Source organism: Priestia sp. Y58 (assembly GCF_029522095.1).
GTDB lineage: Bacteria > Bacillota > Bacilli > Bacillales > Bacillaceae_H > Priestia > Priestia megaterium_E.
Genome location: NZ_JAKWFL010000002.1, coordinates 115,343 through 230,161 on the forward strand (window position 1 = coordinate 115,343; position 114,819 = coordinate 230,161).

The 114,819-nt window shown below is 38.0% G+C and carries 126 protein-coding genes (2 of these 126 only partly in view); 36 read left to right on the forward strand and 90 right to left on the reverse strand.

What is annotated here, in order from left to right:
- A protein-coding gene (locus MMB68_RS06305; protein WP_221784869.1) for a hypothetical protein crosses the window boundary here: on the forward strand, positions 1-197 show its 3' portion. 136 nt of this gene lie to the left of the window's left edge; 197 of the gene's 333 nt are visible here — the last part of the coding sequence; its start codon lies beyond the left edge, outside the window; the stop codon is at positions 195-197.
- 37 nt (positions 198-234) lie between these two features.
- Here the strand turns inward: MMB68_RS06305 and MMB68_RS06310 are convergent, their stop codons facing one another.
- Both MMB68_RS06310 and MMB68_RS06315 read right to left on the reverse strand, forming a co-directional pair.
- Positions 235-1,407 (reverse strand): iron-containing alcohol dehydrogenase, encoded by a 1,173-nt coding sequence (locus MMB68_RS06310; RefSeq protein WP_221784868.1) that lies wholly within the window; start codon positions 1,405-1,407, stop codon positions 235-237.
- Positions 1,408-1,492: 85 nt separating this feature from the next.
- Positions 1,493-2,383: a LysR family transcriptional regulator gene (locus MMB68_RS06315; protein ID WP_221784867.1), complete on the reverse strand. Its 891-nt coding sequence runs from the start codon at positions 2,381-2,383 to the stop codon at positions 1,493-1,495.
- 208 nt (positions 2,384-2,591) lie between these two features.
- On the opposite strand from MMB68_RS06315, the gene MMB68_RS06320 reads away from it, so the two are divergent.
- Entirely contained in the window at positions 2,592-2,738 is a 147-nt protein-coding gene (locus MMB68_RS06320; protein ID WP_221784866.1) for a hypothetical protein, read from the forward strand.
- Between the two features lie 167 nt (positions 2,739-2,905).
- On the forward strand, positions 2,906-3,817 hold the full coding sequence (locus MMB68_RS06325; RefSeq protein WP_013057507.1) for a DMT family transporter: 912 nt from the start codon (positions 2,906-2,908) through the stop codon (positions 3,815-3,817).
- Positions 3,818-3,930: 113 nt separating this feature from the next.
- Here MMB68_RS06325 and MMB68_RS06330 read toward each other — a convergent pair whose 3' ends face one another.
- Both MMB68_RS06330 and MMB68_RS06335 read right to left on the reverse strand, forming a co-directional pair.
- The gene (locus tag MMB68_RS06330) at positions 3,931-4,383 is read right to left on the reverse strand and encodes a GNAT family N-acetyltransferase (RefSeq protein ID WP_221784865.1); all 453 of its coding nucleotides are present in this window, start codon (positions 4,381-4,383) and stop codon (positions 3,931-3,933) included.
- Positions 4,380-5,615: an MFS transporter gene (locus MMB68_RS06335; protein WP_221784864.1), complete on the reverse strand. Its 1,236-nt coding sequence runs from the start codon at positions 5,613-5,615 to the stop codon at positions 4,380-4,382. Before MMB68_RS06335 ends, MMB68_RS06330 begins: the two co-directional genes overlap by 4 nt.
- Positions 5,616-5,745: 130 nt before the next feature.
- Here MMB68_RS06335 and MMB68_RS06340 point away from each other — a divergent pair, with 130 nt between their 5' ends.
- Together MMB68_RS06340 and MMB68_RS06345 are read left to right on the forward strand one after the other, a co-directional pair.
- The gene (locus MMB68_RS06340; RefSeq protein ID WP_221784863.1) at positions 5,746-6,147 is read left to right on the forward strand and encodes a hypothetical protein; all 402 of its coding nucleotides are present in this window, start codon (positions 5,746-5,748) and stop codon (positions 6,145-6,147) included.
- Between the two features lie 39 nt (positions 6,148-6,186).
- Positions 6,187-6,858 carry a glyoxalase gene (locus tag MMB68_RS06345; protein ID WP_264407777.1) on the forward strand — a complete coding sequence of 224 codons (672 nt, stop codon included), beginning with the start codon at positions 6,187-6,189 and terminating at the stop codon, positions 6,856-6,858.
- A gap of 78 nt (positions 6,859-6,936) precedes the next feature.
- On the opposite strand, the gene MMB68_RS06350 is transcribed toward MMB68_RS06345, so the two are convergent.
- Positions 6,937-7,449, reverse strand: a complete 513-nt coding sequence (locus tag MMB68_RS06350; protein ID WP_264407779.1) for a P-loop NTPase family protein — start codon at positions 7,447-7,449, stop codon at positions 6,937-6,939.
- A gap of 254 nt (positions 7,450-7,703) precedes the next feature.
- On the opposite strand from MMB68_RS06350, the gene MMB68_RS06355 reads away from it, so the two are divergent.
- Positions 7,704-7,934 carry a hypothetical protein gene (locus tag MMB68_RS06355; protein ID WP_013057513.1) on the forward strand — a complete coding sequence of 77 codons (231 nt, stop codon included), beginning with the start codon at positions 7,704-7,706 and terminating at the stop codon, positions 7,932-7,934.
- Between the two features lie 10 nt (positions 7,935-7,944).
- Here MMB68_RS06355 and MMB68_RS06360 read toward each other — a convergent pair whose 3' ends face one another.
- Together MMB68_RS06360 and MMB68_RS27510 are read right to left on the reverse strand one after the other, a co-directional pair.
- On the reverse strand, positions 7,945-8,337 hold the full coding sequence (locus MMB68_RS06360; RefSeq protein WP_221784860.1) for a hypothetical protein: 393 nt from the start codon (positions 8,335-8,337) through the stop codon (positions 7,945-7,947).
- A 62-nt stretch (positions 8,338-8,399) separates the two neighbouring features.
- Entirely contained in the window at positions 8,400-8,567 is a 168-nt protein-coding gene (locus MMB68_RS27510; RefSeq protein ID WP_372452269.1) for an SDR family oxidoreductase, read from the reverse strand.
- On the opposite strand from MMB68_RS27510, the gene MMB68_RS06370 reads away from it, so the two are divergent.
- Positions 8,566-9,024 (forward strand): hypothetical protein, encoded by a 459-nt coding sequence (locus tag MMB68_RS06370; RefSeq protein WP_221784859.1) that lies wholly within the window; start codon positions 8,566-8,568, stop codon positions 9,022-9,024. The genes MMB68_RS27510 and MMB68_RS06370 overlap by 2 nt on opposite strands.
- Positions 9,025-9,054: 30 nt before the next feature.
- Here the strand turns inward: MMB68_RS06370 and MMB68_RS06375 are convergent, their stop codons facing one another.
- Positions 9,055-9,936 (reverse strand): M23 family metallopeptidase, encoded by an 882-nt coding sequence (locus tag MMB68_RS06375; RefSeq protein ID WP_221784858.1) that lies wholly within the window; start codon positions 9,934-9,936, stop codon positions 9,055-9,057.
- Between the two features lie 265 nt (positions 9,937-10,201).
- Between MMB68_RS06375 and MMB68_RS06380 the strand changes: the two genes are divergently transcribed.
- Complete coding sequence (locus tag MMB68_RS06380) at positions 10,202-10,738, forward strand: histidine phosphatase family protein (RefSeq protein ID WP_221784857.1); 537 nt, start codon at positions 10,202-10,204, stop codon at positions 10,736-10,738.
- 47 nt (positions 10,739-10,785) lie between these two features.
- Here the strand turns inward: MMB68_RS06380 and MMB68_RS06385 are convergent, their stop codons facing one another.
- Positions 10,786-12,819 (reverse strand): Na+/H+ antiporter, encoded by a 2,034-nt coding sequence (locus MMB68_RS06385; protein ID WP_221784856.1) that lies wholly within the window; start codon positions 12,817-12,819, stop codon positions 10,786-10,788.
- Between the two features lie 268 nt (positions 12,820-13,087).
- Here MMB68_RS06385 and MMB68_RS06390 point away from each other — a divergent pair, with 268 nt between their 5' ends.
- A complete protein-coding gene (locus MMB68_RS06390) occupies positions 13,088-14,401 on the forward strand; it encodes a hemolysin family protein (RefSeq protein WP_221780332.1) in 1,314 nt (437 codons plus the stop codon).
- Here the strand turns inward: MMB68_RS06390 and MMB68_RS06395 are convergent, their stop codons facing one another.
- Complete coding sequence (locus MMB68_RS06395) at positions 14,402-14,848, reverse strand: DUF4385 domain-containing protein (protein WP_264407784.1); 447 nt, start codon at positions 14,846-14,848, stop codon at positions 14,402-14,404. It lies immediately after the preceding gene.
- Positions 14,849-15,021: 173 nt separating this feature from the next.
- Here MMB68_RS06395 and MMB68_RS06400 point away from each other — a divergent pair, with 173 nt between their 5' ends.
- Positions 15,022-16,341 (forward strand): DUF2254 domain-containing protein, encoded by a 1,320-nt coding sequence (locus MMB68_RS06400; RefSeq protein ID WP_264407786.1) that lies wholly within the window; start codon positions 15,022-15,024, stop codon positions 16,339-16,341.
- 690 nt (positions 16,342-17,031) lie between these two features.
- Entirely contained in the window at positions 17,032-17,328 is a 297-nt protein-coding gene (locus MMB68_RS06405; protein ID WP_221784852.1) for a hypothetical protein, read from the forward strand.
- Positions 17,329-17,393: 65 nt separating this feature from the next.
- On the opposite strand, the gene MMB68_RS06410 is transcribed toward MMB68_RS06405, so the two are convergent.
- From MMB68_RS06410 to MMB68_RS06450, 9 genes are all read right to left on the reverse strand, one after another.
- Positions 17,394-18,164, reverse strand: a complete 771-nt coding sequence (locus MMB68_RS06410; protein WP_264407788.1) for an ABC transporter ATP-binding protein — start codon at positions 18,162-18,164, stop codon at positions 17,394-17,396.
- A gap of 9 nt (positions 18,165-18,173) precedes the next feature.
- The gene (locus tag MMB68_RS06415; RefSeq protein WP_264407789.1) at positions 18,174-18,971 is read right to left on the reverse strand and encodes an ABC transporter ATP-binding protein; all 798 of its coding nucleotides are present in this window, start codon (positions 18,969-18,971) and stop codon (positions 18,174-18,176) included.
- Positions 18,972-18,976: 5 nt separating this feature from the next.
- Positions 18,977-19,783 carry a nickel transporter permease gene (gene nikC / locus MMB68_RS06420; RefSeq protein WP_264407791.1) on the reverse strand — a complete coding sequence of 269 codons (807 nt, stop codon included), beginning with the start codon at positions 19,781-19,783 and terminating at the stop codon, positions 18,977-18,979.
- Positions 19,780-20,721, reverse strand: a complete 942-nt coding sequence (gene nikB, locus MMB68_RS06425) for a nickel ABC transporter permease (protein ID WP_277548466.1) — start codon at positions 20,719-20,721, stop codon at positions 19,780-19,782. The genes nikC and nikB overlap by 4 nt, the downstream gene beginning before the upstream one ends.
- 2 nt (positions 20,722-20,723) lie before the next feature.
- Entirely contained in the window at positions 20,724-22,247 is a 1,524-nt protein-coding gene (gene nikA / locus MMB68_RS06430; RefSeq protein WP_264407795.1) for a nickel ABC transporter substrate-binding protein, read from the reverse strand.
- 249 nt (positions 22,248-22,496) lie between these two features.
- On the reverse strand, positions 22,497-22,910 hold the full coding sequence (locus MMB68_RS06435; protein ID WP_264407797.1) for a DUF4395 domain-containing protein: 414 nt from the start codon (positions 22,908-22,910) through the stop codon (positions 22,497-22,499).
- A 312-nt stretch (positions 22,911-23,222) separates the two neighbouring features.
- Positions 23,223-24,053 (reverse strand): YitT family protein, encoded by an 831-nt coding sequence (locus MMB68_RS06440; protein WP_121945371.1) that lies wholly within the window; start codon positions 24,051-24,053, stop codon positions 23,223-23,225.
- A 199-nt stretch (positions 24,054-24,252) separates the two neighbouring features.
- On the reverse strand, positions 24,253-24,813 hold the full coding sequence (locus tag MMB68_RS06445; RefSeq protein ID WP_034651039.1) for a hypothetical protein: 561 nt from the start codon (positions 24,811-24,813) through the stop codon (positions 24,253-24,255).
- Positions 24,814-25,010: 197 nt separating this feature from the next.
- Positions 25,011-25,565: a GNAT family N-acetyltransferase gene (locus tag MMB68_RS06450; protein ID WP_013057535.1), complete on the reverse strand. Its 555-nt coding sequence runs from the start codon at positions 25,563-25,565 to the stop codon at positions 25,011-25,013.
- Positions 25,566-25,724: 159 nt separating this feature from the next.
- Between MMB68_RS06450 and MMB68_RS06455 the strand changes: the two genes are divergently transcribed.
- A complete protein-coding gene (locus MMB68_RS06455; protein ID WP_158307786.1) occupies positions 25,725-25,868 on the forward strand; it encodes a hypothetical protein in 144 nt (47 codons plus the stop codon).
- A gap of 68 nt (positions 25,869-25,936) precedes the next feature.
- Here the strand turns inward: MMB68_RS06455 and MMB68_RS06460 are convergent, their stop codons facing one another.
- The 5 genes from MMB68_RS06460 to MMB68_RS06480 all read right to left on the reverse strand — a co-directional run bounded on the left by MMB68_RS06460 (position 25,937) and on the right by MMB68_RS06480 (position 31,984).
- Entirely contained in the window at positions 25,937-26,761 is an 825-nt protein-coding gene (locus MMB68_RS06460) for a thermonuclease family protein (RefSeq protein WP_221784845.1), read from the reverse strand.
- A 420-nt stretch (positions 26,762-27,181) separates the two neighbouring features.
- Positions 27,182-27,841: a 2OG-Fe(II) oxygenase gene (locus tag MMB68_RS06465; protein ID WP_264407801.1), complete on the reverse strand. Its 660-nt coding sequence runs from the start codon at positions 27,839-27,841 to the stop codon at positions 27,182-27,184.
- Positions 27,842-28,087: 246 nt separating this feature from the next.
- Positions 28,088-29,590 (reverse strand): malate:quinone oxidoreductase, encoded by a 1,503-nt coding sequence (locus MMB68_RS06470; RefSeq protein WP_221784843.1) that lies wholly within the window; start codon positions 29,588-29,590, stop codon positions 28,088-28,090.
- Between the two features lie 120 nt (positions 29,591-29,710).
- Complete coding sequence (locus MMB68_RS06475) at positions 29,711-30,535, reverse strand: pyruvate, water dikinase regulatory protein (RefSeq protein ID WP_221784842.1); 825 nt, start codon at positions 30,533-30,535, stop codon at positions 29,711-29,713.
- A gap of 567 nt (positions 30,536-31,102) precedes the next feature.
- The gene (locus MMB68_RS06480; RefSeq protein WP_221784841.1) at positions 31,103-31,984 is read right to left on the reverse strand and encodes an HAD family hydrolase; all 882 of its coding nucleotides are present in this window, start codon (positions 31,982-31,984) and stop codon (positions 31,103-31,105) included.
- 313 nt (positions 31,985-32,297) lie between these two features.
- Between MMB68_RS06480 and MMB68_RS06485 the strand changes: the two genes are divergently transcribed.
- From MMB68_RS06485 to MMB68_RS06495, 3 genes are all read left to right on the forward strand, one after another.
- Complete coding sequence (locus MMB68_RS06485) at positions 32,298-33,761, forward strand: hypothetical protein (protein ID WP_221784840.1); 1,464 nt, start codon at positions 32,298-32,300, stop codon at positions 33,759-33,761.
- 969 nt (positions 33,762-34,730) lie between these two features.
- Positions 34,731-35,753 (forward strand): hypothetical protein, encoded by a 1,023-nt coding sequence (locus MMB68_RS06490; protein ID WP_221784839.1) that lies wholly within the window; start codon positions 34,731-34,733, stop codon positions 35,751-35,753.
- Positions 35,754-36,601: 848 nt separating this feature from the next.
- A complete protein-coding gene (locus MMB68_RS06495; protein WP_129710273.1) occupies positions 36,602-37,198 on the forward strand; it encodes a mechanosensitive ion channel family protein in 597 nt (198 codons plus the stop codon).
- Between the two features lie 2 nt (positions 37,199-37,200).
- Here MMB68_RS06495 and MMB68_RS06500 read toward each other — a convergent pair whose 3' ends face one another.
- The 3 genes from MMB68_RS06500 to MMB68_RS06510 form a co-directional block, all read right to left on the reverse strand.
- Positions 37,201-37,779, reverse strand: coding sequence for an HAD-IA family hydrolase (locus MMB68_RS06500; protein ID WP_221784838.1), 579 nt, complete (start codon positions 37,777-37,779; stop codon positions 37,201-37,203).
- 127 nt (positions 37,780-37,906) lie between these two features.
- Complete coding sequence (locus MMB68_RS06505; RefSeq protein ID WP_221784837.1) at positions 37,907-38,893, reverse strand: glycine-rich domain-containing protein; 987 nt, start codon at positions 38,891-38,893, stop codon at positions 37,907-37,909.
- Between the two features lie 72 nt (positions 38,894-38,965).
- Positions 38,966-39,385, reverse strand: a complete 420-nt coding sequence (locus tag MMB68_RS06510) for a hypothetical protein (protein WP_014459592.1) — start codon at positions 39,383-39,385, stop codon at positions 38,966-38,968.
- A 407-nt stretch (positions 39,386-39,792) separates the two neighbouring features.
- Here MMB68_RS06510 and MMB68_RS06515 point away from each other — a divergent pair, with 407 nt between their 5' ends.
- Positions 39,793-40,284, forward strand: a complete 492-nt coding sequence (locus MMB68_RS06515; RefSeq protein ID WP_028409022.1) for a hypothetical protein — start codon at positions 39,793-39,795, stop codon at positions 40,282-40,284.
- A gap of 80 nt (positions 40,285-40,364) precedes the next feature.
- Positions 40,365-40,499 (forward strand): DUF4184 family protein, encoded by a 135-nt coding sequence (locus tag MMB68_RS06520; protein ID WP_162258467.1) that lies wholly within the window; start codon positions 40,365-40,367, stop codon positions 40,497-40,499.
- 56 nt (positions 40,500-40,555) lie between these two features.
- On the opposite strand, the gene MMB68_RS06525 is transcribed toward MMB68_RS06520, so the two are convergent.
- The gene (locus MMB68_RS06525; protein WP_260506787.1) at positions 40,556-40,918 is read right to left on the reverse strand and encodes a DUF4183 domain-containing protein; all 363 of its coding nucleotides are present in this window, start codon (positions 40,916-40,918) and stop codon (positions 40,556-40,558) included.
- A 134-nt stretch (positions 40,919-41,052) separates the two neighbouring features.
- Here MMB68_RS06525 and MMB68_RS06530 point away from each other — a divergent pair, with 134 nt between their 5' ends.
- Entirely contained in the window at positions 41,053-41,433 is a 381-nt protein-coding gene (locus MMB68_RS06530) for a DUF4183 domain-containing protein (RefSeq protein WP_071273549.1), read from the forward strand.
- Between the two features lie 139 nt (positions 41,434-41,572).
- On the opposite strand, the gene MMB68_RS06535 is transcribed toward MMB68_RS06530, so the two are convergent.
- From MMB68_RS06535 to MMB68_RS06565, 7 genes are all read right to left on the reverse strand, one after another.
- Positions 41,573-42,805: an aminopeptidase gene (locus MMB68_RS06535; protein WP_025751295.1), complete on the reverse strand. Its 1,233-nt coding sequence runs from the start codon at positions 42,803-42,805 to the stop codon at positions 41,573-41,575.
- A gap of 131 nt (positions 42,806-42,936) precedes the next feature.
- Positions 42,937-43,731 carry an IclR family transcriptional regulator gene (locus MMB68_RS06540; RefSeq protein ID WP_221784836.1) on the reverse strand — a complete coding sequence of 265 codons (795 nt, stop codon included), beginning with the start codon at positions 43,729-43,731 and terminating at the stop codon, positions 42,937-42,939.
- A 51-nt stretch (positions 43,732-43,782) separates the two neighbouring features.
- The gene (locus MMB68_RS06545) at positions 43,783-44,559 is read right to left on the reverse strand and encodes a fumarylacetoacetate hydrolase family protein (protein WP_221784835.1); all 777 of its coding nucleotides are present in this window, start codon (positions 44,557-44,559) and stop codon (positions 43,783-43,785) included.
- Between the two features lie 107 nt (positions 44,560-44,666).
- Positions 44,667-46,844 (reverse strand): malate synthase G, encoded by a 2,178-nt coding sequence (locus MMB68_RS06550; protein ID WP_221784834.1) that lies wholly within the window; start codon positions 46,842-46,844, stop codon positions 44,667-44,669.
- Between the two features lie 171 nt (positions 46,845-47,015).
- Entirely contained in the window at positions 47,016-48,467 is a 1,452-nt protein-coding gene (locus MMB68_RS06555) for an FAD-linked oxidase C-terminal domain-containing protein (protein WP_221784833.1), read from the reverse strand.
- Positions 48,451-49,812: a (Fe-S)-binding protein gene (locus MMB68_RS06560; protein ID WP_221784832.1), complete on the reverse strand. Its 1,362-nt coding sequence runs from the start codon at positions 49,810-49,812 to the stop codon at positions 48,451-48,453. The genes MMB68_RS06555 and MMB68_RS06560 overlap by 17 nt, the downstream gene beginning before the upstream one ends.
- On the reverse strand, positions 49,813-51,138 hold the full coding sequence (locus tag MMB68_RS06565) for an FAD-binding oxidoreductase (protein ID WP_221784831.1): 1,326 nt from the start codon (positions 51,136-51,138) through the stop codon (positions 49,813-49,815). It lies immediately after the preceding gene.
- A gap of 382 nt (positions 51,139-51,520) precedes the next feature.
- Between MMB68_RS06565 and MMB68_RS06570 the strand changes: the two genes are divergently transcribed.
- Positions 51,521-53,221: an L-lactate permease gene (locus tag MMB68_RS06570; RefSeq protein ID WP_264407809.1), complete on the forward strand. Its 1,701-nt coding sequence runs from the start codon at positions 51,521-51,523 to the stop codon at positions 53,219-53,221.
- 57 nt (positions 53,222-53,278) lie between these two features.
- Here the strand turns inward: MMB68_RS06570 and MMB68_RS06575 are convergent, their stop codons facing one another.
- Both MMB68_RS06575 and MMB68_RS06580 read right to left on the reverse strand, forming a co-directional pair.
- Positions 53,279-53,551 (reverse strand): hypothetical protein, encoded by a 273-nt coding sequence (locus MMB68_RS06575; protein ID WP_264407811.1) that lies wholly within the window; start codon positions 53,549-53,551, stop codon positions 53,279-53,281.
- A 134-nt stretch (positions 53,552-53,685) separates the two neighbouring features.
- Positions 53,686-54,333 carry a VC0807 family protein gene (locus tag MMB68_RS06580; RefSeq protein WP_013057564.1) on the reverse strand — a complete coding sequence of 216 codons (648 nt, stop codon included), beginning with the start codon at positions 54,331-54,333 and terminating at the stop codon, positions 53,686-53,688.
- 251 nt (positions 54,334-54,584) lie between these two features.
- Between MMB68_RS06580 and MMB68_RS06585 the strand changes: the two genes are divergently transcribed.
- A complete protein-coding gene (locus tag MMB68_RS06585; RefSeq protein ID WP_014459567.1) occupies positions 54,585-54,731 on the forward strand; it encodes a YuzK family famiily protein in 147 nt (48 codons plus the stop codon).
- 108 nt (positions 54,732-54,839) lie between these two features.
- Positions 54,840-55,643, forward strand: coding sequence for a lipid II flippase Amj family protein (locus MMB68_RS06590; protein ID WP_115654213.1), 804 nt, complete (start codon positions 54,840-54,842; stop codon positions 55,641-55,643).
- Positions 55,644-55,670: 27 nt separating this feature from the next.
- On the opposite strand, the gene MMB68_RS06595 is transcribed toward MMB68_RS06590, so the two are convergent.
- The 15 genes from MMB68_RS06595 to MMB68_RS06665 form a co-directional block, all read right to left on the reverse strand.
- Complete coding sequence (locus tag MMB68_RS06595) at positions 55,671-56,447, reverse strand: ABC transporter permease (protein ID WP_221784829.1); 777 nt, start codon at positions 56,445-56,447, stop codon at positions 55,671-55,673.
- Positions 56,444-57,334, reverse strand: coding sequence for an ABC transporter ATP-binding protein (locus MMB68_RS06600; protein WP_277548467.1), 891 nt, complete (start codon positions 57,332-57,334; stop codon positions 56,444-56,446). The genes MMB68_RS06595 and MMB68_RS06600 overlap by 4 nt, the downstream gene beginning before the upstream one ends.
- Before the next feature lie 12 nt (positions 57,335-57,346).
- Positions 57,347-57,538 (reverse strand): PLD nuclease N-terminal domain-containing protein, encoded by a 192-nt coding sequence (locus MMB68_RS06605; RefSeq protein ID WP_014459563.1) that lies wholly within the window; start codon positions 57,536-57,538, stop codon positions 57,347-57,349.
- Positions 57,539-57,739, reverse strand: coding sequence for a transcriptional regulator (locus MMB68_RS06610; RefSeq protein WP_115654216.1), 201 nt, complete (start codon positions 57,737-57,739; stop codon positions 57,539-57,541).
- Complete coding sequence (locus MMB68_RS06615) at positions 57,739-58,059, reverse strand: YxlC family protein (protein ID WP_115654217.1); 321 nt, start codon at positions 58,057-58,059, stop codon at positions 57,739-57,741. The genes MMB68_RS06610 and MMB68_RS06615 overlap by 1 nt, the downstream gene beginning before the upstream one ends.
- Positions 58,056-58,586 (reverse strand): RNA polymerase sigma factor SigY, encoded by a 531-nt coding sequence (sigY, locus tag MMB68_RS06620; RefSeq protein ID WP_221784827.1) that lies wholly within the window; start codon positions 58,584-58,586, stop codon positions 58,056-58,058. Before sigY ends, MMB68_RS06615 begins: the two co-directional genes overlap by 4 nt.
- A 97-nt stretch (positions 58,587-58,683) precedes the next feature.
- Positions 58,684-59,025 carry a DUF1033 family protein gene (locus MMB68_RS06625; RefSeq protein ID WP_013057574.1) on the reverse strand — a complete coding sequence of 114 codons (342 nt, stop codon included), beginning with the start codon at positions 59,023-59,025 and terminating at the stop codon, positions 58,684-58,686.
- Between the two features lie 155 nt (positions 59,026-59,180).
- Positions 59,181-59,414, reverse strand: coding sequence for a hypothetical protein (locus MMB68_RS06630; protein ID WP_115654219.1), 234 nt, complete (start codon positions 59,412-59,414; stop codon positions 59,181-59,183).
- 6 nt (positions 59,415-59,420) lie between these two features.
- Positions 59,421-59,639 carry a spore germination protein gene (locus MMB68_RS06635; protein WP_013083687.1) on the reverse strand — a complete coding sequence of 73 codons (219 nt, stop codon included), beginning with the start codon at positions 59,637-59,639 and terminating at the stop codon, positions 59,421-59,423.
- A gap of 109 nt (positions 59,640-59,748) precedes the next feature.
- A complete protein-coding gene (locus MMB68_RS06640) occupies positions 59,749-60,270 on the reverse strand; it encodes a hypothetical protein (protein WP_221784826.1) in 522 nt (173 codons plus the stop codon).
- Positions 60,271-60,395: 125 nt separating this feature from the next.
- Complete coding sequence (locus MMB68_RS06645) at positions 60,396-60,635, reverse strand: YiaA/YiaB family inner membrane protein (protein WP_013057577.1); 240 nt, start codon at positions 60,633-60,635, stop codon at positions 60,396-60,398.
- A 300-nt stretch (positions 60,636-60,935) separates the two neighbouring features.
- A complete protein-coding gene (locus MMB68_RS06650; RefSeq protein ID WP_221784825.1) occupies positions 60,936-61,136 on the reverse strand; it encodes a DUF6501 family protein in 201 nt (66 codons plus the stop codon).
- A 79-nt stretch (positions 61,137-61,215) separates the two neighbouring features.
- Entirely contained in the window at positions 61,216-61,989 is a 774-nt protein-coding gene (locus MMB68_RS06655; RefSeq protein WP_115654222.1) for an alpha/beta hydrolase, read from the reverse strand.
- A 121-nt stretch (positions 61,990-62,110) separates the two neighbouring features.
- The gene (gene ssuD / locus MMB68_RS06660; protein ID WP_221784824.1) at positions 62,111-63,181 is read right to left on the reverse strand and encodes an FMNH2-dependent alkanesulfonate monooxygenase; all 1,071 of its coding nucleotides are present in this window, start codon (positions 63,179-63,181) and stop codon (positions 62,111-62,113) included.
- 219 nt (positions 63,182-63,400) lie between these two features.
- A complete protein-coding gene (locus MMB68_RS06665; protein ID WP_372452267.1) occupies positions 63,401-64,276 on the reverse strand; it encodes an STAS domain-containing protein in 876 nt (291 codons plus the stop codon).
- 130 nt (positions 64,277-64,406) lie between these two features.
- Between MMB68_RS06665 and corA the strand changes: the two genes are divergently transcribed.
- From corA to MMB68_RS06685, 4 genes are all read left to right on the forward strand, one after another.
- Entirely contained in the window at positions 64,407-65,369 is a 963-nt protein-coding gene (gene corA, locus MMB68_RS06670; protein ID WP_221784822.1) for a magnesium/cobalt transporter CorA, read from the forward strand.
- 443 nt (positions 65,370-65,812) lie between these two features.
- Positions 65,813-67,090, forward strand: coding sequence for a polyamine aminopropyltransferase (locus MMB68_RS06675; protein ID WP_277447636.1), 1,278 nt, complete (start codon positions 65,813-65,815; stop codon positions 67,088-67,090).
- A gap of 83 nt (positions 67,091-67,173) precedes the next feature.
- The gene (locus tag MMB68_RS06680; protein WP_221784820.1) at positions 67,174-67,908 is read left to right on the forward strand and encodes a polysaccharide deacetylase family protein; all 735 of its coding nucleotides are present in this window, start codon (positions 67,174-67,176) and stop codon (positions 67,906-67,908) included.
- A 138-nt stretch (positions 67,909-68,046) separates the two neighbouring features.
- On the forward strand, positions 68,047-68,193 hold the full coding sequence (locus MMB68_RS06685) for a hypothetical protein (protein WP_221784819.1): 147 nt from the start codon (positions 68,047-68,049) through the stop codon (positions 68,191-68,193).
- A gap of 61 nt (positions 68,194-68,254) precedes the next feature.
- On the opposite strand, the gene MMB68_RS06690 is transcribed toward MMB68_RS06685, so the two are convergent.
- The 9 genes from MMB68_RS06690 to MMB68_RS06730 all read right to left on the reverse strand — a co-directional run bounded on the left by MMB68_RS06690 (position 68,255) and on the right by MMB68_RS06730 (position 76,692).
- Positions 68,255-68,926, reverse strand: a complete 672-nt coding sequence (locus tag MMB68_RS06690; RefSeq protein WP_063247748.1) for a DUF421 domain-containing protein — start codon at positions 68,924-68,926, stop codon at positions 68,255-68,257.
- A gap of 115 nt (positions 68,927-69,041) precedes the next feature.
- Positions 69,042-69,803, reverse strand: coding sequence for a M15 family metallopeptidase (locus tag MMB68_RS06695; protein WP_221784818.1), 762 nt, complete (start codon positions 69,801-69,803; stop codon positions 69,042-69,044).
- A gap of 112 nt (positions 69,804-69,915) precedes the next feature.
- Positions 69,916-70,152: a hypothetical protein gene (locus MMB68_RS06700; protein ID WP_269871543.1), complete on the reverse strand. Its 237-nt coding sequence runs from the start codon at positions 70,150-70,152 to the stop codon at positions 69,916-69,918.
- A 110-nt stretch (positions 70,153-70,262) separates the two neighbouring features.
- Complete coding sequence (locus tag MMB68_RS06705) at positions 70,263-71,330, reverse strand: TolB family protein (RefSeq protein ID WP_221784816.1); 1,068 nt, start codon at positions 71,328-71,330, stop codon at positions 70,263-70,265.
- A gap of 25 nt (positions 71,331-71,355) precedes the next feature.
- Positions 71,356-72,825, reverse strand: coding sequence for a sensor histidine kinase (locus MMB68_RS06710; RefSeq protein WP_221784815.1), 1,470 nt, complete (start codon positions 72,823-72,825; stop codon positions 71,356-71,358).
- Complete coding sequence (locus MMB68_RS06715; protein WP_221785110.1) at positions 72,822-73,514, reverse strand: response regulator transcription factor; 693 nt, start codon at positions 73,512-73,514, stop codon at positions 72,822-72,824. Before MMB68_RS06715 ends, MMB68_RS06710 begins: the two co-directional genes overlap by 4 nt.
- Before the next feature lie 171 nt (positions 73,515-73,685).
- Entirely contained in the window at positions 73,686-73,820 is a 135-nt protein-coding gene (locus tag MMB68_RS06720) for a hypothetical protein (RefSeq protein ID WP_260506868.1), read from the reverse strand.
- 149 nt (positions 73,821-73,969) lie between these two features.
- A complete protein-coding gene (locus MMB68_RS06725) occupies positions 73,970-75,481 on the reverse strand; it encodes an FAD-dependent monooxygenase (RefSeq protein ID WP_260506785.1) in 1,512 nt (503 codons plus the stop codon).
- Positions 75,482-75,516: 35 nt separating this feature from the next.
- Positions 75,517-76,692, reverse strand: coding sequence for a YhgE/Pip domain-containing protein (locus MMB68_RS06730; RefSeq protein ID WP_221784814.1), 1,176 nt, complete (start codon positions 76,690-76,692; stop codon positions 75,517-75,519).
- Between the two features lie 197 nt (positions 76,693-76,889).
- Here MMB68_RS06730 and MMB68_RS06735 point away from each other — a divergent pair, with 197 nt between their 5' ends.
- The gene (locus MMB68_RS06735; RefSeq protein ID WP_221784813.1) at positions 76,890-77,498 is read left to right on the forward strand and encodes a TetR/AcrR family transcriptional regulator; all 609 of its coding nucleotides are present in this window, start codon (positions 76,890-76,892) and stop codon (positions 77,496-77,498) included.
- A 41-nt stretch (positions 77,499-77,539) separates the two neighbouring features.
- Here MMB68_RS06735 and odhB read toward each other — a convergent pair whose 3' ends face one another.
- From odhB to MMB68_RS06765, 6 genes are all read right to left on the reverse strand, one after another.
- Complete coding sequence (odhB, locus tag MMB68_RS06740; RefSeq protein ID WP_014459542.1) at positions 77,540-78,835, reverse strand: 2-oxoglutarate dehydrogenase complex dihydrolipoyllysine-residue succinyltransferase; 1,296 nt, start codon at positions 78,833-78,835, stop codon at positions 77,540-77,542.
- A 16-nt stretch (positions 78,836-78,851) separates the two neighbouring features.
- Positions 78,852-81,713 (reverse strand): 2-oxoglutarate dehydrogenase E1 component, encoded by a 2,862-nt coding sequence (gene sucA / locus MMB68_RS06745; protein ID WP_033579402.1) that lies wholly within the window; start codon positions 81,711-81,713, stop codon positions 78,852-78,854.
- Positions 81,714-82,076: 363 nt separating this feature from the next.
- The gene (locus tag MMB68_RS06750; protein ID WP_028412866.1) at positions 82,077-82,664 is read right to left on the reverse strand and encodes a PadR family transcriptional regulator; all 588 of its coding nucleotides are present in this window, start codon (positions 82,662-82,664) and stop codon (positions 82,077-82,079) included.
- A 65-nt stretch (positions 82,665-82,729) separates the two neighbouring features.
- Positions 82,730-84,274: an MDR family MFS transporter gene (locus tag MMB68_RS06755; RefSeq protein ID WP_025751265.1), complete on the reverse strand. Its 1,545-nt coding sequence runs from the start codon at positions 84,272-84,274 to the stop codon at positions 82,730-82,732.
- A gap of 137 nt (positions 84,275-84,411) precedes the next feature.
- On the reverse strand, positions 84,412-84,858 hold the full coding sequence (locus MMB68_RS06760) for an OsmC family protein (RefSeq protein ID WP_269871544.1): 447 nt from the start codon (positions 84,856-84,858) through the stop codon (positions 84,412-84,414).
- A 121-nt stretch (positions 84,859-84,979) separates the two neighbouring features.
- A complete protein-coding gene (locus tag MMB68_RS06765; RefSeq protein WP_269871545.1) occupies positions 84,980-85,876 on the reverse strand; it encodes an NAD-dependent epimerase/dehydratase family protein in 897 nt (298 codons plus the stop codon).
- A 165-nt stretch (positions 85,877-86,041) separates the two neighbouring features.
- On the opposite strand from MMB68_RS06765, the gene MMB68_RS06770 reads away from it, so the two are divergent.
- Entirely contained in the window at positions 86,042-87,262 is a 1,221-nt protein-coding gene (locus MMB68_RS06770; protein ID WP_264407836.1) for a DUF418 domain-containing protein, read from the forward strand.
- A gap of 41 nt (positions 87,263-87,303) precedes the next feature.
- On the opposite strand, the gene MMB68_RS06775 is transcribed toward MMB68_RS06770, so the two are convergent.
- From MMB68_RS06775 to MMB68_RS06785, 3 genes are all read right to left on the reverse strand, one after another.
- Positions 87,304-87,762: a hypothetical protein gene (locus MMB68_RS06775; protein WP_153254556.1), complete on the reverse strand. Its 459-nt coding sequence runs from the start codon at positions 87,760-87,762 to the stop codon at positions 87,304-87,306.
- Positions 87,763-88,086: 324 nt separating this feature from the next.
- Positions 88,087-88,377 carry a hypothetical protein gene (locus tag MMB68_RS06780; protein WP_013057601.1) on the reverse strand — a complete coding sequence of 97 codons (291 nt, stop codon included), beginning with the start codon at positions 88,375-88,377 and terminating at the stop codon, positions 88,087-88,089.
- A gap of 93 nt (positions 88,378-88,470) precedes the next feature.
- The gene (locus MMB68_RS06785; RefSeq protein ID WP_264407839.1) at positions 88,471-88,959 is read right to left on the reverse strand and encodes a GyrI-like domain-containing protein; all 489 of its coding nucleotides are present in this window, start codon (positions 88,957-88,959) and stop codon (positions 88,471-88,473) included.
- A gap of 221 nt (positions 88,960-89,180) precedes the next feature.
- Between MMB68_RS06785 and MMB68_RS06790 the strand changes: the two genes are divergently transcribed.
- Positions 89,181-89,468 carry a hypothetical protein gene (locus MMB68_RS06790; RefSeq protein ID WP_028409073.1) on the forward strand — a complete coding sequence of 96 codons (288 nt, stop codon included), beginning with the start codon at positions 89,181-89,183 and terminating at the stop codon, positions 89,466-89,468.
- Between the two features lie 29 nt (positions 89,469-89,497).
- On the opposite strand, the gene MMB68_RS06795 is transcribed toward MMB68_RS06790, so the two are convergent.
- The 13 genes from MMB68_RS06795 to MMB68_RS06855 form a co-directional block, all read right to left on the reverse strand.
- Positions 89,498-90,595, reverse strand: coding sequence for an acyltransferase (locus MMB68_RS06795; RefSeq protein ID WP_264407840.1), 1,098 nt, complete (start codon positions 90,593-90,595; stop codon positions 89,498-89,500).
- Between the two features lie 215 nt (positions 90,596-90,810).
- The gene (locus MMB68_RS06800) at positions 90,811-91,719 is read right to left on the reverse strand and encodes a hypothetical protein (RefSeq protein ID WP_264407842.1); all 909 of its coding nucleotides are present in this window, start codon (positions 91,717-91,719) and stop codon (positions 90,811-90,813) included.
- A 299-nt stretch (positions 91,720-92,018) separates the two neighbouring features.
- Positions 92,019-92,726, reverse strand: coding sequence for an ABC transporter ATP-binding protein (locus tag MMB68_RS06805; protein WP_264407844.1), 708 nt, complete (start codon positions 92,724-92,726; stop codon positions 92,019-92,021).
- Positions 92,723-93,520, reverse strand: a complete 798-nt coding sequence (locus MMB68_RS06810; RefSeq protein WP_264407846.1) for an ABC transporter ATP-binding protein — start codon at positions 93,518-93,520, stop codon at positions 92,723-92,725. Before MMB68_RS06810 ends, MMB68_RS06805 begins: the two co-directional genes overlap by 4 nt.
- A 12-nt stretch (positions 93,521-93,532) precedes the next feature.
- Positions 93,533-94,822, reverse strand: coding sequence for a branched-chain amino acid ABC transporter permease (locus tag MMB68_RS06815; protein WP_264407848.1), 1,290 nt, complete (start codon positions 94,820-94,822; stop codon positions 93,533-93,535).
- Between the two features lie 9 nt (positions 94,823-94,831).
- Positions 94,832-95,818, reverse strand: a complete 987-nt coding sequence (locus tag MMB68_RS06820; protein WP_153254687.1) for a branched-chain amino acid ABC transporter permease — start codon at positions 95,816-95,818, stop codon at positions 94,832-94,834.
- Positions 95,819-95,899: 81 nt separating this feature from the next.
- Entirely contained in the window at positions 95,900-97,075 is a 1,176-nt protein-coding gene (locus MMB68_RS06825) for a branched-chain amino acid ABC transporter substrate-binding protein (RefSeq protein WP_277447634.1), read from the reverse strand.
- Between the two features lie 489 nt (positions 97,076-97,564).
- Positions 97,565-97,702, reverse strand: a complete 138-nt coding sequence (locus MMB68_RS06830) for a hypothetical protein (protein ID WP_264407853.1) — start codon at positions 97,700-97,702, stop codon at positions 97,565-97,567.
- Between the two features lie 158 nt (positions 97,703-97,860).
- The gene (locus MMB68_RS06835; RefSeq protein ID WP_013057611.1) at positions 97,861-98,223 is read right to left on the reverse strand and encodes a P-II family nitrogen regulator; all 363 of its coding nucleotides are present in this window, start codon (positions 98,221-98,223) and stop codon (positions 97,861-97,863) included.
- A 14-nt stretch (positions 98,224-98,237) separates the two neighbouring features.
- Complete coding sequence (locus MMB68_RS06840; protein WP_013057612.1) at positions 98,238-99,464, reverse strand: ammonium transporter; 1,227 nt, start codon at positions 99,462-99,464, stop codon at positions 98,238-98,240.
- 265 nt (positions 99,465-99,729) lie between these two features.
- The gene (locus tag MMB68_RS06845; RefSeq protein WP_277447633.1) at positions 99,730-101,268 is read right to left on the reverse strand and encodes an AbgT family transporter; all 1,539 of its coding nucleotides are present in this window, start codon (positions 101,266-101,268) and stop codon (positions 99,730-99,732) included.
- A gap of 284 nt (positions 101,269-101,552) precedes the next feature.
- Positions 101,553-101,810 carry a class F sortase gene (locus MMB68_RS06850; RefSeq protein ID WP_260506784.1) on the reverse strand — a complete coding sequence of 86 codons (258 nt, stop codon included), beginning with the start codon at positions 101,808-101,810 and terminating at the stop codon, positions 101,553-101,555.
- Positions 101,811-101,946: 136 nt separating this feature from the next.
- Complete coding sequence (locus tag MMB68_RS06855) at positions 101,947-102,810, reverse strand: alpha/beta fold hydrolase (protein ID WP_277447632.1); 864 nt, start codon at positions 102,808-102,810, stop codon at positions 101,947-101,949.
- A 150-nt stretch (positions 102,811-102,960) separates the two neighbouring features.
- On the opposite strand from MMB68_RS06855, the gene MMB68_RS06860 reads away from it, so the two are divergent.
- Positions 102,961-103,113, forward strand: a complete 153-nt coding sequence (locus MMB68_RS06860; protein ID WP_013057618.1) for a YflJ family protein — start codon at positions 102,961-102,963, stop codon at positions 103,111-103,113.
- Here the strand turns inward: MMB68_RS06860 and MMB68_RS06865 are convergent.
- The 4 genes from MMB68_RS06865 to MMB68_RS06880 all read right to left on the reverse strand — a co-directional run bounded on the left by MMB68_RS06865 (position 103,072) and on the right by MMB68_RS06880 (position 106,188).
- A complete protein-coding gene (locus MMB68_RS06865; RefSeq protein ID WP_277447631.1) occupies positions 103,072-103,320 on the reverse strand; it encodes a hypothetical protein in 249 nt (82 codons plus the stop codon). The two genes, MMB68_RS06860 and MMB68_RS06865, sit on opposite strands and share 42 nt — an antisense overlap.
- A 129-nt stretch (positions 103,321-103,449) precedes the next feature.
- A complete protein-coding gene (locus tag MMB68_RS06870) occupies positions 103,450-104,382 on the reverse strand; it encodes an alpha/beta hydrolase (RefSeq protein WP_221784799.1) in 933 nt (310 codons plus the stop codon).
- A gap of 15 nt (positions 104,383-104,397) precedes the next feature.
- Positions 104,398-104,952, reverse strand: coding sequence for a GrpB family protein (locus MMB68_RS06875; RefSeq protein WP_269871553.1), 555 nt, complete (start codon positions 104,950-104,952; stop codon positions 104,398-104,400).
- Between the two features lie 90 nt (positions 104,953-105,042).
- Complete coding sequence (locus tag MMB68_RS06880; protein ID WP_221784797.1) at positions 105,043-106,188, reverse strand: acyl-CoA dehydrogenase family protein; 1,146 nt, start codon at positions 106,186-106,188, stop codon at positions 105,043-105,045.
- 198 nt (positions 106,189-106,386) lie between these two features.
- On the opposite strand from MMB68_RS06880, the gene MMB68_RS06885 reads away from it, so the two are divergent.
- The 7 genes from MMB68_RS06885 (at position 106,387) to MMB68_RS06915 (ending at position 111,224) form a co-directional block, all read left to right on the forward strand.
- Positions 106,387-107,592: a TcaA 3rd/4th domain-containing protein gene (locus tag MMB68_RS06885; protein WP_277447630.1), complete on the forward strand. Its 1,206-nt coding sequence runs from the start codon at positions 106,387-106,389 to the stop codon at positions 107,590-107,592.
- Positions 107,593-107,775: 183 nt separating this feature from the next.
- Positions 107,776-108,555 carry an STAS domain-containing protein gene (locus tag MMB68_RS06890; RefSeq protein WP_013057624.1) on the forward strand — a complete coding sequence of 260 codons (780 nt, stop codon included), beginning with the start codon at positions 107,776-107,778 and terminating at the stop codon, positions 108,553-108,555.
- Between the two features lie 143 nt (positions 108,556-108,698).
- Positions 108,699-108,941, forward strand: coding sequence for a spore germination protein (locus MMB68_RS06895; RefSeq protein WP_013057625.1), 243 nt, complete (start codon positions 108,699-108,701; stop codon positions 108,939-108,941).
- 107 nt (positions 108,942-109,048) lie between these two features.
- A complete protein-coding gene (locus tag MMB68_RS06900; RefSeq protein WP_013057626.1) occupies positions 109,049-109,291 on the forward strand; it encodes a spore germination protein in 243 nt (80 codons plus the stop codon).
- A 51-nt stretch (positions 109,292-109,342) separates the two neighbouring features.
- Entirely contained in the window at positions 109,343-109,846 is a 504-nt protein-coding gene (locus tag MMB68_RS06905) for an Hsp20/alpha crystallin family protein (RefSeq protein WP_028412845.1), read from the forward strand.
- Positions 109,847-109,935: 89 nt separating this feature from the next.
- Positions 109,936-110,361 (forward strand): Hsp20/alpha crystallin family protein, encoded by a 426-nt coding sequence (locus MMB68_RS06910; protein ID WP_028412844.1) that lies wholly within the window; start codon positions 109,936-109,938, stop codon positions 110,359-110,361.
- Positions 110,362-110,405: 44 nt separating this feature from the next.
- Positions 110,406-111,224, forward strand: coding sequence for a hypothetical protein (locus MMB68_RS06915; protein WP_048019032.1), 819 nt, complete (start codon positions 110,406-110,408; stop codon positions 111,222-111,224).
- 17 nt (positions 111,225-111,241) lie between these two features.
- Here MMB68_RS06915 and MMB68_RS06920 read toward each other — a convergent pair whose 3' ends face one another.
- From MMB68_RS06920 to MMB68_RS06930, 3 genes are all read right to left on the reverse strand, one after another.
- Positions 111,242-112,525 carry an ABC transporter ATP-binding protein gene (locus MMB68_RS06920; RefSeq protein WP_033579427.1) on the reverse strand — a complete coding sequence of 428 codons (1,284 nt, stop codon included), beginning with the start codon at positions 112,523-112,525 and terminating at the stop codon, positions 111,242-111,244.
- A complete protein-coding gene (locus tag MMB68_RS06925; RefSeq protein WP_028412841.1) occupies positions 112,522-113,580 on the reverse strand; it encodes a FecCD family ABC transporter permease in 1,059 nt (352 codons plus the stop codon). The genes MMB68_RS06920 and MMB68_RS06925 overlap by 4 nt, the downstream gene beginning before the upstream one ends.
- 205 nt (positions 113,581-113,785) lie before the next feature.
- Positions 113,786-114,819, reverse strand: the 3' portion of a protein-coding gene (locus tag MMB68_RS06930) for a cobyric acid synthase (protein WP_221784794.1). It continues 493 nt past the right edge of the window; only the last 1,034 of its 1,527 coding nucleotides appear in the window; the start codon falls outside the window, past its right edge; it ends in the stop codon at positions 113,786-113,788.

Genomic DNA, 114,819 nt, shown 5'->3' on the forward strand with positions numbered 1-114,819 from the left:
TCTTTACCTTATTATCGGTTGCTTTTGGTTTGTTGGTAATCGTTCATGAGCGCAGAAGAAAACGTGTATTTCATCTACAAAACGACGGAGATAGTCCTAAAAGTACGTTTATTCAAGGCTTTTCGGAAATAGCGGTAGGAGCAGGAGGCATCTTACTGTGCTTTTTTCTTTTTCTTTACTTTCTAATGGATTATTGAGTACATATAAAAAAGACGAGCAGACAGCTCGTCTTTTTTATTTGGATCTTTCTAGAATATCTCTAACGCTTGCATGATCAAGCTCTTTATAAGTTCCAACACCTGGTTTTACAAAGGTCTTTTCAACAATCGCATCAAATTCAGAGTCATCAATATCATAGTCACGCAAGCTGTTCGGGGCTCCTAAGTCATTCCAGAAAGTGCGAAGCGCTTTTGCTCCTTCCATTGCTGTTTCTTCATCGCTTTTTCCCGCTGGATCAATACCAAGTACGTTTACAGCCAATTGTTTTACACGAGAAGGATCTTCTTTTAAGACATGCTCCAGCCAGTTAGGGAACAAGATAGCAAGACCGCCTCCGTGGGGAATATCATACACGGCCGACAGAGCATGTTCAATACGATGAGTAGCCCAGTCTCCCCCGTCCGTTCCATTTGCTAAGCTTCCGTTAAATGCCGTCGTGCTGATATACATCATCGTTTCACGATACTTATAAGAAGTCAGGTCTTTAAGAAGCTTAGGACCTTCTTTTACAGCCGTTCTTAGTAAAGATTCAATAAAGCCGTCGATCATCGGCGTATTTTCCGTGCGATGAAAATAGTGTTCAAGCGCATGCGACATACTATCAACAATTCCATAGACGGTTTGGTCGCGCGGCACTGAAAACGTGTACGCCGGATCTAAGATAGAAAAGACAGGAAATACGTGAGAAGACGTCCAACCTAGCTTTTCTTTTGTTTCCCAATTTGTGATAACAGAAGTTGAATTCATTTCAGATCCTGTTGCTGCAAGTGTTAAGACCGTTCCAAAAGGAAGAGCACCTGTAATCTCTTCTTTACGTGTAATTAAGTCCCATGTATTCCCTTCATACACGGCTCCAACTGCGATAGCTTTTGTACAGTCGATCACGCTTCCTCCCCCGACAGCTAAGAGAAAATCAATTTTTTCTTTTTTACATATGTCAACGCCTTTAGCAACCGTAGTCAAACGAGGGTTCGGTTCTACACCAGACAGCTCGTGAACAACTGCGTCAATAGACTGAAGTTCAGCTTTCACTTCGTCGTATACGCCATTTCGTTTGATGCTTCCTCCTCCGTATACTAACAGAACCTTTACTTGTTTATGATAAGAAGCAAGCTCTTGCGATAGCTTCGTAATTTGATTTTTTCCAAAGTATAATTTTGTAGGATTGTGCTGCAAAAATATATTCATGTTCTACACCTCTAGTTTTCTTTTCTTATAAAAAGTGTAGCACGAAAACAACTTCATCATTATTGAAGATTCTCTATATCTATTATCAATATTTTTGATAACCTTCTTGTACAAGTGAAATAAACTGTTGAATAGGTGCTGTCAGCCATTTTTTCTTTTTGAATATGAGCTGTGAATAAAGATAAAATTCTTCATGGTCAAACGGGATTTTAATCAGTTTTCCACTTTCAATCTCTTGTTTTACCGCTATTTCTGGTACAAGAGCAATACCTAAGTTATCCGCTACGCACTGTTTAATCGCTTCGAGGCTGCTAAATGAAATCACTGATTGCATATGAATACCTCTGCTGCGCATCATCTCTTCTAAAAGCGTGCGATAAGGGCAGCCGCTCTCAGTTAAAATAATCGTCTCTCCCTCAAACTCTTCCATTAGAACGCTGTTTCTTTTACTAAAAGAATGAGAAGACGAAGCAATCATAACCATGTTTTCTTTTCGAATAGGAATCACTTCTAAGCTTGAAGAGGTTTGAAGGCGATCAAGCAAAACGGCTACGTCATACTTTCCGTCAATAATTCCTTGTGTTAAATTTGGACATAAACCCGCTTCTAACATAATCTTTAGAGAAGGGTGCTGCTTTTTTAATTCCCTAATATACGGTGTAATAAAATAAGCGGCCAGCGACTCCACGGTTCCTATCGAAACCGTGCCTCTTGCATCTTCGTTCGTAGTAAGACGCTCTTTTGCTTCATTTAATAATTCAGTTACTTGATTCACATAATAAAGCAATTCTTCACCAGGCTGAGTCAGCTTCATTTTTTGTCCTGTTCGTTCAAATAGTTTTTGACCGTAATGATCCTCTAATTTTTTTATATGAGTGGTAACGCTTGACTGAGCATACCCTAACTCCTCGCCCGTTCGTGTATAGCTCCCCCACTTCGCTACTTCTTTAAATGTATATAAATAATTAATATCCATGTGCTGCTCCTTATGTACCGCTGGTTTGTTTCGTTATATCTGTGCTAAAGCTGTTCTAGTAATCAGACTAGAATCACAGTACAGTATAAACGAACTCGTTTTGCCAAGCAATTTTATCAACTGTAAAGATTATTTTTATATTAGGCAATTACGCCGTTTTTTGTTCATAGAATGAAAAACAAACCTATGAAAAGAAAGGGTGTATCTCGTGGCAGCCTACAAAGAAGTGTTATATAAAGGCAAACGCTTTGTACTAATTCACGTATATGATTCAGGATACTGTGAAATCCGACCGATTGATCATGCTTTTAAAGTCGAACTTGTGCGATTAGATGAGATAGAACAATGTGGATAACAGTCATGAACGCAGCTAATGCAGCTGCTTTTTTGTTTGTATTAAAAACAAGTGGATGAGATAAAATTAGCTGAATTGGCTGGCCTTTTACATAATTTCTTCCTGTATACTTTGTAACTAAGGATATTCGTACTTATTTAGTTTCTATACTTACTCGAGGTGATTACATGAAAAAAGGCTGGCTGGAATGGATATTATTATCCGTGGCGTTAATTTGGGGAGCCAATTATACAATCGGAAAATTTGGAGTTGCTCATATGTCTTCCATTCAATTTAGCGCACTGCGTTTTATAATGGTTGCTCCTATTCTTTTACTTATTACAGGAATAATAGAGCGAGGCATTCGTATCGAAAAAAAAGACTGGGGACGTTTAATAGCGGTCAGCATAGTAGGCGTTACGCTCTATCAAACGCTGTTTATGGTATCTGTTAAGTATACGACAGCTACAAATGCTTCTTTACTTATTTCGATGTCTCCTATTTTCACAGGAATCTTAGCTATATTATATAAGCATGAAGCTTTTTCGTTAAAAACACAGCTAGGCTCTGTGCTTGCTTTTTTCGGGGCTGCGTTTGTACTGCTGTTTGGTCACTCGAGTCATGCCCTGTCGCAGCTTGCATGGTTTGGAAACATCATGGGGATTGTGGCAGCCATTGCTTGGGGCTGGTACCCGATTTTAGCAAAACCTTTAGTCGTAAAATATTCTGCTTTGCGCGTGACTGCCTGGTCTGCTTTAATCGGAGCTATTCCGCTTACTGTCTACTGTCTTTTCACCTATCAAACGCTTATCTGGCCAACAGATATAGGCAGCTGGAGTTCTCTGGCATACTCTGTTTTGTTCGTGACGGTGTACGGGCTGGTGATGTGGTATGTAGGAATTGGAAAAATTGGCTCTACAAAAGTAATGGTTTACATGTATGTTATTCCTTTGTTTGCCGTTGTTTTTGCTGCTGTAGCCATTGGAGAAACCATCAATGCTATGCAGCTTCTTGGAGGACTTATTATTTTTAGCGGTTTATATATTGTCAAAAAAAGCCCGGCTCCTAAAACAGCTCTTAAACTTAAAAAAGCAAACTAACAAGAGTAACGGGTTCGATTGATGCATGGTAACTAATAACGCTCAGATTTTTTCTGAGCGTTATTAGTATACTATTTTAATACCCTAATTGAATTAAACATCTTTTAGGCTGATTAATGAACATTTTTCAGTTTATATTCATGAGTGATTTTATGCTGCTTGTATACGCGTTTAAAACCGTTTCGTTCATAAAATAACTTCGCTTCGTCCGTGTCTGTATAGAGAACGAGACTGTCATAATAATTCTCTGCATAGTGAATAATTTCTTTTAAAAGTCGTTTGCCTATACCCCTTCTGCGAAACTGAGCTGAAACATAAAACCTCCTTACTCTTCCAGCGTTAACATACTGGCTGTAAGGATTTTGATTAAGGCCGGCTACGCCAATTAATTTGTTTTGTTCACCGTAAACTCCCCACAATTTTTCGCCTGTTTTGTTAAATACGTTTTGCCCGTTTTTATACTCCGCTACTAGCCTAGTAAGAAAGAAAAAGCCTTCCTCCTGGCTTTCTATCAACAGCTCTTTTATATCATGCTCCATAAGATACGTTAGCCTGATGATTCTCATATATCTCCTCTCCGTTCAGCAGGTGTCTTGTCTATTTCGATAGAATGCTTGTTATACATTAATGCTGCCATGCCTGTTAGAGCTGTCAATAGCAAAATGAAGCTTGAAAATAGATACACAAACCTTACCCCAAACAGATCGGCTACTGTCCCGACAAATGCGATGGAAAGTATAAACACAGCCTGTACAAGAGTTGATTTTGCCGCTATTACTTTAGGAAGCATCCCATTGCTGCAGGTATTTTGATAAATGGTTTCCTGAGCTACGTCTCGAAGCTGATAGGCAGGACCCATCATTATCAAGAGTACTAAAGCCAGATACGGGTTCGTTACTAGACCGTAAAAACCGGTTAAAACAGCATAACTAATTGAGCCTAAGAACATAAAAAGCAAAAGCCTTCCTTTTACCATAGAAGACATTCGGTACACAATAATTCCTCCGACTATGCTTCCAAAATGATACGCACCGTTTATATATCCCCACCACGCTTCTCCTTTTTCAAGCACTTCTTTCACAAAAGAAAGAGTAATAGCTCCAATCCAAATGGTTCCAACGAGTGATTCAATTATGTCCATTATAACGAGAGCTCTGATGCGTTTATGTATCCATAAAAAGCGCCATCCTTCCATTAGTTTTGCCGCTCTTCGATTTTGGGTTTGTTTGTATGTATGGACTTCTTTTATAAACAGTAAGCAAACAAATGAGATCGATAGAAGACCTGCCGTTATAAATAGAGACTGAGTGGATCCCGTTAAGGACAAAACGAAACCACCAAGCGACCACCCTGCAAACAGAAAAGTTTGATCAATTGTTGAAAGCAAGCTATTCGCCTGCATTCTTTGACTATCACTTACTAAGCTGCGGACAACCGACGTTTTAAAAATAGTAAAAAAACCGTTAAAAAAAGAAATGATCCCAACAATGATAAAACCCATTGTTAGTACTGTGACTGTAAATTCTTGTGTAAGCAGCACATACAATCCAACAAGCATCCCTATTTGCATCATTTGAACAGACCGCATAATGTGAATGGATCTATACGTATCGGCTAGTAAAGGTACGCTAAGGCCGCTAAGGAGCCGAGCAAGTAAGCTCGTCATCGTAATCATCGACGCAAGAGCTGTTGAACCGGTGTTTTCCTTTATATAAGAAGTGACGGCCATTGTATAAAGAACAAAACCTACATTTGCGGTTACTTGACTTGCTGCTAAAAGATAAAAACGCTGTGTCAATTCTTTCCTCCTTTCTGTTAGACGTAACATGTAAAAAGATAATTCACCTTTTGTTAATTTTTCCCTTTTAAACTATAACACTATTTGACGAAATCCAAAACTATCTATAATTTAGTAGATGGAGGTTTTTATGTTTAAATATAGTTTTCTTATTGTTCTTATCGCTTTTTTACTTATTAACTTTAACGGTCAGGAAAATCAAATTATAGGAGGCAAAATAAAAAAGGAACGAAGTGAGGTTTTCTTTGGCGAATACGACAGTTTTACGGGCCGCTACTCCCGGAGCATTAAACTCAAAAAAGGCGTAACCTACGCTTTTACGCTATCTAAAAACACCAAAAGCGGAGACCTGTTTCTGTACGTAGAAGATCCAAAACAGACACGATTTTTTGAAATGACTAATAACTCTCTTTCTTTAACACCTGAAAAAACGAGGAGATATCGTATTAATTTTGTAGGCTCTGAGCATAAAGGCTCTTTTCAGCTTTACTGGAAAAGCAGTAATCAAAAAGAGAGCGAAAAATTTGTGTAATACCATTTTAGACAACGCTTAAACGAGGAGGAATGGTTTATGATCATTAATCAAGCTGTCCTGTATACCCACTTATTGGACACAATGAAGGATTTTTATGTAAATTCTCTCGATTTTCCATTAACCGCCGCTTCACCGCGTTCTTTTTCCATCAAGGTTGGTGAAAGTGAGCTAACCTTTAAAGAAGGCTCTCTACATACAAAGCCCTTTTACCATTTTGCTTTTAATGTTCCAGCAAACCGGTTTATGGAAGCAAAGCAATGGGCTACTCAGAGAGTCTTCCTCAATACAGAAGAGAAGAAAGATGAGATTTATTTTGAAGCATTTGATGCTCATTCCTTTTATTTTGAAGACCCTGCTCATAATATTGTCGAATACATTTCAAGACATTCGGACTGCCCGTCATCCAAGGACCCCTTTTCTTCTAAGTCGCTCTTAAGCATAGGAGAAATCAACTTGACAACTCCTCATGTCCGCTCTGTAGGGACACAGCTTATTAACTCCGGTATCACCGTGCGCAACAACAGGCTATTAAACGAGACCTTTAACTTTTTAGGGAGCGGCAGTGCGTTTTTTCTTGTAGGGACGCCTAAAAGACGGTGGTTTTTTTCGGACCGAGACTCTGAAGTTCATCCATTAACGGTGAAGGTCAATCATTCTTTAACAGTTGCGCTGGACGAAGAAGGAATGTTGAAGATTACGCAAGAATGATTGTTTTTTTAATAAAGCCACGTAATAAGCGAACTTGTTACGTGGCTATTTTTGTTCAAAATTCAGCACATACTCCCCCTATAGGTTTTGTATATAGTTCTCGATGTCCTTTCTGTTCATCAGCATAAAAACCTTGCAATCCTCATCATTTTTAAGCTTTTTAAACCGGTTTCTCATCTTTTTTTGCCGTTCTCGATACGTAGTAAGAATAAACGTAAAAAATGACCAATCTACTTTTTCAGGGCATCCTTTTGCCATATCTTCACGCGTTTTTCTTGCATATACAATCCTCCGCTTTATTACTCGGTACACACAAACGATTAGCGGCAGCTCTAAATAAATAATGGTATCTGCACGCTTCACTCGAATATCATACGAATTTCTGTAGTTCCCGTCGATAATCCAGCTGTCTTTTTTTACAATGTGCTCCTGCAATTCTCTAAAGCTATCATTGTCTCTTTCCGTCCAGCCCGGCTTCCAATACAGGCTGTCTAAATGATATACTTCTAGATCAAGCTTTTCCCCTAATTTCTTGGCAAATGTGGACTTTCCTACTCCTGGAGAAACGCCCATTACCAGCACTCTTTTCATCTCATCACCTTACCTTTTTAAAAACTAAAGCTAATTGAAGAGAAGGCAACTGTTTGTAGCTGACTCGGTGTAATCAAAACGGACTGCTGTGTAAAGCAGCTTCATGTTAGCGTCTTTATTTCCGTAGTTTTCAGATAACATATAAACATTCATTATAAATTCCTATATTCCTTCTTGCTTTGTAGTAAATAGGTTGCTTTTATGAATCGTTTCCTTTACCTTAAATGTGAGTATATAAAAGTAAGGTGAAAAAAATGAATGCATCTATGCTAAAGAGATTTTTACGAAACCTCGGTATTTTTATTTATATTGTCATTGCAGCTATTAATATTTACTTAACGAGAAATGATCTGGGCGATATGCTTACCCGTCTTGTGCTGCTGACTATTTTACTTCCTTTGTTTTTTAGTTTTGTGTATGCGTTAGGAAAATCACATTTTAAAAGACAAGAAGAGCTCGCTGAACAAGAGAAGAAAAAAGAGTAAAAAAAGCCTTTTATCGAGGGGGAGTTCCCTTGATAAAAGGCTTTTTACTTTTTTCATATAACTGAACATTAACTACATCAGGATTAACGTGATACTGTTTGGCAACTTGATTTACCATTTGCTGAATTTCCCTTTTCTTGTGGGAAGAAAGGTGTTCGCGGGGCAGAAGAACCAGAATTTGAGCTTCTGCATAGTTGTTCAGCACCCTAACTTCTTGAAAACCATGCTGCGTCAAAGCTGATTTTAACTCTTTTTCAAAGTCGGTGCTTTCTTTTTGAACAACTATAGAAGGCTGATTGTAAGAAAATAGCGAAATCTCTTTCTCTTCAGGCTTTGTATACACCACCCAAGCAGTTATAAGCACTGTGACAACAATACCCGCATTTAACATCCACCTTTTCATACCACGAACGCTCCTTTTAATTAAGTTTGTTCATGATATGAAAAAATTCGTTTATTCATGCGTTATCTTCCTAGCCAGCCTCCGTCTACAGCAAGTAAGTGCCCATGAATATAAGCAGATGCATCAGATGCTAAAAAGACAACCGCCCCTTTAAAATCATCTAAATGTATATTTTTACAATTCTTTCTTACACTAATAACTACTGATAAATAAAAGGTGGGAAGATGAATGAATCAAATTATATTATGGGGGATTCTTGTTATTCCATGGTTTTTACTGCTGCTGCTTGATAAACAGCGTGTTAAACGATTTTTTACTGTAGGGTTATTTGCTGCATTAATGATGACAATCGCCTATCAAGTAGCGGAAAAAATGCACTGGTGGACGGTTCAAGAAAACGTATTTTTTCTTACTAGCATGGGAGCAACGATTTATTGCCTTCATATTGTGATTACGATCTTTGTCTTTTACCTTACGTATCCCGGGTTTATCTTGTACATAATTGTTAACGTGATTTTGGATTTGATTCATGGTTATGTTATTGTTCCTTTTCTCGCTAAAATCGGGCTTTATAATCTGTATGATATCAGTCATTTTGGGCTTTTCCTTGTCATGACTACTGTAGCCATTATCCTTTACTTGTTTCAACGGCTGCTTGACTTTATATTTGAGGAAATCCCTGCATAAAAAGCCACAGCAAACGCTATGGCTTTTTAATCAATAAAAAAATGGAATAACCGTATCTCCGCGAATCGGTTCAACAGCCGCATGAAATTGAATTCGCAAACTTTTTGACGTTTCGATGTCAGCGGCATCCATGACGTGAAAATGAATGTGGGGTTCGGATGAATTCCCAGAATTTCCACACCTTCCGAGCAGCGTTCCTTTACGAACCACGTCTCCTTTTTTCACAGAAACCGATCCTTTCTTCAAATGTGCAAGCACACTGTATTCTTTTCCTTCATGCTCAACGATAACGTGATTTCCTAAAGGCCTCTTTTTATTCGTGTGTCCAATTTCATTATCTTCTTGATCATCAACTGCTGTGATAACGACTCCTTCAAGCGGCGCTACAACTTTTTTTCCATAGGCATAGTAATCTTCGTTTTTCATTCCATCATTTTTATAGCTTTGCTTTCCTTTTCGCACGACTAAATCATACGCATACCTTTGGTTTTCGACTGGATGATGATAGTTCAACACCTCATGCTTTCCTCCCCAATAGACAAACCATTCGCTTTGAATCGGCATCGTATATTTGTTTGTACTCCATCGATCTCTTTCCGAAAATGATTCTATAGGAGCAATCACAAGTGCTTGTATAATGTTATGTTCATCAAATATGACGCTGATGAATTTTGTCTGCGTAGAATTTAACCAAATAAACTGCTCAATTTGAGGAGTTAAATAGAGATTTGTTTCTAGTCTGTAGAACTGTTCTCCTTGATTAAACAATTTGCTCTGCTCCAAAAATTGCTGAAGCGAAACTTGATGTTTAAATTCTTCGCTTGCACAATCATAAAGCTTCTTAAAGTCCCCTTGTGCAAATAAAGTTCCAAACTCTTCTCTGATGTTCACTTTTCTCTCTGTATCCATCATTGTAATCCACCCTTTTATATGTATTTCAATTTGTTTGAATTATCTATAAGTAATACGTTTTACGTTATAAAAAGGTTTCATTTTCCAGCTATTCTATTTCAAAATCTTCTTCTATGCCGTATTTACAATTTTCTCAATCCATTTTATACTTATTTTACAAATATTTGAAAGGAGGTGCAGCATGATGAAAATAACTTTAAATAAGAAAATCAAGCTGCGCCGAGTATGTGTTTTTGGCGCTTAGCTTTTAAGAGGAGATCATACAATGAAAGTAGCATTAGTACGTCATTACAAAGTAAACAAAGGGCTTCCAGAAAACCACCGCTTATCCACCGATGAACTAGTGGCTTGGTTTCAGGAATATGATGAATCAGATATTACGTATGGAGAGACTGATTTGAATAATATCCAATGGAAACGCTGTTTTTCAAGCGATATGCCGCGAGCACACAAAACGGCAAAGCATATTTATAAACAAGAGATCACTCTTCTTCCGGAACTTAGAGAAATACCTATGCCTATTATTCCAGTAAAATTTAAACTTCCTTTTATCCTCTGGGTATTGCTGTTTCGCATGTCCGGACTCATCAACAAACAAGCTCGTAAAGATATGGCTGAGACTAAGAGAAAAGTAGCAGCAGTGCTAGATCGCGCTATTTCCGAGTCAGAAGACGATTTGCTGATTGTCAGCCACGGAGGAATTATGAAGTTTATGCGTAAAGAACTTATAAAACGCGGCTTTAAAGGGCCTGGGTTTGATATTGCTGTTAACGGAAAGCTTTATCTTTTTGAAAAGCAATAGAATGAAACTTACTTGAAAAAGTCGCAGAGACTACTCTCTGCGACTTTTTAATAACCATTTTCTTCAATTGTTAATGCTTCACGCAAAGCGATATCTTTTCGGATATTATGAGCGATTTCACGCGTGATTTCTCCTTTTTCATAAAGTTCTTGCACCGTTTCCCGCTCGGTATGAAACGCTTTATAACATAAATCTCTCGTTGCTTTTTTACGTTTGCGTGAATTATACTCCGTACTCTCTTTTCTAAGTCTTGCCATGGATCTATGGTATTCACTAATAATAGCAAGTGAAATCATTCGATTTTCTTCGTTCATATTTTCTTTAATGACCTTTATTGCTTCTTCCATCATTTGAATACGTACTTTGTTCACTTTGCTTCTTCTTCGCAAACTTTGTTTTCTTAAAGCCTGCTTATTCGGTGAAAAAATTCGGACTAATAATAATAAAACTTTTTTAAACCTCATCCAGCTCACCAATAATTTGTACCTTACACGATTGGTTACAGCCATTTCAAGCTTGTGCGTATGTTCCAAACAAATATACGCTGTCTCACGGTCTATTTTTTCCTCTTTTAATAGCTTTTCCACCAATTTCCCCTTGGCCTGAAGAGCCAGCAATCGAATTTCTTCTTCATACTGTTTGTTTTCAGAGGCTTCTAAAGGATGAGTTTTAACAATGATGTTATTAATCGTTGTATTATACGTTGAAATTAACGAAAGGGCTGCTCCACGATTTTCCTCGGTCATTTCTCTTTTTAACCGCTGAATAGCAGCTTTGTGCACTTTGATGCGTGCTTTAACCTCTTTTGTATTGCGCTCAGACTTCTTCGGCGCCTTTTCTGTTTTCGCAATAACAGGTAAAAGAATGCTTGCCGCAACTAAGGTTAACAATATAACGCCTGCTGCTAGAAAAATAATCAGAGAGCGTTCCGGAAAATCACTGCCGTTATCAAGCGTATATGGAATCGAAAACGCTCCGGCTAACGTAACAGCTCCTCGTACACCTGAAACCGTAATAATGCCAATAGACCGAGGCTCAGGTTTTAGATGCTTGTTATTTTTGTAATACCAGCCTACTGACCATGACACCATCACCCAAATAAATCGTAGTACAAGCAAAAAGACAGTAATAATCAAAATATAAAGAAGCACTTGTCCATTATTAAAGTTTGGATCTTGAATAATTGCTTTCGCCACTTTTGGTATTTGCAGACCAAGCAGTACAAACACCAAGCCATTTAACAAATATAAAATAACCGTCCAAGTACTTTTTGATACTACTTTAAGCTGCTGGTTAGGTGATTCCTCTCGGTCGCGCTCAATCGCATGCACAATGCCGCCTGCTACAACTGCCAAGATTCCTGATAAATGAAAATGCTCAGCAATGTAGAAGACAACAAATGGAGTTAGAATTTGTATTAACATATGAATCGTAATATCTTCCATTCCTAAACGTCGAACAAGTACACGCAGTCTGATAATCAGAAAAGCGATAAATGCTCCTACAAACAAACCGCCCAGCGCTACCCAAAGGAACTGAAATGTAGCATCTACTATCGAAAAGACGCCCGTTACGGTAGCAGCTACTGCTACTTGAAACGCTACAAGACCAGAGGCATCATTCATCAGCCCTTCGCCTTCCAGCAAATGCATAATTCGCTTAGGCAGCTTTACTCGACTCGCCATAGCTCCAACTGCCACTACATCTGTTGGGGACAAAATAGCGGCTAGTGCAAATGCAGCCGGTAACGGAATGGAAGGAATGAGCCAATTGATTAGATATCCCCCTACTGCCACCGTTACAAAAACCAGTCCCAGCGCTAGTAATAAAATAGGTGTACGAAGCTTCCAAAGAGCAGCTCTTGACACGTTTTTTCCGTCATTAAATAATAGCGGGGCAATAAATAAAATAAAAAATAATTCAGGCTCCAAATGGACATCTCCGCCAAATGGCAAGATAGCAAGCCCTGCTCCCAAAGCTATTTGAACTAATGGAACAGGAATAAATGGTACAAAATGATTAATGATATTAGATAGACCAATCAAAGCCAATAAGACTAATATCGTCAGAAAAAATTCCATAAAAACAATCGACTCCTACTTCTATTTACATCCTTTTAAAGTTTCACGTTATCTCTTTTCGTTCATTTTATAGTGTTTAGTTTACGCTTTTTCTGCCAAAAAATGTTGCGGGTTATTAAAAAGTGCTCTTTCTTTTCGGTAAGTTTATTTCTACGGAGATTAAGGGAACAGTATACATGATATTCTTTATTTACCATATAAATCAGCTCATCAAACTTTTATAAAGGAGGTGTTCCCTTATCCGTTTCAACGGGGTAAGGAGATAAATTTGGAAACAGTAAATGTCATCTTATTCATCGTATTAATCATATTAACAGCCTTTTTTGTTGCAACGGAATTTGCCGTCATTAGGGTACGGTCGACTAGAATCGACCAGTTAATTGAAGAAGGAAACCGGAACGCTTTAGCAGCAAAAAAAGTAGTATCAAATTTAGATGGTTATCTTTCAGCCACACAGCTGGGCATTACGGTTACCGCACTGGGTTTAGGCTGGATAGGTGAACCTACGGTAGGTCATTTATTAGAGCCGCTTATTGACATGCTTCCTTTTGCTACATCACTTTCGCATGTCATATCTTTTGTTCTTGCTTTTTCGATTGTCACATTTTTAAATGTGGTAGCTGGGGAACTTGCACCCAAAACAGTGGCGATTCAAAAAGCCGAACAAGTGACGCTTTTATTTTCCCGTCCTCTTATTCTTTTTTCTAAGTTACTTTATCCGTTTATTTGGCTTTTAAACCACTCAGCCAGAGGCGTTGTCGGATTATTTGGCCTGAAGCCAGCTTCTGAAAATGAAGTAGCTCATAGTGAAGAAGAGCTTAGAATTATTTTATCTGAAAGCTATGAGAGCGGTGAAATTAATCAATCGGAGTTTAAGTTCATGAATAATATTTTTGAATTTGATAATCGTACGGCTAAAGAAATCATGGTGCCTCGTACAGAAATTGTTAGCGTATCAGCAGATGAAACGATAGAAGAATTCTTAAAAATGGCTAGAGTAGAGCAATATACTCGCTATCCAGTAGTTGTAGATGGAAACAAAGATCAAGTGGTGGGATTAGTTAATATTAAAGAAATATTAGCAGATTACATAAAAGAAGATGATATTAAACCACGTACCGTGCAAACGTATATGAAACCCATCATTCAAGTTATTGATTCCATCGCCATTTACGACTTATTGCTTAAAATTCAAAAAGACAGAATTCACATGGCCATCTTAATAGACGAGTACGGAGGAACAACAGGGCTTGTAACGGTAGAAGATATTTTAGAAGAAATTGTTGGTGAAATTCGTGATGAATTTGATGATGATGAAATACCGGACGTACACAAAATTAATGAAAATCACTACGTACTAGATGCGAAGGTGTTGATTGAAGAAGTAAATGATTTACTCGGAACAACTATTGAACAAGAAGATGTTGATACCATTGGCGGCTGGATGCTGACCGAAAAGTTTGATCTTGCTAAAGGTGATAGCATCAAAAACGAAAGTTTTTCATTTAAAGTCATTGATATTGAACATCACCATATTAAACGAATTGAAATAACAAAGGAAAAAAGTACGGATCCCAGCTAATTATCCGTACTTTTTTTGATGCTCTCTTTTCATTTGCAAATACTCTTTATTCTCTCGTACCTCCTTCCATTTTTTCATAAAAATAGATGCCGATTCTGCTTTTTGTTCATCAATTTGCCGTTCGTTCCGCTCTCCGTCTTTGTTGTATTTCTTTCCGCCTTTGTAGTTCGCGTAGCGCCTCGATCGCGTGTATCCCATTTGGAGAAATTTCCGGGCCATGTCCATTCCAACAAAATCGCTTTTTTCTTTGTAGGTTAAAAAAAGCTGATAGATGGCGTCGGCGGATTCCTCAGCAATTTCTGGTGTTCGAAAACGCCAATGAGGAAGAATTTCACTTTTATAGGGCTCAACAAGGAGAACTCCTTGTTCTCCTTTTCCTACTCTATATTTTTCAGGATGTTTTCTAAAATCGATATGTTCAAAGTCAAGTGAATAATCAAATGCCACGGCTCTCCCCTCCTTTTTGATCTCTACCCTTTACAAATGAATGATAAAACTTTTCTTAAAGAAGTTTTTCACATGCAGGTGCGGGTAATAATAGGTGGATAAGTGTGGCTAACTTTTTTCTTCATACTAAAAGAAGTCCGAACTTATTAAATCATGATACGGGAGATTTCGTTATGTCAATAAAGCTACAGCAAAACCGAATAAAAGCTAATTTTTGGATCACTCCTGCTTTATACGGCATTATTGCTTTTGTCTTAGCTACTATTAGTACATTTTTAGATCGATATTTAACAGCTCATAAACAGTGGTTAAAATTAGTTCCTTCCGTGTTTCTAACGGATAAAGAGCTTGCTCATACTATTTTGAGTTCAGTATCAAATTCCTTATTAACGATGACGACGATTACCTTTTCTTCTGTTTTAGTGGTACTGACTACGTTTGTAGGTCAGTTTTCTCCTAGAACGATTCAAAATTTTAATACAGATGCCAAAACTCAGCGCGTGCTTGGTACTTTTATCGGTGGATACGTATACGTGCTTGTACTGCTCATTCAAGTTCGCAGCAACCAAGTCAGCAATACCTTTATTGTTCCTTCATTAGCCATCGTGGTAGCATTCATTTGCCTAGGGATGTTTGTATTTTTGATTCACCACGTCATTAACTGGATTAAAGTCGGAAATTTAATTTCAAACATTGCAAAAAAAACGATGCTTACCATTGAAGAGCGACGGCTAGAACAACAAAAGACCCCTGACTCAAAAAATGAAAAGCAGCTTAATTTTGATAGTGAAGAGGCGCTGCAAATTAAAAGCAACAAACAAGGCTATATTCAATATATTGAACTGAACCATTTAACAGCACTAGCAACCCGATCAAATGTCATTGTTAAACTTGAAAAAGCACCGGGCGAGTATGTAGAAGCGGATACCCCCCTGTTAACGGTGATCAATTACAATCAATCGTTAGATCAGGAAAAATTTCTTCACTGTTTGTTTATTACAAATGATCAAGAATCGATTCAAGATGTGAAGTTAGGGATCCAAAAGCTGAGTGAAATTGCATTAAGAGCTATCTCACCCGCTATTAATGATCCTGAAACAGCCATTAACTGCATTGAACAGCTCACGCAAGTGTTTATCAAACTTGGACAAAGCTATTCTTCTTCTCCTTATTATTGCGATGAAGAAGGACGTATTCGAGTGCTGCTAGAAAAACCTTCTTTTACGGATTATTTGTACAAAGCGTTCTATCAAATTCGTCATTATGGAAAAGAAGATGTTTCCGTGATGTCTGCCGTCATTAAGGCATTAACCGTAATCGCTGAAACAAATCGCTCTGCCATCAAAAACGACGTCTGGTTTTTTTCTTCCTATATCGTAGAAGGGCTGCAAAAACAAGAGTGGCTTAAAATGGACAAAGAGTTTCTTAATCAGCTGCTCAAAAACCTTGCAAAAGCTTGTGAAAAAAAAGGCGCTTCTATGGTGATAGAATAAAAAAACAAAAAACGCCGCTCATCAACTGAGCGGCGTTTTTTTACGATATAAAGTGCTCTATCTCTTCTCTCTTTTTCACTATTATAAGTTTATCGTTATATGACGTACGAAGGATATGCAAAATTTCAGGTTTGCTTTGCTTTTCAAAATTCGCATTCTACTGAAACATTTTAATGAAAATAGAAAACGTCGGTGCGTAATTTACTTTTTCTATTTTAGCTTTTTGCAGAACATACCTTTTGATAATAAACCATATTCTTTTTAGATAATGGGTATCAAGAAAAATAATAAGGTCCGCTTCATTAAAACTTTCATTTACCCACGTATAGTGTACACCTTCTATAATCCATTCCTTTGAAGATGCAATATGATGTAAATACTTTTTTCTGTCTTCTTCACTTCTTCTTTTATCTCCTTCATATGTTCGTTCCCATATAATATTATCAAGTTCGTAGTGAGGAACTTTTAATTCATGGGATAATAAATGGGCAAGAATTGTTTTTCCACTTCCAACGGATCCAACGATATGTATCTTTTTACATGAAGCGCTTTGAATACTTCATCTCTCACTACTTCAAGCCTGTTTTTTTACACATATTGTATAATTCACGTTCTTTTTCTCTAATGCAAACTAGAACATTTTATGCTAGTATTTTATGGTACTTGACTGACAAAAGGAGTGAAAACACAGTGCCTAAAACCCTTTTTGGAAAACTTACGCTGTTTTGGATTGGACTATTTTTATTAATTACAGGTCTATTTTTTTATTATAAATATACAAACCAAGGGTTTACAGCTGCAGATTTATTCTTTCGCGTCTCTCCTCCTTTAGCTACTATTGGTTTCCTTTTAAGCGCAGCCGGACTATATGAAGAACGAGGGAAAAACAAGCTAATTCCTCTCGTTGTACTCACCATTAGTTTTATCATGCTTTGCCAAGCAGGCTATCACTTTATCCATATGCATACTCCACCGCCGCGCCCCTGACTTTGTCTCATTCTCATTTATAAAAAAGCTCTTCGTTTAGTATATTAAACGAAGAGCTTTACTCTCTATTCAAATAAACGCACAAGCTTTTTTGTATAGGGATGCCTGTTTTTATCAAATAGCTTTGCACGGTCAAATTGATCGATAACCTCGCCTTGCTGGATAACCATCATGCGGCTGCTCATAAATTTTACTGCTGCTAAATCATGCGAAATAAACAAATAAGATAGCTGAAGCGTCTCCTGCAAATCTTTTAATAAATTTAAAATTTTTGCCTGTACCGTAACATCAAGACTCGCTGTTGGTTCGTCTAATAGCACCAGAGACGGACCTACGCTAATGGCACGCGCAATCGCTACACGCTGAAGCTGTCCACCGCTGAGTTCATGAGGATAATTCAACGCATATTCTGCGCTAATCCCGACTTTTTCTAACAAATAAAAAGCGATTTCTTTTTCGTTTCTGCTCACATGAGATAAAAATGAAGGAACGATTCGCTGCTGCCGCAAAGGCTCGAGCAAAGAATCGATGATTTTTACTTTTGGATTAAAAGAAGCCGCGGGGTTTTGAAAGACAACTTGCATGCCCAGACGAGCTTGCTGCAGTTTTTTTCCTGTTAACCTGTGAAGAGGTTTCTCTGCAAACCATACTTCTCCCTGCTGAATTTCTGTTAACCTTAGCACACTTTTTACAAGCGTACTTTTTCCGCTTCCACTTTCTCCAACAATCCCTACGCATTCTCCTTTATCAATATGCAGGGAAACATTATTTAGCGCTTTAACGTCTTTATACTGTTTCACCAGCTGCTTGACGCGTAATATACTTTTTTCTTTCATACTTCACTCCTATATTAACACTTTTTTCTGCGTATCTAACAATCGATCAGGCGTTTTCTGTAAAGAAGGAATAGCGTTAAACAATTTTTTTGTATAAAAGTGATGCGGAGCGTGAAACAGAGATTCGATACTGTTTTCTTCCACGATCTCTCCTGCTAACATAATGGCTGCTCGGTCTGCATATTTCCGCACATGACGCAAATCATGGGTAATAAACAAAATGGCACAGCCTGTTTCTTCTTTCAGCTTATGCAGCAGCTGAAGAACTTCAGCTGCTGACACGCTATCTAAAGCCGTGGTTGGTTCATCTGCAATAATCAAGGCAGGTTTCATCACCAGCGCTAAAGCAATCGCTGCTCGCTGAAGCTGTCCTCCGCTCAGCTGAGAAGCATAGCTTTTATATACGCGTTCATCCGGTAGATTCACAGCTTTTAGAGCCTGAAAAATGGCTGCTTTCCTGTCTTTTTTAGACAGCTTACTATGTGTACGAATCGTTTCATCAAACTGCTTTCCAATTGTTAAAAAAGGAGTAAAAGCGCTTCGATAATCTTGAAAGATATACGAAATATCTTTTCCAAGGATAGGCGCTTCTCCTTTCCGCTTAAAGATAATAGATCCTCCTTTAAGCGTGACACCTGAAGGCAGCAGTCCTCCTATCGAAGCAGCAGTGATACTTTTACCGCTTCCGCTTTCTCCAACGAGCGCCATCCACTGTCCTTGCTCGATTGTAAAAGAAACGTCTTTTACGATTTGTTTTGTTTTATTATGAATGGCTAGATGCTTTACTTCTAAAACGATGACGATCACCTCTTTTATCGATTAACTTGATATTTCCCTCGAATATATTCACCTAAAGCTGTAAACGTCAGCACCAATAAAATAATGGCCAAGCCTGGTATCAACATTAGTTGCGGAGCATTGTAAAAGTAGGCCCTGCCTTCATTTAGCATCGTTCCCCATTCCGGAGTAGGCGGCTGAGTCCCTAGTCCAATATAGGATAATGAAGCCATCATTAAAATAATTTTCCCTATATCCAGCGTAGCAAGAACAAGAATATGTCTTCCCACGTGAGGAAGAAAGTGGCGCAGGATTAAAGGTAGTGTTCCCACTCCGTTTAATTTAGCGATCAGCACATATTCTTTTGACTTTTCTTGAAGCACAATACTGCGCACTACCCTTGCATAACTAACCCACTTTACAATAACCATCGCAGCAATTAAGTTAAATAATCCAGGCCCTAGCATTCCGCTTAAGACGATGGCTGCAATATAGTCAGGAAAAGCTAAAAAAGCGTCTACAATTCTCATTAAAAAGCGGTCTATTTTTCCTCCAATATACGCTGAAACTAAGCCAACAGGTACTCCAATCAAAAGAGAAAGAGCTAAGACAAGAAAACTAGTCCCAATTGTGGTCTGAGCTCCAGCTACGATTCGTGAAAAGAGATCTCTGCCTAAGTGATCAGTTCCTAACCAGTGATCACCGGTGGATTTTTGAAGCCGGTCTTGCATATTGACTTGTGTGGGATCCATCGGTGCTAGCTGACTTCCAAACATACAAAATAAAATAAGCGCAATACCACACACGCTTATCACTACAAAAGGAAGCTGCGGCTTTTTCACGTTTTATCCCCTCCCTTTACATAGAGCTGGGGATTTACATATTTGTAGCTCAAATCCACAAGTGAATTAATTAAAACAACAAACAGGCCCATCCACAAAATATATCCTTGAATGACAGGATAATCACGATTCATAATCGCATCAATAACTAATTTTCCAATGCCAGGATAAGCAAAAAGCACTTCAATAATGACCGTTCCTCCAATCAAATTGCCTAAGCTCGTCCCTAAAATGGTAAGGATTGGCGTTAAGCTATACCGGAACGCGTGAAAAATAAAAATGCGACTTTCACTTATTCCTCTTGCTCGAGCGGATCGTACAAAATCTTGTTTCAGTCCTTCTAGCAGACTAGCTCTAATCATTCGCATATACACAGCGGACATGGCAAAACCAAGCGTTAAAGAAGGCAGCACAAGATGAGCTGCTGTGCCTGTCCCCATCGAAGGAAGCCATTGAAGACGCACGGAGAACAGCTGTATAAACAAAAGACCGAGCCAGAAGCTGGGAATAGACGCTCCAATTAAGGAAATACTTCTGCTGAGATAATCAATCCACTTATTCTGGTATAGTGCTGACAGCGTGCCGAGTGGCACAGCTATTAGCAGCATCACAACCAAAGATGCAGCCGTCAAGCGCAGCGTAGCCGGAAACTTCTCGGCTAATTCATCGATGACAGGCTCTTTTGTCATATATGAAGATCCTAAATCAAACTGAAAAAAGCGCTTCAGCCACTTTACATATTGAATATATACGGGTTCATTAAACCCTAGCTCTGTTCGCAAACTATTTATTTGTTCCTCAGAAACTGCCACATCATCTACGCGGAGCATTTGCTTAACTGGGTCTCCTGGAGCCAGCTTCATCAAAACAAAGCTGAGAAACGATAGGATAACTAAAAAAATGAGTAATTCTATTATTCTTTTACCAATTAATTTCATATCTATTTCACATCTAAATCCTTTGTTATCACATAGTATTCACTTTTGGTTGTAACCCAATTTTTCACATTGTCTCTATAGGCCACAAAATTATTCGGATGAACAATCGAAGAGTGCAGCGTTTCTTTTTCTGCTATTTCTCCTGCTTGTCTTGCTAACTCATTGCGCTGTTTTTGATCAACTGTTTTATTGAGTTTATTAATAATGGAAGTTAATGCTGGTTCATGGAAATGACCTACATTAAATGCTCCTCCCTCCATGTAAAGAGCATTAAAGAAGTATCCTGCATCTCCTCGCGGCGCGGTTACTAGACTATATGTAACGATTCCCCAATCATTTTTTGTTGTCATATACTCGTCCATATTTTCCACTTGTTGAATGTCTATTTTTACACCAATCTTTTTTGCTTCTGACTGAAGCATTTGTGACATTAAAGGCATTTCTGGACGATAAGGATATGTAACGAGCTTAAAAGAAAGCTGTTTTCCATTTTTTATTGCTTTTCCATTCTTGAGTATATAACCGGCTTTTTCTAAATATGTTTGAGCCTCACTTGGTCCATAGGTTTTCGTTTTAGGATCGTTCGAAAAATCCAAGCTATCTAAAAATGGACCTGCTGCTGGTGACCCTTGACCTGCGAGCGCTGTATCGACAACATCTTTTGGATTTAACAATACATCAAACGCTTTTCTCACATTTTTATCTTTAAACGCTTCTTGCCTTGAATTATAAAAAAGCATTTGATTTCTCAGGCTCGGCTGTATATCTACTACAATAGAAGAATCTTTTTTTAACGTGTTTAAGCTTTCAATAGCCGGACGGTATACAATATCGGCTTCACCTGATTGTAAAGCGGACGTTCGTGCATTTTCATCATCATTAAATGTTAACACAACTTCATCCAATTTTGGTTCCCCGCCCCAGTATTCTTTATATTTTTTTACTTTCATTTCATTATCCGGTTTAAACGAAGCTACTTTAAATGGCCCTGTTCCCACGGGTTTACTTTTTGTATCTGGAGCATCTACATCAATAATTGCTGTGTTTGGATGAACAAGTTCAGAAGGCAGCGTGGCAAGCGGCTCTGTTGTTGTAATGGTTAAGATTTGGCCACTGGCTTTCATTTCTTTAATTTTAAGTGCACTTTTCATTGCTTCGCTTTCTTTTATCGTTCTTTCTAACGAATGTTTCACGGCTTCAGCATTCAGATCCTTGCCATTTTGAAACGTAATCCCGGCTCTAATCTCAAACACCCAGGTCGTCCCATCATTTTCTGTTTTCCACTTTTTTGAAAGCCACGGTTCAATCTGTAATTGCTCATTAACTTTCACTAACGTTTCGGCAATACCGGCTCGTACAGTTGTATAATTTAACTGTGGATCGAGCGTGTCACTTGGAAAATTCGATACAAAAGTAAGTGATTTCTTTTCACTCTTTTCTTCGGTACTCGCAGAGTTAGCCGAACATGCCGCTAGCACACCTATCGCAGCAAGCGTTAAGCATAGCAAACTTATCCTTTTTCTCATATAAACCCCTCCTTTATTCAAAACTATCTTTCTTTTATGTACGGTTTTTAACTATAACTTCCCCCTTTTAAATCGTAACGATTATTATTATCATAAAAAGTTTAATTTGTTTGCCTTACTTTGTCAACAAAGGTTTTTAAAGGATATAGGCGCTCTAACACTTGTTTTCACCCATTATGATGATTAAATTTATTAATAACGCATACAAATGAGCATAAAAAAACAAAGCCTTCTCGAGGCTTTGTTTTTTTATGCAGCGTGTTTTTTTCTTTTATATTTCCACATCATATATCGATAACGAATCGTGCAGCCTATACAATATCCCATCAGCGCTACACCAGCAGCAAGAATCACCATTATACTAAATACGTAGCCGACAAGCGTATAACCCATTAAAAAGAAAATGAAAGCAACCCCCATACATATCGTTGCAATCCATTGGTTAAAAAGCTGCTGATCCCGGTCTTCCATTTGATAAGAAGAAGCAGGCTTTTTGAGAAGCGTTTTCCCTGCCATAATTACGGGATTACGCTTTGTTGCAAGTGTGACTACTCCAACGAGAAAAGGCAAAAGTAAAAGCCACTTTGCCGCAAGTAAAGCGATCAAAACCGTTATAACGATAAAGAGTTGATTAAGCTGAACTAATGGTTTGGGAATGCTCATGGAACTCCTCCTTCTTAAAACCTATTATACAAATTGGTTTACTAAATTAAAAGAAAAAGCACTCCAAATGAGCGATAAGACTCATACAAAAAAGTTACATAATTTCACTAACGTACTTTAAGATCAGTATCGTAAATAAAATCAAGACAACGTATCGTAAAGAACGAATTCGACGTTGAAGAAGACGTTTTACATGCCTTTTATTACGCATATGGGTTCTCCCTTTCGTATATTGAATTGTCTCTAGACACACTTATATCATACTTTTTGGGAGAACACCAACGTCAGAAAAAATTGCCAAGAACCACAGCATTATGCGCTTAGAAAGCCTTTTCCAATTACATCTCGTACATCGTGTACAATCACAAATGCTTCATCATCAATTTTTTTAATCAGCTTTTTAAGTTTAATAAGCTCTTGTTTATTAATGACCACATACAAGATTTCTTTTGATTCTTTTGTATAGTTCCCTCGACCGTTTAGAATCGTTACTCCGCGATCAAGCTGTTCATTGATTTGATCCGCTACTTCATTTTTGTTGCTTGAAATAACGGTAACGGCCTTTTTGGCATCGAATCCTTCAATAACGAAGTCAATTACTTTTGTTGTAATGTACAGCATGACGATTGTAAATAGTAGCTTTTCGATTCCAATAATAAAATAAGAAGCCAATACCACTAGCAAATCAACCATTAAAAGTGCATGACTGACTTTCCAGTTTAAAAACTTATTTAGGATTCGAGCAATAATGGCTGAACCTGCTGTTGTTCCACCAACTCGCAAAATCATCCCAATTCCAACGCCTAGCAGTACACCGGCAAAAACCATGCCAATGAGCTCTTCATGAAGATGAAGACCCCATCCTTCAGTTACGTGAAGAAAAATAGATGTAGCGATAATCGTAATCATCGTATAGACGATGGTTTTTTTCTCTAAAAATTTATACCCTACGATAAGCAAGATACCGTTTAAAATAAAGTTAGTGATGCCCGTTGAAAGATGCGTTGTATAATATAAAATAATTGATATACCCGTAACGCCGCCTTCACCTAGTCCTATTGGAATGACGAACATGTTAACTGCAAGTGAAAATACAAACGAACCTATTAATAAAAAGATGACATCTTTTACTGTTTTACTCATCGATTAAACCCTCCTCGGCATAAAAATTCACATAAAAAAGCCCCTTCTCCAAAAGAGAAGAGACGCTTATGTTTAGTTTTTATGTTACGTATTCTTAAATTGCCATGTATGACTATAATATGTTCACATACGTTTGTCAAACGGAAAGTTTATGCATTATGTGTAACCAAGACGATGAGTCATTTATCTTTTATGTATACTAGGAATGTTTTAATTTATTTAAACAAAGACGGATGCAGGAATTAGTTGACTCAATTAATTCTTTATCGCCTTTTTTCAATCGAATTTCTAACGCGCGTTGAAAATAGTGATGTGCTCTGGAAACAACCCGCTGATCAAGTAAACATTTTCCATAATGCTGATAGACAAAGTCTTCATATATGTGAAGGTCTTCATCTGCTTTTAATTGTTCAATGAGTAGCTGAAACGTTTCATTCGCTTTATCCCACTGTTCTTGCCAGTGATATGTATGTCCAAGTCGGATCGTATTCAAAAATTCACCTATTGTATCGGCATGTCGGTCATATAGATAAATGGCCAGCAGCAGATGTCTTTCACTGCTCGTTAATTCTCCAAGTATGCGCTCATATACACCAATATGTCCATATGTTTTAGCAGCGGCACACTCATCCTCTTCTTCGAGAGCTCGTTTCTTCAAATAGATAATTCCCTGCTTCATTTGGTGTGGGTTAACCGGAACTTCTCGAAGCTGTTCATTAAATCGATAACTCATATTAAACGGAAGATCTCTGATGTTCATGCACGCTCCTTTCATGTGGCACATCAGCAAACATACTTTCATGACCGCTTGCTTATGGTCCATTGGATGTAGGATTCTTTCCATTTTGATACGTTTACGCGATTTACAGGAAAGCTCAGCAAAAGTGCTGAGCTGTCGGTTCTTATTATTTTACTTATATATCCATTTTATCACAAAAAATACTACCGTAAAGATGCTCAGGCAGTCTTCATATAAAAAAATGGTTTTTTATCAATAAAAATGGTTTTATGCTCTTGAAAGCCTATACGCTGATACAATTTTTTGGCTTCTACGTTATTATATTCAACGTTTAACGATAAGAACATCTTACGCTTTTTGGCTTCTTGCTTGGCTACATTTAAAAGAGCCGTTCCTATCCCTTTTCCGCGGTAAGCTTCATCTACACATAGAGAGTCAATATAATAATCTCCATGTTCAGTTTCTATATCAATTTCCCACGCTGGATTATTAAGTTTAGCACGTACAAAACGCTTAACTGGTTCATAAAGCGTTTGTAACATACTTCCTTCGTAGCAAAGCATAAGTCCAACTACCTTCTCATCGACTTCTGCGACTGTAATATGATGATAGCTATAGCGATTCTTCTCAGACAGAATAAACGCTTTAAGTCTTAAAAGCGCTTCTTCATTCGTTGTAGCCGCCGTATGAGAGCGTGCAATACTGCCAAGCATGTCATAAAGTAATTCCGTTACAGCAGAAGCATCTTCTTTTCTTGCTTTCCTTATTTTCACGATTTTCAAACTCCCTTTATTCTCTTCGCTTGCTTTATTTGCAGCAAGACTTCTTACCTATCTACTTTAACACGAAAAAGAAAAGAAAGAAAAAATTAACTCCTAATCTTCCTTTCATTGTATAATTAATGTATATTTTCAAATGAATGGATGATGACTATGAAAAAACGCCGTCAGCAGAAAGATAATACGATGAGCGGGAGAGAACTTATAGCGGAGGTTCTTTTACAAGTGCCTCAGCTGCTCATATGGCCCGTGCGTCTTCTTATACGAATTGGTCGTTCTTTGTTGGATGGTATTTAGCCACTCCTATACAAACACTTACTGAACTCAAAAAAAAAAAGAAATTCAGCAGTTACTGAATTTCTTTATTAGTTTTTTGCTTTTTTGTATCCTGCTTCTTGTGCATCTTTTTCGGTACAAAACCAAATGACGTTGTTCATGGTTTGGTTGTAGTGTGCCCCTGTTGGCACGTGATAAATTTTAGAGTTTTGATTTCCTTTTATTTTACCTTCACAGCTTTCGGCAGATTGTGTATCTTTTTGATTAAAAGAAGACTGATTTTTTACAGCATCCGTATTATACCCTTTTTCCTGGGCATAGTTTTCAATGCTCCAGATTCCTTTTTCGCTTTTTCGAGCCTGCTCCTGTATTTTCTTAAATTCATCTACGTACTTTGTATTAGGAGGAAATACTGCTACGCGGGCTAGCCCTTTTGCTAGCAGCTCTTCATTATACAGCTCATTGTCTATCCATACATAAGCAAGCAAACGTCCATATTGATCACGCTCTTGCACATCAAATTCAAGGGTAATTTCCTGTCCTTCTAGTCTTTTTTTGGTGTAAGCAGATGCTTCAGGACCAAAGGGCTGTACGCCTAGTTTGGGATGCTTTGTTTCGGGGGTATCAACAAGAAGTAGTCGCACGCGATCTCTCTTTCCGTTCAGCATTTTCACTTTAAGCGTATCACCGTCCACTACTCTTTCTACCGTAGCTGCCTCACCTACTACGTCTTCACGACTTGCTTTAGAAGGACTATGATCGTTTTCTTGATCTGATGAACCTTCTACTTGAACTGCTTGTTTCGTATCGGTAGAAGATGTGGTTGAATGACTTGCCTGTTCATCGCTGCATCCAGTAAGAAGCAGCATAAACGTCGCAAGCATCGCGTAAATAATTGCTTTTATTTCTTTCAAAACCCGGGTCCTCCTTTAACACGTTCCCTATCTACTATATAAAAGTAAAATGATTTTATAAATAGTGTAAATCACCTAAAAACAAAAACTCGTGAAAATACCTTTCACGAGTTTTTTCGTGCAACTGTTATAAAAATTGCTTACCTGTTTTAAAGTCATTCTTTTAAATAGCATCTATTTTATTTTTATCTCACGAACACATTTTTCGTTTTAGTGTATCCAAATTTTTAATCATGAGGATATTTTACACTACAAATACATTTATCGTCTACCGGCTTATAAGAATAAGGAATAGCCGCACAAATAGAATAAGTGTGAATATTTCAATATAATAACCGGCTACCATGATTGCTATATTTTTGTAACATAAATAAGAGCCCTCATTAACAATAGCTAATAGGGCTCTTCAAACCTTTGTTATTACGATCGAATTTTTTGTTTGCGCATCCACTGGGTAGCGACCCACTTTTCTCCTTTTATAACAGGAGCTCCCCCATGGAGAGTACGGTCATTAAGTTCAGCATCACTATAAAAATATTCAAAGTACACGGCCATTCCTTTTGTCGGAGATACGGAAAGACCCAGCTTAGGAAAATAAGTTTCTCCTCCTTCTTCGACATCGTTTAAGTACATAACCAATGTACTAATACGGTTATTTTTAGATGCTTTACTTTCAGAAGTGAAATAATCGTGATGGGCTTTGTATTCTTGATCAGGCAAGTATTTTAAAATTTGAAGACCTTCAGCATATTCAATAGATGGTCCCATTATTTTAGAAAGTCTTCTTTCGATTTGATGTACAAGCTCGTTTTCGCTTTCGTCAAAAAACATGCCGCTGCTCGTTCGAATACTGTTTACTTCACGTGCAGCACCAATTTTTGATCGCTGCATTTTATCTTTGGATAGCTGTATAAGTTCGTCACATTCTTCGTTACTTAGTACATTTCCTAAAACTAAAACAAGAGGCTCTTCAAATCGAGCAACAATATTAATCTCTCTGTCTTCTAATTTAATTTTATTCCCTGTATGATTAAAAATCGTTTGTTCTTTCGTCAGTAAAGATGTATTAGTTGGAATCATCTTTTATCGGCTCCTCGAAATAGCTATTTTCCAATTTTTTACCCCATTATATGTAAACGCTTACTAATAAGAATTATATCACGAATACGAAGTAAATTCTGCTAGCAAAGGAAATAAATAAAAAGAAGCCCCTTATATAACGAAGCTCCTTCATTTTTTCTTATAGATTTCACATGTAGTTTAAATACTTTAACTGTCTAAAAAACTCTTTTAATATAGAGCATCCGTATCAAAGGCTGCCTAAAATCATCGGTACACAAGTTCTTTTTTACTTAAATCAAGCATTTGTGCTGTAGAAGCATGAATTTCGTTAAAAAGCGCTGGATTTTCTACCAGTGACAAGCCGTAAGAAGGAATCATTTCTTTTATTTTTGATTCCCATTCTTCTATATGCTGCGGGAAACACTTTTCCAGCACTTCAAGCATGACATGAACGGCAGTCGAAGCACCTGGCGAAGCCCCGAGCAATGCAGCAACGGAACCATCAGCTGAACTCACAACTTCGGTACCAAATTGAAGAGTTCCTTTACCTCCGGCTTCCGTATCTTTGATTACTTGTACACGCTGACCCGCTACGACGATATCCCAGTCTTCGCTTTTTGCGTTTGGAATAAACTCGCGAAGTTCTTCCATACGCTTTTCATTTGACAACAGCACCTGCTGAATCAAGTATTTCGTTAACCCCATCTCTTTGACGCCTGCTGCTAACATCGTTAAGATATTATTCGGTTTTACAGAATTGATTAAATCCAAATTTGAACCCGTTTTTAAGAACTTTGGTGAAAATCCGGCAAAAGGTCCAAACAGCAGTGTTTTTTTGCGGTCGATATAGCGTGTATCAAGGTGCGGAACCGACATCGGCGGAGCGCCAACCTTTGCTTTTCCGTACACTTTCCCGTGATGCTGCGCTACAACTTCGGGATTATTGCATACCATAAATAATCCGCTTACCGGGAATCCTCCAATATGCTTGGACTCAGGAATACCCGTTTTTTGGAGTAAAGACAGACTTCCGCCTCCTCCTCCGATAAAAACAAAGTTCGCCGTGTGATATTCCTGTTTGCCGCTATGAATATCATGTACTTTTACTTCCCACGAGCCGTCTGCGGTACGTGTCAGATTTTCAACGCTGTGGTTATAGTTTATTTCTACGCTTTTACTTTTTAAATGTGTAAACAACATACGAGTTAAAGCTCCAAAGTTCACGTCCGTCCCTGAGTCGATTTTAGTTGCCGCAATTGCTTCAGTCGATGTACGGCCTTTCATAACAAGCGGCATCCATTCTTTTAGCTTTTCAGGACGATCCGAATACTCCATCCCTTGAAACAATGGATTATTTGATAGCGCTTCAAAACGTTTTTTCAGAAAGGATACGTTCTTTTCTCCTTGTACGAAACTCATATGAGGGATTGGCATAATAAACTCTTGCGGATGATGAATTAAATTACTGCTTACAAGATATGACCAAAACTGTCTTGAAAGCTGAAACTGTTCATTAATCCTCACTGCTTTCGTAATATCTATAGATCCGTCAGCTTGTTCAGATGTATAGTTCAACTCGCACAGTGCAGCATGGCCAGTCCCTGCGTTATTCCATTCATTCGAGCTTTCTTCTCCTGCATCTGCGAGTTTCTCAAATACTTTGATTTCCCATTCCGGCGCTAACTCTTTTAGTAAAGATCCCAACGTTGCGCTCATCACTCCGGCCCCAATTAAGATAACGTCTGTTTTTTTATATACATTGCTCATCACAATCTTCCTTATCTTTTATATTTTAAAAAAGCACATTTTAGCAACACGCCTGTTCTACCTGACTCTCTACAGATTAAGTATGTCTGACAAGTTATCTGTCTTACATAATGGGCGTTTTTATACATACCCTTTCGTCTTGTCCTTTTTTAACATGCTCAATATCACTTCAGCGGTTTCTTCAACTGCTTTACCTGAGACATTAACAATAGGACAGCCAATGCGCTTCATAATTTTCTCAGCATAGTCCAGCTCTTCAAGGATTCGATCTACATTGGCATAATTGGCTTGAGACGCTAAACCTAAATTTTTTAATCGTTCTTTTCGGATTTCATTGAGCTTATCCGGTGTAATAACTAAACCAATACATTTATTTTTCGGAATAGTGAAAAGTTCATCAGGAGGCGTCACTTCTGGAACTAAAGGTATATTCGCTACTTTAAGACTTTTATGAGCTAAATACATAGAAAGTGGCGTCTTAGATGTTCTCGAAACACCAATCAACACTAGATCAGCTCGCTTGATACCTCTGAAGTCTTGTCCATCATCATATTTAACAGCAAATTCAACTGCTTCTACTCTTCGAAAATAGTTATCGTCTAACTTTCTCGTTAATCTCGGTTGAAGATTAGGCTTTTTATCAAAGGTTTGGCTAAAGGCTCTCATAAGAGGGGTCATTAAATCAATAGCTACAATTCCTTCTTCTTGTGCCTTTTGGTCAAGATACTGTTTTAAAGGTGGGATGACGATAGTATACGCAATGATGGCCTGGTTACACCTTGCTTCAGCAATGATATTATCAATATTTCCCTCATCTTCTACGTAAGAAGTATTTTGAATTTCAATATCTTCTCCACTAAATTGAGTTAAAACTGCTTTTACCATCAGCTCAGCCGTTTCACCTACTGAGTCGGAAACTATATAGACAATTTTTCTTTTATTCACATTAAATCTTCCTATTCTTTGATTTTAATAGTTTAATAACGCTAGTATTTTTCATTTAGCAGCTTACAAGATACACAATTTAATAGTAATGAATAGACAAATATGCTGGTCACTATGATTATAAACACTTTAACAAAACAATTAAATTAAGAATTTATGTCATACTAATTATAAAATAAAGCTAAATATGTTATACTATTTTCATTAAATGTTATATTAGCATTAAATATACGGAGATACAATCCCTTTTCTGCGCATTTTATAAAAAGTTTGAAGAAAGAAAAAGTTTAGATTTTAAAATATTTTATGCTTTGGCATGGTGGCACTCATCAGGGCTGAGAGGCGTTTTGCAGGGATAGTTACGAGGATAGTTATATAATTATGTTGTTTATAACATAATTTTTAAGTTATAGAAGATTTATTCTTGGCTATTCTTTTTAGCTAAGAGTGCTATAACTAAAAATAATGAACGGTTTACTTTTCACCTTATGTATACTAAAAACACCGCCTAAAAGACGATGTTTTGAATAGTTGGTTATAATGCATTGTCGTGAAATAGATTCATTTTTATAAAACGGGATTACTTCTAGCAGATTTTTGCAATAAAAGTTTAGAAAGATAATGAGATACGCCGTTTTCGTCACAGTTAAATTTCGTTACGTCATCGACAATTTCTTTAATATGATCCGGCGCATTTTTCATCGCTACGGCATAGCTGGCAAACTGAAACATTGGTAAATCATTGTTGCTGTCGCCAATTGCTAGAATGTCTTGCTCGGGCAAATTAAAATGTTTTAGCATTTGCTGAATTCCCGTTGCTTTATTTACGTTTGCCACCATCACTTCAACATTGTGTTTAGATGAAGTAGAAGTTGTAAAATCGATTTCTTTTTTAAGTTCTTCAAGCTCCTCTTTCCATTTATCGATATGCTCGTGCGTTCTTGCAAAGAAATAGAACTTTGAAAATTCACTTCCTTCTACGGAATCTTTCCAGTCAATCTCTTCTTTTATCGCTTGTTTACGAGAAAGCCATTCGTTAATTTCCACACTGTCTGGCTTTGGCTCTCTAATTTCATTTTCAACATATGGCTGATCTTGTTTTAACGTCACGCGAGGTGTGCCATACGGGAAAAGCTCGTAGTATACCTTGTTCGCTCTTGCTTTTTCAATAATAGTTTCCACCAATTGAAGTGAAAGCGAGTGCTGAAAGACTGCTTCTTTTCCTACGTACCCTGCCATACCATTTGACGTGATAAATCCATCCACTTGAAAGCCTTCAGGAACTAACTCTTCTATTTCATCAAACGCTCTTCCCGTAGCAATAAAAACAAAAATTCCCTGTTTTCGTAATTCGTCAATGGTTTCTTTTGTTTGAATACTTACTTTGTTGGAGCGATTTAATATCGTACCGTCCATATCTAAAAAAATTGCTTTAGGTTTTAACAACATATTTATTCCCCCTATTTGTAAAAAGAGTGTACTTGGCAAGTATAAACTTTTCCATTTTCAAACTCAATGAATGTACTTCGCTTTTCTCTTTTATAAAGCTACTATAATACTCTCCTTACATCTAAAATTGTACAAGCGCTATAAAGAAAGAATTTTAGATTTGCAATAAGCCTTTATATACTAATAGTTGGTTAGGCTAATTTGATATAAAACAGCATCCACAAAAACGAATTTTCCTTTTAGCCTTTAGAGTATCGTTCAAAAAAGATATAATAAGAGTGTTACAGATTAAATACATACAGAGGAGGTCAACATGAACGAACCATCCAATTTTTCTCCTTACCTTATTAAACAAATCAGCGATGCGATCGATGACAATATCAAAGCAAAGTGCATAGACTTTTTATATGATTCTCATTCGTTCTTTTCGAATGAAAAAAATTTTATAGAAGACTACATTTTAAATATATTGCAAGATACGTTTGTTTTAGAGAATAAATTAATAAATCCTAAGGAAATAAGAAACCCGGCCTACAAAAGAAGACAATCAAATAAGAAAAACTGGCTGCAAACGTTAAAAAAAGATATTAAAGCCCAAAAGCCTAATCCTATTTTTGAAGACATTGAATTGGCCAAAAAAGTGATGGATAAAAAAGTGGATACCGAACACTTAAAAAAGCTGTTTGGCGTGGAAAAGCCTGAAGATATTTTAAAGATAAAGTTAAAAGAAGTAGAGACATGGGCTAAAAGTAAAAAAACAAATATTACCGATTTTCCTTATTTAGATTCAAAGATGAATTATCAAATAGAGAAAGCATTTCACACGGACTTTACTTTTTTAATTGCTGAAATCATATTAGAAAAATACAATGGAAATTTGAGTAACTGGATTGATAAACGATTGAATTCGTGGGTAGAGGCCCCTATCTTCTCAAATGAAAGTCACTCTCTTAAAACCAATATGGAAGTTAAAACAAACTCCCAAGAAGTCGTTTTATATAATGACTATAAAGTTGATGAAGAATATTTCATTCGCACCATTATCCCTGTCAATGATAATCAAACGGTTCTCTCCAAACGAAATATGGTTTTAGACCCAAAAGATTCTCAAATTATCCAGTTTGCTCTTTCACAGCGCGACGAGATGTTTTATAAAGAAAAAACGGTGACTCTTGATTTAGCGGATATCGTTAAAGAAATTTATAATTCAAAAGGTGTAAAAAACTATGAAGCGGTTGAAGCCCGCATTATGAAAATTGCCAGATACCACGTAGAAGGTGTAGCGAAGAAAAAAAATTCCAGAGATACAAAATTTGCGATAAACTTCTTCCAAAAAGCTGTTATTGAAACCGATGAAGTAACGGGCAGACGATATGCAACCATCGTATTTAGCGACGATACGCATCAAGGCTTTTTAAATCAGCAGTTTGTACAAATTTACAGTGACGTTATTAAAAAGTTTAAAGATAATTCGCTGTCTTCTTTACTGCTGTATGCATTTCAAAAAGAGCGATTAGATTGTTATTTACAAGAGAAGTCTTACACTCATTTTTACCCGTATCAATATTTTGCTTCAAAAGTTCGTTTTCGTTCAAAGAAAATTGATGTCAATCTAAAATTAATTAATGAATCTCTAGCAGAGTTTGTTAGCAATCAAGTACTGATCCAAAGTTATCAGCAAAAACTTCAAGGATTTGAAATCTCTTTTATTCCTCTTCAAAATTATGAAATTCAAGACTATTTTGGAGGAGAACATAGAGAAACATTGGAAGGGTAAATTGTTCCCTTCCTTTTTTATCTGATATTTTGCCACTTTCAGCTTATAAATACAAAATATCCCTCTAATTTTATTTCATAGTTTGGAAGTTTTGTCATTTTTAACGTACTAACCAGAAGCTTTTGCCGTTTTTTACGTACCTCTTCGCTTCTTTTGCCGTTTTTAGCGTACTAATTACTACCTTTTGCTGTTTTTGACGTACCACTCTGATTCTTTTGCCATTTTTGACGTACTAAATTCATTTTATTTACTCGTAATCACTTATTAATTGTTAATTATTCTCTTTTTTTCGTAAAACAATCCTACCTTTTGCCGTTTTTTACGTACCCTTTCACTACTTTTGCCGTTTTCTGCGTACTAAACATTGCTTTTCCCTTTATTATTGCCTTTTCAAACCCCATTTTTTATTTTTGTCGCAGCATATATAAAGCTTTTGCCATTTTTGACGTACCAAACGATAACTTTTGCTGTTTTTGTCGTACTACTAGGTCGTTTTTGACGTTTTTCACGTACTAAAAATAGCTTTTGCCATTTTTGACGTACTAATGAAATTCATTGTGTTATTTACAACGATCAGAAAAGTGGTTTTTTCCCCTTTTTTTAGGTGAATCGAGGTAGCTTTTGCTGTTTTTAGCGTACCATTCTTCACTTTTGCTATTTTTAGCGTACTATACTGAGACTTTTGCTGTTTTTTACGTACTAAAACGCATAAAGTTTTTTTTGATTTTTACTGATCGTAACAAACACTGTTCTACCGGCGCTTGCTTGCTTTTGCCGTTTTTGTCGTACTAAAAAACCTATACGCTGAACCCCTTGATATGACAGCATTCTTTGAACCTTTTGCCGTTTTTATCGTACTACTCGTTCGTTTGCGATTCTGTTTCTTATTGATATAATTTTCACAAGGTATTCTTTGTTATTTTACCCTAATAAATTATTGTTGATATGAAATAGATTGGAGGGATTCTCATGATAAAAAAAGAATTTGCGAAAATTGGAAAACAAATTATTCGCCAATTGTCTAGCACCGTAGAAAAATATAAAGATATTGAAGATCACATGGACCTAGACGCTCATGGGAACCCTACAATCAAAACAGTGGCAGAACATCACCGTTTATCTAAATCTCAAATTTCACAATTAATTTTTTATCACTTCCTTCACGTTGATGAAAGAGGTATTATTTGTGATGTTTCTGAAAAAGAGATTGCAGCCGCTTTGAATTGTACAGTTCGAACAGTTCGCAACAACAATGTAGCATTAGCAGAAACAGAATTAATTTCCTATTCTCGCAGCGGCAAAGGAATCAATATTTGTATTGTTCCCTACCCTCAATATTTTGAAGAACACGGCTTTGGGTTTATGGAATTAGAATATACTCGCTTTGAAGAACTTATTCTAATTGAAAACGTAAATGCCCTTCGCTTAGAGCTGCGCAAAGAATTGGTTTATGACAACGATACGATTAAGCGTCAGTTTAATCCTGGAGAAAACACTTCAAAAATTAGCTTTAATGACTATAAAATTTTTACGCCGAAATATACTCACTACAAGGGTATGATGCAAAAAATAGCTGAAACCCAGACGAGCGCATTTAAAACCGTTGTCCAAGGATCTACTATTTTCTTTGTTCTAAAAGACGGAGCTAAAAATGGCAAGATGTCAAAACAAGAAAAGAAAGATCAATACGATGCGGCGATTCGACGTACTATTGAAGAGACTTTTGTAAAATTATCTGGATACAGCACAGATTCTACAGGAATTGTTATGTCTTCATTCCAAAACGAAGACATCGCTGATTTGGTTCAGCTTTCTTTTGAATATGGTATTAAACGAGTGAAGTCTGCCCTTTATTCTCTGATTGAACAGGCCTTCTTCAGCCATGATGCTCAAGTCGTTGAAAATTACGGCGGGAAAATCCGTACGCTCATTCGAAAAGAGCTTTCAAAAAATCTTCAAGATCAAGTCCCTGCCGAACTTACAGCTTCATAAGGGGCTTCTTTGGCATGCCTTTTTTTTATTTTCTCTCCTTTTTCCTCTCTTTTTGATACAAATAGTACAAACAAACACTCATTTTTTCAGCTCTCCAATTCCATTATCCTATCTATATAAACGTAATGAGTGCAAATGAAGGATATTTCTTGTGTATAACTACGGAATATTGCTAAAAAAATACCTTCATACTTATCCACAAAAGAAAGAAAACATATTCAATTAATGTTATATCATCCTCTTTGTTATTAAAAACATCCCTTTTATTTTTTTATTAACGATGATTTCCAGGTTATTTACTCTTTAACACGACGATTTTTATCCACAATGGAAATAATTCATACTTTTAATAGAAATCTTCATACTATGAATTTTAAAATCCGTCTATTGCAGAAGAAAAAACATAGTGAATAAAATAGTTTCCATATCTATTGTTATAAAAAACATCCTTTAGCTAAAGGATGCTGTTCACAAAAAAGGTCTATTTTCCACACAGTTATTTATTGAAAAGTAATTTCCTCTCTAACCCTTGATATCATTGGGTTTTTACAGGATTTTTCTTTCTTTAATATCTGTATATAATGTTTGTTAATAAGATCTATACTAATCTCTGCTATAAGATTTTATTTAATATTTGTATAAAGAAATGTTTTAAAAATATCTATACCTGAAGATTTTCACTTTTTCTAAATTAAGGAGTTTTCATTACATATACCAAATACAAATAAATTAAAATAAAACAAAACAATAGTTCAAACGCCTCTTAATAAATTCTAGTAGTATATTTTTAAAAATAAATTATACTATTCAGTAGAGAAAATTTTATAAAGCAAGAAAGGGACTTAGTCATGAAAGACATACAGTGGGTACAGCAAACTTTATTTAATACCGGTAAGTGGATTGACATTAGTGAAGTAATTATAAAGATTATCTTGATTTTTATTATTGCTCAAATCGTTATCCGGTTTGCTCGTAGTGTAATTAATAAAATCTTTGATTTCAGATTTAAAACCAAGCTGCTGAGGTACAACGAACGTAAAGAAATAACGCTGAAAAAGCTTTGTCTGAGCATTGTCATGTACGTCGTGTATTTTATTGTACTTATCACATCTTTAGAAGCAATCGGAATTAATATGAAAGCTCTTTTAGCTGGTATTAGCGTAGCAGGATTTATTACAGGCTTAGGTGCACAAAATTTGATTAAAGATATTTTAAACGGTTTTTTTATTCTATTTGAAGATCAATTCTCAGTAGGAGATCACGTATCCATAAATGATACGAAAGGAACTGTTGAAGAAATTGGATTGCGCACGACAAAAATTCGCGGAGTTGACGGAGAGTTTTACTTCTTTGCTAATAGTAACATTACAAAAGTAGCGAACTATACGCTCGGTGAAATTCCCGAAGTACATAACCCTGAACAAATAAAAACTCGTGAAGAATAGCTTCACGAGTTTTTATTTACGACAGTTGTAAAGAATTGATCGTATGATGTAAGGTGATAATCTGCTTCGATGTCGTTATTTTGAAATGCACATGTTTTGATTCCAAGTTCACGGGCAGGTTTTAGATCAAGCTCGCGGTCTCCAATCACTAAATCGAGCTGATACTTATCGTGAAGATAGGCATAAGCGCCGCTATCAGGCTTTCGTTTATAGCCATCATCTTTTGTAATAATCTCCGTAAAATGGTGCTCCATATTAAAAAATGCCAGAATATCAAGAGTAGACTGTCTAGATTTATGCGTAACAATTACATTTGTATCCGCAAAGCTCAGTACGTCTTCTACGTGAGGAAAAGCAGGCTTATCTTTAGGGTTAATTTTCTGTTCGAGCACATGGAAGTGGTTATCAAACAAAGACTTTTCAATATTGAAATGCTTAATTGCTACGTCAGAAGATATTTTCATCTGCTTTAAAATATCTTCTTCTGAGATTGTTTGATCTGTTAGTAATTCTTTGAATGCTTTTACAATCGTTGGATAGGTATCAAAGATGGTTCCATCAAAGTCCCATAAAATATTCATTTTCACTGTCTCTCCTTTTTAAAAACGTAACGATTATACCAAATTTTTCATTGCTTGTCAGTGAATCATTTTATCGTCGTTGCATTTAAAGTAAAAAAACTCGTATAAAACGAGTTTTTTTACTTTATTAGCTGCTGCTGCACCCACTCCCGCAGCTAGAGCTTGAACAGCTGCTGCCGCTGTCATGATGGTGATGACCTCCATCGTTGTGGTGATGGTGGCGGTTGTCTTCCCAGGGGCTTGAACAGCTATACCCGCTGTAAGAGGCTGTATCTCCCGCATACATCGTCTTTTTATATAGCAGCAGCTCATTCATATGGCTTGAAAAGTTGGTGACTTTGTAGAGAGAATAAAAAACAAAGCCTTGAAGAAGAAGTTCGTTTGATACATTTCCTTTTTTAGCCGCTTTTTTAAAATAAGTTGATCCGCCTGCTTTTTTTCTTTTTCGTGCAGCAGTGACTTCTTCTTTTAACGTTTGAATCAGGGTTCTCTGCTGTTTTTCCCATTTGGCGTTTCTTAAAAAATAGCGATCTAGTAATTCATCTTCTGACAATCTTTGAAAATCTTGAAGTGTACTTTTATCAAGCGGATGCTGAAAAAATTTCCCCCAAAGCAGTCGGCTGTTGCCCGTTATGTCAAACAAATGAGCATACATCCAATCGAAGAATGCTCGCTTATCCGGCTGTGGAAATGGAGCTGTATCTACATTTGGCTGGTGATGCAAAAAGCGGCTGAAAAAGTGTTCTGTAAAACGCTCATAATCTACTGTAAACATAATCATTTCGTGCCACACTTCATCCACTTTTTCACTAAACATCGGTACGTCTTTGATGACTGCATTTAATAAAAAGTAGCGCTTCATCTCAAAAAACGTCCATTCTACTTCATCGTCTTTTGTATTTCGCCCTTGCATACGCTGTTTCACTTGGTGAACATAGGCTGCCGGTAAAGAATCTTCCAGTGAATGAACAATATCTTCAAAACCATTATCTTTATGTATTCCGAGCTCATCTGGAAGCTCCTCTTTATACAAGCGAAACCCTCTCGGCTTTGCAATCCCTTTAATAATCAGAGCTAAAAGAATTACCGCTCCTACTATAATTGCTGCTATCATCTTCTTCCCCCTATACCGCGTCTATATATTCAATATTTTACCACATTCGTAAAATACAAAAAAAGAGCTCAATTAACTTGAGCTCTCGTCATCATCGGGTATCTCGTCTACCTTTTCTACTTTGACTAGACCTTTCGTGCTATATTCAAGATCAAAGTATGCTTTAACGATATCTCCTTTTTTCAAATTGCTTGGAATCGGTTCATTTAAATTTTTATCGGAAAATTTAATGCCCGTTCCTTCTTTTGTTGTTCCGCTGTATGTACCATTTTCGATTTTTTCAATAGTAATATAATACACTCGATATTTGTGCGCTTCCTCGTCGCCCTTTGCTTTTTCTTTAACGGTTTCTTGTTCAGGAAGCTTACTCAGTGTTTCTTGGGCCTGTTCAGAAGTCGGCTCTGCTGATCGATTTATGAATTGCATCACAACTAACACTAAACATATAACTACTAAAACTAATAATAATATCTTTTTTGCTGATAAAGACAATGAACTGTGCCTCCTTACACCTTTATGTATATCATGCTGCACACAAGAGATTATACACGATAAAGGATTAGAAATTGGGATAAATTCTATAAAAATAGTAAAAATATGAGAAAGTACCTAGAATTTTTTACGTTTTTCTGTACTTTTTTGAGATAAAAAAGAAATTTGGTACCTTATCCTTAAATTGTAACTGATTTGCTTCATTTTCGAAAAGAGTTTTGCCTATTTTGTCGTAAAAAAGTCATAATAAGAAGGAATATCACACCATATTGTCGAACGTATGTATATACTTATAATGAACTGCCGAACTGCTTTTCTCTACCCTCATTGTTGAGGCAATATGGCAACTGAAACAGCTTGCTGTTAAATTCAGATTACACATCTATACTCAGGAGGTGGAATGCAAAATGATGTTTGCACTTATTGTTGTGGTTGGTATCGTAGCACTTGGCGTAGCTAGCTTCTACGTCATTAAGCGGCCTCAAGGCGCTGTTGATCCTGAGGATCGCAAACCGCTTGTTTCTGTAAACGGGCATGTTAAATTTGCAGAAGGAATTAATCAAATTTCTATATCTAAAATTGACATGTACGATCAGCGTCTTGTTATCAATCAAGTAGCTATTATTCCATTTAACCGTATTCAACGAGCAGAATTTTCAAAGGTTGTCAAAAATGAAAAAGGCCTTCACGGAGCTCCTGTTCAACGCTATTTCGGTGAGTTAACCATTCATTTCACAGATAAGAACGGGCAAGAAACCTACATTCGCTGTGAAACACCGAAAAAAAATCAATTTCACCTCATCTACCAGTACGATTTAATGAAAAGACAATTAAATAAGCGTCTTGGTCTTGAAGATCAGCAGCCTTACCTTACTCTCCAAGAACCATACGAACTATAAGAGAAAACCTCCCTTTTTCACATATTATTTCACTTCCCTGTACATACTAGAAGCGAAACTGAAAATGGGAGGTCATTCCAATGGATTTCGTCCGTTTTTTGCAATATTTTTGTTCAATCGCCGGCGCTCTATGCTTAGCGTTTACCTACTATCACATGTTCAAGCGTGACGCTCCGGTTAAAAAAGAAGAATCACAACAAGGTGGAACTGACTAACGTTCACCTTGTTTTTTGTTTCCAGGCATGTGTACTTCGCATTTTGTGGTTGAAAGTTAGATTACTTTAATCATTTGTAAAATCACGGGTGATTTTTCTAAAGGAATATCCTCTGTGTTAATGATAAGAAGTCCTTCTTGGACGCTGTAATTGGAGGAAGGCTGTAACACACCGTTTATGAATAGATTACTGTATGAGTAGCTCTCAGGATCTAATATATGCTGAGCGCCGTATTCTTTTAACGCATCTTGATCTGTAAAGATGCGCTTGCTGCCTCCGGCTACCGTATAGTATTCAAAGATGCGAACTTTTTTCGGGAATATATACCTAAATTCCTGCTGAGGCAACACGGGAAGCTTAACAAAAGGTGTTGAACAAGAGGGTGCATACTGATCGCAGCCGTAAGATTTTTTCTTCAAGAAAAACTCTCCTTCACAGATGTACTTAGTTTAGTTATAGTCTTTAAGAATTAAATTTATGCCATTAAACCTATTCCTCAGAAGGAACAAATGCATATATTGAAGGATAGAACATGAAAGGAGGTAACACATTTATGCCTCTTCAAATTATGAAACTCGCTATAGCCGCTACTACCACTGTAACAGCCAGCCCAACCGTCTCACGCTTTTTCTATGCAGCCACTGCTACAACTACGGGTGCAGCTACTTTAACAATAGATGCCGCTGACTTTTTTGGTGATACAGGTGGCGCGGCTACTGCACTTCCAGCTTTAGCTACGGATAACAGCTATTACAATGTGTATATCAACGGCGTTTTACAAATGGCTGGCCTTTCCACATATACGCCAGGAGCTACAGGTGTCGGTTCTTTAGCTATTACTGTTCCTGCAGGATCTAGCATTTTAACAGGTTCTCCTATAGTTTTGGAAGTTGTTAACTTTGCTCCTGATTCTACAACTGATGTACAAACTTAAAAATAACTTGCTATCGTTTTATTTTAAAGCGTAATCGCGTGTAAGATATATAAAATCTCAGTTTTACAGAAATTTAGTATCACAATAAAAGCTTCTGCGCTACATCCGCAGAAGCTTTTATCATTGTTATTTATTTAATTCAAAACGCCCAGTTCCCTTTTCTAAACACAGGCTCGCTTGTACCGTCAGCTTTAATGCCGTCGATGTCCATTTCAGCGGAGCCAATCATGAAGTCAACGTGGGTGATGCTGTCGTTTGCTCCGTTTTGTGATAGCTCTTCTTTAGACATCGTTTTTCCACCTTCTAAACAGAAGGAATACGAGCTGCCGATGGCTAAGTGGTTGGATGCATTTTCGTCAAACAGCGTGTTGTAGAAAATGATGTTTGACTGAGAAATTGGCGATTGATGCGGTACTAAGGCTACTTCTCCTAAGTATTTGGCACCTTCATCTGTTTCAATTAGGTGCTTTAACGTTTCTTCGCCTTCTTCTGCTTTTACATCAACAATTTTTCCGTTTTCAAATGTTAGCGTGAAGTTTTCAATTAAGTTTCCTGCGTAGCTAAGCGGTTTTGTGCTCGTTACTTGACCATTTACGCCGTCTTTTTTTGGAAGTGTGAATACTTCTTCTGTTGGCATATTGGCCATAAACGAGTTGCCGTCTTCATTAACACTGCCTGCGCCAACCCAAATATGTTTGTCAGGAAGCTCAATTGTTAAATCTGTTCCTGGCGCTTTATAGTGAAGCTTAGCAAATCTCTTTTCATTTAAAATGTCTACTTTTGTATGTAATGAAGCGTTGTGCTCTTCCCATGCGGCCACTGGATCTTCTTGATCTACGCGCACAGATTTAAAAATAGCTTCCCACAGTTTTTCTTGCTGCTGCTCTTCTGGAACGTCAGGAAATACTTTAGCTGCCCAGTCTTTTGAAGGAACAGCTACGATGGACCAGCTGATTTTATCGGATTGGATCGCTTCACGGAATTTTTTCATTGCTTTTCCGCTTACTTTTTGGAACGCAGCAATACGTTTGCCGTCTACTCCTTTTAGTAAGTCAGGACCGCTTGAAATTACAGATAAAACAGCGCCTCCGTTTTTCACAAGCTCTTCTCTTGCTTGAGCTTTCCAAGCAGGAAATTCATTAAATACAGATTCATCCGCTTTTTCGTATTTCAAACGAACTAAATGATCGTCATGCCAGTCTACATCAACAGACTTTGCTCCGGCTTCGTACGCTTTTTTCGCAATTTCACGAACAAAATCAGCGGAAGAAATATCGGCATTAATGTTTAATACTTGCCCTTTTTGAATGTTTACACCGACTTTTACAGCTAGCTCGGCGTACTTTTCAATATTGCGCTCAAACTGTTCCATAATTTATCTCCTTTACGTATATATTCTAACGACTTTATTGTATCATGAATAAAACATCAATTAAAAATCCTAGCCTATAGTTTACATAATATAATTACGTTATTTTACAGCAAAAGTTTGTTCTCGAAGAATCAGAACAAACTTTTGTCTTTCACAGATTCAGTTTTGTAGCCGAGCCGCTTCGAAATGTTCTTGCCTATATCAACCATGCGTTCTTGAAGATACGTTAATCGCTCATTTGTCATACGCATGGTAGCACCGGAAATGCTGACTGCGGCAACGACTTGACCAAGGTGATCAAAAATAGGCGCTGCGATGCAAGTAATTCCGTATTCATTTTCTTCTAAATCCAGCGCATATCCTTTTTGTTTTACTTCTGAAAGTTCTCGAAGAAAGCTTTCTTCATCTGTAATGGTGTGATCGGTATGAGCTGGTAAGCCTTTTCTTTCAAGAATGCTTGTTACCGTGTTAAGCGGTAAAAAAGCTAGGATAGCTTTACCGACAGACGTACAGTGCATAGGCGCTCTTTTCCCCACTTTTGAATGCATGCGCAGCGTCTGATTGCCTTCTAATTTTTCAATATACACTACTTCACCTTGATCGTAGACAACAAGATGAATAACTTCATTTGTTTCACTTTCAAGTTCTTGCAAAAACGGCTTTGCTTCCGTTCGTAGATCAATAGAATCTAAAAGTTTTGAACTTACTTCTAAAAACTTATACCCAAGCTTGTACCGCCCGTTTTCTTGATCTTGTTCAATATAGCCGTACTGAGCAAGAGTAGTTAGAATACGGTATACGGAGCTTTTGTTGATGTCCATTTGCTTTGCAATTTCTGTGACGCCTACCCCTTCTCTTTCCATGCTGACAATTGTGACGATATCCAACGCCCGGCTTACAGACTTCACCATATTTTCTCTCTCCATTTTTTTCTCTCCTTTATGTGTCGTGTTACTGCCGGGCATTTTTTATCACTCTTATACGTTTACACGTTCTTTCTCTGCAGCAAACGGATTTTGGAGGGTTCCAATTTCTCGGATGGTGCATTCAATGACATCGTTTGCGCTTACCAGCTCCGCGCCGACCGGACTTCCTGTTAAAACCACATCTCCCGGCTTAAGGGTCATAACAGTAGAAAGGTAAGCGATCATTTGCTCAACGGAAATAATCATTAAATCTGTCGAGCTATTTTGTTTTTCAACGCCATTTAAAAACGCTTTTACATGAATGGATTTAAAATCAAGCTCCGTTTCGATTACGGGGCCAAGAGGCGTAAATGAATCAAAGGATTTTCCAATAGTCCAGTGCCCGTCTTTATGAAAATAATCCGGAGCCGTTACATCGTTTCCAATTGTATACCCAAATATATAGTCCAGCACGTCTTCTTTTGCGATGTTCTTCGCTTCTTTTCCAATAATAACTGCAAGCTCGGATTCAAACTTGACGTGCTTAATCGCAGTTGGAATGACAATGGCCTCGTTTGGACCGATCACAGAGGATGTGGGCTTAAAAAAGAAGACAGGAATAGAAGGCACTTCTCTTGGCAGCTCCGACTTTGCAGCTGCATAATTTGCGCCTATTCCAATAATTTGATTCGGCTCTAAAGGAGCCAAAAGCCTTACTTCACTCGGTGAAAAAGTCTGCCCTGTATAGTCCCATTTCTCAAATATATTTCCTTTAATGACGCTGATCGTATCCTCTTTTAGTACACCTGTATGACGGCTATCTTGTACAGCGAACCTTACAAATTTCATAACATAGCTCCTTTTCCCATTTGCTTGATTTTAATAAGAATAGTAGATAGTCAGATTCTGAAGGTGTAAGTACAGCCTGCCATCCCTATGCTGACAGGCCGTTTGTTTTACTGTTTTATAGCTGCTTTTGCCTTTGCTTCGATACGGCGGCGATGTAAAATGGGCTCCGTATAGCCGTTTGGCTGATCATAGCCTTGAAATACTAAATCGCAGGCTGCCTGAAAAGCAATGGATGCGCTGTAGTTCGGTGCCATTGGCTGATACAGAGGATCATTTTCATTTTGTTGATCCACTACTTTTGCCATTCGCTTGAGCGTCTCCGTTACTTGTTCTTTTGTACAAATTCCATGATGAAGCCAGTTAGCTACGTGCTGACTGGAAATACGAAGCGTTGCCCGGTCTTCCATTAGCCCTACATTATTAATATCCGGTACTTTTGAGCACCCTACTCCTTGGTCGACCCATCTCACTACATACCCAAGTATTCCTTGAGCGTTGTTGTCGAGCTCCTGCTGAATTTCATCTTTGCTCCAATTTGGTTTTTCTGCCACAGGAATTTGCAAAATGTCATCTTGTAAATCAGCAGACTGAGTAAGCAATTCGTTTTGAACATCTCTTACATCAATTTGATGGTAGTGAAGAGCATGAAGCGTTGCTGCGGTTGGTGAAGGCACCCATGCCGTATTCGCTCCTGCTTTTAAATGCCCCACTTTTTGTTTAAGCATTTCCGCCATCATATCCGGCATTGCCCACATTCCTTTTCCGATTTGAGCGCGGCCTTGGAATCCGCTTGCTAAGCCTACATTTACATTAGACTGCTCGTAGCCTTGAAGCCATTTAGACGCTTTCATATCATTTTTACGGATAACAGCGCCCGCTTCCATTGAGGTATGAATTTCGTCACCTGTTCGATCCAAGAATCCAGTATTAATAAAAGCCACTCGGTCTTTTACTTCTTTGATACACGCTTTTAAATTAAGCGTCGTGCGGCGCTCTTCGTCCATTACGCCAATTTTAATCGTATGACGCTCAAGCCCTAGCATATCTTCAATTGAATTAAATAACGTGTTGGCAAAAGCCACTTCTTTGGAGCCGTGCATTTTCGGTTTAACGATATAGATAGAGCTCTTTTTAGAATTTTGATACGTGCCGTTTTTAAGCAAGGTGTGTTTGGCAATTAAACTAGTAATCACGCTGTCTAAAATACCTTCATAGATTTCGTTGCCGTTTCGATCTAAAACAGCGCTGTTTGTCATTAAATGCCCAACGTTTCGAACAAACATAAGCGAACGGCCGGACAGTGAAATCTTTTTCTTGTCGGGAGAAACATAAGTACGGTCTGGATTTAAACGCCTTGTCATGTTTTGACTTCCTTTTTTAAAAGTAGACGTCAAATCACCTTTCATTAATCCTAGCCAGTTGCGGTAAACATCTACTTTATCTTCTGCGTCTACTGCCGCTACTGAATCTTCACAGTCCATAATCGTCGTAAGAGCTGCTTCCATTAAAATATCTTTTACACCCGCATCGTCTGTTTTGCCAATCGAATCCGTACGATCAATTTGAACTTCAAAATGCAGGCCGTTGTTTTTGAATAAAAGAGCATCAGGGCTTTCTTCTTCTCCTTGATACCCTACAAATTTCTCTTCTTCCTGTAATTCTGTTAAACTGCCATCGTTTAATTGAGCGACAAGCCTTCCATTTTCAAGACTGTACTGAACCACTTCCGCATGAGAAGACTGAACGAGCGGAACAATTTCATCAAGAAAATTCTTCGCAAACGCAATAACTTTTTCTCCTCGAATTGGATTGTAAGAACTCGTGCGCGAAGCTCCATTTTCTTCACTGATTGCATCAGTGCCGTAAAGAGCATCATAGAGACTTCCCCAGCGTGCATTAGCAGCGTTAATAGCGTACCGGGCATTATTTACAGGTACAACAAGCTGCGGTCCTGCCTGGTAGGCAATTTCGCTGTCTACTCCTTCTGTACCAATAAGGAAATCGTCTGTCTTGTCTTCTAAATAGCCAATTCTCGTTAAAAACGATTTGTATTCGTTAAAGTCACCGTCAGGATTTTCTTGATGCCACGCATTAATTTGAGCTTGCAGCTGATCACGCTTTTCTAACAAACGTTTATTTACGGGTGTTAACTCGGTTACTAACGCTTCAAAATAAGACCAAAAATTTTCTGTACTTAGGCCGCTGTCCGGGAGAGCTTCCTCATTGATAAATTGATAGAGAACTGGAGCTACTTTCAGATTTCCAACTTGTTTGTAGTTTGTCACCGTCTGTTTCCTCCTCTTACTTCTTTACATTTTTAGATTTGGACGCGCTTTCATTTCTTTTTGCCAAAATGGTTAAGACGAACATATGCGGTGCTGTTTCTTATTGCGAAACAGCGTTTTATTTTTGTTAAAAAAATCATATCATCGAGCGAGTGTATTTTCAAGAATTTTCTAAAAATATTCTACTTTTTTCATTTCTTTTTTGACTTCAGCGCAGCGGCTCGGACTTGGAAAAAGCTTTCCTGCATTTAATAGATTTTTAGGATTAAATACTTCTCGTATATTCGTTTGTGCTTGAATTTCATCTTCATTGAAAACAAATCGCATTTCTTCTTTTTTTTCAATGCCCACGCCGTGTTCGCCGGTAATCGTTCCTCCTACTTCTGCACATATTTGCAAACATGCGCTTCCGGCGTCGAGTGCTTTTTCAGTTTCCCCTGGCTTTCTAGCATCAAATAATACAAGCGGATGTAAGTTCCCGTCTCCGGCGTGAAAAATATTGGCAATGCGAAGGCCAGATTCTTGGCTAATTTTGTTAATTCGCTTCAGCACTTGAGGCAGTTTGCTTCTTGGAATAACGCCGTCTTGTACGAGATAGTCAGGGGATATGGCTCCCATCGCTCCAAATCCTGTTTTACGATTTGCCCACCACCTCGCGCGCTCTTCTTCACTTTCAGCTACTTTCACTTCCCGTACGTTTTGTTTTTTACATACGTCTAAAATACGAAGGATTTGCTCTTCAATACCGGCTGAAATGCCGTCTACTTCAATTAATAAAAGAGCTTCAATATCTCTAGGGTGTCCGACTGGAAACGCAGCAGCTTCCACTCCTTCAATGGCGGTTTTATCCATCATTTCAAGCGCAGCAGGCACAATGCCGGCTGATATAATGTCTGATACCGCTTGACTGCCGTCTTCTACGCGGTCGAAATAGGCAAGAACCGTTTGTTTTGCTTCGGGGTTTTTCAAAATGCGCACCGTAATTTTTGTAACGATTCCTAACGTTCCTTCTGATCCCGTTAAAAGTCCTAATAAATCATATCCCGGTTCATCTGGAATACCTTGCTTGCCAAGTTCAATCACATCTCCATTTGGAAGCACCACCTCTAACCCTAAAATATGGTTGGTAGTTACCCCATATTTAAGACAGTGTGCCCCTCCTGCGTTTTCCGCTACATTTCCGCCAATGGTGCAGCAATATTGACTCGAAGGATCAGGTGCATAATAATATCCTTTTTCAGAGATTGAATTGGTTAATCTAAGATTAATGAATCCCGGCTCTACAACGGCACGCCTGTTTTCATAGTCGACGCTAAGAAGGCGCTTCATTTTCACTAAACTAATAACCACTTCATTATTAAGAGGAATCGCTCCCCCGCTTAGACCTGTGCCTGCTCCTCTTGCAAGAAAAGGCAAATCATGTTCATTGCAGTATTTAACAATGCTAGAAACTTCTTTCGTATTTTGAGGAAATACCACCGCTTTAGGCAAATGTCTATGAATAGTAAACCCATCGCAGTCGTACGCAAGCAAATCTTCTTTATGATGCAAAATAGAATGAGCATCTACTAGTTGAGAGAGATTTTTTACGTGAAGATCTTTTATTCTATTTTTCTTCAACACGATGTGCTTCCTCCTCTTCTTTTTGATAGGCCCACTCCAAAAGCTGTACCGTGTGAACAATTTGCTGACTTCGTCCATATTTTTTTACTCCTACTGCCATCTGCAGCATACATCCTGGGTTTCCCATTGAAATCATTTCTACGTCATGAGGCACGTGTTCCATTTTACTTTGAAGCACAGCCCCCGCCATATCAGGATTTGTTAAATTATAAATTCCTGCACTTCCACAGCATCGGTCCGCATTAGCCATATGAACCATTTCCACTCCCGGAATAGAAAGCAAAATATCTCTTGGTTCTTTCCTAACTCCTTGACCATGAGCTAAATGACAAGCATCGTGATACGTAATGCGCTTATGCAGCTTTGCCTGCGGGGGGCGATATCCCGTATCGTGAAGGTATTTTGAAATATCCTGGACTTTTTCAGCAAAGACTTCGGCTTTTTCAAGCCACTCTTGCTCTTCTTCTCTAAATAGTTCAGGATACTCTTTTAACATGCAGCCGCATCCTGCAGCGTTTACAATAACAGTGTCCGCATGTTGAAAAGCCTCTATATTTTTTTTGGCAAGCTGTCTTCCCATGTCTCGGTCTCCTGCATGAACGTGCAAAGCACCACAGCACGTTTGAGAGGGAGGAATAACAACGTCGTTTCCATTTCTTCTTAATACATTAAGAGTCGCTTCATTAATATCACTGAACATGACGTCCATGATGCAGCCGGTTAAAAAAGCCACTTCTGCTTTTCTTTCGGCTTTTGCTTTTAGAACGCGTTTCTTTCTATATTTTTTTCGAACAGAACGGGTAATTTTAGGCATTACATGTTCCATTTCTGCTAGATGTACTGGCATCATATTTAACATGCCAGTTGTGCGCATCACTTTTTGTATTCCGCTTTTTTGATACAGCTTCAATAAGCTTCCTGCAGCTTCTAAGCGATGAGAGTGAGGAAAAAGTCCCTTTAGAAAAAATTTGCTGATCATGCCTTTCCATCCCGTCAAAGGCATCGCCTGACGAATTTGGCCGCGAGCTTCTTCAATGAGTCCGCCAACGTCTACATTTGCAGGGCAAGCAGTTGTACAGGCCCGGCAGTCCAAACAGGCAAAAACAGGGTCTATAAACTGTTCATTCACGCTTATTTTTCCTTCTGCTACCGATTTGATAAGGTGCACGCGTCCTCTTGGTGAATGCTGTTCTTGCCCCGTTATTTCATAAGTAGGACAAGACTCCAAGCACATTCCGCAGTGTACACAATCCGCCCATTTTTTTTCGTCTGGCGCGTCTTTCCACAAATAATTGCTAACGCTTTGACATGGAGCATCTTTGATATCCGCTTTCGCTGAATTCACTTAGATTCCTCCTATAAATCGTTTATAGTTAAGCACATTTTTAGCGTCCACCTTCGCTTTAATTCCTGCTAGTAACGGAAAATGAGAAGGTTTTTCTCCCCATACATTTACTTTTTGACGCAGTATAAAAGGCAAATGTTTAACGACCACATATCCTCCGTACGTTTTAGCAGTTTCAGTAAATGAAGTGATAACGGAAAGAATGGCTTCTTCTGAGCCCTTTATGTAGACCGAACAAAGACCGTGTCCAACTCCTCCGTGTGCTTTTATCAGCATTGGACGGGACGTTTTTAATGCAGTACTTTTGTTTATTACATTGAGTACATTCATATTTGGTACGCCAATTTTTAGCACGGCTTCCGTTTCCTCTTCGGAAGAACAGTGTGCACCATTTGGACTAATGTTACTAAAAAATCCCCAAAATACCTCGGCTTCTTTTTCCTGCAGTACTTTTAAAATCGTATCAGACGGCTGAATGTTTTTGATGTAATTCTCTTGATAATGAACGGAACTTTCCACATCTTCAAAGCTAATTACAAGCGTAAACAAATGCTGCCCTATTATATCTTCAGCTAGAGAAGGACTTAATAATTCCAAGGAAACGGGCTCTATCATGGAGTCTAGGACTTTGCTAACAAAAGCATGGATTTCTTCGATGTTGCTCTTTGAAAAAGAAAGAAAAAGAACGCTTTGATATTTAGGCAGCGGACGCAGCTTTAACGTTATTTCGGATATAACGCCGAGCGTTCCCATTGAACCAATAAACAGCTTATTCATATCGTAACCAGCCACGTTCTTGACGACTTTTCCTCCGGAACGAACAATGGTTCCATCTGAATATACGACTCTCATGCCGATTACTGCATCTCGAGCTGATCCATAAGACAAGCGCTTTGGACCACTTTCATTCGCTGCAATAACCCCGCCAATGGTAGCGTAGTCTCCTAGAGCTGGATCAAGTGAAACTTGCTGATTGTACGTTTTTAAATACGTTTGCAGCTCTCCAAACGGCGTACCAGCTTTTACAGTAACCGTCATATCACCTACTGTATGTTCAACAATTCCGCTGTATTCAGTCAGCGAAAGCAAAAGGTCTGCTGTGTCTATAAGCCCGCCAAACCCTTTTTTTGTACCGTTCCCTTCAATGACGACTTTTTTTCCGTGTTCCGTCGCATACTTTAAAACGGCTGCTATTTCTTGTTCTGAAGTTGGCTTAACATGCAGAGACCCGTTATTTCCAAGGAAGTGATTCATATGCTGTTCTTCAAGTGTGGAAGGATGAGATAAAATGGATTTTAAATGACCTGGAAGCTTCGACGTACTCAATAAATTGACTCCTCTCGTTTTGTAATAGCAAACACCGTTTCACTAATAACATAAAGAAGTGCCATATATAATACGACTAAAAGTAGTAGATTAATAAGAAGAATAATTAGTAGAAAAGATGAAAAGATATATTTCAAGCGCTTACAATCATTAAATCACCTATTCTTGGGATTTTCAACCAGTATTTTCTTCTTATCAACAAAAAAATGTCCGTTTTTTAGAAAAAAAGTTTCTTTTAGTACTTGCCTATCACAAAAGGATTAGAATATAATGTAAGCGAATTCATTTTTACATAAGTCATCAGATGACCTTATCATCGTAGCTTTAATGGTTTCGTTTTACTAAATTCGTAGTTCACTAATTTGAAAATGAGGTGTTAGTTATGACATGGACACAGCAGTTCACTCCTGTAGGAAACAGCGTCATTTGGTCTTCATTAATCGCTTTGATTCCTATTCTTTACTTCTTTTGGGCTCTGGCTATTAAACGAATGAAAGGTTATATGGCTGGGATTACAACTTTACTGGTCGCACTTGCCGTTGCAATACTTGCTTATAAAATGCCGGCTAGCATGGCTTTTATGTCAGCAAGTCAAGGAGCTGTATACGGTATACTGCCGATTGGATGGATTATCATTACATCCGTTTTTCTTTACAAACTAACCGTAAAAACCGGTCAGTTTGATATTATTCGTACCTCTGTCGTATCTATTACAGAAGATCGCAGACTTCAAGCTTTGTTAGTTGCTTTTTCGTTTGGAGCCTTTCTTGAAGGTGCTGCTGGTTTTGGTGCACCTGTTGCGATTTCAGCAGCTTTGCTTGTAGGCCTAGGTTTTAATCCGCTGTATGCCGCGGGCTTATGTTTATTAGCAAACACAGCACCCGTTGCTTTTGGTGCAATCGGTATTCCTATCACGGCTATGGAAGGTCCTACTGGAGTAGCGGCAATGGAAATCTCTAAAATGGTAGGCCGCCAGCTTCCTTTTATTTCTGTATTTATTCCGCTGTATTTGGTTTTTGTAATGGCAGGATTTAAGAAAACAGTAGAAGTACTCCCTGCTATTCTAGTATCAGGCATCTCTTTTGCCTTTACCCAGTTTGTCAGCTCTAACTTTTTAGGACCGGAACTTCCCGATATTTTATCGGCACTCGTTTCACTTTTTGCGCTCGCTATTTTCTTAAAATTCTGGAAACCGAAAACAACGTTTCGCTTTCAATCTGAAAAAGCAGCACATGAAGTAGCTTCCGCTTCAGCTGAGCCAAGAGAAACTCAAGATCAACCCGCATTCACGGGGGCTCAAATTGCAAAGGCGTGGTCACCTTTTTTAATTTTAACGATCTTTATTTCTATATGGGGAATTCCTCAAATTAAAACCGCTTTGACAGGACATTATGAAGGAGCTAACGCTTTTTTGAGCGCTATCAATTCCATCGGACATTATTTAACGTTTATGCCAGAAGTACCTTGGTTAAATAATTTAATTTTAAATGGAAATGGAGAACCGATTGCGGCAGTGTATAAGTTAGAATTACTAGGCGCTGCCGGCACAGCTATCCTGTTGTCTGCTGTTGTCACAAAATTTATCGTCAACATCTCTTGGAAAGAATGGTTTATTACGTTTAACGAGACGTGCAAAGAATTAGCGTTGCCGCTGCTTACCATTATGTCAGTTGTAGCATTTGCTTACGTGACAAATGCTTCTGGAATGAGTACAACCTTAGGACTGCTGCTAGCTAAAACAGGCGCGTTATTTCCCTTTTTCTCTCCTGTACTCGGCTGGCTTGGTGTTTTTATTACAGGATCAGATACATCAGCCAACTTATTGTTCGGCAACTTGCAAAAAATCACGGCTACGTCTATTGGAATGGATCCGCTTCTTGCGCTTGCAGCAAACTCTTCTGGTGGAGTAACCGGTAAAATGATTTCACCGCAGTCCATCGCTGTTGCCTGTGCTGCGGTTGGGTTGGCTGGAAAAGAGTCCGATTTGCTTCGTTTTACGGTGAAGCACAGCTTATTTTTACTACTGATTGTCTGCGTATTAACATTTTTACAATCCAATGTATTATCGTGGATGATTCCTTAATCAAAAAAGCTTCCGCAGCTAGAGGTGACCCTCTGCACGGAAGCATTTTTCTTTTAGTTAAGATCGATTGATGGCATATACAACAAATAAAACTATATCTAGCAAAATCATCACAACACCGACAAGTAGCCAGATGTTTCCTTGAGTCTTTTTCTCTCCATCTTGCATTTCAAACGCTCGAATAGCAAATACAATTCCAAGCGTAAACACAAGGAAAAAAAGCTGACGGTAATCAAAAAACGACAGTACGACAAAAATTAAGGTAAAAAACACCATAATCATTTCTAAAATTCGATAAGGCTGCTTTTGACATGCTAATAATAGTTTCATTTCTTGACCTACTTTCATCCCGTTTCTAATAGCGTTATTTTACTATTAATTTTAAATGAGATGTTAGTGTTTCGAGCACTGTTCACTGTTTTGTAACAAAAAAGCGTACGTTAGTTAAACGCACGCTTCTTTTTTTATTCATTTACATTTGGATTCATCGGGTTATCCATCCCTGTTTTATCTTGAATTTTTTTATAGATAAAATACGTGTAGACGGCAATTAAAATGGAGAATGCCCACGTAACGGCCTGACGGAATACAATCATGTTCCCGTACCCTTCTACTCCGTACTTTTGAATCAATACGTATTTTACGATTGCTAAAAATACATAGCGACCTGCGAACAGTACTGTAAGCCAGTTCATCATTTTGAATAAATCGGGCTGGTGGAAGAGTTTTAGAGAGTCTTCTCGCTTATAGCCCATTAAGTAAGCCGTATCTACAAAGAAGTACAAACCAATTGGCTTTTTTATCACAATGGTAAACAGAACAACTACAGCCAGTCCAATCATAAAGTATACTTGATTGTTTAACATCGTTGCTGCGTTTCCTGAAATTAAATCAATAATGGTACGTGCCAGTAGCGTAATGACAATAAACAATCCTGTTACGTTAAACTGGCGATCTTTAATAAATGTATAAATGGTATACACAAACGCTGGTGCTGTTGAAAGCAAAATGGCATAGTAATCACCAATAATGTCTTTTCCTTGATTCCATATTAGGTAAGGAATAGCGATATAAAAAAGTAAATCAAACCATACTCGTTTTGTATTGTTCATATATAACTCCTTTAAAAACGTTGTTCCTGCTATTATATGGGATACTACGCAAGAAAAAAAGGCTTTTACCTGGAATGTTATGAAATTTTAATCATTTATGTTTAGATCCAAAGCGACAGGGAAAACGATTTCTAGAAAGACTTCAAGAATTATAAACATCGAAACACTTGAGCAGCAATACATGTGCCACAAGTGAAAAATGCTGAAAGGATTGATTCATTATCGCACTTCACCTAACGTACACGTCAGAAATGGAAAAGGCCATGCAGCTTTCTCACGGCGTGGGGTATGCTGAATATAGCCGTAAACTAGACAAACGTCTACAGGTGGAAAAAGAACGAGAAAAAGATTATCAGGCTAGCAAAGATATACTGCGTGATATTAACCAGCATCGATAATAAAAAGCCGCTTGCTACTCTTGGTAGCAAGTGGCTTTTTATTTACAAATGAACCAAAATTATACATAATAAGGAAGTGCGTGTATCAAAGAAAGGAACTTACTTATTATGATGGAAAAATTACTTATTATTTGTGTATTTGTAGGAATTATTCACATGATTGAAACACTAGCCTACTCTGTGAGACTTGCGGGCTTGAAAACTGGAAAACTAGTCGTGGCCCTATCTCTTTTTAATATTATTGTCATCGTTTCAAGAACAGCTAATATGGTGCAAGCTCCGCTGACCGGCAAATTAGGAGATGCGGTCCAGTCTAAAGAAGATTTGCCCCTTCTACTTCATCAGCTTCAAACTATCTTGGTCGCGGCTTCTATTGGGACAATCGCAGGTGCTCTTTTAATTCCTAGCTTTGTATCGATCTTCTCCCGCATGATTTCACACTTAGAAGTAGCGGGATCTGTACCCAAAATGATGAAAAACATTGCTTCCATACATACGCTGGAAAAAGCAAAAAAACACGTGAAGCGTCCTAGGTGGATTATGCTGTCTCAGCTGCGAATAGGCGGAGTGCCCAAGCGGTTGCTTCTTTTGAATTTAATGGCTACGACTATTTATACAGTAGGTGTTCTTTCCACTCTTTATGCTTCTACGCTCGAGCCTACCCTTTCTAAATCAATTCTGATGTCTTCTGGTCTTATTAACGGACTAGCGATGATTACCCTTGCTGTGTTTGTAGATCCGCAAGTAGCCATTTTAACTGAAAAGGTAATGAAAGGTGAATCTACTAAGCAATCTATGAACAAAATGGTTGGTACACTCGTCATCTCTCGTTTATGCGGGACAGTATGTGCCCAGATCCTCTTAGTCCCCGCTGCTCTTTATATTGCGTGGATTTGCAAATTAATTCCTTAGAAAAAAGACTTCGTTTCAGAAGTCTTTTTATACATATTCTACTTTTTTGTATCTATAAACAGCAGCGATTAAAAGAAAAAAACTGCTCATTAACGTAATAGCTACGGTATAGGTGACACTTTGTGACCAGTGCAATTGTTCAAGCAGACGAGCGGCGTATTGTGACAGCGCTGCAGGACTCCACTTTAATTGATTCGTAAACAAATTACTCGAAAATGAAAGTAACGCAATGATCAAAATGCTTACTCCAGCAATCCCTCCGCTTTGTAAAAGGAATGTTCCAGCTGCCACTAAAACGGACAAGATAAAAATCAGCCACAGGCTGTATAAAAGAAAGCTAACTAGCATATGAGTCCAATCCACATATGAAAATAAAAGATTTGTATAATACCATGCTGCTATATAGCTTATAAACGTTGAGCCAATGACCAGTACGATTTGCGCAGCCCATTTACTCATAATGTATTGAATGACGCTCACCGGTCTCATCATAACAAGTACAGCCGCATGATTTTGTCGTTCATTTGAAATCATATTCATGCTTGCGAGTACAATCAGTAAGGTCCCTATTGTGCTATATTGTGAAAGGACACCTTGCATTACTTCTTGACCGGTGGGCGTAGGAAGTTGAATAATTGCTCCTTTTGGTAAATTCCCTGCCATGTTAATGATTTGTGGCATATAATAATTCGTTAAAGGCTGTGTGATGCCTAGTAAAATTAGAGAGATTGGCAGCCAAATTCCTTTGCCGTTCGCAAATAATTCATGCAGTTCCTTTTTAAATAAGACTCCAAATGTATTCATTTGTTCATCACCTCTAGATACACATCTTCGAGAGAATGCTGTTTTCGTTCAAATAAAACAAGGTTTGCTTGTTGATCAACAAGCAGTTGAAGCAGCTGCTGGTGCTGAGATGTATCTTTTACACTTACAGTGGCTTTATAAGGAGAATGAAACAGCACCTGTTCACTTGGCAGACTGCTAAGTGATGCAGGGAGCTTTTCTTCTGTTTCAATCGTAAAAGTAGGAGACGTAAACTCTTGGCGCAGCGAACTCTTTGTTCCATTCCATTTCATACGTCCGTTTTTAATCATGATAATGTTATCGCATATTTGTTCTGCATCATGCAAAATATGGGTTGAAAATAGAATGGATGTATCCTTCTTTAATGCTTCGATAATCATTAGGACATCTTTTCTGCCTTCAGGATCCAAAGCCGAAACGGGTTCATCTAAAATTAGCAGTTCAGGTTTATGCAACAAGGCTTGCGCTAAGCCCAAACGTTGTTTCATTCCTCCAGAAAAGCCAGCAATTTTCTGCTTTTCCTTTCCTTTTAAACCTACAGTTTCAAGTACTTCATCTATTCGTTGGGAAAGCACATTCTTTGAAATATTAGATAAAAGACCTAAAAAAGTTAAATACTGCTGAGGCGTCATCCAATTAAAAAACGTAGGATGCTGTGGCAGAAAGCCAACAAATGACCGTACGTCTTGATGGTGTTTATCTTCAAAAGAAATTTTCCCTTTATTAGGTGCCGTAAGACCTGCAATCATATGCAGAGTAGTTGTCTTACCTGCACCATTAGGCCCTAACAATGCTACACATTTTCCTTTATCGAGATTAAATGAAAGGTTATCTACAACGGTTATATTGCGGTACGTTTTTGTCAGTCCTTCTACTTGCATAAACATCTTCGTTCCACCTCACTGTTTTTTACGTCCTAAAACAAAATATAAAACGGGACCGACTGTACTTACACATAAAATGATGAGTCCCCATAACCATTTTGGTCCGTTTGTCTCTTCTTGCTTTATGCAGCTTATCAATGCTGGAATCATTAAAAATAATTGTAATAATAGAATTGGAGCAATTAACAACCAGTTAATTTCATTCATTTATATCCCCCTTTTTTTTCGTGCTGGAAGCCAAATAATAAAAAACCAATAAAAAAGCGTTGGCATTGGAATTTGAATCAGTCCCCATATTCCCCAAAACCATGGATGGGCGCCGCGTTTTTTTGCATTGATAAAAAGGAGAAAGCTTTGAAGAAGAAGAAATGGCGAAATAAACAGAACCAAAATCCATTTTTCATTCATTATAAAAACATCTCCTTTTTCCGTTTATAGTGAAAGACGATAAAAGAAATAGGAGCAACAATGATCCCGATCACTTCAATGGCGATAAATAAGGCAGGTATTTGTAAAATAGCCGTTGCCATTACTGTTAAAATAACAAGTGCTGTTAATGTAAATAAGCATAACTCTTTCCGGAAAGCTTTTTTCTGCTTTTGTTTTTCAATAAGAAGTTGTTCTTTAATTACATGAAGAGAAATATGTTCATGACTTGCTAAACTCTCTAGCTGCTCCCAATCTTTTTTTAAAGAATGCAAGGGCTGATTGTCATTTTCTTCTCTCATTCTTTCCACTCCTTTCTCAGTATGTTTACTCCTTTATTTACTCTTGATTTGACCGTTCCTGCTCGCATATTCAGCATATGGGCAATCTCATCGTATGTGTATCCGTAATAATGTCGAAGCAAGACAGGAATTCGAAAGCGCGAATCGAGTTCATTAAAATCGGAAAACATCTCGCTCCATTCCACTCCTTTGTATGTAGCTTTCCACTGAAGCTGATGCGATAAAGACTGCTTTATTCGCTGAAGACTGCTTTTTTCACGTTTTTGCTTACGCAAATAATCCATGTACAGTCTTGAAGCAATGGATATCATCCAAGTCGAAAACTTTGCTTCATTTTTGTATGAAGAAAGATTCACGTAACACTTCATCATTGCTTCCTGACACAATTCACTGCATAAGTCCTCATCTAATGTCAGCTTTAAAAGGTATTTATATAAAAATGAATGATAGCGCTGAAATAATAATGAAAAGGCATCATCATCACCTTGTAATGCTTTTTGGACAAGGATGAAATCATCTTGTTCCAAAGCGGTCACCCCTCCTTTTTGTTTCATCACCTATATGACGCTTTAGCAATTGAAATCGTTCATTTTTTATATAAAAAAAACGCCCCGCAGGACGTTTTTATTTAGTACGAAGCATTTTTAATCCTTCTTCATCTTCTTCTAATGAATAGACTTCATCGTTTTTAGCGAATAAAACACCGTGGAAGATTTGAAGATCATCATCACAGGCCTCGCAAAATTCCTTTTCGCCTTCGTTCCAAAAGCTAAAGAGCGCTAGTTCATCACTTCGCACGCTTGCATATTTTTGATGAAATTCATAAATCATCATCGCGTAGTAGCGAAGCGCTTCTTCTTTTTTTTCAAATTCAATGGTTTCAATAATATCTTTTTCCCAGCCTTCTAAAAACAGCCAAGGTTCACAATCACTTTTTATTTTATGAACTCTCCATTTATCTGTCATGATTGAACATCTCCTTACTTACAGCTTACTTCTAAAAATTCTCTTTTCCTTATTATTCAGCAAAAATAACTTTGAATCAAGTAAAACGGAAAAAAACGCCTATTTTCAGGAAATAGACGCCAACAAGGTAGCTTAATTCGAACATCTTTTTTATATTAATAATAGCTCCTTAAACTATAAGGAACTAAACTGCCCGTATAGTACTGGGTAACAGGAGGGAAAACGCCGGCTGAAGGCGTAATTTTCCCCCACCAAGATGGTTTTTTGCCCCACCAGTTATCCATCGCTCCATCAGGTGACACGACAAATCCAATTGGACGTGCAAAAGAAGGTATAAAATACGGATAAAACGAATACTGAAAAGGCGTGTAGAAAGAAGAGTAAAACATCTCTCCTTATCCGTTTCCGAAGCCGTTTTGATCAGAACCATCCGGATCGAGCGTATTTGTATTAGAAAGTCCTGAATTTGTATTTACACAAATTCCTGTATTTGAAGACCCTGAACCTTGTGCAGTTTTACTGTTGCTTTTTGGAGAAACATAGTACGTGTCGCCAAACGTAACGACTCCTCCTGTAACGTTTGGAATCACTACATGGTTAATAACAATCGGCATTATCCTCACCCTTTTTATTTTCATCGTGATGTAATATATGAACGATTTATCAAAAGGGTTATAAATTAATGGATATAAATAAAAAATCCCCTTGCAGAATGGGGTATTTTTACGCTTTTACCTCTTTTTTAGAATGACTTAATTCATCTCGCAGAATATCAAAATCTCGTTCTGCTACTTCTTCAATCTTAGTATACAATTCACTCTCTGTTAAAAGTCCTTTTTCTTCAAGTAATTCGACAAGAGCCTTAAACTTGATTCTAGATAAAAGCATTTCGTTTACCGTGCTCTCTGTTGGCTTTTCATTTTTCACTTGTTCTTTTTCTTTAACAGGTTCTTGCTGCAGCTTCACCCTGAAAACAATATTTGTATGCTCTGTAATTTCAGGTGACTGATAAAATGTGCTATGCGAAATGTTTTTTAATGTTAGCGTTTCTTTTGTCTCCATATTTGTTACTTCAAAATACGGATCCTCAAAAAATGCATCATATTTATCATAAGCTGCTTTGCCTACAACCGAAAAAGAAAAGTTTAGCCTTTTCAACTCTTCACCTGTATTCGCATCAGTAATCATTTTTTCTTCAAACATATCAACGTGAAAATTTACGTTATTAATCATTAGTTGTGTCAATTCAATCGCCTCCTTCTTTATTAATACGACACGGAGTGACAAGTTCCCTGTTTTTTTATATAAAAAAACATCTCCCAAAAATGGGGATGTTTTTCAAGGAGCTAGAAAAATGCTTTTTTTTAGCTTTACAATTCTTCTTCTGCTTTGTCGTATTTGCGTTCGTGCGCCGTATCTTCTTCGTTATCACGAATGGTTTTTTGGAGCACAAAAGCAGACATGGTTAAGTATAAAGTTCCAACGGCATAATAACCTTTTACTGGTAATGATGCATCTAAGGTATAAATTCCTATAAACATAGCTAATAGTGCTGTAATGAAAGCTGTCCATGCTAAAAATGTAAAAGCTGCTGTATTACGCTTTTTCATCGTATGACCTCCTCTTTTCCTTTTTCTGTTAAGCGTCGCTTTCATTTTACATTGTAAAATAATTGTTGTCATGGGTATTTATAGTCAGTTACCCTTTTAATCAGAACAAGAAACGGAAGAATTTAGGTCTTACATCCTATTTTTATCTCAGAGCTTTTTCCCGAAGTGATTGTATATAGAAATTCTATTTAAAAGTACGTTTATTCGTTCTCATTGAGAAGTAGAAGACATTGTTTGTAAAGTTCAGTTAATCATTTCTATTACAACAAAAAAATCATCGCCGAGACGATGATTTTTTGTTTAGCCTTCAAAGTATTCTTTATAAAAGCCGCCGACTTGGCTAGTGTTATCAACAACAAAATAAAATTCTTCTGTTTCGTTTTTTACATCATATGTTTTTCCTGCTGTTAAAACATTTTCAACCACGAATTTTTTTGCATCTGTATGTATGCATTTTACTTGTTTAATTGTCGGACGATCGTTCCATTCTAAATGAATCATGTATGTACACTCCTTTGTTTTCATTCAAGATTCATTTTATCTTACTTGAAGTAAAAAAGAAACGGAGCGAATTTAAAAATTAAAAAATTCGCTCATGCACTTTTTTTTTGGCAACTGTTGCTTGTACAAACTGTGCCGTTTGTGCAACAATTGTGTCTTTATCAAAATCCATCGACGCAACATGGTAAGAGTTTCGAAGCATGTGCTGTCTTTTTTCTGCTGATTGAATATGGTTTAAGATATAAGCTGAATTCTCAGGGGGTACTACGTTATCAACGGTTGATGTTAGTACTAAAGCCGGGCACGTTACATAAGGTAAGCGTTCTTTTGTTTCGTCCATTAAAGAAAGCAGCTCACGCATAGAGCGCACTGGTACTTTGTCGTACGTAATTTCATGTACGTTTGGATCCTTAATATCAGGATGATCTTCTTTTAAATAACGAGGCGTATGACGAGAGCGGTAAGGCTCCATTGAAGGAATGGACGTCATAGCCGGATTGATTGCAATAACTCCGTCAAGATCTAATCCTTGGCTTGCTGTATGAAAGGTGAGAGTGCCTCCCATGGACTGACCCAAGATAAATACATGACGGCATTCTTGCTTCAAACGCTGATACCCATTTAAAAAGTCTTGCTTCCATTCCTCGTACGTTGTTTGTTCAATATCATAGTAGTGAGTACCATGTCCCGTTAGTCGCAAACCGTACACAGTAAAACCTTTTTCAGCTAATTCTTTTCCGATATATTCCATACTTTGAGGAGTCCCCATAAATCCGTGAGAAACAAGTATACCAATGTCGTTGCCTTTATAATAAAAAGATTCTGCGCCTTGAATTACGTCATAACGTTCCATTTTCTTCACCCTTTATCACAAATTTTCTGACTAAATGAACTATCTTTATAATACACCTATAATTCCTATAAGTCAACTGGGGTATTTATTTTTTTACGATTCAAAAAGAACGAAGCAAGAATTATCTCTTGCTTCGTTCTTTTTGAATATGTGGAAATACTAGCTCAGCAAACGTATACGCTTCTTCTAGATGCGGGTAGCCTGATAAAATAAACGTATCAATTCCTAGCTCTTTGTATTCTTTTAAACGATCCGCTACAATTTCAGGACTTCCAACAAGAGCGGTTCCAGCTCCTTCTCGTGCTAAGCCAATTCCAGCCCATAGATTCGGAGCAATCTCCAGTGCACTTCGATCTTTTGTGCCGCTGTGCAAACTTGACTGTGTTTTTTGGGCAGTGGAGTCAAATGAGGCAAACTTATCTTGAAACGCTTTGATCGTATCATCATTAACATGTTTAATTAATTTATCTGCAGATTCCCACGCTTCGTCTTCCGATTCTCTTACAATAACGTGGAGGCGAATACCAAAACGAATGTCCCTACCTTCGTTTGCAGCTTTTTCTTTCATCTCATCAATTTTTGTTTTAATCACTGCGGGTGGCTCTCCCCATAACAAATATACATCTGCATGCTTTGCTCCTACTTCTTTTCCTGCTGGAGAAGATCCACCAAAGTACAGCGGAGGATACGGTTTTTGGACAGGAGGCGATGGAATGTACGCGCCTGTTACATCAACATGTTTTCCTTTATAATCCACTTTTTTTCCTGCCATTACATCTCGCCAAATCGTTAAAAATTCATCTGTTAACTCATAGCGTTTATCATGACTTAAATAGTTACCGTACGTTGCTTGCTCCACAGGATCTCCTCCCGTCACAATGTTCAACATAAGTCGGCCGTTTGACATTTGATCGAATGTCGAAGCCATCCGTGCTGAAAGTGTGGGAGACATGACACCCGGGCGAAGTGCAATTAAAAACTTCAGTCGGTTCGTAACGGAAGCAAGTGCCGATGCAATCACCCATGAATCTTCACAATTTGAACCAGTAGGCAACAAAGCGCCGTCATATCCTAGATAATCCAGCCCGTGTGCGATTTGCTTTAAGTAGTGAATGTCACTTGTTCTGCTTCCTTCGGTTGTGCCTAGATAATGTCCGTCGCCTGCTGTAGGGAAAAACCATAAGATGTTCATTTCCATTTCCTCCTAAATATTCTCGTATTCTATATAAAGCGTTTTCATATTGTTTGTTCAATTCTTGTCCGCTAATTACAGAGATGCATTTTTATATTAGCGTATGTAATACAACTCTTTTTATTTATTAAATTAGTAAAATCATAATACCTCTTTAACCTATATGTCAAGTATGAATTGAGATAAAAAAACAAGAATTAAAAGTAATTCTTGTTCGCTTTATTTCCTCATACGTGAAGCCATCGCATTAGCAAGGGTTGATTTTGTTGATATATTTTCAAACGATAAACCTAAATGAGAAGCGGTAATCGCGATTTCAGGACGTACCCCAGAGATCGTTGATTCTACACCTATTAATTTTAATGCATCAATCAGCTGGAAAATCTGATGAGCAACCATCGTATCAACAATAACCACTCCTGAAATATCAATATAAAGGTGATTCACTTGCTGTTCAGCGCAGCGAGTTAGCGTATTTTCTAAAATTCGGCGCGCTCTTGCTGTGTCGATATCCCCAACAAGCGGAAGAATCGCAATATGATCGCTCAATGGAATAACTGGGGAACTCAGCTCATTAATCAGCTCTTTGTGTGCTTCAAGCAACCGCCTTGAATGCTGATGGTGCTCTTCAACAAATTTATAAACGGTGATATCAAACACGCGTACAATCAATTCGTTCCATTCGTCTAGTTCTTCTTGCGTAATATCTTGCTCATACTCTTCTACAAATTGATTTAAATATGTTAAATACTGTTTTCTAACTCGGAAAAATTCTCGAATAATATAATGAATAGGCGTTCTTACATGCTCTCCGTCTTCCGCAATCTTTAAAATCCACGTTTCAAATGAATCAAAAAATTCTTTTTCACTTTTTATAAATACATCGGCTATGTATAAATGAAATTCATTATTTTGACCTTTTAATACTGAAATGACTTCCGGATGAGTAGATGCATAAACCGATTCTGGGTCATTGTCTTCAATGCTTTCATACCATTCTTCCGTCAGTTGATCTGCATGTTTTAAGAAAAACATTCGAAGTGCTTCATTTTTATTCAAAACGATTCCCCTTTCCATACCAGCTACTACCATCATTATAATTCAACTTTTTCCCCCTTACTAGTTTTATAAAAAGAGAAGAAAGAAAATTTTTTAAAAAAATACGTGTAGTTTATGATTTTATGCTACATTGAAAATGGCTATAAAAACAAAAAGGAGTTTTCAAATGATACGAACGTTAGCTCTTACGAACGATGACAAACTTGTGAAACATATACAATTAGATCAGATTCACGACCCCTCTATTCAGTACTATTGGATTGACTTTAACTGCCCTTCTGAAGAAGAAGCGCTGCTGCTTCAATCATCTTTCCACTTTCATCCGTTAGCGATTGAAGATTGCTTTCATTTTCTGCAGCGTCCAAAACTCGATTATTATGAAGGATACAGTTTTTTTGTCCTTCATTCGTTAAATCGTCAAACGTTAGAAGCTGAAGAAGTTGACCTTTTTATCGGCGAAAATTATATGGTTACTTTTCATTTTCACCCGTCAGCTGCAATTGATAAAGTATGGGAAAAGCTGCTTCATACACCTTCGATTCAAGAAAAAGGGATAAGCTATCTTGCGTATTCTGTGATGGATAAAGTGGTAGATGAATATTTCCCCACTGTATATCAGATTGAAGATGAGCTGAATGATATAGAAAACATAGATGCAAAGAAATCCATCTCTGTTTTAATGGAAGATGTATTTACACTTCGAAGTGATTTGCTAAAAATCAGAAGAACCATTTTGCCTATGCGCGATTTATTGTACCGTGTTATAAATTCTGAGCGCCTAGATGTTCATCCTGAACAAAAAAGGTATTTTAAAGATGTCTATGACCACTTATTAAAATTAGCCGATATGATTGAATCAAATCGGGAAATGACGTCTGATATGCGCGATAATTATCTTTCTCTTAATTCAAACCGTATGAATTCAATTATGATGACACTGACTGTTATTTCATCTATCTTTATTCCCCTTACCTTTATCGTTGGCGTATACGGAATGAATTTTGAAAATATGCCTGAGCTAAAGTGGCACTATGGCTATTTCTTTGTGCTTGGCTTCATGGGACTGATAACACTTGGATTAATTCTATGGTTCAAGCGAAAAGGCTGGTTTAATACTGATAAAGAGTAGAAAGATTGAGACATAACGAAATCAATCAAATATAAAGACGAACAAATTGGATAAATGAGCTAGTGCTGTCAATTTCCGCGCAAGACTTCGCTTTTCGCGGGCGGCCGATGAGCCTCCTCGTCGCTTACACTCCTGCGGGGCCTCACCTGTTCAGCTTTTCCTGCAGGAGTCTTCGCCTTGCCTCTAATTAACAGTTATTACATACGGTAAATCTACGTTCACCATCACAATGAAAAAATCCGAACGAGTTGAATTCTCCATTAAGAATCTCGATTGATTGTTCGGATCTCCTTTCAACGAAAATACGTTTTTCCAGCTTCTTTTCTATGGAAAGATAACTAGTTATTTCCCGAAAATATCCATAAAATAATGTGCTTACGTTTCCTTTTTCTAAAAAGTTTCATAAGATAGTGAAAATAATGCTCAGAAAGGAGGCTGACGTAGTGGATACTAAAGGCGAACACTTGCTAATGGATGCGTTCGAATGCGATGAAGTGATATTAAACGACCCCTCACTTTTAAGGAGAATTCTTGTTGAAGCTGCACTAAATGCAGAGATGGAAGTTTTGCACTGTTACTTTCACCAGTTTACGCCCCAAGGCATTACAGGCATTCTCGTATTAGCTACCTCTCACTTGTCTATTCATACGTGGCCGGAGGAAAACTACGCTTCATTAGATTTTTATACGTGCGGAGACAAAGAAATAATTGAAATTGGTTATGCGTTGCTGAAGCAATTAGCTTCAAAAAAAGCTGTTGTGTATTCGATTTCTCGCGGAATTCAACACGCCGAAACTCCAACAAAAAATCGTCAGCATGCTGAAAGCACTCGTCTCCTCAATCGTGGAGATGACTCAGATCACGTTAGTCTACAGCAGATCTTATCAGGCCAGCATGACATTTTGTTTCATCAAAAAAACCGTATTCAAGATATTCAGCTGATTAAAGCATCTGATATTCGAATGTATTTGGATGAACAGCTGCAATTTAGTTCATTAGATGAACATGCGTACCATGAAGCTCTTGTACATCCTATCTTTGCAGCTTCCTTAAATCCTCGCCGTATTCTTATTCTGGGCGGTGGAGATGGTTTGGCTTTACGAGAAGTCCTTAAATATAAAGAAGTTAAAGAAATAGACCTTGTAGAAATAGATGCTGACGTTGTAAATGCTGCGATGAATGTAGAAGAATTAAAGAAGTTAAATCAACGCTCATTTGAAGATTCTCGTGTCACCGTTCATATTCAAGATGCTGTTGACTACCTCTCTTTGAATTCAGCGTGTTATGATATTATCATTATCGACTTTCCTGATCCTACTAACAAAAAAATAAGTGCGCTTTATACAAAAGAATTTTACGCACTTCTCCAACGTTCACTATCGCGCAGCGGCTTAGTCGTGTGTCAGTCAAATTCTCCTAGAGACACACCTATCGTTTTTTGGAGCATTAATAAGACGATGAAAGCTTCTCAGTTTTATACGTTGAGCTACCACACCATTATTCCCTCTTTTGGAGATTGGGGTTTTCACATCGGCTCGAAAACACCTTTGCCTGCCCCGATACTATCTACTGATGTTTCATCTACTACGCTGCCACCAGACTTTACTAAGCTAATGCGTTTTTCTCCCCATTCTCTTTCTAAAAAACAGTTTGCAGTTGTGAACTCTGCTGAGCATTTGGTTCTGCATAAAATATTTAAAAAAGAAGGCTTATATTTGTAAAAAAGAAAGCTTGGCTTATACATTCCTTTTCTTTTGACATACTAAAACAGTCTCGTCACCACTGTGCAACAGAAAGGATTGTTATGAGAAAAATTTCGGTTTTTGTTATCTTAGTGCTAACTGTTATTTTCCCTTCCCCCGCTTTTAGCCAAGTGAAAGTGCCAGTCCTGATTTACCATTCTATTGATGCCTACACAGGCCACGGGGAAAAAGAACTGTATGTGACGCCTGAAAATTTCGAGAAACAGCTTCTTTATCTTAAAAAGCAAGGATATACGCCGCTAACATTTGAAAAATGGCAGGAACTAAAGCGTGTGAAAAAACCTATATTTATTACATTTGACGATGGATATAAAAATAATCTTACTATCTTGCCTATTTTTCAAAGAGCAGCCAGCCCTCAATTTCATCCAGCGGCTACAATTTTTGTGATTTCAGATTTTATCGGCCGTCCCAACCGTTTGTCGCCAGCGGATTTAAAAAAATTTGTTGATTCAGGTTTTTTTTCTATTCAGTCTCATACCGCTACTCATCCGGATTTAACTAAGACGAAAAATTTATCCTATGAGCTAGCTGATTCAAAACGAAAAATTGAAGCCATTACGAGCAGGCCAGTTATTGCTGTTGCTTACCCCTATGGAAAGGTCAATAGCCGCGTAGTCGACGAAACAAAAAAGAATTATACATTTGGTCTTTCAACGATTCCAAATTTTTTTACTGAAAGCGGACAAAAGAATGAAAACTATCTTATTCCTCGTCTGTACGTCACGTATTCTACAACGATTGAAGATTTTGCTAAGCTGCTAAAAGGAAGCTAGGAGAGGCTAGGACAAAAGTATTTTAGTTAAAGGAAAATCCGAACGATGAATTGAGATTCTTGATAAAGAATCCAACTCGTTCGGATTTTTTATTGATAGGGTGAACGCAGGTTTTATGTATGTGAATGCTTTTAGCTGATGATTGGAGGGCAAGACGAAGACTCCTGCGGGAAAAGCGGAACAGGTGAGACCCCGCAGGCGCATAAGCGACGAGGAGGCTCACCGGCCGCCCGCGGAAAGCGAAGTCTTGCACGGAAATCAACAGCGGTGTCTCAAGCGATTTAGCTCATTTCTCCTATTTGTTCGTCTTTAGGTGAGATGAATGTAGTTTATGTCTCAGCCTCTTTTAAAATTTTGTTATTTCTAGTCCTCGCTCTTGCTGCCATTCAGCATAAAAAACTTCGCTGTATTCCTTTATTTTCTTGATTGCAAGCTGTTTTTTTAACCACTTTTCATCTACGTTGGCTTCTTTTAAATTGCCAGGCACTACTTTTCCATCCATGATTAAAGCGATAGGTAAATTGGTTTGAGAATAAGGGATGTTTAAATCATTTTTCGTTGGAGGGCCGAATTCGTGTTTAGGAGCGACGCTCACCTCTCCATTTGTTTCTAAAATGACGTATTCTGCTTCATACAGTGAAAAATACCCTTGCTGTCTCATTAGATGCTGAAGCTGATTCAAGTCCAAGTTGTTTTTCTTAAGCTCTTTATAAAGAATTTTCCCTTTATAAATAATCATTGAAGGCTTTCCTTCAAGAATTCCCCTAAACCCTGTAAAGGTTTGAGATAGCTTTGTCACTGCGTAGATCAAAAGCCCCCAAATCAAAACGCTATAAAGAATTTCAGTTAACTCTACTCCTTTTTCAAGAGCTGCATCCCCCACAATATTTCCCAGGACAAGCGTTGTAATAAAGTCAAACGGAGTGATTTGAGCAAACTGTGTCTTACCTAAAAGCTTCAGCATAATAAATAGCGCTAAAAATCCACATATCAGTTCAATCGCAATATCTTTATACATTGATACCCTTCCTCTATAGCAAGCATGTTATAGTATCAGTTTGTATCATATGTGAGAGTGATAAACCTGACTTTTGATTTTTCTTTCCTTCGTTCTCTAGTTATAGAACTTTTGATTAAACTTTTTTCTTACTTGCATAGGTTTCTAACGTTGCATATTGATTAAAAATGGATGCGGCTGCTTTTTTCCCTACATATCTAAGGTGCCATGGTTCGTATTTATAGCCGGTAACCTGCTCTTCGCCTTCAGGGTATCGAATAATGAATCCGTATTGATAGGCATTTTTTGAAAGCCAATGAGCTTCTGGTGTATCAGCGAAGCAGTCTGCTGCAGCACACATTCCACTTCCTCCCGTGACATCGATTGCTAGTCCCGTTTCGTGTTCACTTGTTCCAGGATAGGCGCTATAGGTGCGTGCTTGTTCTTCACCGTCTCGCGTTGCATAAAATGCAAAAAGCTCTTTTTGACGCTCGTAAGATCGATAACCGGATACACCAAGTAAGCTGATTCCCTCTTTTTCGGCATCTCGGAAAAGTTCTTCAAGTGCTTGTGCCGCAGACTTTCTAAGCATTCGTTTTTCTATTTTTTCGTTGAAGATAAATGGAACGTCAGCATAGACTAAATCGGAAGGCTGATAGGATTCAGGAAGCTGATGCTTTTTATTAACTAAAGCCGTAACGGATTCGGGATTCGCTATTACCACTGTTTCGTCTACATTAGGTTTCGTTAAAGATGAAGAAGCTGATGAGTTTTCTAGTTTTTGAGCCTGTCCATTTTTTGTAAATTCTCTGGCAGGCTTTGATGAAGAATTGTTTGTTCCGCACCCTGCTATCATCAGCGTAAAAGCTAAAGAACAAATAAATAAAAAGTATTTCATGATGTCTTACTCCTTTCAAACGGCTTTTGATGGGCTACAAAAGCCTGTAAAGAAAGGATAAAATATAAATGTTTCTGTTTGTTATTCAGTTGTTTCAAACTTGTAAACACTCTTAAAAAAATTTAAGGTGTAAAAAATAGAAATGAGGCTGAGACATAACGAAATGAACCCAACCCACAGACGAACAATCTGGATACACGATCTGGACTGCTTGCTCGAACGCTGTTGCTTTCCGTGCAAGGCTTCGCTTTCCGCGGGCGGCCGATGAGCCTCCTCGTCGCTCATGCTCCTGCGGGGTCTCATCTGTTCCGTTGTTCCCGCAGGAGTCTTCGCCTTGCCCTCCAACCAACAGCTAGAAGCACCTGCGTTCACCATGATTATAAAAAAAACACGAACTATTTATCCATTTTTGATAGATAGTTCGTGTTTCACTTTAATGAAACTACTTTTGTCTCAGCCTCATTTTAAAAAGATAATATACGTATGAACTTGATTTTGCGTAAAGCTCGATGCAACTAGTTTACTTCCTGATTGACTCCAGGCAAGCTGATCTGCAGCATAGTCTAAATTTACGTTTAAGTGTGTAACATCTCCTGTTAATCCATCTGCTATGAATATCCCTTTATCTCCCTCTTTTTCAGAAATAAAGTTATAAGCTAATTTCGAACCGTCGGGAGACCAGCTTACACCAAAAATTTGAGTGGACAGAGCAAGCTGAAAAGCTTCGGATCCTTTTAAATCTGTGATAGACAGCGTTCTCGTTTGGGCATCTTTTTGCTGAACGAGCGCTAATTGTTTTCCGTTTGGAGACGGGATAATAGAAACCACATTATCTCGGATTTTTTCAGGGTCCGTCTGTTCGTTATGAAGAAAAAAAAGCTGGTTGTTTACACCAATATAATAAATGCCACCTATTCCTTTAACTGCATCTAAGATTCGATCGTCTCTGTGCAACAGAGGTTCTGCTTCTCCTTTTACATTTGCTTTAGAAAGCTTTCCTTCCATTGTAATAAACATTACTTCTGAATTATTAAGCCACTCTCCGCTTGATGGATAGAGAAGAACATTCTTTATTTTAACTGTTTTTTTTGTTTGAACGTTCATTATATAACCAAATGTATCTTCGCCTTTTGCTACTTTGTAAAAAAGAAATTCACCATTCGGAGAAAGCTTTGCCGCATGTTGAATTTCATTGCTTGGATGCAACACAAAAGTAGACTTGTTTTTTAGATTATAAGTAGCTAGATTCTGTGCATATACCTTTTTGGGACCGAAATCGTTCGAACGAAATTGTTTGTTTTTTTTACTAACAATCATTGTGTTTTCGTTTAAAAATTGAAACGCCCTTACGCCGTTAATATCCTGAACGTCTTTCACTTCTATTTTTCCATCTTTATCTACTTCGTCCAATACAGTAATTTTCTTGTCGGGTTTTTCAACGGTTTCTCTGCGGCTTTCTTTTTGTCCGCATGATGCTAAAATAAGAAAAGTGCTTGCTATACATATCATTAATCTATACCGTTTCAATAACGGTTCACTCCTTTTAGCTAACTCATTTCTCTGTTTTCAAAGGAAACGACACTTTGAAAATCGTCCATTTAGAATCAGAATGATGCAGCTTGATAACGCCTTTTTGCTTTTCAGTTAAATCTTTGGCTAATGCTAAGCCAAGGCCTGTACCTCCGGATAAACGCGACCGATCTTTATTTACGGTGAAAAATGGTTGAAATAATTTTTCTTCTGCTTCGGGTGGAATCCCTATCCCGGTGTTAGCTACATCTACAATAATAGAATTCTCTAAAGTATAAGACGTTACTTCCACTTTTCCGCCTGGTTCATTATATTTAATAGCATTGTCAATTAAATTGATAAAAATGTGTATTAAGCTTTCACGATCAGCCCAAACAACTGCTTCTTTTATATTTGTATGAAGAGTCAAATCAAATTTAGCTGCTTTTCCTTTCATACGATCGCATATGTCTTCTAGAAGCCGCTTCAATTCAACTTGCTCTGGCCGCTGCTCGAAATCATATTTCTCAAGCGCTGAAAGTTTTAAGATTTTATCTACCATTTCATGAAGGCGATTCGTTTCTTTACGAATATTTTGCACGCCGTCTTCCGTAAGTTGAGGATCATCTCGATACATATCAAGTAAGTCAACATAAGCTTTGATCGATGTTAAAGGCGTCTTAAATTCGTGGCTGATGTTACCGATAAACTGCTTTTGCTGCTGTTCAAGAGACTGCAGTTTCGAAATAGCGAACTCAAGCTTTCTTTTTTCTTCATTCATTTGATCGATATTTTTTTCAATCGACGTACTCATAAAAAACAAGCCTTGACTGAGCTCCCCGAGTTCATCGCGCCGTTTGAACGGCAGGTCGGTTAAATAACGACCTTTTCGAATCTGCTGTGAAGTTTTTTGAAGGCTAGCAATAAGCGAAGCAATGCGGTAAAAATAAGCGTAGCCAATAAAAAAAGCTGCTGCTGCTGCAATCGTTCCCCAAGTACGAAATAGGTGCCTAATGTCAGCTATAAACTGCTGATTATTTTTTAGGGAATGGTCAAAACGAATGGCTCCAATAAATTGATTATCGATTGACACAGGTGCAAAGTAAATAAGGGAAGAACCCGAGATTTGATAGGCTATTTTTCCTTTCAAAGCATAGCTAAGCGTATCAGAAACATCCACATCTTTTTGGCCGATGGGAATAGAGCTTCCTGCTTCCTGTCCTTTTTGATTATATAGGACTGTTTGCATTCCGCTTTGTGATGCAATCGAAGATGCAAGACGCTGTCCTTTTTGCTGAAGAAAAGAATCTGTATTCAGAGACGGGTCACCGGTTACATAACTTTGATGAATCGTCTGCTCGGCTGCTTTGCTTTTTTGAATAAGTTCACTTTCTAGCTGATCACGCTGATTTGTCTCAATTCCTTTTAACACAAGTACGCTCAGTACGGTTACTGTTAAAATAATTAAAAAAGCAAGAACGAGCCCCATCTTAGCTTTTAGGCTGATTTTCATTCATTGATCCCTGCTGTCGCTTTATATCCAACCCCATATACCGTTTGAAGCAAATAAGGCTCTGCTTCTCCTACTTTTTTTCGAAGGCGCTGCATGTGAATGTCTACCGTACGTGTACCGCCTGCATAATCCATCCCCCAGACAAGATCTAGTAAATCTTCTCGTGTGTATACTCTCTCTAAATTGGCAAGTAATAAAGCAATAAGATCAAACTCCTTTGGTGTAAGCTTAACTAACTCATTGGCAACATGTAACGTGCGCTGAATTAAGTTCACCTTCACTTTTCCCACCGTGATTTCTCCCACAGCTTCAGGAGCTTCATTTTTTTCTATTCGCCGAACAAGCGCTTTAGCTCTAGCTACAAGTTCTCTTACATCAAACGGCTTGGTCATGTAATCATCAGCGCCTAACTCTAAACCTAGAACTTTATCGACGATATCATTTTTAACCGTTAACAAGATAATCCCCATTCCTCTTCGATTCTCAAGTTTTCGACATACTTCATAGCCGGTTAATTTCGGCATCATCACATCTAATATCATCACGTCAGGTTGAAAGCTTTTTACTTTTTTAAGTGCTTCTTCACCGTCAGATGCTGTGTCTACAATATATCCTTCGCGCTTGAAAGCATAAGATACCGCTGTAGCAATACTTTTTTCATCATCAACTACTAAAATCCTTTTATTCAATGTATCACGTACTTTCATTTGATATTTCTATTCGTCTATCTTATCAAACAGCTTTCCCAAAAACATCTCCAAGTTGTTTCGAAATTGTAAACAAAAATAAATAGATTGAGACATAACAAAATCAATTCAATCTAAAGACGAATAAATGGGGTCAATGAGCTTGACTGCTCGCTACACCGCGGTTGATTTCCGTGCAAGGCTTCGCTTTCCGCGGGCGGCCGCTGAGCCTCCTAGTCGCTTGCGCTCCTGCGGGGTCTCACCTGTTCCGCTTTTCCCGCAGGAGTCTGCGGCTTGCCCTCCAATCAAGCGCTAGAATAAACTAAACAGATGAAATCTATGTTTACCATGAACATAAAAAAATCCGAATAAAGTTGATTTTCCTTGAAAAATCTCGATTCATCGATCCAATTTTCTTTCAGCTAAAATCATGTTGTCTTAGCTTTTTATTAGCGTTATTATTCATTTGTAAAAGGCAGGATTTTATGAGTATTCAAATATTGATGAAGTAGATCTATACGCTGCTCGCTGCTAATAAAACCAATGTATCCATCCGGTCTAATAACGTATAGAGCATCTTTTTGAAGCCCTGCTTTCTTTAAGTAAGGGTTCCAAGAAAACTCGTGCAAGGAGAAGTCTTTTTCTTGCATGCTCTTTTTTAGCTTCTCTGCTGCTGTTCCATAGACATGTATTTGCCAGTTTAAAGACTGCAAAGATTCAAAATTCCCTTCTACATAAGGTAATCGATCACCACTTTGCACATTTTTCCCTTGTCCGCTGCTTAGGTCACTATTTCGATACTTAATGCGGATTTGAGATAAAATCGTAAATGCTTTGTGACGGGGATAAGGGAAACGAAATAAAAAGGATAGTACAGGCGGAAAGATATGCTTTCTAAAAAATTGACTCGTTTTATCTCGTGCCACCATTCGCTTAAAAGCGCGATCAGTTGTATTTACAAGCAGCTCTGCAAAAGGCAACCTTTCTTCTTCGTATGTATCTAATATGGAAAGTGCCGCTTTGCGTTGAAGGACAGCTGCTAATTTCCATGAAAGGTTGATTGCATCTCCAATTCCTGTGTTCATTCCTTGTCCGCCTGCAGGACTATGAATATGGGCCGCATCTCCACTTAGAAAAATACGTCCCTGTCGGAAACGACTTGCTACTCTGTGATGGATATGATATGTCGAGAACCAATTTATACCCTCAACCTGGGCACCAAATGTTCGTTGAATAAAAGCGTGAATGTTTTCAGCTTTTACATCGTTTTGATCCTCAAAAGCTGAAGGAATAATGCCGATCATTCGATACGTTCCTTTACTTCTAACAGGCATACAAATCAAAAATTCTTCATTACTAAATGAAATACTGATTTTTTGATCCTTCATCACTTCACCAGAGCCGTGAACATCCATCACATAAAAATGCTGTTTATATTTTTCTCCTTTAAATTCTATCTTCAGTTGTTTACGAACTGTACTGTGTGCTCCGTCACATCCACAAATATATTTAAAATAAGCGGTTTCCTCTTGCTGAGCTTTTAATAAAGCTTTTACCCCTTCTCCGTGTTCAGCTAGAGATAGTAACTCTGTCTTCCATTCTACTTCAATCCCAAGATTTTTTAATTTTTCAAGCAGAAACCGCTCGTGGTCATCCTGTGGAAATGTAAGAACAAAAGGAAAAGGACTTAATCCTTCTCCTAAAGATCCTAGATGAACTTTTGCTTTTATTTTCTTCTTTACTCGGACATATACATCTTCCATCTTAATCCCGCGTTTTATGACTTCATCTGCAAAACCGAACTGCTGATAAAATTCAAGGGTTCGCGGTAAAATAGCCATTGCCCGGGAGGCTTGCCCAGGCCCGGCGCTTCTGTCAATAATTCGAAAAGGAATGTTATGTCTGGCTAAATTGTAGGCCATAACGAGGCCAGTAGGGCCGGCACCAACGATTAAGATTTGTGGATTCATCATCATCTCTCCTTTTCATTCAGTTACAGTATCTTTTATATTGAGCGAGACTCCTCTTTATTTACAGAAGATACAGGTAAAGCAGAAGCAAACAGAGCACATAAACTTATTAAAGAGATAAGAGCTAGAGCAGATACAGAATGATTCCATGTCAGATGTTCTCCAAAGAAAAATAATTCTCTTACGCCATCTACCATAAATCTCATTGGCAGCAATGGATAAATCCACTCTCTATAAAAATCAGGCATAATTTCCGGGGCCATTGAAAGCAAAGGTGCGCCAAAAAATAGAACAATAACGAAAATCGGGAGTCCCTTTAGTCCTAGCCATGAAAGTACGGCTGATATCAAGGTGAAAAAACTGAAGTAAGCAATAGCTAAGAATAGTGCTGTATCCAAAAATGAAGGAACGCTTATTCCAACTACTTCAGCCAGCCACGATAACCCGAAACCAGCAGCTAAAGCAAGTATAACCCCAATGATTACGACTCCTACTTGGTTAACGATTTTCTCTTTACGAGAAGAAAACGTGATTTTTTGGATGCTGAGGAAGACAATTGCGGCACCGGCTATACTTGCCATCCACAGCGGCTGAAATAATGAAACGGGAGCATTTCCGTTGACACTATGAGTCCCTGTTTCGTTTACGTTTATCACTGTCTTTTGAATCGGTGCAGCGAGTGCTAATGCTTGGTTTGCACTTAGTTGCGTTCCGTTTTGTTCAAATCTTTTCACTAGCTGCAAGCGCATATTTTCATTCATCTTATCGACTGACCCGTTTAGCACCTGACTTGCTAGTGTTGAAGCAGCTGTATTCATTCCTTGATTCACTAATAATCTAATAGCAGGTGCATCAGGCTGAGCCGTCTGAAGAGTCGCCTGTTTTTTGGTGAAATCTTTTGGAATGATAAGCGCCCCATAGTATTTTTGATTATTTAACCCTTTTTCAACTTCTTTAGTATTTGGGACAAAAATCCATTTAATTAAAGATTGTTCAGTACTTGCCCGCTTCATATTTTGTTCCATTTGATTTCCTATATTTACATTACCCTTTGCTGGAACTGTCATTCCTTCGTCAGCATTTACGAATGCAATTGGCAAATTCTTAGGTGCTGAGCTTGCCGAAGGAATTAAGGTTAGAATAAAGATAAAAATAACAGCTACTACTATAATTGGTGAAAAATATATAAGCTTTTGATTACCTAATTTCATATAGATCTCCCCTTTATGTTTTAAGGATATACACGTTAACGAAAAGATAATGTACATGATGTTGATTAGTGATCACTATGTAAATTATAATGAATTTACCTGTATTCTCAATATGCAATAATAGCGGGAATGTCGATTACTTAACACAAAGCATATAACTGTTCATTATTAAAGAAAAAAGTAGGTGTTTAAAAGCTGTGGGGAATTCAAAAACAGATCGCAGAATTATTCGAACGAAAAGATTTATCCGAGATGCTTTGACAGAATTAATGGAGGAGAAAGGGTTTGAAGGCGTAACGGTCAGGGATTTGACGAAAAAAGCGGATATTAATCGCGGAACTTTTTATTTACACTACCAAGACAAATACGATTTGCTTGAAAAAAGCGAAAATGAAGTCATTCAAGAGATAAAAGAATTTATCAAAAAAGCAAATCCAAATGAGATTGTGTCTGCTAATTTGAAAGAACAGCCTTTACCGTTTATTATTGCACTTTTTGAATATATTCAAGAAAATGCGCGTTTTATGCAGGTTATGCTTGGTCCAAAAGGAAATCCTGGATTTCATCTTAAAATTAAAGAGGTCATGAAAACCAATATCCTGGAAAAATTAGAGCTTATGGATAATAAAACGCCTCCGCTTGTTCCACTTGAACATTTAATGTCTTATGTAACGTCAGCGCACCTTGGAGTCATTCAGCACTGGCTAGAACAAGATATGAAGCAGTCACCGCGAGAAATGGCTCTGACACTCGCTAGCATGACTTTTTTGGGTCCTGCTTATGTTGCAGGCATTAAGCGAACATAAAAGAACCTGCTATTCTCTAAGAAAATAGCAGGTTCTTTTTATTAACCTTCTAGTAATAAAGATTCTGGATCTTCTAATAGTTCTTTAACAGTAGCTAGGAAGCTTACGGCTTCTTTGCCGTCAACGATACGGTGATCGTAAGAAAGTGCAATGTACATCATCGGACGATTTTCGATACGCTCTTCATCAATTGCTACCGGACGAAGCTGAACTTTATGCATTCCTAAAATCCCAACTTGAGGCCCGTTTAAAATTGGTGTAGACATTAATGAACCGAATACGCCGCCGTTTGTAATTGTGAACGTTCCACCTTGTAAATCTTTTAATGCTAATTTGTTGTCGCGCGCTTTTTTCGCCAAATCAACGATAGATCCTTCGATACCAGCGAATGTTTTGCGGTCAGCATCACGTACAACTGGAACAACAAGACCGTCTGGAGCTGACACAGCAATACCGATATCATAGAATTTTTTAATTAATAACTCGTTTCCTTGAATTTCAGCATTTAATAATGGATACTTTTTAAGTGCTGCTACTACTGCTTTTGTAAAGAATGACATAAAGCCAAGTCTTACGTCGTGCTGTTCAAAGAATTTGTCTTTGCGTCGTTTGCGAAGAGCCATAACAGCAGTCATATCTACTTCGTTAAACGTTGTCAGCATAGCCGCTGTTTGCTGAACTTCAACAAGACGTTTGGCAATTGTTTGACGACGACGTGACATACGTTCGCGTTCAACAGGTTTGTCGCTATTTTCACTTGCCGCTGGAGACGGAGATACCGGGTTAGCTGGCTTACTTGCTTGTGCCTGCTGCTTTTGCTCATTTGATTTTTGGTCTGCATACGAATCAATATCATGTTTGCGCACACGGCCAAGAGGATCAGTAGTTGGCACTTGATCTAGCTTAATCCCGCGTTCTCTTGCTGCTTTGCGCGCTGCAGGAGAAGCAATTAGCCATTGTTTTTGATTTCCTTGCTGAGGCGCTTCAGCTGCTGGCGCTACTTCTTCAACAGTTTTTTGCTGAGCTGGAGCCGCTTCTTGTTTTGGTGCTTCCTCTGCTGGTTTTTCTTCAGCTTTTGGTGCTGCTGGTGCTGAAGCTCCTTCTTTCGCTTCAAGACGTGCAATTGTTTCACCAACTTGCACCGTGTCGCCTTCGCCAGCAAGAAGTTCCGTTAACACACCAGAGTCTTCAGCTGTAATTTCAACGTTAACTTTATCTGTTTCAAGTTCAACGATATAATCGCCTTTTTCAACGAAATCTCCTACTTGTTTTAGCCACTGTGCAACTGTTCCTTCAGAAATTGATTCTGCTAATTCCGGTACTTTAATCTCTCCCATGGTTCATTCCCCTTCCTTATCGTGTAACAACGTCGTTAGCAATTTCATTTTTAGTTAATGCATCTTGTAAAATACGTTCTTGTTCTTGTCTGTGAACTGTTGGATCTCCTTCAGCTGGACTTGAGCGTCTTGTGCGACCGATGTAGTCAACAGTAGCTCCTTCTGGTGCTACTTCACGCAGTCGATCTTCTACATAGTTCCATGCGCCCATGTTTTCCGGCTCTTCTTGTAACCAGACAATCTCTTTTAAATTTTTATAGCGAGCAAAGATTTCAGCAATTACGCGTCTTGGGAACGGATAAATTTGTTCTAGACGAAGAACGTGTAGCCAATCTTTATCATCTTCTGCTTTGTTTAAGCGTTCCGTTAATTCACTGCTGATTTTTCCGCTGCACAGAACGATTCGTTCAACTGCATCTTCTTTTTTGCCTAATCCAGGCTGTTCTACTACTAAGCGGAAAGAGCCTTTCGTAAACTCTTCAAGGTTTGACACACTAAAAGCATTACGAAGCAAACTTTTTGGTGTCATAACTACTAGCGGTCTTACTTCTTCGCGCTGTAAAATGGCAGCTTGTCGTCGAAGTAAGTGGAAATATTGCGCAGCGCTTGTTACGTTTGCGATTGTCCAGTTGTTTTCACCAGCTAGCTGTAAATAACGTTCTAGACGAGCGCTTGAGTGTTCTGGCCCTTGACCTTCATGGCCGTGTGGCAGCAATAAGACCATTCCAGATTTTTGTCCCCATTTAGCACGGCCTGCTGCAATAAACTGGTCAATAATAACTTGACCTGCATTGGCAAAATCACCGAACTGTGCTTCCCAAAGAACAAGCGTTTCAGGAGCAAATACATTATAGCCGTATTCAAATCCAAGAACGGATCCTTCTGATAATGGACTGTTACGAATATCAAAGGAAGCGCTTACGTTCTTCATTGCGTGTAGTGGTGAGTAAACATCCCCTGTCTTATGATCATGAAGAACAAGATGTCTATGTGCAAACGTACCACGTTCAGAATCTTGGCCTGTAATACGAATTGGCGTGCCGTCTCTTAAAATCGTAGCAAATGCAAATGCCTCACCCAATGACCAATCTACGCTTTCATTTTCTTCAAACGCTTTGGCACGTTTAGATAAGATGCGATCAAGTTTTGGGAATACGTTAAATCCTTCAGGATATTTCACTAGCTCTTGATTCACTTCAAACAGCTCTTCTTTTGTAACAGATGTATCAATATCTGAAATTCCTTTGAAGACTGCTTGTGGCATTTCCATAATTCTATGTTGTTTTTCAGCTTTTGGCGGTACTTTCTCATAAGCTGCTTTTAACTTCGCTTGTAACTCTTCATTAATTTGATCTGCTTGACCGCTTTGAATAACGTTTTGTTCTTCGAGCTGCTTTGCATACATAGCACGAACGGTTGGACGTTTTGTCACAATTTCATACATCTTCGGCTGCGTTACAGACGGTTCATCCATTTCATTGTGGCCAAATCGACGGTATCCAATTAAATCAATCAAGAAATCTTTGTTAAAACGTCTGCGATACTCATAAGCAAAATAAGCAGCAGCTAAACAGGCTTCCGGATCATCCGCGTTTACGTGAACAATTGGAATTTCAAACCCTTTTGCTAAGTCACTTGCATATTTTGTTGAACGAGAATCGACGCTTTCTGTTGTAAATCCAATCATGTTGTTAGCAATAATGTGGATTGTTCCACCTGTTTGATAACCAGTCAATTGATTTAAGTTCAGCGTTTCTTGTACTATACCTTCACCAGGGAACGCAGCATCTCCGTGAATTAAAATCGCGAACGATTTTTTCACATCTTGTTTTGGGTATCCATTCACATCACGCTCATCTTGAGCTGCTCTTGTAAACCCTTCCACAACCGGATTAACAAACTCCAAGTGACTAGGGTTGCTAGCCAATGTCAAACGAGCTCGAACTGTGTTCTCTGCTTTAATTTGTTTGTCGGCACCCAGGTGATATTTTACGTCTCCCGTCCAGCCATAGTTGATACCGATTGAACCTTCTGAAGGAACTAATTCCTTGTTAGGTGCATGCTGGAATTCTGCAAAAATCATTTCATACGGCTTGCCTAATACGTGTGCTAATACATTTAAGCGTCCACGGTGAGCCATACCAATATTGACCGTTTTGGGGCTTGTTTCCACTGAGCGTGCAATCAGTTCATCTACAAGTGGAATTAGCATATCTACGCCTTCAATAGAAAAGCGTTTTTGTCCGACAAATGTACGGTGTAAAAATTGTTCAAAGCCTTCTACTTCTGTTAAACGCTTTAATACAGAAGTTCTTTTCTCATTTGAAAGAGGTTGGAAAATAGCACCTGACTCGACCATATCAGTCAGCCACTTATTCTCTTCCATGTTATGTACGTGATGGAATTCAAACGCAATGGTTTTTGTGTAGACATCTGTTAAATAGTTAATTGCATCTAAACCATTTTTGACGTGTGATGGCGCATTCGTACATAAAATATCAACCGGAATTGATTTTAAATCTTCTTGCGTTAAATTGTAATCTTCCAAGTGAAGCAAGACAGGATCTTTCTTCTCGCTTTCAAGAGGCTTAATTGACGCGTATAGATGACCATAAGCACGGATGTTTTCCGCTAGCTTAATAGCCGATGCAATTTTAGATGTGTTAGCTGAAGGTGCAGCCTGTGCGTATTCAGCTTGCTGAACCTGCTCACTTTCGTTTAATGGAGGAGCACCCCAATAATCAAATAATTCTTTTAAGTCTGGATCTACTAGATCTGACTGCTCTTCATATAACTCATACTGTTCTAATACATAGCCATAGTTCGGACCCAAAAATCCTTGCCAAGGCTCCCCTCTATTCGACGTTTCGTTACCCATGATAAAACCCCCAACGAGTTATAATAATTGTCGTACTCAACAATCTTTCCATTTTGAATGTCGATTACCTTATCGTCTGACATCTTTACAACGAGTGATAAATCTCACTGCGTGTGTATCTGATATCTGCTTATATTTTACCACTCTTTTACTCGTCAATCAAAATGAAATCGCTATATTTCTTTAATTTTTTTTACTTTTTTAATAGTCTTACTACTTTTTGAAAGCGTTTTATAAGTAAAGCTGATTAAAGGTCGAATCAGGTGTTAATTAATTGTTATTGACCTAGCTTTTGGCAAAATTAAATTGCTTGAAATATATTTTATGACCATTAAAAAAAGAAGCAGCGTTTTGCTTCTTTTTTTAAAACTCATCTACGATTTTTTCAACGTCTTTAAAATAACCATCATCTACTTCTGTAAGCTTGCTGCTTTTCGCCGCTTCGAGTAAATGAGTGAACCAAGTTAGTTCTACTTTCAAATGCATAATCGTGCGCATAATGATCGACAGATTTGCAATGGAATGATCCACCTTTTTAACTTGGTACAAATTTTGCATTTTTTCTAAATAAGCTGCCGTTTCCTCAATCTTTTTTTCTAAAGCAGAAGCCACTTTTTTTTGATCGACGTAAGAAGTAAATGAAAGAGCAGCATAAACAGGTCTATGCATATGCTCTTTTTTTAACAGCTGTTCAAAATAAAGGCGCTCAAATTCTTCTCTTCCTGCATCCGTGATAGAATAAACGGTCTTTTCAGGTCTGTTCGTCTCTCGAATCACATCGACTACTTTCACCAACTGATCTTTTTCGAGCGTATCAAAAGCGTAATATAAAGAACCGCTTGCAAGTTTAATATAGTGCTTCATTTGTCTTTCATTAATGGTTTGCTGAATTTCATAAGGGTGCTTATTTCCTTCCATTAATAAGCCCAGTATGACTAATTTAACACTCATAACACCTTTCACCTCTTGACATGCATCTTATTTAGTAAAAAAGCACGAATAAATTCGTGCCTTTTCTATTTTTGAGCTGCAGGTTCCTTAGCTTCTACCCGCTTTTTAGGGGGAACTTCCACTCGTTCATTTCCCATTAAAAAGACAGTAATAATAGCTACTGCAATTGGAATAAGAGCAAGCATAAATGCATACGTGATCGATGTAGACATAGCATCAACAATCTTATCTAATATTTGAGGCGGAATGCTGTTTCGAGCGCTTGATTGAAAAACTGCACTCGGATCTCCTATTTGAGAGAATGCTCCTTGAGATCCATTTCCCATCCCTTGAAAATTGCGCTGCAGCTCATTTGTAAATGTATTGCTTTGAATCGTTCCAAAAATCGTAACTCCCAGCGTCATTCCTAAGGAACGCGCAAATGAGTTTGTGGAGTTGGCAGAACCTCTAAACTGTGGATCCAGCTTATGCGTTGACGAAGTTGGTAAAAGAGAAAAGCTAAATCCTACGCCAAACCCAGTCAAAATCATGAATACCGTTAGCATCCAACGAGGTGTATCAGGTTCCATTGTTCCTAATAAAAACATTCCTACTGCAAATGAAAAAACGGACATAATCATTAAGTTTCGAAAGCTTGTTTTTGTTAGAAAAATCCCGCCGATCGCACTTCCTGCTACCGACCCTAACATCATCGGAGTTAAAATTAAACCTGCATTTGTAGCAGAACCTCCGTAAACAGCTTGAACGAAAATAGGAATAAATACTGTTAAAATAATAAACGTTGCTCCGTATAAGAAAGCGAGAATTTGTGATGTTGCAAACAAACGGCGTTTGAACATCCAAAACGAAATAATCGGCTCTTGCGCGCGTTTTTCCACAAAAAAGAAGAGTGATAGCGCCACAGCAAAGATAGCAAAAAGAGATAAAATTTGCGGAGAAGACCACTCGTACTCTTTTCCTCCAAGCTCAAGAGCAAACATTAAACTGACTACTGAAATTACAAGAGTGGCTGCACCAGCCCAGTCAATTTTTTGTTTTTTATGACTTTTTGATTCTTTATAAAAGCGCACAATAAAAAATAACGATAAAAGTCCAATCGGCACGTTCACATAAAACACCCAGTGCCAGCTGATGTATTCCGTAATGTAGGCACCAAGAAGCGGACCAAATACGCTTGCTGAGCCGAAAACGGCACCCAATAATCCCGTCATTTTCCCGCGCTTTTCGGGAGGGAAAATATCAAATACAATGGTAAAAGCAATCGGAAGAAGCGCTCCTCCTCCAATTCCTTGAATCGCCCGGTAAATACTTAGCTGCACAATGCTTTGCGCTAGGCCACACAATGCAGATCCAAGTAAAAATACCGTCAATCCAAAAATAAAAAACCGTTTACGGCCGTACATATCAGATAGTTTACCAAATATCGGCATACCTGCCATCACGGCAACCATATAAGCGGACGTAACCCAAACAAACTTATCTAACCCGCCTAGATCAGAAATGATTTTCCCCATAGCCGTCGCTACGATGGTATTATCCATGGCTGACATGAAAATACCGAGCAGCAATCCTGCTACGATAAAACGAATATTTTTTTCTGATGAAACCATTTCAGTTCCTCCTTTCGCGTCATCTTTTTGATGAACAGAAATGATAGCTACTTAAATTATTATATTCAAATTTGAGTATTTTACAATCTTAAATGTGCTTTTTTAGAAATAAACATAAGAAAAGCGTAATGGGTCCATTACGCTTTTACTGTGAGCTGAGGCTCTAATTCAATCTCAACATTTCCTTGAATGGCTCTTGAAATCATACAGGATGTTTCTGCTTTTTTTATAAGTCGACTGATTTTTTCTTCTTGAGCCGCAAATTCAGATGTGATGATAACATGAGGTTTATGAATAATTTTTTCGTATGTGAATACACCATTCGTCACGTCCACAATAGCTTCTGATTCCATCGTTAAAGCCTCCTGACGGATTCCGCTTCTTTCGAACATCGCTGCAAGCGTGATGATGTAGCACGTGGCTGCTGCCCCTAGCAGCATTTCATCTGGATTTGTTCCCACTCCTGGTCCGTCCATTTCTGGTGGAATGGAAATTTTTGTTTTTAATTGTCCCGATTCAATTGTACCTACTTCATTTCGGCCTCCTGGCCAATTTGCTTGCAAATGAAAGTGATGTTTTGCCATAGTTAATCCTTCTTCCTTCTATATAATGATGTGTACCTAGCGTACCCTTTTTATGTATAAAATAAAAATGTTCTGCTTGTCACAGCAAAAAGACTGCTAAACAGCGCAGTCTTCGTTTTTTCTAGCTTAAAGGTACTTTCTTTTCGCTTTCAACGAAAGCTTTGATTAATGATGGCAGCCAGTCCTGCAGGTTTGTAAATGAATATCCCCAAAAGCTAGCTTTTTCATTGCTCATCGTCCAAGAATGATCTACTCCGTAAGGAGAACTATTTTCGTCTGTTAAACGAGAGGTTGTTTTTGCTGTTTTATTCGCTGCTTGTTCAATATATGAAAATAAATTTTTGAGCGAAATGGTACCATTTGCACAAGCGTTAATCGGCCCTTTTAGCTTCTGCTCTGCACACCAGACTAAAAATTCACCTGCTTCTTCCTGTGAAATAAAGTTCATTTCTGCTTCGATAGCCGGTACACCAATTTCTTCTTCATGCATAATTTTTTCTACGTGAAAACGTAAACGATCCGTATAATCATCTTTTCCCATTACAATTGGAAAACGCACGGCCGTTACCGAAAACGGTGCTTTTTGAAAGAATACAGCCTCGGCTTGGCGCTTTCCTTCTTGGTAGGAAATATTTTCACGACGTGTATATGAAATGGGATACTTGTATGGATCGAAATCTTCTTCATAACACGTTTTTTCTAAAGAACCGTATACTGAAAGAGTTGAGGTTAGTACATAGTGACTCGTACTATGACGAAAAGCTTCAACAGCAATAGCTGCGCCGTGTGAAGAATAACATATTTGATCGAAGATAACATCCCATTTTCGTCCTCGTGTTGTTTCGATTACAGAATCTTTTTCTACACGATCAAGAAAAATTCGATCAACTCGGTTGCCGAAATCATCCGGCGTTTTACCTCGCGTTGCTAACGTAACCTTTACTCCTTTAGAGAGCAACGTCTGAACTAAATTTTTTCCAAAAAAACGAGTTCCACCTAGCACAAGTGCTGTTTTCATCCTTTTCTCCACCTTTCGTATTTAATATGGATAACTATACCATTATTATCCAACTTTTTTGTTCATAAAGCTATAAATCTTTTCGCTTATTTTTTTGTATTTCCCCCTATTTTTTCGCCGCTGTCGTGTTAAGATGTACATATCTAACCAAAAGGAGCGAGAGTGATGAATCCTTCTCCACTTCCCCTTAACGAACGCCTTGCTGCTCTTGATATTATTCGGGGTATTGCTTTGTTAGGCATTTTCTTGGTGAATATCCCTGCTTTTGCTTCTCCGATATTTATTTTTCAACTGTACGATGTTCCTTATGAGTATAAAGGAGTAGATGCTTACATTGATTTATTCCTGCTGCTGTTTGTTCAAGGAAAGTTTTTTACGATTTTTTCTTTTTTATTTGGACTTGGATGCGGAATCTTTTTGCATAGAGCTGAAGAAAAGCATTACTTTGCCGCTGCTTTATGGTCAAGAAGAATGGCTTCCTTGCTATTAATCGGGCTTTTTCATCTTGTCTTTTTCTGGTATGGAGACATTTTGCATGTGTATGCTATTGGCGGTTTTTTAATGTTGTTTTTTTATAATCGAAAAACCAAGACAATTTTGCTGTGGGCAATAGGCTTGCTATGCTTTTTTTATCTTTTGGCTTGCATGCAGTTTTTTACTCCAGCACACGTCTTGCAGGAGGCTCAGCGGGAGTATAAAGTTTTACATGAACATGCCTCAACTCAATATTTATCCACCTACAGGCAAGCAGACTATTTATCTTGGCTGCTTTATCGTTTGAATGTTGAAGTGGTGCCTATGCTATTAAATCTACCGTTTTCTATCTTTCCCGTATTTTCTATGTTTTTATTTGGCTTATATACTGCTAAAAAAGGATTAGTACATAATATCGAACAAAATCGTTATTTTTTTAAGAAAATTCAGTTAATAACAGGTGCAGCAGGTTTTACTTTAACTATCATTCTTGCTATCTTAAAACTAGAAATTTTAAAATATGGACTCTATCAGCAGGCGGCCATTCACCTTTTTACAAGTTTGAGCGGCATTTTTCTATGTTTTTTTTATCTTACCACTTTACTGTTATTCCTGCAATTTTCTCCTTACGCTTGGATGCTAGGTCTTTTTAAGTATAGTGGAACAATGGCATTAACAACTTACCTTAGCCAAACTTTAATTTGCCTGTGGATGGTTCGATCCTTTGGTTTATACGGAACTCTTACCTTAGCAGAAAGCACGATTGTTTGTCTCATTATATATACACTCCAGCTTTTTTTTAACAAGTGGTGGCTTTATTATTTCTATTACGGTCCGTGTGAATGGTTATGGCGGAGCTTTACATACCGATCTTTCCGGCCTCTCAGACGGAATAGAAAATCTTCAGCTTAACAGCAAATCGGCCTTCAAGTTTGAAAGCCGATTTGTCTCCTTTACTGCAAAGGCGGTATGGTTATTCGTTTAATTCCATTTGTCTCAAATTCTCGTATATAATCCATTTCTCGATGGAAAATTTGCATAAAAACTTCATTTTTTATTTCTTTAATGGGTCCTATTTGTTCTATCACATCTCGCTTGGCCATGCGATAGGCTAGCGCTTCCCAAAACACTTCGTTATCGTATTCTCCAATAATATCTTGAAGAGAATCTTCATGTTCTTCTGTAAACATAATCTCACTGTTTAGCGAGTGAAAAGGTCCTTTTTCAAGGAAAGGCTCTGCGTGAGAAAACATTTGTTTTTCTATATCCGTATATTCTTGTGCATGCTCATCTTCCACTCCAGAACATGCTGTGACCATCCAGTTACCTAAATAAATTAAATCAAGCAGTTGAAAAAAGTGCGTCTCAGATAGTTGAAGTTCAATATCGTTTTTTACAGGAGCTTTTGACATAAGCGCGGATCTCTCCTTTAATTTTGAGGGTAGTTGCTACTAAATAAAATAGCTAAAAGGGTTAGTATGCAGGCTAGCAGGAAAACTGAAGAAATGGCTTCACCTCTTTTCTGTAGTGTAAAAATAGAGGTACTGACATCCAAAGAAGTGAATACGAAGGGTGTAAACTTATCATAATCGAAATAAAGACAAGATACAAGACTTTTTTACTAAATTTTCTGACTATTTTCGTCATAAATACCTATTTTTGTTTTGTTTATACTAGAAAGGTCCGAAAATTGTGTGCTGAGCTGCTCAAAATAAAAAAGCGCTGAACCAGGCGCTTTAACGGTGTAAAAAAATAGATAAACCAATAAAAAAAGCAGCTAAAATAAAATCAAAAATCCATTGCCACTTCTCACGTTTTAACAATACGTGCTCTACTCCTGATAACAGCGAACTTATACTAACCAAAACAAAAATAAAGCTTAATTGGTTAAACGAAAATTTAGTGACAAAATTTGATACAAGTATGACTGCTACGGTGATGAACAGTGCCATTTGACTTATAAGTACCCATTTAATTCTCTGTTTATATCCGTCTTTTAAAGCTTGTAATAAATCGTTGCTGATCACTCTCGCTAAACCCCTTTTGTATTCCTATCGTCAAAAGTAAGAACGCAGCAAAAAACGCTTATCTGCATCTTAACTACTTAGCAAAACTAGCTATTAAATCGAAACATAAATATCAACTTGACTGTACTCAGGATCAATACAGCGTTCATCATATAATTCAAAATCTATTTTATAGGCACGGTGATTTTTTTTAGCCCACTCGCGAATATAAGCCCAAGCTTCTACGACTACCTGTCTAGCTGGCCCGACAGCTGTTGTAAACACCATGTATTCACCTCCTGGGATGATGAACTCTCTCATATCATCTTTCAGTTCGCCGCCGGGTAAAACTTCATATCCAAGAGCAAATGTAAAATCCATTTTTTGATTGTATTCAAATTCTGTATAAAGAGCAAATGTATTACCATTTACTTTATTGGCGATTTTATTAGCTAACTGTTGTTTATAAAAAGTCTGCCAGTGCTCAGGAATAAGACCTGTGCCCGTTTCTTCCACAGGTTCATCTGTTCGAATAGGCACTCCTACAACAGTAAATTCATTTACCTTGACTACTTTTTGACTTACAACTAAGTCAGTCAACATATTGAGCCCCCTTAATTCTTCTTTTTCTGTAGTTACAATGAGGGAAATACTTCTTAATATGCATTTTATTTGTATTCAAAGAAAACGTCAACCTTTTATGCAAATCCCTTAACGAAGGGGCTGAAGATCATTCTTCTAAGCTATAAAAAAACGATTCTATTTTCTTTGTACACATCATACGTATAAGATACCCCTAATTTACAATAGAGTGAGGTAAAAAAATGAAGATCATTGAACTTGCCGAATTCATTAAAACAAGTAAAAAAACAACTAAACTTGCTCTCTCCTCTTCTACAGTACAGTATACATTAGAAACAGATGATTTGAAAATTGAATTAAAAACAGGCGGCACGAATAAGCGAATCGTGTTTTTTCGCATCTTCTTAAAAGGAACATACAAGGATTGGATTTGTTATCACCGGAACGAACATCATATTTACGAATTGTATCAAAATATTTCTTTATCCCCTCAACTGCAAAAGCAGCTTTTGTACGCTATTGCATCATAAAAAGAGCTGGCTTAGTTAGCCAGCTCTTTTTATTTATGCTGTAGCTTTGTAAATGAATGTTTGTGCGGCTTCACATGTAATTTTCCCTTTGTCCATTGAATCCCTCTATATAAATAGTACGAGCACCAAAAAACTGCTGGAACGATAAGTACGTAGGCAACGACACTATTTGTAAAGAAAGAAGAATCTATAGAACGAAGCAATCGATAGGTCTCATTTAATATACATATATGCACTACATAAATGCCAACTGAATTTTTCCCAACCTTTGAAAAGAATGAGTTTTTACCAAGACTTGGACTGCTCAATACGAATAAAAACAATGATGCGGATAAAAAGATTGTAGAAATAAAATAGTCTCCGGGCTTGCTGTGCTGGATGTTAACCAACCAGTAACGCTCGACGATCTCTAGCGCTGAAAACACAAAAAAGCTGGCTAAATAAATCATTGGCCTTACGTTTAGTACTGACAGAATTTGCTTGCCATAAAGGGCAAACATAGCTCCTAATACTGTATAGAACAAACCAAAGAACAGGGCATCTCTCGTTTGAAAAGAAAGTGGAAAAAATAAAGAATAAGACTGCCCAAATAACCCAGTTACATATAATACGGTGCTGATAAGCATTAATAAGCCAATCTTTTTCCATCGTTGAAATAAGAAAACGATGACAACAGCCCAAATTAATGCAATCAAGTACCAAAGCTGAAATCCACTTGTGTCACTTCCATAGTAAAAAATATCTTTGAATGTGATGGATGATGTTAAATAATCAGCTACTGCACCTTTTCGCTCTGCTAACGTTCCGTGGTTCTGAAATAAGCGCAGAACTACACCAAACAATAAATAAAAGATGAACCAACATGCATAAAGCTTTGAAATATTCCACGTGTATTTTTTTAAGTATGCAGAAGGCTTTGGATGTTTTTGAATTTTATTCATAAACAAATACCCTGATACAATAAAGAAAAAAGGAACCGCGAATCGTGCAAATGTGTCAACAATGACATCTAGCACATTTTCCTGGTTCCCTAAAAAGAAATCGTCATGTGATGGATTAACATGAATACAAACCACAAACACTGTAGCAAAAAACTTAATAAAATCAATTGAATAATTACGTTCCATCTTGTTGTCAGCTCCTTAAAATAAACTCGAGCTCTATTTTAGCATAATTATCCAAACGAGAAAGAGATTTTGGTAAAATTAACCTTATAGTCATGAAAAAAATTTCTTAACTTCCAATATTCTAGTCTTGTTTACTTGTATGATGTCTTTCAATATTCCAAATAAGTGATTCTAAAGAACTACAAAACAAAAAACAGATTACGCGTAACCTGTTTTTAAATTAACATTTTCCATGCAAACTTATTATCTTGTTTAATATCGACTTCTTTTTCATGCAAAGCCTGCACATGCTGTTTAATTTGTTTGAGAAACAGCATTACTTCCCCGCTTGATACGGCAGCTGAGTTGAGAGATAACGAATGTTTTTTAGCAATTTTTAATTCCTCGGTTTCCACCGAAATACTCACGTGGCGAAATAAGTGCCAAGGGTAGTAAACTGTTTTAAAAGATTTTGAGAAATAAATTCCTTTAGAACAAACGGTAATCCCCTCGGTTTTTTGAAGAGGATATGTATTTAAATGAGCTACAATTTTTTCTTTAGCAGGTAAATAGAGCCTGTTTCGCATCTCTTTTTCAACTTCTTCACATAGTTGCCCTTCTACCGACAACACATCTTTTGGATCAGGGGTTTGATGAATTTGAAAAGATGAACAAATAGAAGTTAATTCTTTTGAGGATACACACGGATATATATAGTCTTGACACATATATTCATGGGAATGAGTGCGAATAAATTTCTTGATTTTTTTTAATAGAGATACTAGCTTTCTAGCTGAGTAATCGTTTTGATTGACTTGAAATTTCTCCACCTCATTAAAACAAATCATTTCTTCTTTTCGAATGGTAATGGATTGAATGTTAGCGAACTCTTCCCATAACATTTTTCCTTTTTTCATCCCTCTGCTTTTCCAGTAAATCCCCTTATTTGTAAAGCAAATTCCCCTTTTATCTAGGCCTGCTATAAAAGAGCTGTGTAAATACGCAATTATTTTTTCTTGGGGCTGAAACTGAAAGTATTTGCTAGCCATTTTTTTGTAGAAAGTAGGTATTTGCATTACATAAAATTGACTTTCTCTATAGATTAAGCATAAGTCAGTCAAATAATTAGTTTTCAGCGTCGCCACGCTCTCACTTCCTTTTTGAGTATAAATAACCGTACCCATTTTTTTCTATTACTTTATAAACGTTTTTTAATGAAAAAAGTTTCAACTTTTTTCGTTTTTTATAAAAAAGCTTTAAATTGAAGCATTCCTTTTATCTAGGAGGTTATCTAATTACTCACTTATTCAATAATCTTATTTTAAACGTTCCCTACTTAATTAAGAAACTAAACCAGATAATAGCAATGCTTCCCTGCTTTATCCAAATCATCCGTTGTGAACAAAAACAAACCGCAGCGTTAAAACGCGATGCGGTTTGTTTTTTAAGCTAAATAAGCTTCTTTTATTTTTTCATTATGAATTAATTCCGTCCCTTTCCCTTGTAGAATAATTTCGCCCGTTTGAATTACATAGCCTCGGTGCGCGATTTGCAGCGCTTGATAAGCGTTTTGTTCAACGAGTAAAATCGTCATGCCGTTTTTATTTAACTCCATAATGATTTCGAATATTTGTTCTACGATGATAGGAGCAAGCCCCATAGAAGGTTCATCTAGCATAAGCATAGAAGGGTTCATCATAAGTGCCCGCCCGATAGCTAGCATTTGCTGTTCACCGCCACTCATCGTTCCTCCTTTTTGAGTCAATCTTTCTTTTAATCTTGGAAAATAGGTGAGTACTCTAGTCATGTTTTCTTCTATTACTTTTTTATTAGAAAGTGAAAATGCTCCGATCGTTAAATTTTCTTTTACCGTCATCTTAGGAAAGATCTTTCTTCCTTCTGGTACATGAGCTATTCCTAAACGGGCCGTTTGGTGAGGAGGGAATTTCGTGATGTGGGTGCCTTTATACATGATACTACCTGCTTTGACAGGAGCTTGACCGCTAATGGACTTTAATGTGGTAGATTTTCCGGCTCCATTGCTTCCGATAAGAGTCACAATTTCTCCTTCTTCTACATCAATCGTTATTCCTTTAAGTGCTTGAATTCCTCCGTAAAAGGTGTCAACTTCAGTTAACTTTAATAGCGTCATGTGCTTGTCTCCTTTCTTTCTATTTCCTCTGCCGCTCCTTTTCCTAAATAGGCTTCGATCACTTTCGGGTGTGTACGGATATGTTCAGCGTTTCCTTCTGCAATTTTTATTCCATGATCTAATACAATAATATGATCAGAAATTTCCATGACGAGCTTCATGTCATGCTCAATTAATAAAATGGTTATTTCACGGTCTTTTCGTATCGTGTGAATAAGATCCGTCAGCTCTTTTGTTTCACGCGGATTCATACCAGCAGCCGGTTCATCTAATAATAACAGTGAGGGTCTAGTAGCTAACGCTCTGGCAATTTCGAGTCGGCGCTGCGCTCCATATGATAAGTTATTGGCGACTTCGTTATATAAAGCTTCTAGCCCAACGTATTCTAACAGCTTATACGCTTCTTTTTTAGCTAATTTTTCCGCTCTTCTTGCTCGAGGTAAATTCAACAGTGTTTCAAAAGTGGTTGCTTTCAAATGGTTGTGCATCCCAACTAATACATTTTCTAACACCGTTATATTACTAAATAACCTGATGTTTTGAAATGTCCGAGAAATCCCTTGTTTTGATACGCTGTGAGGTTTTAGCCCTGTTATAGATTGACCATTTAATTTAATATCACCTGAGGTTGGCTGATAAACACCTGTCACCATATTAAAAAATGTAGTCTTTCCAGCGCCGTTTGGTCCTATTACAGCTGTTATTGAATTTTTTTGAATATCCATTGTTACGTCTTGATTGGCAATTAAACCCCCAAAGGTCTTGGTTACATTTTTTACTTCTAAAATAGACAATTTCTTTCACCTCTATAGATTGACGTTTTTCTCAGCCGTTGAAATCACAGGCTGTATTTCTTCTTCTTCAGCTTCTTCTTTCAGCTCTTTCAAATCGAACGTAGGCTGTTTAGCAGGAAGCAATCCCTGAGACCTGTATAGGGCAAATAGAATAAGAAGTCCGCCAAAAATAAATCGCTGCATTTTAGCTGGCGAAAGTGCATCTGGTATAGAGATAACCCCATTTAAACTCAGCTGATTAAACCAATCGGTGAGCTCCGTTAATACTTGAAGATTAAGAATGGTTACAACCGCCGCTCCAAGTATGACGCCTGGAACGCTCCCCATTCCTCCTAAGATAACCATGACTAAAATCGTGATAGATTCTAACAGCGTAAAGCTGGTTGGATCAACAAAGGTTTGCTTAGCGGCGAAGACCACTCCCATCATGCCTGAAAAAGAGGCACCGATAGCAAACGCAAGCAGCTTTGTTCTGACAAGGTGAATTCCCATCGCTTGAGCTGCAATTTCATTTTCTCGAACCGCTTTCCACGATCGTCCTACTTTAGAATATTCGAATCGCCGTACAATAAAAATAACCGCTGCTAAAATGACTAATACTACATAATAGAACTGACTTGGATATACTAAGTTAATCCCAAAAATAGAAGGCGGCGTCACGGAGGACAGCCCCATTGCTCCGTTTGTAATATTGATTGGTTTATCCAAATTGTTAAATACAATTCGAATAATTTCCCCGAATCCAAGCGTAACGATAGCTAGATAGTCCCCTTTTACGCGCAGCACAGGTATACCAAGCAGAACTCCAAATAAAGCGGCTATTAGGCACCCAGCAATAATAAAAAACCAAAAGCTTTCTCCTGATAATGGGTACGTACCAAAAGGCATAAAATTAGCAGCTTGATTGGTCGCAAAAATTCCATACGTGTAAGCCCCAACGGCAAAGAAAGCAACAAATCCCAAATCCAATAATCCGGCTAACCCCACTACGATGTTCAACCCAAGTGCCATAGCAATATAGATGCCTACTAGTGTAGATACTTCCATATATGATTCATAAGCAGGGCCTTGGCTAGCTGAAAAAGGAAGCAGCACAATTAAAATGACCCCTGCTATTAGCCATTTTAATTTACTAGAAAAAGACATAAAATACAGAAGTAATAATGAAAATAAAAGAAGTAAAAATGCGACAACGGACTTTTGGGCAAGCATTAAACTACCGCTTGTTGCAATTACATATATAAAAAATAGAATGATTTGCGCTTTTTTGTTTCCTTCAAGCCTACTCATTAATTTTTTCATCTTCATCACCTACACTTTTTCTGTAACGGCTTTTCCAAATAAGCCTTCTGGTTTAAAAATTAACACCAAAATCAAAATGGCAAATGCAAATACATCTTTATACTCTGCTCCTAAAATATTGCCGGTGATTGTTGATAAATTCGCAGCTGCAAACATTTCAAGAATGCCAAGCATTAGACCTCCAAACATTGCGCCTCGTATATTGCCTATTCCCCCTAAAACAGCTGCTGTAAAAGCCTTTAATCCTAATATGAACCCAATGTAAGGATCAATTGTTCCGTAATGAAGCGCAAATAACACACCGGTTGCGCCTCCTAGAGCCGAACCAATAAAAAAAGTAAGGGAAATGACTTTGTTTACATTAATGGACATGAGTGAAGCTGTATCAGGATCTTGGGCTACAGCCCTCATTGCCATTCCCCATTTGGTCCGATTGACGAAAATTTCAAGTCCGATCATTAAGCAAAGAGCAACAATTAACACTACGATAAACGTTACTTTAAATGTAGCATCATCAAATGATGATGAAAGAGAAGAAGCACTAATCGATACTTTGCCTGAAAATAAAGCTGGGGTATTAACAATATAGTTACCATTCTTAAGCTCCGTAATGAAGCGCACAAAATCCTGTAATAGAAATGACATTCCGATAGCTGTAATAAGTGTAATCAGTTTAGAAGACTTGCGCAGGGGGCGGTAAGCCACTCTTTCAATTCCCATACCAAGCAACCCAGTTGCAACACTCGTAATAAGAAGAACTAAAATTAACGTCACAACAGCTGGAAAAGCTGCAATCCAACCTACGCCTGTTAACCCTATTAAAATAGCGGTTCCGATAAAGGCGCCTGACATAAAAATTTCGCCGTGTGCAAAATTGATGAGTTCTAAAATGCCATATACCATCGTATAACCTAGGGCAATAATTGCATATACAGCTCCTAATGTTAGTCCGTCAATTAACACTTGCGGCAGCGTTTGTATAATATGAGCAAACATATAACCTCGTCCCTTTCGTCCTATAAAATCGATTTTAAGAAAAGAAAGGTACGGAACATCCATACCTTTCTTTTCTAAAGTTTACTGTGAGATTTCTCCTTCTAATTTAGCTGGGTACGAAGGAGCGTCAAACTTATAGATAAAGATTTTTGCGTATTTATTGTCTCCTTTCTCATCAAATCCTACCTGCGTAAGTTCTCCTTTGTATTCTGTAATATCGCGTACGGCGTCACGTACTGCTTCATGAGAAGGAAGCTTTTTATCATTGTCTTCAATGGCTTTTTGAATACCTTGAAGCATAACTTTCATGGAATCATACCCGTATACGGAGTATGACTCTACTTTTTTATTGAATTTCTTCTCATAATCTTTAGCGAATTTCGTCTTGGAAGCATCGCCTGCTACTGACGTAAGATACGTATCTTTTACAGCACCTCCGGCAATATCAACTAAAGTTGAGGAGTCTAAGCCATCCCCTCCCATAAACTTAGCGGTAATTCCTTTATCACGAGCTTGTTTAATTAAAAGTCCGCCTTCTGCATAAAGACCACCAAAATAAACGAGATCCGGCTTTTCTTTAGAGACTTGATTTAACACACCGTTAAAATCTTTTTCTCCAACCGTAATTCCTTCAAATCCAACAATTTTTGCTCCTTCTTTTTCAGCTGCTGTTTTAAAAGCATCTGCAAGCCCTTGTCCGTAAGCAGTTTTATCTTGAATGACAAAAATGTTTTTTGCTTTCAACTCTTTAACAGCATATTCAGCTCCCGCAGGACCTTGGAAGTCATCGCGCGCTACAATACGGTTAACCGTTTTTAACTTTCGATCTGTTACGTCCGTTGCTGTACTTGCAGGAGAAATCATTGGAATTGAGTATTTCTCATACGTTTCAGATGAAGGAATGGTAACCCCTGAATTTAAATGTCCTATCACTCCATAGACGGCTTTATCTGATCCGATTAACTGAGCGTTCGCTACGCCTTTTTTAGGATCGCCTTGATCGTCATACGGTACAAGCTGAAGTTTATATCCTAATTTTTCAAACGTATCTTTTTCTTCATCAAGAGCTAGCTGAGCTCCCAGTTTGATCGCTTCACCTAACGTCGCACTACCTCCTGACAAAGGGCTTTGCGTAGCAATTTTAATAACATTGCTGCCTTTGTCTTCTCCGGATGTACTGTTGCTCCCACAGCCAGCTACAAATCCTACAGATAAGACCGTTGTTGCTAAAATAGATAACATTTTTTTACTTAGCATGTAGTAATCGTTATAAAACGCGTAATAGCGGCTAGTCTTTTATAACGATTTTCCCTCCCTTTGTTTGCGTCTAGAACGCTTTTTATCTTTACAACAAATGTCATTTCTGAAAACGGTGAAACAGCTTGCTGTTTATGTACATCTTTTTTCACATCCTTTCATAATCGATTTGCTCTCATATATAAAGAGAAACTAATAAAAGTAAAAATATAGTTATTTTTTACTATTATAAAAGGATAAACAGCAGTATTTCACCAAACTTGTCAGTAATAATGACATATATTTTTATAATTTTCTTAATTTTATAAAAATAATTTTAATTATATTCACTTATTTTTTGCGATATACTTTTTGGCTATATATATAACAAAAAAGCATGTCACCATAAGGAAACATGCCGTGTAACTATTCAACCTAAAAAAGAGGTTGAGACATAACGAAATGAATCTAACCGAAAGACGAACAAATGAGATACATAGGCTGGACGGCTTATGACACCGCAGTTGATTTCCGTGCAAGGCTTCGCTTTCCGCGGGCGGCCGCTGAGCCTCCTCGTCGCTTGTGCTCCTGCGGGGTCTCACCTGTCCCGCTTTTCCCGCAGGAGTCTCCGCCTTGCCCTCCAATCAACTGCTAGAAGGAAAAAAACGAATAAAACGATAGGCACCATCACAAAAAAACGAACCACTCATTAAACATGTTGATGAGTGGTTCGTTTTTGACTTGGGCTAAACTACTTTTGTCCCAGCCTATTTTTATGACTCTTTGTTTTCCGCTTCTCCCAGAGTTTAACTATTGTTTCGTAATGCCTGTGATCCCTCTTCCCCTGTTCGGATCTTAATCGCATTTTTTAATTCATAAATAAATATTTTCCCATCTCCAGGCTGACCTGTATTTAGTACTTTTCTTGCTTTATCAACAACGTCAGATACCGGAACTTCGCACACCACAATTTCTACTTTAATTCGTGCGTGCATATTGTCTTGTTTTTTAACGCCTCTATAAAGCTCCGTAATGCCTTTTTGCAACCCGCACCCCAGCGCATCTGTAACTGTAATACCGCTAACGCCAATTTTCGCCAGTTCTTGCTTAAGCTCTTCAAACTTTGAAGGGCGTGTAATAATTTCAATTTTTGTTAAAACATCACTCACTGTGCCCACCCCTTTTACATATTCGATTCGTGATACGCTCTTTCACCGTGCAGCGTAATATCAAGCCCAAGCGTTTCTTCTTCTTGTGTCGCACGCAGAGATACAATTAATCCGACCACTTTAACAATAATGAAGGTAGCAATGCCGACAAATAGATACGTTGCTACGATAGCCACCAGCTGTTTCCAAAGTAGACTTGGATCTCCGTAGAATAAACCATTCGCACCGGCGTCATTTACAGAAGTTGTGGCAAATAAACCTGTTGCGATACCTCCCCACGTTCCCCCAATACCGTGAAGACCAAATGCATCTAACGCATCGTCGTAACCGATTTTCTTTTTAAGTGAGAAGATACCCCAGAAACAAACCGCTCCGCCGATAAAACCAATTACAATAGAAGCAAACGGTGTAACGAATCCACAAGCTGGTGTGATAGCTACAAGTCCAGCAATTGCTCCCGAAACGGCTCCAAGCAGCGTAGGTTTTTTATTGATAATCCACTCTACTACAAGCCAGCCGATAATTCCTGTTGCTGCCGCTGTATTCGTGTTAATGAAAGCCGTCATTGCAACGCTGTTAATAGTTAAAGAACTTCCAACGTTAAAACCAAACCAGCCGAACCAAATCAGCATTCCGCCTAAAAGAGTTAACGGTAAATTGTGAGGTGCTGCGGCATCGGCATTTTTTCTTTTTCCAACAACAAGAGCTAGAATTAATCCTGCTACACCTGACGAAATGTGAACGACGTTTCCTCCGGCAAAGTCAATAGCTCCTAGTTCACGAAGCCATCCGCCAACTCCCCAAACCCAGTGTGCAACTGGTGCATATACAAATAATGACCATAGGATAGCAAATAAGATAAATGCTGAAAACTTCATGCGCTCTGCAAAAGCTCCAGATATAATAGCTACTGTTAGTACAGCAAATGTCAGCTGAAACATCATAAACATATTATGCGGGATCGTAGCACTGTAGTCCCCGTTTGGAGTGAACCCGACTCCTTTTAATCCTACCCAGTCCAAGTTACCAATAAAAGCATTGCCACCGGTCGAAAAAGCTAACGAATAGCCTGCTACTATCCAAAGAACGGATATAACAGCTAAAGAACCTACGCTATACATCGCGGTACTTAGCATGTTTTTACTTCGAACCATGCCCCCGTAAAACAATGCAATAGCTGGTGTCATAATCCAAACCAATAATGCTGAAAAAAACATAAATACTGAATCGCCCATTTGCATGATGATTTCCCCCTTAAGTACGAATAAATAACCCCTAAATTTAATGTTAGATTATATAACATCTTTTGTTATGTTTACTATCATATTTGATTTATATGTATTTAGCAACTACTTTTTGCAAAATTATTCAGAAAACTTTTGTTTTTTTATACTGTTTTCTTTTTCTTGTGTATCCTCTTATGTACACATAAACTTAACAATTTTTATGCGTGTTAGAATTTCTCACATAAAAAATCCTCTTCTTGGAGTAGAAGAGGATTTTTCTTTACAAATACATATATACACTAGGCCCTAGAGGAATACCGAATACTGCAAAAATAAGCAACATAATAATCCAAATCCCTAAAAAAGCTAGAGTATAAGGAAGCATAAGTGAAATAATTGTGCCAAGTCCTGCCTTAGGCTCGTATTCTTTCATAAAAGCCAAAATAACAATCATGTATGGATTTAAAGGAGTAATTACATTCGTGGAAGAATCCGCTATTCGGTATGCTGCTTGAATAAATCCAGGGTTGTATCCTAACAGCATGAACAATGGAATAAAAATAGGTGCTTCTAGTGCCCATTGAGCGGAGCCGCTAAAAATAAGAAGGCTTAGAACAACAGTTAAAAATACAAAACCAACCACAACTGGAAGTCCAGTTAGATTTAGTGCTTTTAATGCATCCGCTCCTTCTACTGCAATCCACGTTCCAATATTAGTCCAATTAAAGTAAGCGATAAATTGAGCAGCCGCAAAAATAAGGACAATATAGCTAGCCATATCTTTCATCGAATCAGTCATATAAGCAGGTACATCTCTAGAACTTTTGATTTTCCCTACTGTTATTCCGTAAACAGAGCCAACTACCACAAAAAACAGCAGCGTGATCGGAATGATCCCATCTAAAAAAGGAGATGGAACAATTCCACCGTCTTCATTTCGTAGAGGAGAGTTGGGCCAAAATAAGAAAACAGCTAGTACAGCGACATAAATACATGTAGCAACGATACTGTTTTTTAATCCTTTTGCTTCTGCCTCACTAATTTCACCAAAATCATTGCGTTTTTTTCCTTTATAATAGCCTAGCCTAGGTTCTACAATCTTCTCGGTGACGATCGCCCCTATAACGGTCAAAACAAATACAGAAGCCGCCATGAAGTACCAGTTCGCTGCAGGACTGACAGCAGCGCTTGGGTCAATTGTTTTAGCAGCTTCAGTGGATATGCCTGATAACAATCCGTCGGTTCCGGATATAATAAGATTCGCTGTAAAGCCTGATCCTACCCCAGCGAATCCTGCTGCTAATCCAGCAAGCGGGTGCCTTCCTACTGTATAAAAAATCATTGCGGCAAGCGGAGGCACGATGACAAAAGCAGCATCTGCCGCTAAGTTGGCCATAATTCCTGTAAAAATGATGGCGTATGTAATAAGAGCTTTTGGAGCATTTAAAATCGTTTTCTTTATGGCCACTTCAAGCAGACCTACTTTTTCTGCAAGTCCGACTCCAAGCATCATAGCAAGTACAAGTCCTAGGGGCTTAAATTCAGTGAAATTGGTCAGCATCGATGTTAAGATATACTGAATGCCTTCATGCGACAACAAACTTTTAATTGGAAGAGTCTTGTTAGTACCGGGATGGACCACCGTTACTCCCATACTATTAATAGCAGCAGATGCTACTACGATAATAAGAGCTAAACATACAAACAAAATAAAAGGATCAGGTAGTTTGTTTCCGATTGCTTCTACCCTTCCTAATAGTTTGTCTAGAAAGGTTTTTGGGTGTGATTTTTGCTCTGTTTGCAAATTAGGTTGTGCCATGCTTTCTCTCCTTTTTCGTTTAGATTCTTTTTAGTTTTTTTCCTTTTAATTACCAAAAAGACTATTAGTACATAATAATCTGAATATTTATATTATTCAAGTATTATTTTGAAGGAATTTTTATTTATCTATTAAAACTAATAGCATTTAGATAAATAGAAAGGCAGAAGATATCTTTTTGATCGACAATCAAAAATGACAAAAAGCCCTCCGTTTAAAGAGAGCTTTTTGTTATTTCGCTATACTAGAGGAAGCAGACTCTTTTCCTGACTCATTAACAGCTGTTACATAGTAACGAGCTTGAGATGCGTCGGAGTCAGCAAAGCTTTTTCGCTCAAATTCCGAAACGCTGCCAATATGGACAAATGTTCCGCCTGGATTCTTTTTATACGTTTAACAACAAAAGTAAGTGTGGTCCCCTGTGCATCTCTTACGGTAATTTCATCGTCTTTTTTTAAGTTTTTTAGGTTGTAAAAGACGGCAGGGCCGGTTTTACTGTCTACGTGTCCCGCTAATACAGCATTTCCTTTCCCTCCAATCAACAGCTAGAAGCCACTCTATATATGAAACCTGCGCAATAAAAAAATCCGAACGAGTTGGATTCTCCATCAAGAATCTCAATTCATCGTTCAGATCTTCCTTCAACTAAACTACTTTTGTCTGAGCCTCTTTTTATCTTTACTTATTTAAAAAATTCCACATCACGCCGTTTACTTCTTGTGGCTTTTCATGCTGAGGGGCATGAGATGCTTCAGCTAATCGGTGAACAGATATGTTTGGCACATATTCTTCAATACCATCTAAGTTTTCAGGCATGAAAGTAGGATCTTGATTTCCCCAAATAATTTGTACCGGGATGTTTAACACTTCTTCTTCTAACGGAAACAAAGATTTTCTTTGAAGGTCTTCTTCTGTAAAAATCTTTAAATTGCGGTAATAACTTAGCATGGACAGCACAGAGCCATTTTCCCAAGAGTTCATGTATGCTTGAACATCATCAGCTGTTAGATATCCTTTTTTTACACCTGGGTCGATTACAAGATTACGCAAACCTGAGAAATTATCTCGTTCCATATAGTCCTGTGCTTCTTGTTTTTGAAACCATTTCATATATTCACTTGCTTTTTGCTGATTTTTATTTGTTCTAAGCTCACGCATAAATGTATAAGGGTGCGGACCGTTAAAAGCAATTAATTTTTGTACATATTCAGGGTAGCGATAAGCAAATGTCCAGCCAATTCCTGCTCCCCAGTCGTGTACAACTAGCGTGCAGGAGCTATATCCTAGACCTTCAATCACTTGGCGAATATCTTCTACTAATATATCAATTTCGTATGAGTCTAGTCCGCTTGGCTTTTCAGATAGATTATATCCTCTTAAATCTAAAGCAACTGTGTGGAAATCATTAGAAAATTCATCTATCTGGTGTCGCCAAATATGCGAAAAGTCAGGAAACCCATGAAGAAATAGCATAAGATCTCCTTGTCCCTTGCTTATGTAGTGCAAATTAACGCCATTTACGTTTATATACTGTTTACTCATTGTTCATTTCCTCCTTTATAAGTAGCTGTAGAGCAGTATAACGCTGTGGAAAATGAACGTCAATTCATTTGCTTCGTTCACTTCTTTTTAGTTCCTTTTATGAATATAGTTAATTATTTAGAGTGGATCTTTTTGAAGGAGTGATTAACAATGGCTCATATTTATTCAAAGGGCTGGTTTGTTCAACAGTTAAAAGCGGCCAATATCTCTAAAATCGATGGAAGAAAGCTAGAAAGTTACAAAACCTATATTCTTCGTAATTTATATGCTGAGCTTATAGAACAAGGTAAAATCAATGGCTAAAAGAGGTTGAGACATAACGAAATGAATCCCATTTAAAGATGAACAAATGGGATATATGAGCTGAACTGCTTGAGACACCGCAGTTGATTTCCATACAAGACTTCGCTTTCGGCGGGCGGCCGCTGAGCCTCCTCGTCGCTTTCGCTCCTGCGGGGCCTCACCTGTTCCGCTTTTCCCGCAGGAGTCTTCGTCTTGCCCTCCAATCAACTGCTAGAAAGATTTACACACATGAAATCTACGTTTGTCCTAACAAAAAAACGAAACACTAATCAAAAGTCTTGATCAATGGTTCGTTTTACATTTCGTCTAAAATATTTTTGTGCCAGCCTCTTTTTTTTACAGCGATTGCTCAATAAAAGATAATACGCGTTTTACATATTCTTTTTTGTATACGTGATAATTTTGAACGTGTTCTGCTTTATCAGTTTTCCAGAAGTGAAAAGCATCCGGGTGCGTTTTAGCCATTTTTTCACTTTCAGTGTAAGGAATTTTTGTATCTCCTGTACTGTGTATAAATAAAATTGGTCGAGGGTAAATATGCTCGACTGCTTTAATGGGACTAGCTTCAGCAGGATTTACATCTGCAATAACAGGAAGAATAGCAATTGTTAGCGGTGTAAACGGAAAGTTTGGTAAATGAGACCATACAGATAGATTTTCTTTTAAATAAGAGGTTAAATCGCTAAAAGGACTATCGGCTACCACTGCTTTTACGTCGTCATCTTGAGAAGCTGCTAATAAAGAAGTGGCTGCTCCCATTGAAATACCGTAGAGCACAATTGGCTCTTTTGTTGTTTCCTTCATTTTCTGAATAACACCTAATAAATCGAGCTGTTCTTTTACACCAATCGTCGTTTGATTTCCTTCTGAGTCTCCTGAATCTCTAAAGTCAAACATGACTACTCGATATCCCGCTTTTACAAATTCTTTACTCAGCGGCAGAAAGCCAGCTCCTTGTGCTTCACGGTTATTTCCGTATCCATGTGACATAATAATGGTCGCTTTTGGCTGTTCCGTTGGTTCAATCATCCATCCTTTTAAATGGGTTATTCCGTCTTTGCTCAAAAATACTTGATTGCTATAGTGCATGCTGTAATCCCCAGGATTTTTCACAGCAGGATGTTTATCTAGTTTTGTCAGGCTTATGCCTACATAAAGAGAAATTGCCGTACAAAGTACAAAACAAAGGATAACAAAGAATATCAGGCTGAGCCATATTGTTTTTTTCTTTTTGCTTGTATTTGTCTGTCGATTTAGAACTGGAGTCAAGCTCGTTCCTCCTTTTTATCTAAGATCATCTTTCCTATCCTTATTGCTGCTTCCCTTTTTCCATTTTAAAGCTAGCTCATCTATTTTATGAATAAAATTCGTTTTATTTTCCACATATTTTTCTGGTTCAAAGCGATAGCGATGCGCTAGTTCTATTTTCAACGCTTCGTATTCTTTTGCTGCATCAGGGTGAGTACGCAGATAATCTCGAAACCATATATGCCGATTAATTTCTGGGTGGCCTTTTTCATAAATATGAACATGATGCGTTCTTTCATTTCCGCCTTTTTGGAAGTATCGTCTTCCTTTTATGCCGTTTTCACCTTTCGCTTCGTAACCAAGCTGTTTCATCCTCTGATTATACGTATCTACTTTTTTTATATCTTTCACTTCAATAAGTAAATCAATAACCGGTTTTGCGCTTAAGCCGGGAACAGCAGTGCTTCCCATATGATGAACTTCTAAAACTTGAGCTGACATTATAGTTGTTAAGGTGGCAGCTTCTTTTGTAAATCCCTTTTCCCACGCGATATTATAGGGTGTCAGCTGAATTTCCCTTATAGACTTCATCTTCAATTCCTCCTCTTGCAACGAAAAAACTGCTTATTATAGAATAGCCTATAATAAGCAGTTTTTCATCATTTAACATGTTATTAAGTTTTATCTAGCAAACGCCTGCTTCGCTAAATTAACAATCGTCATATCATCCATTGGAGGGTTGTGAAGCCCGGCACGCACGTCTCTATAATAGCGCTGCAGCGGATTACTGCGCTGCAAGCTACGTGCTCCTACTATGCGCATGGCTTTGTCAACAACCGTACAGGCACTATTGGTAACTACGTGTTTGACAGCTGCTAACTCTCCCGCTAATGCTTCTCGGTTGCTGGTCTCATCCCATTTACTTGCCACGCTGTACATAAAATGACGCGCCTGCATAAGTTCAAGTTCCATTTCCCCTACTAAACGCTGCACATTTGGCAACTCGCTAATCGTCCCTTCAATACTATTAGGCGAATATTCTGTAGCAAATGCGACAGCATAATCTCTTGCTGCAATGGCTGTACCCATGTAGCAAGCTGGTATATGAAGCAGCCAGCCGCTTGGCTCATTCTTTTTAAAACCACCGAGGCGTTCAACAAGAAAGTCGTGTTTAATATCGACGTTTTCTAGCACAAGATCGTGACTTCCTGTCCCGCGCATTGCAATCATATCCCATGTTTCTTCTATTGAAAGTCCGCTTGTTTCACGAGGAATTAAAAATAAGCCGACCTCTTCTTCACCTTCAATGCTTGCTTTTACCAAAAAGTAATTTAACACTGGAGACATCGTGGTGAATGTTTTTCGGCCATTGATTCGCCAGCCTTCTTTTGTTTTTACGGCTGTCGTTTCCGGTTTTCCTCCTCGAGTAGGACTTCCTGTCTTCGGTTCAGTAGCAGCGGTGTTAATAAGTGCACCTTTTTCTATTTCTTTAAAAATAAAATCGAGCATTTGCTGATTCCAAGGCTGTTTTTCACGCAAGTCCATTGTAATCCCCATATGCCATCCAATACTAAGAGCTGTAGAAGCGTCTCCTTGAGCAATTAATTCTTGAAATAATAAAAAATCATAAAGGCGTAATTCATTTCCGCCATATTTGCTTTCGAGAGAAAGAAGTGTATAGCCGGCTTCTTTTAACTCTTGAATATTTTCAAAGGGAAACGTACCTTCTTCATCTATTTTAAAAGCTCGTTTCTTAAATTTTTCGACTAGAGGCAGCAATTTTTCATACGTAGACTCTTGATTTTTATTTACAAATGAAACACTCATTTGCTTCATCTCCTTTTTATATGACAGAGTGTCCCTATCGGATTAATATATAGTTCTTATCATAGCATACCTCACCTTTTCTGTGCATGTTTGGTGTGTTTATCTTTCTTATTGAATCTATTCTTTTTCCAATTTAATGGTCTGTTTTACCTACACATTCCATACATTTAATGGAATAAATAGAAAGGAATGGTGAGGATGAATCAATGTCCAAAATGCGGGGCCAGTGCAAGCACAAACCAATTATTTTGCAATAACTGCGGCTTTTCTTTCACCGTGTCGCCAGCTGCAGCTAAGTATAAAAAGAGCTGGTATATTGGCGGGGTTATTGCGCTTATACTTCTTTTAACTTTTGTATTTTATTTCTTTTTCTCTGGCTCAGAAGAAAAGACGGCTGACCGCTTTATTGAGGCATTAGAATCGAAAGATACAGCTGTGTTAAGAGAGTTATTAGATTCTTCGCAGTCTACTATAGTTATTAATGACACATCTATTCAAGCTCTGTTAGACGCAACTTCCGATGGTTCTATTTTACGAGACGTTGAAAATGATTTAAAAAATAAATCGAGTATCTACTTTACAATAAAAGAACAGAAACATTCACTACTCTTCAAAAAACAGTACGTGGTTGTGCCGTCATCATATTATATCTCCCTCACCACGCCAGAGGATGCAACGGTTACAGTCAATGATACAAAACAATCGATATCCAAGAATCAAACGCAAAAAATAGGGCCTTTTATGATTGGAAATTACCCGCTTACGGCTTCTTATGAAAGCTCTTACGGAAAACTTACAGACCAAACCACTGTAAATTTTCACCGGCAAAAAGAAGAAAATATATCTGTGGTATTTAAAGGGGCTTACGTTACAATCTCATCAAATAGAGATGACGCTATTTTATTCGTAAATGGAAAAAGCACGGGACTGCAGATGAATAGCTCATCACAAATAGGGCCTGTTGCCACGGATGGAAGCGTCACTGTTCATGCAGAAGTGCAAAAAGACGGCACAACGTTCAAAAGCAGTCCCTACACTATTCAAAGTGAAGAAAGTATTATGTTAAATATACAAACGCCACCCGTTGAAAAGGAAAAAACCGTCATAAAAGAACGAGAAGTGATCGTGCCTGGGCCGCGCTCTTATGCTACTTCAAGCTCTTATATTCTTCCTGGTTCGGATTCTTACAAATTAAGCTATAGTGATATTAGCAGTTTGAGCTCGAGTGAACTAAGGCTAGCTCGAAATGAAATCTATGCGCGGCATGGGTATGTATTTAAATCGAAAGATCTTCAAGCCTATTTTTATGAAAAGTCATGGTATACGCCTGATTCATCATTTAGAGATTCCTACCTATCAAGCGTTGAAAAATACAACGTTGATTTTATTAAATCATATGAGTAAGGTGGCCTCCCCTTTTGCACAGGGGAGTTTTTTTATTGAAGCGAGTACTTACTCCAACGTTTTTTTACATACCATAATCCCTATACACGTTAATAAATTTCTTATAGCCTTCTTTATTCTTTTCACTGTAAAATATAAAGTAGATGTACATAAACTTACTACACGCATAAGGAGAGATGGAGAATGAATGGAATTGGACGACTTCCACAAAAGCTTAATGGACATTTGATTTTAGAAAATATTCAAGAAACCATGATCATTGCAGATAAAGACTATCGTGTGCAGTGGATGAATGCAAGAGCAATTGAAACACTCCAGCCAGTACTCCCAATCTACCAGTTATCTCATATCGAAGAGTTAATTGGAAAGCATATGGACTTCTTTCATTCCAATTCTGAAGAAGCGGAAAAATTACTCACCTCTCTTCATACAACTTACAGAACGCGTATAACAATTGGCAGTCAATACGTAGCAGAAGCTGTGATTCACCCCATTGATACAAAAGACGGCGAGCGTTATGGCTACTTGCTTATGCTATTAGACTTTACAGATCAAGCCGAAGCAGAGCTTGAAAAAGAACGGTTAATTGAGGATTTGTCCACTCCTTTATTAAAGATATGGGACGAGGTTTTAGCTGTGCCCATTACTGGTAAGATGGATATAGAACGTGGAAAGAAGCTAACTGAAACGGTATTGGAGGCAGTTGTAAAAGAACAGGCGCGCTATTTGCTTATTGATTTATCTTCCCTTCATTCGTTAGATGAAGAACACGGTTATTATATTAACACGCTCCACGATGCTTTGCGTTTGATTGGTACCACTTGCCTTATTGTTGGTCTTTCTTCAAAAATGGCTCTGTCGCTTGTAGATTCTCAGTTTAATTGGCGAACATTTTCCACTGTCCAACAAAGCATCTCTTACATTTTAGAAAAAAAGAATTATCGTATTGCACCCATTTCATAAGCCCATCATATCATTAAGTAATCCTCTCTCAATCGCTTTTTCCTTCAATCGGAAAAGGCGATTTTAGTTATGAGGAATTGTGAACGTTTAGGCACTTATCATCATAGGATACATTAATCAACCATAGAAAAGGGTGAGAGCCTATGCCAAGTGTTATTAACATTTATAATTTAAAGATCAACAGTATCTCAAGCAACGGTTCTGTCAACATTGGCGAAGCACTCCATAACAGTCACACGGCTCATTCAAAATCCACTGGTACGAACTCTTCTTATGGCGATGTCTCACCTGCTTCCTCGAAAATGCGAAACATTTATATCGATCCTGATACAAATGACCAAACAGATATTGCAAACGTTGATCATGTCAATGGTTATCAGCAGTGATATAGGGCAATGCTTGTCAACAGCATGACGACAAACGGTGAATACATTCTCTCTGAACGCAATAGGCCGTTGGAGTAGAATGAATAAAAACAGTAAGGAGTCTCTTTATGCCTCTTCAAATTAACGTTTTTAATATCGTAACAAACGGTGTCACACAAAACGCAAATATTGATTTCGGTTCCACCATTCAAAACAGTCACACGGCGAACTCAAAGTTTAACGGCGCAAATTTCTCTTTAGGTAACTTCTCTCCTACTTGCTCTCAAATGAATACGGGCGTGTTAGATCCTGACGTAAGCGATCAAGATCAAATTGCAAACCCTTCAGCTCCAATTGGAAATCAAATTTAGATTTAACGATTTTGTCGTTTTACTTGGCACATTACAAGGAGGTGTGTAAATATGTTTCCATTTGGAAAGTCTCCGTTTAAAGGAATGATGGAAAATATCCCAAAAGGAATGGCATCTAAAGACATGAATAAATATATTCAGCAAATGATTTCTTCTACGATGTCCCATTCTTTTCCGGATTTTATGCAAGGAAATGAATTCTTTAAGCAAGCCCAAGACATGATGAAAGAACAGCAGGATGTGGGAAATGAAGGTCATGGACAACAGCTAAGAAGATTTGATTCAAACGTCATTAATACATTAGACGAATGCATTGTTCAGTTAAAAATTCCTAACCGCGATATTGTATCAAGCATTAAAGTCTATCATACTCCATACGTGTGTACGATTGAAGGAATAGATGGAGAAGAATCCTTCAAAGAAGAAATTCAGCTTCCTTGTTCGGTTCGCAAAAAAGGTACACGCGCCGTATATCGTTCCGGGGTGTTGGAAATCCGGATGCCTAAACATGTTAATATTCCTATGTCTCAAATAGACGTCCACGATTTAGATTAAAGTGGACGTTTTTTTCTGTTTTCATGCATACATATAAAATAGAAAGCGGCAAAAGGCCTTGTTTTATTTTTTTAAAGAAGGTGACAAATATGAATCATGGAAAGTTTAAAAAGTGGGCAGAAACGTTACAAGAAGAAAACCATACAAAATTTTGGGAAAAGATTTTTGACGATGATCCTGAAGAAAAGAATGATACGGAAGCAGATGCTTCTCCTCAAATTGTAAATGAGTATCGAGATTATCCTTTAATTGATGTATACGAATGGGCAAATCAACTGTTAGTTGTGATTGAAATACCCGGTGCTAAACGAACAGACGTCGAATTGACCATGCATGAAAATACTTTACACATATCCGGTTCATCTCTTTTAACGATGAAGGATGCAAATGTTCTTCACAAAGAAAGACGTGAAGGAACGTTTCAACGATCAATCATCCTTCCACCTGCTGTAGGGGAAGCGCCGTGTCACGCATCATTTAAAGATGGTCTATTGCACGTGAAATTTGATTTGTAATTTATTGTGCAGAACTATACGTAGCATGAAAGGCAGGGAATTTCATGTTTTCTAAGTGGTTTAAACAATCGCCTAAAATTGAAACAGTCCGTAAAATAAATCCGTCTTCCCTTCCAACCAAAAAAAAAGTAAGTCCCATAGACCAAAGCTCTAATCAAAAGCGGAAAGAATTACCCGAAAAGATGAAAACTAAAAAACAGTCTAATCTAAAGAAACCCCCTCAGCAGCCAAAGAAGTTGCCGAGCCAAACGGAGCCTAAGACATCTGATGAAGTTGAATTCACAAAACCTGTTCATTCGTCAGATTCAGCGCTGAACCTGCAGGGAATTATTGATCAAGTGACGCGTTTAACCGACGCGATTCCTAAAATAGAAGAGCTTCATCAGCAATTACATGAATCAGCTCATCTTATTCAATCATTGTCTCAACTGCACGAGCAAACAGCTCATTTACTTTCGACTATGCAGTCAGCTCCTAATTTCGAAGACATTCAAAATCAGCTCTCTGCGTTAAAGGAAGAATCGTCCAATACAGCTTTATATGAGATGGTGAAAACTCTTGACAAAAAGATTGATGAAGTAACTCAGCCAAAGCAGTCCATTGTTGTTGAAAAAATTATGGTCGAAAAAGTATTGTTAGACAAAATTGATCTTAGTAATAATTTTGGCCAGCTAGGCATTAAAGATTTGACCGGTCACTTAAACATCGGTACCACTTACAGCGCTGACTCTGATCAAGTGGATGAAGAAGTCAAAGACTTATTCTCTGTTAAGCTAAAAGAAAAAAAGATTGATGAACATACAACTGAGACAACGATGAGTTCAGGAGGTGAAACAGAAAAGCCTGATCACTCCGAAGAATAAAAAATGACCGCTACTGCTTATTTAAAGCAATTGTCGGTCATTTTTGTTTCCATAAATAGTTGTAATTCTTTCTGTAGGCGTTCCATTAAGAAAGCTGAAATTTCTTCTTGATTTTCTTCTTTATGATGAGATGATGCTACAACAATACGGCCTGTTTTTCCTAAGAAAGCCCGGTATTCAATTACCTTCATCGCAGCATGAAGTAAGTTCGCGTCCGAAAGCGGTGTATTTGTTAGTAGAACAATATTCATTTCATTCTCTTTTTGTCCATGTGTCAGTACAGTCAGCCACGAGTAACCTTTATCGTCTTTTAAGCGAACTTCATGACTAGATAAAGACGCAGATTTCCACGCCGTGTTAGAACTGCTTTGCTGTTGAACAATTTCTTGACACCAGTCTAGACCTGTTTCATTGGAACCCAGTGAAAGAGTTCTCAAAGGACGAGCAAAGGATAAACATAGCTTGCCCGGTTCCTTTTGCAACTGATACAACTCATGGAAGTCCGTCTCTGGATATTGATACGGCGGCACAAAAGCAATTTGCCGCTTGTTCACAGCGGGATGGTGAAATACATGCAAATCAACGCCATATACTCTTTTTAACGTAGCTGCATCCTGAAAAATGGCATCCATCCCCGTTTCTTCTACTCTTCCATCTTTCAATAATACGGCATTATCTGCAAACAGCGAGGCAATGTTGAGATCATGCAAAATGGCCAGAACCGTCAAGCTCATTTCCTGCTGTAACGTTTTTAACAGCTGAAGCAGTTCCATCGTATGTTTTACATCTAAGTGATTCGTTGGTTCATCAAGAAGTAAGTAGTCAGGTTCTTGCGCCAGTGCTTTAGCAAGTAAAACCCGCTGTTTTTCTCCACCGCTCAGCGATTGAAAGGTATGATTTCGATAGTGCCAGACGTTTGTTAATTTCATCACGCTTTCTACCACTTCTTCATCCTGTGCTGATACAGTGCTAAACAAACCTTTTGCCTGATAAGGATAACGTCCAAGTGAAACAATTTCTTGAACCGTAAATTCTAATCCAATTTGATTTTCTTGCGTCATGACTGCAACTTTTTGCGCCAGTTGTTTTGGTGAATAAGCCTTCACTGACTTCCCTTCTACCTTCACTTCTCCTGATTGAGTGGTTAATACATTCATAATTAAGCGAATAAGCGTTGTTTTTCCGCTTCCATTTGGTCCTAGTAAAGCAACAAAAGAACCTTTGTCTACGGTGAACGTGATGTCACGAACGGTCGGTTTCTGCTTATCGTATCCTCCCGTCACATTATATAGTTCAATCATGATATTCCTCTTTTCCGCATACGTTCTTTTACAAGCAGCAGCGTAAAAATTGGCGAACCAATTAAGGCGGTTACGACTCCAATCGGCAGTTCACGAGGTTCTAATATCGTTCTTGCTAATAAATCGGCTAAAACCAAATAACTTCCTCCGATTAAAATAGAAAGCGGCAGTACATGCTTATGATTAGCTCCCGCTACGAGACGCACTACGTGGGGAATAACTAAGCCAACAAATCCAATTGCCCCAGATACTGATACCGCAGCCCCGGTTAATACGGATGCACCTATTAAAATCATTCTTTTTTTCTTCTTTACGTCTATCCCCATAAATTGAGCGGATTGATCGCCAAATGCTAAGCCGTTCAGCTCTTTCACATGTAACAGCAGCATAATCGTACCGACTAAAAAGAACGGCCCTAAAATTTGAATATGCGACCATCCTCTCATTGATACGCTTCCCATTAGCCAATATAAAACCTGCCTTACATCTTCTTCAGGAGAAAGAGCTACAATTAATGAAATAAGCGCGCTCATAAAGGATGATAAAATAATCCCCGCTAAGATGATGGTTTCATTGGCCAAATTGCCGCTTGCGAGTTTCGTAATACCAAAAACTAAAAGAAGAGTAATAAAACCAGATACGATGCCGACTACAGGCAGCGTGAAGATAGACAAACCAAAAATACTCCAATGAAAATAAATTGCCATGACAGAGCCAAGGGTTGCACCTGAGGAAACTCCGATCGTGTAAGGATCCGCAAGAGAGTTTCTTAATAGCCCTTGAAAGGCAGCTCCTGCTATTGAAAGCGAAGCTCCTACTAAAAATGCCACCAGTACTCTTGGAAAACGAATTTGCCAAATGATTAAATCCATGTTTTCCGGACCGTGATATAAGGATAGTCCGGTAAGGTGGCCAATAATAATTTTGATTGTATCTCCTACGGTTAACGAAACTGTACCAATAAATACTCCCATAATCACCGAAGTACATACAATAAATAAACTGACTATGTATAAAATAGATGCTTTGTTTAAAAAAATACGTTTAAAAATCAATACTTTCAGCTCCTCTAGGAAACGAGGCGTGATGTTTTACATTACATTAACCATTCATTTTCCTGTCCATAAACCATGTTTCCATCCTACATAGTATTGGAAACAATCATCTTTTATTTGTTACGAGTGCTAGACTGTTGAACTAGGCAACGTAGAATAGCGTACTAAAGTTCTCGGTGAAAAAACAAGCGAAAACCTCTACAAGCTACACTTTTTGTGCTTGCTCCGGGCTTTTATAGTTGTCTATTAAATGATACAGCTTTTCCATATCTATAGCTTCTCTCACATATGCTGCTGCTTTTGAAAAAGACTCCTCTTTTTGCAGGCGACTGTTGAATGTATCCGTAATAGGCGGCAATTTTTTATGTTTACGAATTTGATTAAGCAAAGCTCTGCGCAAAGCATCGTTATGAAACACATCATGAACATACGTGCCAATGATGTTGTCTTTAACCGTTCCTTCTTTTTGATCATCTACCACCGCAAAGGCTTTCGTCATGCTTTTAGAAACCGTCTTTCCCATATGAATTTCATAGCCTTCAATCGAAACCTTCTCACTCTCTAACTGAACATATCCAGAAACTCTTTCTGTTTTTTTGCTGGTTGTCATAACGGTTTCCACTGGAAGCAAACCCAGCCCTTTAATAGATTCAATCCGAGATTCTACTGCATCAGGGTCTGTAATTGTCTCTCCTAGCATTTGATATCCTCCGCAGATGCCAATGACGTGAACGTTCGTTGTGTTTAAGACTTGATTAATGGCTAGAGCCAGGCCGCTTTCTTGTAAAAACTGCGCATCTTCAATCGTATTTTTGCTTCCTGGCAAAACAATTAAATCAGGCGTACCTAATTGCGACGGCTTGGTTACAAGCCTCACGTGACAGTCTTCTTCTAAGCTTAAAGGATCGATGTCTGTAAAATTTGAGATGCGCGGGTACGAGATAACGGCAATATCAATTTCTTTTAACGGATTCACAAGCGTTGAGTAATTTCTAAGTGATAACGAATCTTCCGCATCAATTTCCACATTGTTCATATAAGGAATAACTCCTAGAACCGGAACACCCGTGTATTCTTCAAACCACTTCAAGCCTGGTTTTAAAAGTTCTAAATCTCCTCGGAATTTATTAATTAACACCCCGATAACTCTAGACTTGTGTTCATCTGGAAGCAATTGAAGAGTACCCACTAGGCTCGCGAAAACGCCACCTTTATCAATATCTCCTACTAACACAACAG

What these genes read in the sequence shown, in the direction of transcription:
- MMB68_RS06310 (WP_221784868.1), bottom strand. Translation starts at nt 1,407, where the DNA reads ATGAATATATTTTTGCAGCACAATCCTACAAAATTATACTTTGGAAAA.
- MMB68_RS06315 (WP_221784867.1), bottom strand. Translation starts at nt 2,383, where the DNA reads ATGGATATTAATTATTTATATACATTTAAAGAAGTAGCGAAGTGGGGG.
- MMB68_RS06325 (WP_013057507.1), top strand. Translation starts at nt 2,906, where the DNA reads ATGAAAAAAGGCTGGCTGGAATGGATATTATTATCCGTGGCGTTAATT.
- MMB68_RS06330 (WP_221784865.1), bottom strand. Translation starts at nt 4,383, where the DNA reads ATGAGAATCATCAGGCTAACGTATCTTATGGAGCATGATATAAAAGAG.
- MMB68_RS06340 (WP_221784863.1), top strand. Translation starts at nt 5,746, where the DNA reads ATGTTTAAATATAGTTTTCTTATTGTTCTTATCGCTTTTTTACTTATT.
- MMB68_RS06345 (WP_264407777.1), top strand. Translation starts at nt 6,187, where the DNA reads ATGATCATTAATCAAGCTGTCCTGTATACCCACTTATTGGACACAATG.
- MMB68_RS06350 (WP_264407779.1), bottom strand. Translation starts at nt 7,449, where the DNA reads ATGAAAAGAGTGCTGGTAATGGGCGTTTCTCCAGGAGTAGGAAAGTCC.
- MMB68_RS06355 (WP_013057513.1), top strand. Translation starts at nt 7,704, where the DNA reads ATGAATGCATCTATGCTAAAGAGATTTTTACGAAACCTCGGTATTTTT.
- MMB68_RS06360 (WP_221784860.1), bottom strand. Translation starts at nt 8,337, where the DNA reads ATGAAAAGGTGGATGTTAAATGCGGGTATTGTTGTCACAGTGCTTATA.
- MMB68_RS06370 (WP_221784859.1), top strand. Translation starts at nt 8,566, where the DNA reads ATGAATCAAATTATATTATGGGGGATTCTTGTTATTCCATGGTTTTTA.
- MMB68_RS06375 (WP_221784858.1), bottom strand. Translation starts at nt 9,936, where the DNA reads ATGATGGATACAGAGAGAAAAGTGAACATCAGAGAAGAGTTTGGAACT.
- MMB68_RS06380 (WP_221784857.1), top strand. Translation starts at nt 10,202, where the DNA reads ATGAAAGTAGCATTAGTACGTCATTACAAAGTAAACAAAGGGCTTCCA.
- MMB68_RS06385 (WP_221784856.1), bottom strand. Translation starts at nt 12,819, where the DNA reads ATGGAATTTTTTCTGACGATATTAGTCTTATTGGCTTTGATTGGTCTA.
- MMB68_RS06400 (WP_264407786.1), top strand. Translation starts at nt 15,022, where the DNA reads ATGTCAATAAAGCTACAGCAAAACCGAATAAAAGCTAATTTTTGGATC.
- MMB68_RS06410 (WP_264407788.1), bottom strand. Translation starts at nt 18,164, where the DNA reads ATGAAAGAAAAAAGTATATTACGCGTCAAGCAGCTGGTGAAACAGTAT.
- nikB (WP_277548466.1), bottom strand. Translation starts at nt 20,721, where the DNA reads ATGAAATTAATTGGTAAAAGAATAATAGAATTACTCATTTTTTTAGTT.
- nikA (WP_264407795.1), bottom strand. Translation starts at nt 22,247, where the DNA reads ATGAGAAAAAGGATAAGTTTGCTATGCTTAACGCTTGCTGCGATAGGT.
- MMB68_RS06435 (WP_264407797.1), bottom strand. Translation starts at nt 22,910, where the DNA reads ATGAGCATTCCCAAACCATTAGTTCAGCTTAATCAACTCTTTATCGTT.
- MMB68_RS06440 (WP_121945371.1), bottom strand. Translation starts at nt 24,053, where the DNA reads ATGAGTAAAACAGTAAAAGATGTCATCTTTTTATTAATAGGTTCGTTT.
- MMB68_RS06445 (WP_034651039.1), bottom strand. Translation starts at nt 24,813, where the DNA reads ATGAACATCAGAGATCTTCCGTTTAATATGAGTTATCGATTTAATGAA.
- MMB68_RS06455 (WP_158307786.1), top strand. Translation starts at nt 25,725, where the DNA reads ATGAAAAAACGCCGTCAGCAGAAAGATAATACGATGAGCGGGAGAGAA.
- MMB68_RS06465 (WP_264407801.1), bottom strand. Translation starts at nt 27,841, where the DNA reads ATGATTCCAACTAATACATCTTTACTGACGAAAGAACAAACGATTTTT.
- MMB68_RS06470 (WP_221784843.1), bottom strand. Translation starts at nt 29,590, where the DNA reads ATGAGCAATGTATATAAAAAAACAGACGTTATCTTAATTGGGGCCGGA.
- MMB68_RS06480 (WP_221784841.1), bottom strand. Translation starts at nt 31,984, where the DNA reads ATGTTGTTAAAACCTAAAGCAATTTTTTTAGATATGGACGGTACGATA.
- MMB68_RS06485 (WP_221784840.1), top strand. Translation starts at nt 32,298, where the DNA reads ATGAACGAACCATCCAATTTTTCTCCTTACCTTATTAAACAAATCAGC.
- MMB68_RS06490 (WP_221784839.1), top strand. Translation starts at nt 34,731, where the DNA reads ATGATAAAAAAAGAATTTGCGAAAATTGGAAAACAAATTATTCGCCAA.
- MMB68_RS06495 (WP_129710273.1), top strand. Translation starts at nt 36,602, where the DNA reads ATGAAAGACATACAGTGGGTACAGCAAACTTTATTTAATACCGGTAAG.
- MMB68_RS06500 (WP_221784838.1), bottom strand. Translation starts at nt 37,779, where the DNA reads ATGAATATTTTATGGGACTTTGATGGAACCATCTTTGATACCTATCCA.
- MMB68_RS06505 (WP_221784837.1), bottom strand. Translation starts at nt 38,893, where the DNA reads ATGATAGCAGCAATTATAGTAGGAGCGGTAATTCTTTTAGCTCTGATT.
- MMB68_RS06515 (WP_028409022.1), top strand. Translation starts at nt 39,793, where the DNA reads ATGATGTTTGCACTTATTGTTGTGGTTGGTATCGTAGCACTTGGCGTA.
- MMB68_RS06520 (WP_162258467.1), top strand. Translation starts at nt 40,365, where the DNA reads ATGGATTTCGTCCGTTTTTTGCAATATTTTTGTTCAATCGCCGGCGCT.
- MMB68_RS06530 (WP_071273549.1), top strand. Translation starts at nt 41,053, where the DNA reads ATGCCTCTTCAAATTATGAAACTCGCTATAGCCGCTACTACCACTGTA.
- MMB68_RS06535 (WP_025751295.1), bottom strand. Translation starts at nt 42,805, where the DNA reads ATGGAACAGTTTGAGCGCAATATTGAAAAGTACGCCGAGCTAGCTGTA.
- MMB68_RS06540 (WP_221784836.1), bottom strand. Translation starts at nt 43,731, where the DNA reads ATGGAGAGAGAAAATATGGTGAAGTCTGTAAGCCGGGCGTTGGATATC.
- MMB68_RS06545 (WP_221784835.1), bottom strand. Translation starts at nt 44,559, where the DNA reads ATGAAATTTGTAAGGTTCGCTGTACAAGATAGCCGTCATACAGGTGTA.
- MMB68_RS06570 (WP_264407809.1), top strand. Translation starts at nt 51,521, where the DNA reads ATGACATGGACACAGCAGTTCACTCCTGTAGGAAACAGCGTCATTTGG.
- MMB68_RS06575 (WP_264407811.1), bottom strand. Translation starts at nt 53,551, where the DNA reads ATGAAACTATTATTAGCATGTCAAAAGCAGCCTTATCGAATTTTAGAA.
- MMB68_RS06580 (WP_013057564.1), bottom strand. Translation starts at nt 54,333, where the DNA reads ATGAACAATACAAAACGAGTATGGTTTGATTTACTTTTTTATATCGCT.
- MMB68_RS06585 (WP_014459567.1), top strand. Translation starts at nt 54,585, where the DNA reads ATGGAAAAGGCCATGCAGCTTTCTCACGGCGTGGGGTATGCTGAATAT.
- MMB68_RS06590 (WP_115654213.1), top strand. Translation starts at nt 54,840, where the DNA reads ATGATGGAAAAATTACTTATTATTTGTGTATTTGTAGGAATTATTCAC.
- MMB68_RS06595 (WP_221784829.1), bottom strand. Translation starts at nt 56,447, where the DNA reads ATGAATACATTTGGAGTCTTATTTAAAAAGGAACTGCATGAATTATTT.
- MMB68_RS06600 (WP_277548467.1), bottom strand. Translation starts at nt 57,334, where the DNA reads ATGTTTATGCAAGTAGAAGGACTGACAAAAACGTACCGCAATATAACC.
- MMB68_RS06605 (WP_014459563.1), bottom strand. Translation starts at nt 57,538, where the DNA reads ATGAATGAAATTAACTGGTTGTTAATTGCTCCAATTCTATTATTACAA.
- MMB68_RS06610 (WP_115654216.1), bottom strand. Translation starts at nt 57,739, where the DNA reads ATGAATGAAAAATGGATTTTGGTTCTGTTTATTTCGCCATTTCTTCTT.
- MMB68_RS06615 (WP_115654217.1), bottom strand. Translation starts at nt 58,059, where the DNA reads ATGAGAGAAGAAAATGACAATCAGCCCTTGCATTCTTTAAAAAAAGAT.
- MMB68_RS06625 (WP_013057574.1), bottom strand. Translation starts at nt 59,025, where the DNA reads ATGACAGATAAATGGAGAGTTCATAAAATAAAAAGTGATTGTGAACCT.
- MMB68_RS06630 (WP_115654219.1), bottom strand. Translation starts at nt 59,414, where the DNA reads ATGTTTTACTCTTCTTTCTACACGCCTTTTCAGTATTCGTTTTATCCG.
- MMB68_RS06635 (WP_013083687.1), bottom strand. Translation starts at nt 59,639, where the DNA reads ATGCCGATTGTTATTAACCATGTAGTGATTCCAAACGTTACAGGAGGA.
- MMB68_RS06645 (WP_013057577.1), bottom strand. Translation starts at nt 60,635, where the DNA reads ATGAAAAAGCGTAATACAGCAGCTTTTACATTTTTAGCATGGACAGCT.
- MMB68_RS06650 (WP_221784825.1), bottom strand. Translation starts at nt 61,136, where the DNA reads ATGATTCATTTAGAATGGAACGATCGTCCGACAATTAAACAAGTAAAA.
- MMB68_RS06655 (WP_115654222.1), bottom strand. Translation starts at nt 61,989, where the DNA reads ATGGAACGTTATGACGTAATTCAAGGCGCAGAATCTTTTTATTATAAA.
- ssuD (WP_221784824.1), bottom strand. Translation starts at nt 63,181, where the DNA reads ATGAACATCTTATGGTTTTTCCCTACAGCAGGCGACGGACATTATCTA.
- MMB68_RS06665 (WP_372452267.1), bottom strand. Translation starts at nt 64,276, where the DNA reads ATGATGGTAGTAGCTGGTATGGAAAGGGGAATCGTTTTGAATAAAAAT.
- corA (WP_221784822.1), top strand. Translation starts at nt 64,407, where the DNA reads ATGATACGAACGTTAGCTCTTACGAACGATGACAAACTTGTGAAACAT.
- MMB68_RS06680 (WP_221784820.1), top strand. Translation starts at nt 67,174, where the DNA reads ATGAGAAAAATTTCGGTTTTTGTTATCTTAGTGCTAACTGTTATTTTC.
- MMB68_RS06685 (WP_221784819.1), top strand. Translation starts at nt 68,047, where the DNA reads ATGATTGGAGGGCAAGACGAAGACTCCTGCGGGAAAAGCGGAACAGGT.
- MMB68_RS06690 (WP_063247748.1), bottom strand. Translation starts at nt 68,926, where the DNA reads ATGTATAAAGATATTGCGATTGAACTGATATGTGGATTTTTAGCGCTA.
- MMB68_RS06695 (WP_221784818.1), bottom strand. Translation starts at nt 69,803, where the DNA reads ATGAAATACTTTTTATTTATTTGTTCTTTAGCTTTTACGCTGATGATA.
- MMB68_RS06710 (WP_221784815.1), bottom strand. Translation starts at nt 72,825, where the DNA reads ATGAAAATCAGCCTAAAAGCTAAGATGGGGCTCGTTCTTGCTTTTTTA.
- MMB68_RS06725 (WP_260506785.1), bottom strand. Translation starts at nt 75,481, where the DNA reads ATGAATCCACAAATCTTAATCGTTGGTGCCGGCCCTACTGGCCTCGTT.
- MMB68_RS06730 (WP_221784814.1), bottom strand. Translation starts at nt 76,692, where the DNA reads ATGAAATTAGGTAATCAAAAGCTTATATATTTTTCACCAATTATAGTA.
- odhB (WP_014459542.1), bottom strand. Translation starts at nt 78,835, where the DNA reads ATGGGAGAGATTAAAGTACCGGAATTAGCAGAATCAATTTCTGAAGGA.
- sucA (WP_033579402.1), bottom strand. Translation starts at nt 81,713, where the DNA reads ATGGGTAACGAAACGTCGAATAGAGGGGAGCCTTGGCAAGGATTTTTG.
- MMB68_RS06750 (WP_028412866.1), bottom strand. Translation starts at nt 82,664, where the DNA reads ATGAGTGTTAAATTAGTCATACTGGGCTTATTAATGGAAGGAAATAAG.
- MMB68_RS06755 (WP_025751265.1), bottom strand. Translation starts at nt 84,274, where the DNA reads ATGGTTTCATCAGAAAAAAATATTCGTTTTATCGTAGCAGGATTGCTG.
- MMB68_RS06760 (WP_269871544.1), bottom strand. Translation starts at nt 84,858, where the DNA reads ATGGCAAAACATCACTTTCATTTGCAAGCAAATTGGCCAGGAGGCCGA.
- MMB68_RS06765 (WP_269871545.1), bottom strand. Translation starts at nt 85,876, where the DNA reads ATGAAAACAGCACTTGTGCTAGGTGGAACTCGTTTTTTTGGAAAAAAT.
- MMB68_RS06770 (WP_264407836.1), top strand. Translation starts at nt 86,042, where the DNA reads ATGAATCCTTCTCCACTTCCCCTTAACGAACGCCTTGCTGCTCTTGAT.
- MMB68_RS06775 (WP_153254556.1), bottom strand. Translation starts at nt 87,762, where the DNA reads ATGTCAAAAGCTCCTGTAAAAAACGATATTGAACTTCAACTATCTGAG.
- MMB68_RS06785 (WP_264407839.1), bottom strand. Translation starts at nt 88,959, where the DNA reads ATGTTGACTGACTTAGTTGTAAGTCAAAAAGTAGTCAAGGTAAATGAA.
- MMB68_RS06790 (WP_028409073.1), top strand. Translation starts at nt 89,181, where the DNA reads ATGAAGATCATTGAACTTGCCGAATTCATTAAAACAAGTAAAAAAACA.
- MMB68_RS06795 (WP_264407840.1), bottom strand. Translation starts at nt 90,595, where the DNA reads ATGGAACGTAATTATTCAATTGATTTTATTAAGTTTTTTGCTACAGTG.
- MMB68_RS06805 (WP_264407844.1), bottom strand. Translation starts at nt 92,726, where the DNA reads ATGACGCTATTAAAGTTAACTGAAGTTGACACCTTTTACGGAGGAATT.
- MMB68_RS06815 (WP_264407848.1), bottom strand. Translation starts at nt 94,822, where the DNA reads ATGAAAAAATTAATGAGTAGGCTTGAAGGAAACAAAAAAGCGCAAATC.
- MMB68_RS06820 (WP_153254687.1), bottom strand. Translation starts at nt 95,818, where the DNA reads ATGTTTGCTCATATTATACAAACGCTGCCGCAAGTGTTAATTGACGGA.
- MMB68_RS06825 (WP_277447634.1), bottom strand. Translation starts at nt 97,075, where the DNA reads ATGCTAAGTAAAAAAATGTTATCTATTTTAGCAACAACGGTCTTATCT.
- MMB68_RS06840 (WP_013057612.1), bottom strand. Translation starts at nt 99,464, where the DNA reads ATGCAAATGGGCGATTCAGTATTTATGTTTTTTTCAGCATTATTGGTT.
- MMB68_RS06845 (WP_277447633.1), bottom strand. Translation starts at nt 101,268, where the DNA reads ATGGCACAACCTAATTTGCAAACAGAGCAAAAATCACACCCAAAAACC.
- MMB68_RS06855 (WP_277447632.1), bottom strand. Translation starts at nt 102,810, where the DNA reads ATGAGTAAACAGTATATAAACGTAAATGGCGTTAATTTGCACTACATA.
- MMB68_RS06860 (WP_013057618.1), top strand. Translation starts at nt 102,961, where the DNA reads ATGGCTCATATTTATTCAAAGGGCTGGTTTGTTCAACAGTTAAAAGCG.
- MMB68_RS06875 (WP_269871553.1), bottom strand. Translation starts at nt 104,952, where the DNA reads ATGAAGTCTATAAGGGAAATTCAGCTGACACCCTATAATATCGCGTGG.
- MMB68_RS06880 (WP_221784797.1), bottom strand. Translation starts at nt 106,188, where the DNA reads ATGAGTGTTTCATTTGTAAATAAAAATCAAGAGTCTACGTATGAAAAA.
- MMB68_RS06885 (WP_277447630.1), top strand. Translation starts at nt 106,387, where the DNA reads ATGAATCAATGTCCAAAATGCGGGGCCAGTGCAAGCACAAACCAATTA.
- MMB68_RS06890 (WP_013057624.1), top strand. Translation starts at nt 107,776, where the DNA reads ATGAATGGAATTGGACGACTTCCACAAAAGCTTAATGGACATTTGATT.
- MMB68_RS06895 (WP_013057625.1), top strand. Translation starts at nt 108,699, where the DNA reads ATGCCAAGTGTTATTAACATTTATAATTTAAAGATCAACAGTATCTCA.
- MMB68_RS06900 (WP_013057626.1), top strand. Translation starts at nt 109,049, where the DNA reads ATGCCTCTTCAAATTAACGTTTTTAATATCGTAACAAACGGTGTCACA.
- MMB68_RS06905 (WP_028412845.1), top strand. Translation starts at nt 109,343, where the DNA reads ATGTTTCCATTTGGAAAGTCTCCGTTTAAAGGAATGATGGAAAATATC.
- MMB68_RS06910 (WP_028412844.1), top strand. Translation starts at nt 109,936, where the DNA reads ATGAATCATGGAAAGTTTAAAAAGTGGGCAGAAACGTTACAAGAAGAA.
- MMB68_RS06915 (WP_048019032.1), top strand. Translation starts at nt 110,406, where the DNA reads ATGTTTTCTAAGTGGTTTAAACAATCGCCTAAAATTGAAACAGTCCGT.
- MMB68_RS06920 (WP_033579427.1), bottom strand. Translation starts at nt 112,525, where the DNA reads ATGATTGAACTATATAATGTGACGGGAGGATACGATAAGCAGAAACCG.